Origin of the sequence: Pseudomonas sp. HN2-3, assembly GCF_020691745.1 — a bacterium.
Taxonomy (GTDB): Bacteria; Pseudomonadota; Gammaproteobacteria; order Pseudomonadales; family Pseudomonadaceae; genus Aquipseudomonas; species Aquipseudomonas capeferrum.
In genome coordinates, this window is the sequence record NZ_CP085704.1 from 973,511 (window position 1) to 1,086,974 (window position 113,464).

General features: G+C 62.7%; 106 protein-coding genes (1 of these 106 only partly in view). 43 read left to right on the forward strand and 63 right to left on the reverse strand.

What is annotated here, in order from left to right; all coding sequences use genetic code 11:
- Positions 1-375 precede the first annotated feature (375 nt).
- From LJX93_RS04405 to LJX93_RS04415, 3 genes are all read left to right on the forward strand, one after another.
- On the forward strand, positions 376-861 hold the full coding sequence (locus LJX93_RS04405; RefSeq protein ID WP_227696783.1) for a sigma-70 family RNA polymerase sigma factor: 486 nt from the start codon (positions 376-378) through the stop codon (positions 859-861).
- A gap of 20 nt (positions 862-881) precedes the next feature.
- Positions 882-1,844 (forward strand): FecR family protein, encoded by a 963-nt coding sequence (locus LJX93_RS04410; RefSeq protein ID WP_033701159.1) that lies wholly within the window; start codon positions 882-884, stop codon positions 1,842-1,844.
- A 107-nt stretch (positions 1,845-1,951) separates the two neighbouring features.
- Entirely contained in the window at positions 1,952-4,381 is a 2,430-nt protein-coding gene (locus LJX93_RS04415) for a TonB-dependent siderophore receptor (RefSeq protein WP_227696785.1), read from the forward strand.
- A 111-nt stretch (positions 4,382-4,492) separates the two neighbouring features.
- Here the strand turns inward: LJX93_RS04415 and LJX93_RS04420 are convergent, their stop codons facing one another.
- From LJX93_RS04420 to LJX93_RS04435, 4 genes are read right to left on the reverse strand one after another with little or no spacing between them, the layout of a single operon-like run.
- Entirely contained in the window at positions 4,493-5,650 is a 1,158-nt protein-coding gene (locus tag LJX93_RS04420; RefSeq protein WP_033701154.1) for a betaine/proline/choline family ABC transporter ATP-binding protein, read from the reverse strand.
- Positions 5,647-6,300 carry an ABC transporter permease gene (locus LJX93_RS04425; protein ID WP_033701152.1) on the reverse strand — a complete coding sequence of 218 codons (654 nt, stop codon included), beginning with the start codon at positions 6,298-6,300 and terminating at the stop codon, positions 5,647-5,649. Before LJX93_RS04425 ends, LJX93_RS04420 begins: the two co-directional genes overlap by 4 nt.
- The gene (locus tag LJX93_RS04430; RefSeq protein WP_033701150.1) at positions 6,297-7,208 is read right to left on the reverse strand and encodes a glycine betaine ABC transporter substrate-binding protein; all 912 of its coding nucleotides are present in this window, start codon (positions 7,206-7,208) and stop codon (positions 6,297-6,299) included. Before LJX93_RS04430 ends, LJX93_RS04425 begins: the two co-directional genes overlap by 4 nt.
- Before the next feature lie 13 nt (positions 7,209-7,221).
- Complete coding sequence (locus tag LJX93_RS04435; protein ID WP_033701148.1) at positions 7,222-7,935, reverse strand: ABC transporter permease; 714 nt, start codon at positions 7,933-7,935, stop codon at positions 7,222-7,224.
- 555 nt (positions 7,936-8,490) lie between these two features.
- Here LJX93_RS04435 and LJX93_RS04440 point away from each other — a divergent pair.
- Positions 8,491-10,074 carry a peptide chain release factor 3 gene (locus tag LJX93_RS04440; protein WP_033701146.1) on the forward strand — a complete coding sequence of 528 codons (1,584 nt, stop codon included), beginning with the start codon at positions 8,491-8,493 and terminating at the stop codon, positions 10,072-10,074.
- Positions 10,075-10,171: 97 nt separating this feature from the next.
- On the opposite strand, the gene LJX93_RS04445 is transcribed toward LJX93_RS04440, so the two are convergent.
- The 4 genes from LJX93_RS04445 to LJX93_RS04460 form a co-directional block, all read right to left on the reverse strand.
- Positions 10,172-11,251, reverse strand: coding sequence for a polyamine ABC transporter substrate-binding protein (locus tag LJX93_RS04445; RefSeq protein ID WP_033701145.1), 1,080 nt, complete (start codon positions 11,249-11,251; stop codon positions 10,172-10,174).
- A 52-nt stretch (positions 11,252-11,303) separates the two neighbouring features.
- Positions 11,304-11,645 carry a cupin domain-containing protein gene (locus tag LJX93_RS04450; RefSeq protein WP_095064045.1) on the reverse strand — a complete coding sequence of 114 codons (342 nt, stop codon included), beginning with the start codon at positions 11,643-11,645 and terminating at the stop codon, positions 11,304-11,306.
- Between the two features lie 32 nt (positions 11,646-11,677).
- Positions 11,678-13,084 carry an NAD(P)/FAD-dependent oxidoreductase gene (locus tag LJX93_RS04455; protein ID WP_033701143.1) on the reverse strand — a complete coding sequence of 469 codons (1,407 nt, stop codon included), beginning with the start codon at positions 13,082-13,084 and terminating at the stop codon, positions 11,678-11,680.
- 64 nt (positions 13,085-13,148) lie between these two features.
- Entirely contained in the window at positions 13,149-13,958 is an 810-nt protein-coding gene (locus LJX93_RS04460) for an AraC family transcriptional regulator (RefSeq protein WP_033701142.1), read from the reverse strand.
- Between the two features lie 200 nt (positions 13,959-14,158).
- On the opposite strand from LJX93_RS04460, the gene LJX93_RS04465 reads away from it, so the two are divergent.
- Positions 14,159-15,046: a hypothetical protein gene (locus LJX93_RS04465; protein ID WP_033701140.1), complete on the forward strand. Its 888-nt coding sequence runs from the start codon at positions 14,159-14,161 to the stop codon at positions 15,044-15,046.
- 213 nt (positions 15,047-15,259) lie between these two features.
- On the opposite strand, the gene LJX93_RS04470 is transcribed toward LJX93_RS04465, so the two are convergent.
- From LJX93_RS04470 to LJX93_RS04510, 9 genes are all read right to left on the reverse strand, one after another.
- On the reverse strand, positions 15,260-16,228 hold the full coding sequence (locus tag LJX93_RS04470; RefSeq protein ID WP_033701139.1) for a peptide ABC transporter ATP-binding protein: 969 nt from the start codon (positions 16,226-16,228) through the stop codon (positions 15,260-15,262).
- A complete protein-coding gene (locus LJX93_RS04475) occupies positions 16,228-17,196 on the reverse strand; it encodes an ABC transporter ATP-binding protein (protein WP_033701138.1) in 969 nt (322 codons plus the stop codon). The genes LJX93_RS04470 and LJX93_RS04475 overlap by 1 nt, the downstream gene beginning before the upstream one ends.
- Before the next feature lie 10 nt (positions 17,197-17,206).
- A complete protein-coding gene (locus LJX93_RS04480) occupies positions 17,207-18,133 on the reverse strand; it encodes an ABC transporter permease subunit (RefSeq protein WP_033701137.1) in 927 nt (308 codons plus the stop codon).
- Between the two features lie 10 nt (positions 18,134-18,143).
- Positions 18,144-19,154 (reverse strand): ABC transporter permease subunit, encoded by a 1,011-nt coding sequence (locus LJX93_RS04485; protein WP_016485006.1) that lies wholly within the window; start codon positions 19,152-19,154, stop codon positions 18,144-18,146.
- A 76-nt stretch (positions 19,155-19,230) separates the two neighbouring features.
- A complete protein-coding gene (locus LJX93_RS04490; protein ID WP_095064046.1) occupies positions 19,231-20,826 on the reverse strand; it encodes an ABC transporter substrate-binding protein in 1,596 nt (531 codons plus the stop codon).
- An 84-nt stretch (positions 20,827-20,910) separates the two neighbouring features.
- On the reverse strand, positions 20,911-22,290 hold the full coding sequence (locus LJX93_RS04495; protein ID WP_227696787.1) for an OprD family porin: 1,380 nt from the start codon (positions 22,288-22,290) through the stop codon (positions 20,911-20,913).
- 131 nt (positions 22,291-22,421) lie between these two features.
- On the reverse strand, positions 22,422-24,014 hold the full coding sequence (locus tag LJX93_RS04500; RefSeq protein ID WP_095064047.1) for an ABC transporter substrate-binding protein: 1,593 nt from the start codon (positions 24,012-24,014) through the stop codon (positions 22,422-22,424).
- Positions 24,015-24,163: 149 nt separating this feature from the next.
- Positions 24,164-25,789, reverse strand: a complete 1,626-nt coding sequence (locus tag LJX93_RS04505; protein WP_047581369.1) for an ABC transporter substrate-binding protein — start codon at positions 25,787-25,789, stop codon at positions 24,164-24,166.
- Between the two features lie 324 nt (positions 25,790-26,113).
- A complete protein-coding gene (locus LJX93_RS04510; protein WP_033701131.1) occupies positions 26,114-26,830 on the reverse strand; it encodes an SIMPL domain-containing protein in 717 nt (238 codons plus the stop codon).
- Between the two features lie 201 nt (positions 26,831-27,031).
- Between LJX93_RS04510 and LJX93_RS04515 the strand changes: the two genes are divergently transcribed.
- From LJX93_RS04515 to LJX93_RS04530, 4 genes are all read left to right on the forward strand, one after another.
- Complete coding sequence (locus tag LJX93_RS04515; RefSeq protein WP_033701130.1) at positions 27,032-28,288, forward strand: ATP-binding protein; 1,257 nt, start codon at positions 27,032-27,034, stop codon at positions 28,286-28,288.
- Positions 28,288-28,848: a response regulator transcription factor gene (locus LJX93_RS04520; RefSeq protein ID WP_033701129.1), complete on the forward strand. Its 561-nt coding sequence runs from the start codon at positions 28,288-28,290 to the stop codon at positions 28,846-28,848. The genes LJX93_RS04515 and LJX93_RS04520 overlap by 1 nt, the downstream gene beginning before the upstream one ends.
- 162 nt (positions 28,849-29,010) lie before the next feature.
- Positions 29,011-29,952: an AEC family transporter gene (locus tag LJX93_RS04525; RefSeq protein ID WP_033701128.1), complete on the forward strand. Its 942-nt coding sequence runs from the start codon at positions 29,011-29,013 to the stop codon at positions 29,950-29,952.
- 56 nt (positions 29,953-30,008) lie between these two features.
- On the forward strand, positions 30,009-31,370 hold the full coding sequence (locus tag LJX93_RS04530; RefSeq protein ID WP_033701127.1) for an amino acid permease: 1,362 nt from the start codon (positions 30,009-30,011) through the stop codon (positions 31,368-31,370).
- Between the two features lie 135 nt (positions 31,371-31,505).
- On the opposite strand, the gene LJX93_RS04535 is transcribed toward LJX93_RS04530, so the two are convergent.
- The 5 genes from LJX93_RS04535 to gatC all read right to left on the reverse strand — a co-directional run bounded on the left by LJX93_RS04535 (position 31,506) and on the right by gatC (position 36,286).
- Positions 31,506-32,549 (reverse strand): calcium/sodium antiporter, encoded by a 1,044-nt coding sequence (locus LJX93_RS04535; protein ID WP_033701126.1) that lies wholly within the window; start codon positions 32,547-32,549, stop codon positions 31,506-31,508.
- Between the two features lie 59 nt (positions 32,550-32,608).
- Positions 32,609-32,983 (reverse strand): septal ring lytic transglycosylase RlpA family protein, encoded by a 375-nt coding sequence (locus LJX93_RS04540; RefSeq protein ID WP_033701125.1) that lies wholly within the window; start codon positions 32,981-32,983, stop codon positions 32,609-32,611.
- A gap of 91 nt (positions 32,984-33,074) precedes the next feature.
- Entirely contained in the window at positions 33,075-34,520 is a 1,446-nt protein-coding gene (gene gatB, locus LJX93_RS04545; protein WP_033701124.1) for an Asp-tRNA(Asn)/Glu-tRNA(Gln) amidotransferase subunit GatB, read from the reverse strand.
- A gap of 11 nt (positions 34,521-34,531) precedes the next feature.
- On the reverse strand, positions 34,532-35,983 hold the full coding sequence (gene gatA, locus LJX93_RS04550) for an Asp-tRNA(Asn)/Glu-tRNA(Gln) amidotransferase subunit GatA (RefSeq protein ID WP_033701123.1): 1,452 nt from the start codon (positions 35,981-35,983) through the stop codon (positions 34,532-34,534).
- Between the two features lie 15 nt (positions 35,984-35,998).
- Positions 35,999-36,286, reverse strand: coding sequence for an Asp-tRNA(Asn)/Glu-tRNA(Gln) amidotransferase subunit GatC (gene gatC / locus LJX93_RS04555; protein WP_227696789.1), 288 nt, complete (start codon positions 36,284-36,286; stop codon positions 35,999-36,001).
- Positions 36,287-36,490: 204 nt separating this feature from the next.
- On the opposite strand from gatC, the gene mreB reads away from it, so the two are divergent.
- The 8 genes from mreB (at position 36,491) to tldD (ending at position 47,606) form a co-directional block, all read left to right on the forward strand.
- Positions 36,491-37,528, forward strand: coding sequence for a rod shape-determining protein MreB (gene mreB / locus LJX93_RS04560; protein WP_003255163.1), 1,038 nt, complete (start codon positions 36,491-36,493; stop codon positions 37,526-37,528).
- 195 nt (positions 37,529-37,723) lie between these two features.
- Positions 37,724-38,755 carry a rod shape-determining protein MreC gene (gene mreC, locus LJX93_RS04565; protein WP_236643889.1) on the forward strand — a complete coding sequence of 344 codons (1,032 nt, stop codon included), beginning with the start codon at positions 37,724-37,726 and terminating at the stop codon, positions 38,753-38,755.
- A complete protein-coding gene (mreD, locus tag LJX93_RS04570; protein ID WP_019473693.1) occupies positions 38,755-39,243 on the forward strand; it encodes a rod shape-determining protein MreD in 489 nt (162 codons plus the stop codon). Before mreC ends, mreD begins: the two co-directional genes overlap by 1 nt.
- A gap of 33 nt (positions 39,244-39,276) precedes the next feature.
- Entirely contained in the window at positions 39,277-39,888 is a 612-nt protein-coding gene (locus tag LJX93_RS04575) for a Maf family protein (RefSeq protein WP_033701122.1), read from the forward strand.
- A gap of 54 nt (positions 39,889-39,942) precedes the next feature.
- A complete protein-coding gene (rng, locus tag LJX93_RS04580; RefSeq protein WP_033701120.1) occupies positions 39,943-41,400 on the forward strand; it encodes a ribonuclease G in 1,458 nt (485 codons plus the stop codon).
- Between the two features lie 82 nt (positions 41,401-41,482).
- Entirely contained in the window at positions 41,483-45,304 is a 3,822-nt protein-coding gene (locus LJX93_RS04585) for a YhdP family protein (RefSeq protein ID WP_227696791.1), read from the forward strand.
- Between the two features lie 8 nt (positions 45,305-45,312).
- Entirely contained in the window at positions 45,313-46,164 is an 852-nt protein-coding gene (locus LJX93_RS04590) for a carbon-nitrogen hydrolase family protein (protein ID WP_227696792.1), read from the forward strand.
- A 2-nt stretch (positions 46,165-46,166) separates the two neighbouring features.
- Positions 46,167-47,606 carry a metalloprotease TldD gene (tldD, locus tag LJX93_RS04595; RefSeq protein ID WP_033701116.1) on the forward strand — a complete coding sequence of 480 codons (1,440 nt, stop codon included), beginning with the start codon at positions 46,167-46,169 and terminating at the stop codon, positions 47,604-47,606.
- Positions 47,607-47,640: 34 nt separating this feature from the next.
- Here the strand turns inward: tldD and yjgA are convergent, their stop codons facing one another.
- A complete protein-coding gene (gene yjgA / locus LJX93_RS04600; RefSeq protein WP_033701114.1) occupies positions 47,641-48,162 on the reverse strand; it encodes a ribosome biogenesis factor YjgA in 522 nt (173 codons plus the stop codon).
- 108 nt (positions 48,163-48,270) lie between these two features.
- Here yjgA and pmbA point away from each other — a divergent pair, with 108 nt between their 5' ends.
- The 6 genes from pmbA to LJX93_RS04630 all read left to right on the forward strand — a co-directional run bounded on the left by pmbA (position 48,271) and on the right by LJX93_RS04630 (position 53,526).
- Positions 48,271-49,617, forward strand: a complete 1,347-nt coding sequence (gene pmbA, locus LJX93_RS04605) for a metalloprotease PmbA (RefSeq protein ID WP_033701112.1) — start codon at positions 48,271-48,273, stop codon at positions 49,615-49,617.
- A 137-nt stretch (positions 49,618-49,754) separates the two neighbouring features.
- Complete coding sequence (locus LJX93_RS04610) at positions 49,755-50,156, forward strand: hypothetical protein (RefSeq protein ID WP_033701111.1); 402 nt, start codon at positions 49,755-49,757, stop codon at positions 50,154-50,156.
- Complete coding sequence (locus tag LJX93_RS04615; RefSeq protein WP_033701110.1) at positions 50,149-51,525, forward strand: class II fumarate hydratase; 1,377 nt, start codon at positions 50,149-50,151, stop codon at positions 51,523-51,525. The genes LJX93_RS04610 and LJX93_RS04615 overlap by 8 nt, the downstream gene beginning before the upstream one ends.
- A 21-nt stretch (positions 51,526-51,546) precedes the next feature.
- The gene (locus LJX93_RS04620) at positions 51,547-52,008 is read left to right on the forward strand and encodes a hypothetical protein (RefSeq protein WP_033701108.1); all 462 of its coding nucleotides are present in this window, start codon (positions 51,547-51,549) and stop codon (positions 52,006-52,008) included.
- Position 52,009: 1 nt separating this feature from the next.
- The gene (locus tag LJX93_RS04625; protein WP_033701107.1) at positions 52,010-52,621 is read left to right on the forward strand and encodes a superoxide dismutase; all 612 of its coding nucleotides are present in this window, start codon (positions 52,010-52,012) and stop codon (positions 52,619-52,621) included.
- Positions 52,622-52,632: 11 nt separating this feature from the next.
- On the forward strand, positions 52,633-53,526 hold the full coding sequence (locus LJX93_RS04630) for a ZIP family metal transporter (protein ID WP_047581410.1): 894 nt from the start codon (positions 52,633-52,635) through the stop codon (positions 53,524-53,526).
- Between the two features lie 5 nt (positions 53,527-53,531).
- Here LJX93_RS04630 and LJX93_RS04635 read toward each other — a convergent pair whose 3' ends face one another.
- The 10 genes from LJX93_RS04635 to LJX93_RS04680 form a co-directional block, all read right to left on the reverse strand.
- Positions 53,532-53,804 (reverse strand): HPr family phosphocarrier protein, encoded by a 273-nt coding sequence (locus LJX93_RS04635; protein ID WP_033701105.1) that lies wholly within the window; start codon positions 53,802-53,804, stop codon positions 53,532-53,534.
- A 20-nt stretch (positions 53,805-53,824) separates the two neighbouring features.
- Complete coding sequence (rapZ, locus tag LJX93_RS04640; RefSeq protein ID WP_033701103.1) at positions 53,825-54,679, reverse strand: RNase adapter RapZ; 855 nt, start codon at positions 54,677-54,679, stop codon at positions 53,825-53,827.
- 2 nt (positions 54,680-54,681) lie between these two features.
- Positions 54,682-55,146: a PTS IIA-like nitrogen regulatory protein PtsN gene (gene ptsN, locus LJX93_RS04645; RefSeq protein WP_033701102.1), complete on the reverse strand. Its 465-nt coding sequence runs from the start codon at positions 55,144-55,146 to the stop codon at positions 54,682-54,684.
- 12 nt (positions 55,147-55,158) lie between these two features.
- Complete coding sequence (gene hpf, locus LJX93_RS04650; protein ID WP_033701100.1) at positions 55,159-55,467, reverse strand: ribosome hibernation-promoting factor, HPF/YfiA family; 309 nt, start codon at positions 55,465-55,467, stop codon at positions 55,159-55,161.
- 82 nt (positions 55,468-55,549) lie between these two features.
- Positions 55,550-57,043, reverse strand: coding sequence for an RNA polymerase factor sigma-54 (locus tag LJX93_RS04655; RefSeq protein WP_033701099.1), 1,494 nt, complete (start codon positions 57,041-57,043; stop codon positions 55,550-55,552).
- 175 nt (positions 57,044-57,218) lie between these two features.
- Positions 57,219-57,944 (reverse strand): LPS export ABC transporter ATP-binding protein, encoded by a 726-nt coding sequence (lptB, locus tag LJX93_RS04660; protein WP_033701098.1) that lies wholly within the window; start codon positions 57,942-57,944, stop codon positions 57,219-57,221.
- Positions 57,945-58,469 (reverse strand): lipopolysaccharide transport periplasmic protein LptA, encoded by a 525-nt coding sequence (lptA, locus tag LJX93_RS04665; RefSeq protein WP_033701097.1) that lies wholly within the window; start codon positions 58,467-58,469, stop codon positions 57,945-57,947. It lies immediately after the preceding gene.
- The gene (gene lptC / locus LJX93_RS04670) at positions 58,456-59,028 is read right to left on the reverse strand and encodes an LPS export ABC transporter periplasmic protein LptC (RefSeq protein ID WP_227696793.1); all 573 of its coding nucleotides are present in this window, start codon (positions 59,026-59,028) and stop codon (positions 58,456-58,458) included. Before lptC ends, lptA begins: the two co-directional genes overlap by 14 nt.
- 8 nt (positions 59,029-59,036) lie before the next feature.
- Positions 59,037-59,561 (reverse strand): KdsC family phosphatase, encoded by a 525-nt coding sequence (locus LJX93_RS04675; protein WP_033701094.1) that lies wholly within the window; start codon positions 59,559-59,561, stop codon positions 59,037-59,039.
- Positions 59,562-60,536 (reverse strand): KpsF/GutQ family sugar-phosphate isomerase, encoded by a 975-nt coding sequence (locus LJX93_RS04680; protein WP_033701093.1) that lies wholly within the window; start codon positions 60,534-60,536, stop codon positions 59,562-59,564. It lies immediately after the preceding gene.
- Positions 60,537-60,784: 248 nt separating this feature from the next.
- On the opposite strand from LJX93_RS04680, the gene LJX93_RS04685 reads away from it, so the two are divergent.
- The 10 genes from LJX93_RS04685 (at position 60,785) to hisC (ending at position 68,797) form a co-directional block, all read left to right on the forward strand.
- Entirely contained in the window at positions 60,785-61,594 is an 810-nt protein-coding gene (locus LJX93_RS04685) for an ATP-binding cassette domain-containing protein (protein WP_033701092.1), read from the forward strand.
- Complete coding sequence (gene mlaE / locus LJX93_RS04690) at positions 61,594-62,391, forward strand: lipid asymmetry maintenance ABC transporter permease subunit MlaE (RefSeq protein ID WP_033701089.1); 798 nt, start codon at positions 61,594-61,596, stop codon at positions 62,389-62,391. Before LJX93_RS04685 ends, mlaE begins: the two co-directional genes overlap by 1 nt.
- Complete coding sequence (gene mlaD, locus LJX93_RS04695) at positions 62,391-62,876, forward strand: outer membrane lipid asymmetry maintenance protein MlaD (RefSeq protein ID WP_016501327.1); 486 nt, start codon at positions 62,391-62,393, stop codon at positions 62,874-62,876. The genes mlaE and mlaD overlap by 1 nt, the downstream gene beginning before the upstream one ends.
- A 9-nt stretch (positions 62,877-62,885) precedes the next feature.
- Positions 62,886-63,533, forward strand: a complete 648-nt coding sequence (locus LJX93_RS04700; RefSeq protein WP_033701088.1) for a phospholipid-binding protein MlaC — start codon at positions 62,886-62,888, stop codon at positions 63,531-63,533.
- Positions 63,530-63,832 carry a lipid asymmetry maintenance protein MlaB gene (locus tag LJX93_RS04705; protein ID WP_033701086.1) on the forward strand — a complete coding sequence of 101 codons (303 nt, stop codon included), beginning with the start codon at positions 63,530-63,532 and terminating at the stop codon, positions 63,830-63,832. The genes LJX93_RS04700 and LJX93_RS04705 overlap by 4 nt, the downstream gene beginning before the upstream one ends.
- 119 nt (positions 63,833-63,951) lie before the next feature.
- Positions 63,952-64,191, forward strand: coding sequence for a BolA family protein (locus tag LJX93_RS04710; protein WP_003255121.1), 240 nt, complete (start codon positions 63,952-63,954; stop codon positions 64,189-64,191).
- A 23-nt stretch (positions 64,192-64,214) separates the two neighbouring features.
- A complete protein-coding gene (gene murA / locus LJX93_RS04715; protein WP_033701085.1) occupies positions 64,215-65,480 on the forward strand; it encodes a UDP-N-acetylglucosamine 1-carboxyvinyltransferase in 1,266 nt (421 codons plus the stop codon).
- Positions 65,481-65,650: 170 nt separating this feature from the next.
- Positions 65,651-66,286: an ATP phosphoribosyltransferase gene (gene hisG, locus LJX93_RS04720; protein ID WP_033701084.1), complete on the forward strand. Its 636-nt coding sequence runs from the start codon at positions 65,651-65,653 to the stop codon at positions 66,284-66,286.
- Between the two features lie 136 nt (positions 66,287-66,422).
- Positions 66,423-67,748, forward strand: coding sequence for a histidinol dehydrogenase (gene hisD / locus LJX93_RS04725; protein ID WP_033701083.1), 1,326 nt, complete (start codon positions 66,423-66,425; stop codon positions 67,746-67,748).
- A 2-nt stretch (positions 67,749-67,750) separates the two neighbouring features.
- Positions 67,751-68,797, forward strand: a complete 1,047-nt coding sequence (hisC, locus tag LJX93_RS04730) for a histidinol-phosphate transaminase (protein ID WP_156310381.1) — start codon at positions 67,751-67,753, stop codon at positions 68,795-68,797.
- Positions 68,798-68,884: 87 nt separating this feature from the next.
- On the opposite strand, the gene LJX93_RS04735 is transcribed toward hisC, so the two are convergent.
- The gene (locus tag LJX93_RS04735; RefSeq protein ID WP_033701081.1) at positions 68,885-70,066 is read right to left on the reverse strand and encodes an alkaline phosphatase family protein; all 1,182 of its coding nucleotides are present in this window, start codon (positions 70,064-70,066) and stop codon (positions 68,885-68,887) included.
- A 138-nt stretch (positions 70,067-70,204) separates the two neighbouring features.
- On the opposite strand from LJX93_RS04735, the gene LJX93_RS04740 reads away from it, so the two are divergent.
- From LJX93_RS04740 to LJX93_RS04755, 4 genes are all read left to right on the forward strand, one after another.
- Positions 70,205-70,855, forward strand: a complete 651-nt coding sequence (locus LJX93_RS04740) for a FadR/GntR family transcriptional regulator (protein WP_033701080.1) — start codon at positions 70,205-70,207, stop codon at positions 70,853-70,855.
- 13 nt (positions 70,856-70,868) lie between these two features.
- Positions 70,869-72,149 (forward strand): CynX/NimT family MFS transporter, encoded by a 1,281-nt coding sequence (locus tag LJX93_RS04745; RefSeq protein WP_033701078.1) that lies wholly within the window; start codon positions 70,869-70,871, stop codon positions 72,147-72,149.
- A gap of 168 nt (positions 72,150-72,317) precedes the next feature.
- A complete protein-coding gene (locus LJX93_RS04750) occupies positions 72,318-72,806 on the forward strand; it encodes a nuclear transport factor 2 family protein (RefSeq protein ID WP_033701076.1) in 489 nt (162 codons plus the stop codon).
- A 17-nt stretch (positions 72,807-72,823) separates the two neighbouring features.
- The gene (locus LJX93_RS04755; protein ID WP_033701075.1) at positions 72,824-73,105 is read left to right on the forward strand and encodes a GIY-YIG nuclease family protein; all 282 of its coding nucleotides are present in this window, start codon (positions 72,824-72,826) and stop codon (positions 73,103-73,105) included.
- Between the two features lie 18 nt (positions 73,106-73,123).
- Here LJX93_RS04755 and yejK read toward each other — a convergent pair whose 3' ends face one another.
- Entirely contained in the window at positions 73,124-74,131 is a 1,008-nt protein-coding gene (gene yejK, locus LJX93_RS04760; RefSeq protein ID WP_033701074.1) for a nucleoid-associated protein YejK, read from the reverse strand.
- A gap of 394 nt (positions 74,132-74,525) precedes the next feature.
- On the opposite strand from yejK, the gene LJX93_RS04765 reads away from it, so the two are divergent.
- Positions 74,526-74,807, forward strand: a complete 282-nt coding sequence (locus tag LJX93_RS04765; protein ID WP_003255106.1) for an HU family DNA-binding protein — start codon at positions 74,526-74,528, stop codon at positions 74,805-74,807.
- Positions 74,808-74,859: 52 nt separating this feature from the next.
- Here the strand turns inward: LJX93_RS04765 and rlmF are convergent, their stop codons facing one another.
- The 5 genes from rlmF to LJX93_RS04790 form a co-directional block, all read right to left on the reverse strand.
- Complete coding sequence (gene rlmF, locus LJX93_RS04770; RefSeq protein WP_227696794.1) at positions 74,860-75,810, reverse strand: 23S rRNA (adenine(1618)-N(6))-methyltransferase RlmF; 951 nt, start codon at positions 75,808-75,810, stop codon at positions 74,860-74,862.
- A 163-nt stretch (positions 75,811-75,973) separates the two neighbouring features.
- Positions 75,974-78,820 (reverse strand): valine--tRNA ligase, encoded by a 2,847-nt coding sequence (locus tag LJX93_RS04775; protein WP_047581425.1) that lies wholly within the window; start codon positions 78,818-78,820, stop codon positions 75,974-75,976.
- A 146-nt stretch (positions 78,821-78,966) separates the two neighbouring features.
- The gene (locus tag LJX93_RS04780; protein WP_227696795.1) at positions 78,967-79,332 is read right to left on the reverse strand and encodes a DNA polymerase III subunit chi; all 366 of its coding nucleotides are present in this window, start codon (positions 79,330-79,332) and stop codon (positions 78,967-78,969) included.
- Positions 79,333-79,337: 5 nt separating this feature from the next.
- Positions 79,338-79,766 (reverse strand): DNA polymerase III subunit chi, encoded by a 429-nt coding sequence (locus LJX93_RS04785; protein ID WP_047581428.1) that lies wholly within the window; start codon positions 79,764-79,766, stop codon positions 79,338-79,340.
- Positions 79,767-79,816: 50 nt separating this feature from the next.
- Entirely contained in the window at positions 79,817-81,310 is a 1,494-nt protein-coding gene (locus tag LJX93_RS04790; protein ID WP_047581429.1) for a leucyl aminopeptidase, read from the reverse strand.
- A 301-nt stretch (positions 81,311-81,611) separates the two neighbouring features.
- Between LJX93_RS04790 and lptF the strand changes: the two genes are divergently transcribed.
- Together lptF and lptG are read left to right on the forward strand one after the other, a co-directional pair.
- Entirely contained in the window at positions 81,612-82,727 is a 1,116-nt protein-coding gene (lptF, locus tag LJX93_RS04795) for an LPS export ABC transporter permease LptF (protein WP_033701066.1), read from the forward strand.
- Complete coding sequence (gene lptG, locus LJX93_RS04800; protein WP_033701064.1) at positions 82,720-83,781, forward strand: LPS export ABC transporter permease LptG; 1,062 nt, start codon at positions 82,720-82,722, stop codon at positions 83,779-83,781. The genes lptF and lptG overlap by 8 nt, the downstream gene beginning before the upstream one ends.
- A gap of 43 nt (positions 83,782-83,824) precedes the next feature.
- On the opposite strand, the gene LJX93_RS04805 is transcribed toward lptG, so the two are convergent.
- From LJX93_RS04805 to LJX93_RS04860, 12 genes are all read right to left on the reverse strand, one after another.
- A complete protein-coding gene (locus tag LJX93_RS04805; RefSeq protein WP_033701063.1) occupies positions 83,825-84,313 on the reverse strand; it encodes an RDD family protein in 489 nt (162 codons plus the stop codon).
- Between the two features lie 96 nt (positions 84,314-84,409).
- On the reverse strand, positions 84,410-84,622 hold the full coding sequence (locus tag LJX93_RS04810; protein WP_033701061.1) for a cold-shock protein: 213 nt from the start codon (positions 84,620-84,622) through the stop codon (positions 84,410-84,412).
- 357 nt (positions 84,623-84,979) lie between these two features.
- Complete coding sequence (gene gcvT / locus LJX93_RS04815) at positions 84,980-86,101, reverse strand: glycine cleavage system aminomethyltransferase GcvT (protein WP_047581437.1); 1,122 nt, start codon at positions 86,099-86,101, stop codon at positions 84,980-84,982.
- A gap of 27 nt (positions 86,102-86,128) precedes the next feature.
- Complete coding sequence (locus LJX93_RS04820) at positions 86,129-87,505, reverse strand: L-serine ammonia-lyase (protein WP_033701059.1); 1,377 nt, start codon at positions 87,503-87,505, stop codon at positions 86,129-86,131.
- 62 nt (positions 87,506-87,567) lie between these two features.
- Positions 87,568-90,423, reverse strand: a complete 2,856-nt coding sequence (gcvP, locus tag LJX93_RS04825) for an aminomethyl-transferring glycine dehydrogenase (RefSeq protein ID WP_033701058.1) — start codon at positions 90,421-90,423, stop codon at positions 87,568-87,570.
- 11 nt (positions 90,424-90,434) lie between these two features.
- Entirely contained in the window at positions 90,435-90,818 is a 384-nt protein-coding gene (gene gcvH, locus LJX93_RS04830; protein WP_033701056.1) for a glycine cleavage system protein GcvH, read from the reverse strand.
- A gap of 294 nt (positions 90,819-91,112) precedes the next feature.
- Positions 91,113-92,306, reverse strand: coding sequence for a multidrug effflux MFS transporter (locus LJX93_RS04835; RefSeq protein WP_033701055.1), 1,194 nt, complete (start codon positions 92,304-92,306; stop codon positions 91,113-91,115).
- A 48-nt stretch (positions 92,307-92,354) separates the two neighbouring features.
- Entirely contained in the window at positions 92,355-92,954 is a 600-nt protein-coding gene (locus LJX93_RS04840; protein WP_050506133.1) for a thermostable hemolysin, read from the reverse strand.
- 10 nt (positions 92,955-92,964) lie between these two features.
- On the reverse strand, positions 92,965-94,446 hold the full coding sequence (locus LJX93_RS04845; protein WP_047581439.1) for an AMP-binding protein: 1,482 nt from the start codon (positions 94,444-94,446) through the stop codon (positions 92,965-92,967).
- Positions 94,443-95,375, reverse strand: a complete 933-nt coding sequence (locus tag LJX93_RS04850; RefSeq protein ID WP_050506132.1) for a TauD/TfdA family dioxygenase — start codon at positions 95,373-95,375, stop codon at positions 94,443-94,445. Before LJX93_RS04850 ends, LJX93_RS04845 begins: the two co-directional genes overlap by 4 nt.
- A 127-nt stretch (positions 95,376-95,502) precedes the next feature.
- Entirely contained in the window at positions 95,503-96,441 is a 939-nt protein-coding gene (locus LJX93_RS04855) for a LysR family transcriptional regulator (RefSeq protein ID WP_033701053.1), read from the reverse strand.
- Positions 96,442-96,466: 25 nt separating this feature from the next.
- Positions 96,467-96,973 (reverse strand): MarR family winged helix-turn-helix transcriptional regulator, encoded by a 507-nt coding sequence (locus LJX93_RS04860; RefSeq protein ID WP_033701052.1) that lies wholly within the window; start codon positions 96,971-96,973, stop codon positions 96,467-96,469.
- A gap of 122 nt (positions 96,974-97,095) precedes the next feature.
- On the opposite strand from LJX93_RS04860, the gene LJX93_RS04865 reads away from it, so the two are divergent.
- Positions 97,096-97,908: an alpha/beta fold hydrolase gene (locus LJX93_RS04865; protein WP_047581442.1), complete on the forward strand. Its 813-nt coding sequence runs from the start codon at positions 97,096-97,098 to the stop codon at positions 97,906-97,908.
- Positions 97,901-99,073 (forward strand): MFS transporter, encoded by a 1,173-nt coding sequence (locus LJX93_RS04870; protein ID WP_047581444.1) that lies wholly within the window; start codon positions 97,901-97,903, stop codon positions 99,071-99,073. The genes LJX93_RS04865 and LJX93_RS04870 overlap by 8 nt, the downstream gene beginning before the upstream one ends.
- 78 nt (positions 99,074-99,151) lie before the next feature.
- Here LJX93_RS04870 and gltS read toward each other — a convergent pair whose 3' ends face one another.
- The 7 genes from gltS to arcD (LJX93_RS04905) form a co-directional block, all read right to left on the reverse strand.
- Positions 99,152-100,357 carry a sodium/glutamate symporter gene (gltS, locus tag LJX93_RS04875; protein ID WP_033701049.1) on the reverse strand — a complete coding sequence of 402 codons (1,206 nt, stop codon included), beginning with the start codon at positions 100,355-100,357 and terminating at the stop codon, positions 99,152-99,154.
- 117 nt (positions 100,358-100,474) lie between these two features.
- Entirely contained in the window at positions 100,475-101,983 is a 1,509-nt protein-coding gene (locus LJX93_RS04880) for a sigma-54-dependent transcriptional regulator (RefSeq protein WP_047581584.1), read from the reverse strand.
- Positions 101,984-102,082: 99 nt separating this feature from the next.
- Positions 102,083-102,451, reverse strand: a complete 369-nt coding sequence (locus tag LJX93_RS04885) for a DUF5064 family protein (RefSeq protein ID WP_033701048.1) — start codon at positions 102,449-102,451, stop codon at positions 102,083-102,085.
- Between the two features lie 56 nt (positions 102,452-102,507).
- A complete protein-coding gene (arcC, locus tag LJX93_RS04890; RefSeq protein ID WP_033701047.1) occupies positions 102,508-103,437 on the reverse strand; it encodes a carbamate kinase in 930 nt (309 codons plus the stop codon).
- A 90-nt stretch (positions 103,438-103,527) separates the two neighbouring features.
- A complete protein-coding gene (locus tag LJX93_RS04895; RefSeq protein WP_016485079.1) occupies positions 103,528-104,538 on the reverse strand; it encodes an ornithine carbamoyltransferase in 1,011 nt (336 codons plus the stop codon).
- Between the two features lie 70 nt (positions 104,539-104,608).
- The gene (gene arcA / locus LJX93_RS04900) at positions 104,609-105,862 is read right to left on the reverse strand and encodes an arginine deiminase (protein ID WP_033701046.1); all 1,254 of its coding nucleotides are present in this window, start codon (positions 105,860-105,862) and stop codon (positions 104,609-104,611) included.
- 32 nt (positions 105,863-105,894) lie between these two features.
- A complete protein-coding gene (gene arcD, locus LJX93_RS04905; RefSeq protein WP_033701045.1) occupies positions 105,895-107,322 on the reverse strand; it encodes an arginine-ornithine antiporter in 1,428 nt (475 codons plus the stop codon).
- A 435-nt stretch (positions 107,323-107,757) separates the two neighbouring features.
- On the opposite strand from arcD (LJX93_RS04905), the gene arcD (LJX93_RS04910) reads away from it, so the two are divergent.
- Positions 107,758-109,185: an arginine-ornithine antiporter gene (gene arcD / locus LJX93_RS04910; protein ID WP_227696796.1), complete on the forward strand. Its 1,428-nt coding sequence runs from the start codon at positions 107,758-107,760 to the stop codon at positions 109,183-109,185.
- Here arcD (LJX93_RS04910) and LJX93_RS04915 read toward each other — a convergent pair.
- From LJX93_RS04915 to LJX93_RS04930, 4 genes are all read right to left on the reverse strand, one after another.
- The gene (locus tag LJX93_RS04915; RefSeq protein WP_033701041.1) at positions 109,165-109,578 is read right to left on the reverse strand and encodes a YbaN family protein; all 414 of its coding nucleotides are present in this window, start codon (positions 109,576-109,578) and stop codon (positions 109,165-109,167) included. The genes arcD (LJX93_RS04910) and LJX93_RS04915 overlap by 21 nt on opposite strands.
- A gap of 54 nt (positions 109,579-109,632) precedes the next feature.
- Positions 109,633-110,226 (reverse strand): biliverdin-producing heme oxygenase, encoded by a 594-nt coding sequence (locus LJX93_RS04920; protein ID WP_033701040.1) that lies wholly within the window; start codon positions 110,224-110,226, stop codon positions 109,633-109,635.
- A gap of 150 nt (positions 110,227-110,376) precedes the next feature.
- Positions 110,377-112,965 (reverse strand): TonB-dependent receptor, encoded by a 2,589-nt coding sequence (locus LJX93_RS04925; protein ID WP_095064057.1) that lies wholly within the window; start codon positions 112,963-112,965, stop codon positions 110,377-110,379.
- A gap of 150 nt (positions 112,966-113,115) precedes the next feature.
- Positions 113,116-113,464: the 3' portion of a FecR family protein gene (locus tag LJX93_RS04930; RefSeq protein ID WP_033701038.1), read on the reverse strand. It continues 614 nt past the right edge of the window; 349 of the gene's 963 nt are visible here — the last part of the coding sequence; the start codon falls outside the window, past its right edge; its stop codon occupies positions 113,116-113,118.

Below are 113,464 nucleotides of genomic sequence, written 5' to 3' on the forward strand. Positions count from 1 at the left end.
ACTTTAGGGCGTGAAGAATGCAAGATCAACAGGCAATCCGGGCATGTTCGTCGCGGATCGACGACCTGCCATTTGAATAACCGACTCATGTGACCGGCAGATGTTCCCTGGGATGATTGAAGCGTTAAATATTGTGGAATGGACCGTTTCGGCCCTTTTGCGGGTGAAGCCGCTCCCGTAGGGATTGCGCTAATCCTGTGGGCGCGGGCTCACCCGCGAATGGCCCTGAGGTGTTCATATTTATGGCCACATTTTCCTGGCACTGCAGTGCCTGAAATCCGTATAAATTTTTTGTTACCAACTGACGGATTTGCCGTGTTTGATGAGAAACATTACTATTCGCACCCTTATCTGCCTCCCTGACGAACCCCGACCGTGTCCGGACCCAAAGGCTTCCTCGACCATTACCATGAGCTGATCGGCACCTGGACGCGCAAGCTGCGCAGTCGTCAGCAGGCCGAGGACCTCGCTCACGATGCCTTCGTACGGGTACTGGAAAACCCCCGCGAACAGGTCGAGCAGCCCCGCGCCTACCTGCACCAGACCGCCCGCAACATTGCCGTGGACGGATTTCGCCGCGAAGACCGGCGCCAGGCAATGGGGCTGGAGGCCTTTGAGGAAAGCGCCAGCCACAGTGGTGACCCTGAAGCCTACGTACACGCGCTGGAGCTGGCCGACAGTGTCGAGCGGGCGCTGGCCGAGTTGCCGCTCAACTGCCGGCGGGTGTTCATCTGGCAGAAGCTCGAAGGCCTGACCCAGGCCGAGATTGCCGAGCGCATGGGCTTGAGCAAGAACATGGTCGAAAAGTATATGATCCGCACCCTCCGACACCTGCGTGAGCATCTGGATGTGTCGGCATGATGAGTCAGGAGACCTTTTCGATGAAACGGCACGGTACCGATAGCGTCCGCGAGCAGGCGGCCGAATGGTTCGCCCGCGTGCAGGATGCGCCGCGGGATGCCGAGCTGCTGGCCCGCTTGCAAGGGTGGCTGGAGGCGGACCCACGCCATCGCGAGGAATACCAGCAGCTCGCCAGCCTCTGGCGCGCCGCCGACTTCATACCGCGCCAGCGCCTCGATGCCCTGTGCGCGCCAGAGCCCGTGCGCCAGCTGCCTCGGCGGCGTTTGCTGCGCCAGGCTTTGGCGGCCGGTGTGGCAGTGGTTGCCCTGGGGCTCGGCTGGAGTGGCTGGCAGTACCAGCGCCTCAATCATCAGGACCTGTTACAGACTGCCTTCGGTGAGCGCCGCCAGGTCGAACTGCCGGACGGCTCGCAGCTGACGCTCAACGGCGGTACGCAGTTGCAGGTCGATTTCAGCGCGGGGCGGCGGCACATTCAACTGAACGCCGGTGAGGCGATGTTCATCGTCGCCCACGACAGCAGCCGACCGTTCGTGGTCGACACGGCCCAAGGCAGCGTGACCGTCACCGGCACCCGCTTTGATGTACGGCTGGACCCGGCCGCCACCCGCGTAGCGGTCGAGCAAGGCTCGGTACGGGTGCAGGGCAAGGATGCTTCGCTGGCGCAACTGACGGCCGGCCTGGGCGCGCATATAGATGCACAAGGCAAGGTGGCGGCGCCCTACGCGGTCAATGCCGCAGCCCTGACTGCCTGGCGCCAGGGCAAGCTGGTGTTCGACAACGCCACCCTGGCCGAGGTGGTGGCCGAAGTTTCCCGCTACCGCACCCAGCCGCTGCGGGTTGCCCCCGGCAAGGTGGCACAGATGCGCCTCTCAAGCACCTTCAGCACCGACGACACCGATGCACTGCTGCGCGCCTTGCCGAGCATCTTGCCGGTGGGCATCAAAGCCCATGAAGACGGCTCTCGCGAAATAATCGCGAAATAGATTCAGGTTTATTTCAGCTCGTTCGTCTTCCTCGCCAGCTGCAACTGCCAAGCATTTACATTTGCATGCGGTTGGCGTTTATCCCGCACTTCAGGATGTCTGACGACGTGAACAACAACAAATCCTTGCCACGCTTTCGCGCCCTGGCGCTGGCTCTCGCGGTCAGTGCCGTGGCCGTCAACAGCCACGCCGAACAGGCTGGCGGCGCAATCCAGATCCAGGCACAACCGCTGGCCTCGGCCCTGAGCCAATTGGGCCAGCAGACCAACCTGCAACTGTTCTACAGCCCTGAGCTTGTGGCCGGCAAACAGGCCCCGGCGGTGTCCGGCAACCTGGCGCCGGTGCAGGCGCTGCAACAGTTGCTGCAAGGCAGCGGGCTGACCTTCGAGCTGGCCCAGGACACAGTGGTGGTAAAGCCGCTGCCGACCACCCTCGACCTGGGCAGCGGTAGCCTGGAGCTGGCGCCCACCGACATCAAGGTGGTCGGTGACTGGCTGGGCGATGCCGACCAGGCCGTGGTGCAGAACCACCCCGGCGCGCGCACCGTGGTGCGTCGCGAGGCCATGGTCGAGCAGGGTGCAATGAACGTTCGCGACGTGCTGCGCGGCATCCCTGGCGTGCAGGTGCAGGACTCCAACGGCACCGGTGGCAGCGACCTGTCGCTGAACGTTGGCGTGCGCGGCCTGACCTCGCGGCTGTCGCCCCGCTCGACCGTGTTGATCGATGGCATCCCGGCGGCGTTCGCCCCTTATGGCCAGCCGCAGCTGTCGATGGCGCCGATCTCTTCGGGCAACCTGGACAGCATCGACGTGGTACGCGGCGCAGGTTCTGTGCGCTACGGCCCGCAGAACGTCGGTGGGGTGATCAACTTCGTTACCCGGGCGATCCCAGAGAAGGCCTCGGCTGAGCTTTCCACCACCTTGGAAACCTCGCAGCATGGCGGCTGGAAGCACACCGAGTCGGCCTTCGTCGGCGGCACCGCCGACAACGGCATGGGCGTAGCACTGCTGTACACCGGGGTGAACGGCAACGGTTACCGCGAGAGCAACAACGGCAACGACATCGACGATGTGATCCTCAAGACCCACTGGGCCCCGACCGACGTCGATGAGTTCTGGCTCAACTTCCATTACTACGATGGCCGTGCCGACATGCCCGGCGGCCTGACCCAGGCCCAGTACGACAGCAACCCGTACCAGTCACTGCGCGACTACGACTACTTCGCCGGCCGGCGCAAGGATGTATCGTTCAAGTGGCAGCGCCAGCTCGACGACGCTACCCAGTTCGAAGTGCTGACCTACTACACCGACAGCTTCCGTGGCAGCGCCATCGCCTCGCGTGACATGAAGACCCTCTCGTCGTACCCGCGCAACTACCACACCTTCGCCATCGAACCGCGCCTGTCGCGGATCTTCTTCGCCGGCCCCACTACCCAGGAAGTCAGTGTGGGTTACCGCTACCTGAAAGAGGCCATGCGCGAGCAGTCGACCCGCCTGGCGCTGATCGACAACGTGCCGACGCCAACCCCGACTTCTGATGGCCATGTGTTCCAGGACCGTAGCGGCGGCACCGAGGCCAGCGCCTACTACATCGACGACAAGATCGACGTCGGCAACTGGACCATCACCCCAGGCATCCGCTTCGAGCACATCAACACCGACTGGCGCGACCGCCCGGTGCTGGACGCCAACAACCGCCCGGTGGCAGAGAAGAAGCGCAGCATCACCAGCAACGAACCGCTGCCGGCACTGAGCGTGATGTACCACCTCTCCGATGCCTGGAAGGTGTTCGCCAACTACGAGACCTCGTTCGGCAGCCTGCAGTACTTCCAACTGGGCCAGGGCGGTACCGGCAACAGCACGGCCAACGGCCTGGAGCCGGAAAAGGCCAAGACCTATGAGGTGGGTACGCGCTATGACAACGGCGGCTTCGCCGGTGAACTGACAGCGTTCTACATCGACTTCGATGACGAGCTGCAGTACATCAGCAACGATGTCGGCTGGACCAACCTGGGCGCCACCAAGCATCAGGGTATCGAAGCGTCGGTGCGTTTTGACCTGGCCGAGCTGGACCCGCGGCTCGAAGGCATGTCGGTGAATGGCGGCTACACCTATACCCGTGCCACTTACGAAGGGGAGATCCCAGGCTTCAAGGGGCGTGACCTGCCGTTCTACTCACGCCAGGTGGCCACTGCCGGCGTGCGCTATGCGATCAACCGCTGGACCTGGAACCTGGACGCCTATGCCCAATCCAAGCAGCGTGCGCCGGGCACCGGGATCAATAGTGATGGCAGCTTCAATGGTGACTACATCACCGAGCCGAGTGCCGATGGGCAATATGGGGATATTCCGGGTTACGTGACCTGGCATGCCCGTGGGGGGTATGACTTCGGGCCGCAGATGGCCAACCTGAAGGTGGCGGCGGGGGTGAAGAACCTGTTCGACAAGCAGTACTTCACCCGCTCCAGCGACAACAATGCTGGCCTCTATGTGGGTGAGCCGCGGACCTTTTATGTGCAGGCCAGTGTAGGGTTCTGATACAGCGTCGTCCCATTCGCGGGGCAAGCCCGCTCCCCACAGATGTGTGTAGGAGCGGCCTTGCCGGGGCGCCGGACCGGTCGGAAAGGGGCGCAAAGCGCCCCCAAAAAATCAGGAAACCACCGCCTCAGCCGGCGACACAATGCTGGTCTTCGCCCCACGCGATCGCCCCGAGCTCAAGTAAGCCGCAATCGACTCCTGCGTCACCTCGCCCAAGAACACCTGCTCGGCATCCAGCACCGGCAACCACGCCCGGTTGAACTCGTACATCCGCGACAGCAGGATGCGCAGGTTCTCATCGTGCGATGCGGTGGCATTGAACTGGCGCAGGAAGTCGCCGCAGGCCCCTTGCTGGCGGTGCATGTCGCGCCGGCGCACATAGCCCAGCGCCTTGTTCTGCGCATCGGTCACCACTACATAGCGGCGGTCGTGCTCGTCCAGCAGCTCCAGCGCATCGCTCACTGGCGTGTCCGGGCTGACTGACGGGGCGTTGTCCGCCGCATCTTCGGCACGCACCAGCAACAGGCGTTTCAAGGTGCTGTCCTGGCCGACGAAGTTGCTGACGAAGTCATCCACCGGGTGCGCCAGCAGGGTGTCCGGGTGGTCCAGCTGCAACAGCTTGCCGGCACGGAAGATGGCGATCTTGTCGCCCAGCTTGAGCGCTTCGTCGATGTCGTGGCTGACCATGATCACGGTCTTGTTCAACGCCCGCTGCATCTCGAAGAACTCGTTCTGAATCATCTCGCGGTTGATCGGGTCGACTGCGCCGAACGGCTCATCCATCAACAGCACCGGCGCGTCGGCAGCCAGCGCGCGGATCACGCCGATACGCTGCTGCTGGCCACCGGAAAGCTCACGCGGGTAGCGCTGCAGGTACTGCTTTGGCTCGAGCTTGATCATGTGCATCAGCTCGCGGGCGCGGTCGTGGCACTTCTGCTTGTCCCAGCCGAGCAGGCGCGGGACCACGGTGATGTTCTCCTCGATGGTCATGTTGGGGAACAGGCCGATCTGCTGGATCACGTAGCCAATGTGGCGGCGCAGGGTGACTTCGTCCAGCCCGCTGGTGTCTTCGCCATTGATGAACACCTGGCCGGAGGTGGGCGTGATCAGGCGGTTGATCATCTTCAGCGTGGTGCTCTTGCCGCAGCCCGAGGGGCCGAGGAATACGCAGATTTCGCCTTCGTTGACGGTCAGGCTGACCGCGTCGACGGCTTTGACATCCTTGCCGTTGACGTTGAAGGTTTTGCTGAGGTTCTTGAGTTCGATCATGAGCGCAGTCCTTCTGGAGTCAGGGCACGTTGCAGGGTTTGCAGGAGCAGGTCGGCGATGATCGCCAGCAGGCTGACCAGCACGGCGCCGACCAGCAACATCGACATGTCGCTGCGGCTGATGGAGGTCAGGATGAGCACGCCCAGGCCACCGGCACCGATGGTCGCGGCGATGGTCATCACGCCGATGTTCATCACCACGGCGGTGCGCACGCCGGCGAGGATCACCGGCACCGCAATCGGCAGCTCGACCATGCGCAGGCGTTGGCCGAAGGTCATGCCGATACCGCGCGCGGCTTCACGGATACCGGGCTCGACGTTGGTCAGGGCGAGGTAGGTGTTGCGCAGGATCGGCAGCAGTGAGTAGAGGAATACCGCAGTGATCGCCGGCAGCGGGCCGAGGCCTTGGCCGAACTTGGAATAGAACGGCAGCAGCAGGCCGAACAGGGCGATCGAGGGAATGGTCAGCAGCACCGTGGCGCTGGCCTGCAGCGGGCCTGCGACGGCCGGGAAGCGGGTCATCAGGATGCCCAGTGGCACGCCGACGAGGATGGCCAGGCTGACGGCGACGCCGACCAGCATGATGTGTTGCCAGGTCAGTTGCAGGACCTGGGCCCAGTCGAGGTGGGCGAAGGTGTCGAGCAGGCTCATGGCTGTACCTCCTTCAAAGGATGCTCACGCAGGAAGGCTGCGGCCACGGCGGTGGGGTTCTGGTGTTCGACGTCGACCTGGGCGTTGAGCTGGCGCATGGTTTCGTCGTCGAGCTGCTCGGCCAGCGGCTTGAGCAGGGTGGCCAGGTTGGGGTTGGCGTCTAGCACGGCTTTGCGCACCACCGGGGCGGCGGTGTAGTCGGGGAAGTAGTGCTTGTCGTCGTCCAGCAGTTTGAGGTCGAAGGCGTTCAGGCGCCCGTCGGTGGTGTACACCAGGCCGGCGAACACCTGGTTGTTGCGCATCGCGGTGTACACCAGGCCGCCATCCATCTGGCGGATGTTGCGGCGGTCCAGCGGCAAGCCGTACAGCTCGCGCAGGCCTACCAGCCCATCAGGGCGGTTGGCGAACTCGGTGTCCAGGGCCACCAGGTGGGTGCGGTCGTGCTCATCACGCAGCACCTGGTTGAGGTCGCTGATCGAGTTCACCTGCGGGTAGGCTTCGGCCACTTGCTTGGGCAGGCCCAGGGCATAGGTGTTGCTGAAGTTCGAGGGGGTCAGCCAGATCAGGCCCTTTTTTGCGTCCAGTGCCTTGACCTTGGCGTAGGTGGCCTCGGCGTTGGGCATGCGTTCGTCGATGTGGTTGTACGACACCAGCGATACACCGGTGTATTCCCACATCAGGTCGAGCTGGCCGGTCTCTTGTGCCTGGCGGGCGATGTTGCTGCCAAGGCCGGTGGTCACGCGCACATCGAAACCGTTTGAGCGCAGGTATTGGGCGGTGATTTCGGCAAGCACGGTCTGTTCGGTGAACACCCGCGCACCGATACGGATCAGCGGTTTGTCCGCTGCCTGGGCAAAACCTGCGAACAGCAGGGCCGCGCCCAGCAGCAAGGCGATTCTCTTCTTCATACGTTCCCTCTTCTTATTGGGCCAGGCCACGTTCCAGCCAGCGCCTGCTGGAGAAGCTCACCAGGGCGTCGAGCAGCAATGCCAGCAGCGCCGTACAAGCGGCGCCCAGCAGCAGCTGCGGCTGGTTGTTCAGGGCGATGCCAGGGAAGATCAGGCTGCCCAGGCTGTTGGCGCCGATCAGGAACGCCAGGGGCGCGGTGCCCACGTTCAGGGCCAGGGCCACACGCACACCGCCGACGATGATCGGCACGGCATTGGGCAATTCCACCTGCCACAGTTGCTGGCGCGGGGTCATGCCGATGCCGGTGGCGGCTTCCTTGAGCGAGGCGGGGACGTTTTTCAGGCCCTCGTAGGTGTTGCGCACGATGGGCAGGAGGGAGGCGAGGAACAGCGCGAAGATCGCGGGCCCGGCGCCGATGCCCAGGATACTGAGCGCGATGGCCAGAACGGCCAGAGGGGGAATGGTGTTGCCAACGTTGAAGAACTGCATGAAGCGTTCGGCTTTGTCGACCCGGTGCGGTCGACTTAACGCAATGCCGGCGGGGATGCCCACGGCCAACGCCGCCGCCATCGAAGCCAGCACCAGTACCAGGTGCGCTTGCAGGTAGAACCCAAGATCGTCGCGGTAACGCGCGATCGTGTCGATGCCGATCCAGTGGATCAGCAGGGCCAGGATGACGAGCACGGTGGCGCATCCCAACAGCCCTTTTCCGTAGCGTGTAGCCACAGGCGGACTCCTTGTGTTGTCGGCGAGCACACTTCTTTTTTTTGCCGGCCATCACTGGCGGCGGTGGGTGTGTTCGCGAGTAGCAGCGTGATGCGTGCGCAAGGCAGCGATCAGGCCATGAGCCGAACCCCGTCGGGCCCGAAAAAGCTGATGAAACCAGTCCCCAAGCGAAGCGGGTTGCAGGGGAGTGGACGTCTCCGAGGGCGTAAAGGTTCCCATCTGAGGCGGCATTTGGCCAGTGTTAATCACTGGGCATGTGCAAATTTTGCACGAGAAATAATCGTAAATTTTACTTCCGGGCACTGAATTGTCTGATATGGCGGGGTTTTTATTCAGGATCCAAATTGGTAGGGATTTTTCTCAAAGGAGGCAGGGTTGGTGGTAACAAAGTGGACGACGGTAGATTTTCATCGTTGTTGAAATCGAGCGCCGCCCGCGCGGCGCTCGATCTCACCGCCGACGAAAACTGCCGACATGCACGCCCAGATTTTGGTCCCCGGCCAAACTCAGGTATGATATTGCCCCTTTTCGAATCCCCCAGTCAGGCGATTTCCCATGACCAACCAGGCCGCCGAAGTCGCGAAGCGCCGCACTTTCGCAATTATTTCCCACCCCGACGCCGGTAAGACCACCATCACCGAGAAGCTCCTGCTGATGGGCAAGGCCATTGCCGTCGCCGGTACCGTGAAGTCGCGCAAGTCCGACCGCCACGCCACCTCCGACTGGATGGAAATGGAGAAGCAGCGCGGCATCTCCATCACCACCTCGGTGATGCAGTTCCCGTACCGCGAGCACATGATCAACCTGCTCGACACCCCCGGCCACGAAGACTTCTCGGAAGACACCTACCGCACCCTGACCGCGGTGGACTCGGCGCTGATGGTGCTCGACGGCGGTAAAGGTGTAGAGCCGCGGACCATCGCCCTGATGGACGTCTGCCGCCTGCGTGACACGCCCATCGTCAGCTTCATCAACAAACTCGACCGTGATATCCGCGACCCGATCGAACTGCTCGACGAAATCGAGGCGGTGCTGAAGATCAAGGCCGCGCCAATCACCTGGCCGATCGGTTGCTACCGCGACTTCAAGGGCGTGTACCACCTGGCCGGCGACTACATCATCGTCTACACCCCGGGCCACGGCCATGAGCGTACCGAGGTAAAAATCATCGAGAAGCTTGATTCCGATGAGGCGCGTGCGCACCTGGGTGACGAATATGATCGCTTCCTCGAACAGCTTGAGCTGGTGCAGGGCGCCTGCCATGAATTCGATCAGGACGAGTTCATCAACGGCCAACTGACCCCAGTGTTCTTCGGTACCGCACTGGGCAACTTCGGTGTCGACCATGTGCTCGACGCCGTTGTCGACTGGGCGCCGCGCCCGCTGGCCCGTGTGGCGCACGAGCGTACCGTGGAGCCGGTAGAAGAGAAGTTCACAGGCTTCGTGTTCAAGATCCAGGCGAACATGGACCCGAAACACCGTGACCGTATCGCCTTCATGCGCATCTGCTCGGGCAAGTACGAGAAGGGCATGAAGATGCGCCACGTGCGTACCGGCAAGGACCTGCGCATCGGTGACGCACTGACCTTCTTCTCGTCCGAGCGCGAGCAGCTGGAAGAAGCCTTTGCCGGCGATATCATCGGCCTGCACAACCACGGCACCATCCAGATCGGCGACACTTTCACCGAAGGCGAAGCACTGGGCTTCACCGGTATCCCGCACTTTGCTCCGGAGCTGTTCCGCCGTGTGCGCCTGAAGGACCCGCTCAAGTCCAAGCAGCTGCGCCAGGGCCTGCAGCAGCTGGCCGAAGAGGGGGCGACCCAGGTGTTCTTCCCCGAGCGCAGCAACGACATCATCCTCGGTGCGGTCGGTGTGCTGCAGTTCGACGTAGTGGCCAGCCGCTTGAAGGAAGAGTACAAAGTCGAGTGCGCCTACGAGCCGATCACCGTGTGGTCGGCGCGCTGGATCAGCTGTGATGACAAGAAGAAGCTCGAGGAATTCCAGACCAAGGCCATGGAGAACCTGGCCATCGACGGTGGCGGCCACCTGACCTACCTGGCGCCGACCCGGGTCAACCTGGCGTTGATGGAAGAGCGCTGGCCGGATGTGAAATTCCGCGCTACTCGCGAGCACCACTAAAAGCAGCTTCGAGCCTCAAGCTGGAAGCTACAAGTGGAAGCGAGCCTGTATTGGCCCGCCTTTCTTGTAGCTTGCGGCTTGAAGCTTGAAGCTGTTGTCAGTTTCCGGCTTTGATACTGGTCCAGATCCGGGTGCGAATGCGGTCGATCTTCGCCGGCATCGCCTCCAGCGCATACAGCTTGCCCATCACTTCGTCACTGGGGTAGATCATCGTATTGCCCTTCATCGCCGGGTCCACCAGGCCGTCAGCCTTGAGGTTGCCGTTGGCGTACTGAACGTGGTTACTGATGTTGGCCATCACCTCCGGCTGCAGCAGGTAGTTCATGTAGGCATACCCCGCCTTCTCATCGGGGGCATCGGCCGGCATGGCAACCATGTCGAACCACATCGGCGCGCCTTCCTTGGGGATCGAATACCCCACCTTCACCCCATTCTTTGCTTCATCAGCGCGGTTTTTCGCCTGCAGCACGTCACCGGAGAAGCCCACCACCACGCAGATATCGCCATTGGCCAGGTCACCGGTGTACTTGGATGAATGGAAGTAGCTGATGTACGGCCGCACCTTCATCAGCAAGTCCTTGGCCTTCTCGTAGTCCTTCGGGTCCTGGCTGTGATGCGGTAAGCCCAGGTAATGCAGGGCAATCGGCAGCAGCTCGGGGCCGTTGTCCAGCACTGCGACGCCGCAGCTTTTCAGCTTGCTCATGTACTCGGGCTTGAAGATCAGGTCCCATGAGTCCAGCGGCGCGTTGTCGCCGAGGACTGCCTTGACCTTATCGATGTTGTAGCCAATGCCCGTGCTGCCCCAGAGGTACGGGAAGCCGTACTGGTTGCCCGGGTCGTTGACCTCAAGTGCCTTGAGCAGCACCGGGTTGAGATTTTGCCAGTTGGGCAACTGCGACTTGTCCAGCTTCTTCAGGGCCTTGCCCTGAATCTGCCGGGCCATGAAGTGGTTGGACGGAAACACCACGTCGTAGCCGGAATTGCCGGTCATCAGCTTGCCATCGAGGGTTTCGTTGCTGTCGTACACGTCGTAGGTGGGATTGATGCCCGTGGTTTGCTGAAAGTGCTTGAGGGTGTCCGGCGCGACGTAGCTGGACCAGTTGTAGATTTTCACCGTGTCGGCGGCGTTGGCCATGCTGGCGGCCAGCATCAGAGGTGCAAGAAGAAGGGTGCGCATGTCGGGTTTACCTTGCTTTGTCTGTTGTTATCGAAGGCAGGCGATCAGCGGATCAGAAAATAAGCACGTAAGTCTTGCGCACGGTCTCCAGGATGTCCCAGGTACCGGTGCTGTTGGCCGGTAGCGTCAGTGCGTCTCCGGCTTCTATGTAGAGGGGCTCGCCACCCTCGGGGGTGAAGGTGCAGCGACCCTTGATGATGTGGCAGAACTCTTGTTGCACGATCTGCCGTCGCCAGCGCCCGGGGCTGCACTCCCAGATGCCGGTTTCGACGCCATCGCTGCGTTCCACGCAGGTGACCGAGGTCACCGCCACGGGCTCGCCGAGCGGCACTGCGACCGGGTTGGTGCTGTCCAGGACGGCGCTTTCAGTGTGTTTGAAGTGAGTGATGTTCATGACCGGTGGATCCTGTGTAGGTGAACGGTAAGTCAGTGCATGAAGCCTTCCATGAAGTCTGCCAGTGAGCTGGCCAGGCGCCGCCGCCACGGTGCGCTGGCGCGATTGGCGAGGGTACGGTCCTCGTGGACGAAACTCTGGATGATCGCGTTGTAGCCCAACCAGCGGCAGGGCTCGGGTGGCCAGCTGGCCAGGCTCGACAATGGGCGGTTGTCGAGTACCCAGGGTTGCGCGGTCAGTGCGTTGTGCTGGTTGAGGATCAGTGCCGCCAACGTCCGCCCGCCGAGGTTGGTGGCGCCGACCCCCTCGCCGCCGTAGCCGCCGGCCAAGGCGATGCCGCGCTGGCGGTCGCACAGCATGTGCGGTCGGAAGCGTCGGGCCATGCCCAAGTTGCCGCCCCAGGAGTGGGTGATGCGCACATGCTTGAGCTGCGGGAACAGCTCGCTGAACAGGTAGCGGCGCAGTTCGACTTCGGCTTCGGTCAGGGTGAAGTCTTCGCGCAGGCGGCCACCGAAGCGATAGCCGCCACGGGCGCCGAACACCAGGCGGTTGTCGGCGGTGCGCTGGCCGTAGGTAACCTGACGGCTGCTTTCGCTGAAGGCTTGGCCCTCGGCCAGGCCGATCTGCTCCCAAGTCGAATCGGGCAGTGGCTCGGTCGCCACCAGCAAGCTCTGCACCGGTAGCTGATGCTTGCCCAGCGGTGGCAGGCTGGCGGCGTAACCTTCCACGGCGGGCACCGTCCACTGGCAGCGGATGCGCGCCAAGGGGGTGCGAACTTCACCGGGCTGCCAGTCGATGGCAGGGGTGTTCTCGTAGATCGGCACGCCCAGCGCCTCTACCGCTCGGGCCAGGCCGCGGGCCAGCTTGGCGGGCTGGATGGTCGCGGTGTGCGGGCTGTAGATCGCGCCGTAGGCGTTGCTCACCCGCAGTTGTGCGTCCAGTTGCTCGGGCCGCAGCCAGCGGTAGTCATCCTCGGTCATGCCCTGGCGGTACAGGTCATCGAGGTAGGCACGCAGGCTGCGTTCCTGTTCCGGGTAGCGGGCGGCGCAGTACAGCACGCCACCTTTGCGGTAGTCGCAGTCGATGGCTTCGCGTTGCAGCACGGCGTGGACTTCATCGGGGATGCCATGCAGCAGGTCGATGCTGGCGCGGCGTTGTTGCGGCGACAGAGCGGCAAGCAGGCGGTCTTCGCCGAGCAGGTTGCCCATCAGCCAGCCGCCATTGCGCCCAGAGGCGCCGAAGCCGGCGATGTTGGCTTCGATCACGGCAATGTTCAGCTGGGGCGCCTGGCGCTTTAGGTAGTACGCGGTCCACAGGCCGGTGTAGCCGGCGCCGATGATGCACACGTCAACGTCAAGGTCGTTTCGCAGTGCCGGGCGCGCGCACAGCGGCTCGTCGAGCTGGTCCATCCACAGGCTGAGCGTGCGCAGGGGTTGCATCAGTTTCGGCTCCACATCCGTCAAGGTCTGTGGGCGATCCTAGTGGCGTTGGGGGAGGGCTGTCTTACGTGCGTGCACGCAGGGAAATTTGCTTGAGGTAGGCCTTGGGTGTGAGCCCGGTCTGTTCACGGAAGCACTTGTAGAACGCCGACAGCGAATTGAAGCCCGCGCTGAACGCCAGCTCATCGATCGTTGCCTCGACGCTGTCGTCGTTCAGGCTGGCCATCAGGTGCTGTAGCCGCGCCTGGTTCACGTAGCGGTAGAAGCTTTGGCCAAGCACCTGGTTGAGCAGGTAGGAGATCTGGTTGCGGCTGTAGCCGCTGGCATCGGCGACCTGCTGCAAGTCAAGTTCAGGGTCGAGGTAGGGGCGTTGACGCTGGAAGTAGCACTCCAGGTCCTGGGCCATGGTTGACAGCTGGCGCGGTGAAAGGCCCAGGCGGCTGGTGGCCGGGCGCGGGCCGCTGCCAGCTTGCCCTCGGTTGTTCTGCCGGACCAGCGTGGCGTATTCGTTGACGCGCCAGATCAGCCCGTCCTTGACGGTGATGGCCTCGCTGGACTGGAACGCCACCAGGCCTTCACCGCCCTGCACCGTGACCTGGTACTGGATGAACGCAGTGCAGCCATCGACGCGGATTCGGTCGCTGTGGACGATGTCCTCGCCGGCTTCATGGGGCAGGCAGGCGCGCACGTAGTCGCGCAGCGCGTCGAAGCCGAGCACGCGGTTCTGGAAGAAGTCGTGGTACTGGACGTCGGGGTGGTAGAGCGCGATCACGCCGTCGAGGTCGCGGTGCTTCCAGCACAAGTGGTAGCGCATCACAGTTTCGGCGGTGATGGGCGTCTGTTGCGGGCCGTCGGCTGGGTACTGGGAGGTCATGGGCAGATAGTGCCAGATCAACCGGCATTGCAGAACACGGCGTTGGCGTGTGGTGAATCCGGCATTTTGCACGGTCCTTGGTTGGCCCAGTGATTTAAGTCATTGATTCAGTTGGGTGTCATTTTTTGACACAACTGGCACATCCCCTGCACCGGCTCTAGGGCGAACGGACTTGTTGATCACTACAAAGGCGAAAAACCATGATCCCCTCTGCCGATTACCCGTATGTCGATTCACAGCATCGCTCTGGCGTGTCCTGGGCGGCCATTTTCGCGGGGGCCGCAGCGGCTGCCGCGTTGTCATTGATCCTTGTGGTGCTGGGTGCGGGGCTAGGCTTCGCGGCTACCTCGCCCTGGGCTGATGAAGGTGCCAGCGCCCAGACCCTGGGTGTTTCGGCGATCATCTGGCTGCTACTGACACAGATCTTCGCCTCAGGCTTGGGCGGCTATATAGCCGGTCGGCTGCGGGTGAAGTGGGCCAATCTGCAGGGTGATGAAGTGTATTTTCGTGATACGGCCCATGGCTTCCTTGCCTGGGCAGTGGCCACGCTGGTGGCGGCCATGTTGATACTGAGCACCGCCGGTGGCCTTGCTACTGCCGGTGCGCAGGCCGGGGCAAGCGCGGTAGGGGCTGCCGCCAGCATGGCGCCAAAGCCTGATCCCAATGCCTATTTCGTTGACAGCCTGTTCCGCAATGACGGCCCGGCACCTGTCAGTGATGACGCCGCCAATGGTATTGCGGCGCGCATTATTGCCAAGTCCATCGCGCAAGGGACGCTGGCCGAAGGTGACCGCGCTTACCTGGCGCAACTGGTGGCCCAGCGTACCCGCCTGAGCCAGGCCGAGGCCGAGGCACGGGTCGATCAAGTGTTCGCTCAGGTTCAACAGGCCAAGGTAGAGGTGCAGCAGGCCGCTGATACGGCAGCCAAAGTGGCGGCCTGGACGGCCCTGTGGACCTTCGTTGCACTGTTGTGTGGGGCATTCTTCGCCAGCCTTGCCGCGCTGCTCGGTGGCCGTCAGCGTGATCGTGTCGTATGGCTGGAAGCGGAAGGGGTGGACTACACCGCGCGTCGTACCATTCAACGTTAAGTAAGGAGAAACATCATGCGCTCATTACTGCTGTGGATGATTGGGGTGCCGATTCCGGTGATTATCCTGATTGCGATATTCATGCATTGAGATTCTTGGGGGCGCTTTGCGCCCCTTCGCGGGGCAAGCCCGCTCCCACAGGTACCTCGCATGTCCCAACCAGGCGAGGTACAGGGGGGAGCGGGCTTGCCCCGCGAAAAAACTCACACCGATCTAGAGAAACTGCTCCGCATAGTGGCACGCCACCTGTCGCGTCCCCACCTGCCGAAACGCTGGCACCTCCTTCCCACACCGTTCCGTCGCATACGGGCAGCGCTTGTGAAAGGCACACCCATCCGGCGGGTTCAATGGGTTGGGCAGCTCACCGACAATCCTGATCTTCGGTTTCAACGGGTCGGGGTGAATCGCCGGCGTTGCCGACAGCAATGCCTGTGTATAAGGATGCAGCGGCTTCTCGTAGATGTCCGCCTTAGGCCCCATCTCCGCCGGCCGCCCCAGGTACATCACCAACACGTGGTCCGCCACATGCCGCACCACGGCGAGGTTGTGCGAGATGAATACATAGGCTGTATTGAATTCCTTCTGCAGGTCCATGAACAGGTTCAGCACCTGTGCCTGGATCGACACGTCCAGCGCCGAGGTCGGCTCGTCCGCCACCAGCACCTTGGGCTGTAGCATCATCGCCCGGGCCAGGGCGATACGCTGGCGCTGGCCGCCCGAGAACATGTGCGGGTAACGCTGGTAATGCTCGGGCCGCAGGCCGACCTGCTCCATCATCTTCTGCACTTTCTCGCGCCGCTCGGCCTTGCTCAACGAGGTGTTGATCAACAGCGGCTCGGCCAACTGGTCGCCGATCTTCTGCCGCGGGTTCAGCGAGGCATAAGGGCTCTGGAAGACCATCTGCACGTCACGGCGAAGTTGCTTGCGTTCGGCCTTGCTGGCGCCCTTGACCTCGGTGCCGGCGATCTGCAGCGAGCCGGACGAGGGCTCTTCGATCAAGGTCAGCGCGCGGGCCAGGGTCGACTTGCCGCAGCCGGACTCGCCGACCACGGCCAGGGTCTTGCCGGCCTCCAGTTCGAACGACACGCCATTGAGCGCGCGCACCAGGGCGTGGCCCTTGAACAGGCCACGGGACACTTCGTAATGGCGAGTCAGCTCGCGGGCAGTGAGTACGACGGCCATCACGCCACCTCCTGGTTCAGCGGGTAGAAACAACGCACCAGGCTATGCGCCTGGGGGGCGAGGGGGGGGCGCTGTTGCCGGCAGTTGTCCTGCACGTAGGGGCAGCGCGGCGACAGCAGGCAGCCTTGCGGCCGGTCATAGCGACCGGGGACGATGCCGGGCAGGGTCGCCAGGCGCTCGGCACCCAGGCTGTGCTCGGGGATCGCCGCCAGCAGCGCTTCGCTGTAGGGGTGCGCTGGCACGTCGAACAGCTCGGGCACCTGGCCCACTTCCACGGCCTGGCCTGCGTACATCACACAGACACGTCGCGCGGTTTCGGCCACCACGGCCAGGTCATGGGTGATCAGGATGAGCGCCATGTTGCGCTCCTTCTGCAGGTTCACCAACAGCTCCATGATCTGCGCCTGGATGGTGACATCCAGGGCCGTGGTCGGCTCATCGGCGATCAGCAGCTTGGGTTCCCCGGCAATCGCCATGGCAATCGCCACGCGCTGGCTCATACCGCCGGACAATTGGTGCGGGTAAGCGTCCAGGCGGCTTTCTGCGGCCGGGATCTCGACTTTTTTCAGCAGCTCCAGGGCACGCTGGCGCGCCGCTTTGCCCTTCAGGCCCAGATGCTGGCGCAGTACTTCCTCGATCTGAAAACCTACGGTGTAGCTTGGGTTGAGCGCGGTCATCGGGTCCTGGAAGACCATGGCGATGTCCTTGCCCACCACCTTGCGCCGCTGCCGGCCGCTGAGCTTGAGCATGTTGGTGCCGTTGAACGTCAGGGTGTCGGCGGTGATGCGCCCGGGGGCGTCGATCAGCCCCATCAAGGCCATCATGGTGACCGATTTGCCCGAGCCGGATTCGCCGACGATGGCCAGGATCTCGCCGGCATCCACTGCCAGGTCCAGGCCGTCGACCACGGGTACCGCGTTGGCGTCGCCGAAGCGCACGTTGAGGTTGTTGATCTGCAGCAGTGACATGGCGTTCTCCTCAGGCGGCGTTCTTGAGTTTCGGGTCCAGCGCATCACGCAGTCCGTCGCCCATCAGGTTGATTGCCAGCACGCTGAGCAGAATGGTCACCCCAGGCAGGCTGACCACCCACCAGGCGCGTTCGATGTAGTCGCGGGCCGAGGCCAGCATGGTGCCCCACTCGGGCGTTGGCGGTTGCACGCCCAGGCCCAGGAAACCCAGGGCCGCGGCGTCGAGGATCGCCGAAGAGAAACTCAAGGTGGCCTGCACGATCAACGGCGCCATGCAGTTGGGCAGCACAGTGACGAACATCAGGCGCGGCAGGCTGGCACCGGCCAGGCGGGCGGCGGTGACGTAGTCGCGGTTCAGTTCACCCATCACTGCGGCGCGGGTCAGGCGCACATAGGCGGGCAGCGAGACGATGGCGATGGCGATCACCGTGTTGAGCAGGCCGGGGCCTAGGATGGCGACGATGGCCACCGCCAGCAACAGCGACGGCAGGGCCAGCATCACGTCCATCAGGCGCATGATCGAGGGGCCGAGCAAGTGCGGGAAGAAGCCGGCCAGCAGGCCCAGCAGAATCCCCGGGATCAGCGAAATCACCACCGACGACAAGCCGATCAGCAATGACAGCCGGGCACCCTGGATCAACCGCGACAGCAGGTCGCGACCCAGCTCGTCGGTACCGAGGATGAATTGCCAGGTACCCCCTTCGAGCCACACCGGTGGGGTCAGCAGGAAGTCGCGGTACTGCTCGCTCGGGTCATGCGGGGCGACCCAGGGGGCGAACAGGGCGCAGAACACCACCAGGCACATGAAGGCCAGGCCCATCACCGCGCCCTTGTTGCGCGAGAAGGCGTGCCAGAATTCCTTGTACGGCGAGGGGTAGAGCAGGCTTTGGTCCACCGGGCTGGCCGGTGTGACGGGTTTTGCAAGTGGACTGGTCATGGCGGGGGCCTCAGCGCTGATGACGGATGCGTGGGTTGGCCAGGCCGTAGAGGATGTCCACGACGAAGTTGACCAGAATCACCAGGCAGGCGATCAAGAGGATGCCGTTCTGGACCACGGGGTAGTCACGGGCACCGATGGCTTCGATCAGCCACTTGCCGATGCCCGGCCAGGAAAAGATGGTTTCGGTAAGCACCGCACCGGCCAGCAACGTGCCGACCTGCAGGCCGAATACAGTGAGCACCGGGATCAGCGCATTGCGCAGGCCGTGCACGAACACCACGCGGGCCGGCGACAGGCCCTTGGCGCGGGCGGTGCGGATGTAGTCTTCGCGCAGCACTTCGAGCATCGACGAGCGGGTCATGCGGGCGATCACCGCCAGCGGAATGGTGCCCAGCACGATGGCCGGCAGGATCAGGTGCATCACGGCGTCCTTGAACGCGCCCTCTTCGTCGCTGAGCAGGGTATCGATCAACATGAAACCGGTTTTCGGCTCGATGTCGTAGAGCAGGTCGATGCGCCCGGACACCGGCGTCCAGCCCAGGCTGACCGAGAAGAACATGATCAGGATCAGCCCCCACCAGAAGATCGGCATGGAGTACCCGGCGAGCGAAATGCCCATGACCCCGTGATCGAACAGCGAGCCGCGCTTGAGCGCGGCGATCACCCCGGCCAGCAACCCGACGATGCCGGCGAACAGCAGCGCGGCAAAGGCCAGCTCCAAGGTGGCGGGGAACAGGGTGAGGAATTCGGTCCACACGCTTTCGCGGGTGCGCAGCGATTCACCCAGGTCACCCTGGGCGAGCTTGCCCACATAGTCCAGGTACTGGACCGGCAGCGGCTTGTTCAGGCCCAGGCGCTCCATGGCCTGGGCGTGCATTTCGGGGTCGACCCTGCGCTCGCCCATCATCACTTCCACCGGGTCGCCGGGGATCAGGCGTATGAGCGCGAAGGTCAGCAAGGTGATACCGAAAAAGGTCGGGATCAGCAGGCCCAGGCGCCGGGCAATAAAACTCAACATTGTCGGGGTTACCTCATCAGCCGTTGTACGGCAGTGCCGCTGGTCCCCGTGTGGGCTGCCAGCGGTCGTTGTTTTTCTACTTCACCTTGGTGGTGGCGAAGTTGTTGTTGGTCAGAGGGTTGATCACGTAACCCTCCACGTTCTCACGCATGGCGGTAAATATCTTGGGGTGGGCCATGCTGATCCAGGGTTGGTCGTCATCGTACACCTTCAATGCCTCGCTATAGAGCCTTGCCCGCTCGCCGTTGTCGGTCACCTGACGGGCCTGGTTGATCAGCGCCTGGAATTTCGAGTTGCACCAGCGTGCGTAGTTCTCGCCATTTTTCGCCGCCTCGCAACTGAGCAGCGGGGTGAGGAAATTGTCCGGGTCGCCGTTGTCGCTTGCCCAGCCTGTGGAAACCAGGTCGGCCTCGCCTTTTTTGGCCCGGCGTAGCATCTCTGCCCACTCCATGACGCGAATGTCGAGCTTGATGCCGACCTTGGCCAGGTCGGCCTGGAGCATTTCCGCCGACAGCCGTGGGTTGGGGTTGGTCGGGCCACCGCCGCTGCGGGTGAACAGGGTGATGACCGTACCGTCTGGCACACCGGCCTGTTTGAGCAGCGCACGTGCCTGGTCGAGGTCGCGCGGTGGGTTTTGGTTGTCGCGGTTGAAGCCGATCATGCTCGGCGGATAGGGGTTGATGCCGACCACGGCATTGCCTTTGCCGAACAGCTGGTCGACGTGGGCCCGGCGGTCGAAGGCCATGTTGATGGCTTTGCGCACACGCACATCGCTGAGGTATTTGTGTTCGGTGTTCATGGCGATGTAGCCGGTGACCAGTGCTTCGGTATTGGCCACCTTGAGCTTGGGGTCGGCCTTGATCGACGGCACGTCCTCAGGCTTGGGGTACAGCGCCACCTGGCATTCGTTGGCGCGCAGCTTTTGCAGGCGTACGTTGCTGTCGTTGGCGATGGCGAAAATCAGGGCATCGGCCGGTGGCTTGCCACGGAAATAGTCCGGGTTGGGCTTGTAGCGTACCTGGGCGTCCTTGTTGTAGCGCTGGAAGATGAACGGGCCGGTGCCGATCGGCTTGCTGTTGAGGTCGCCGGTCTTGCCAGCCTTGAGCAACTGGTCGCCGTACTCGGCGGAGTAGATCGAGGTGAAGCCCATGGCCATGTCGCGCAGAAACGGTGCTTCAGGGCGGGTCAGGGTGATGACCACGGTGCGATCGTCGGTCTTGTCCACCGACTTGAGCAATTTGCCAAAGGCCATGCTTTCGAAATATGGGTAGCCGACGCTGGTCTTGTCGTGCCAGGGGTGTTGCGGGTCGAGTTGGCGGCGCAGGCTCCACAGCACGTCATCGGCATTGAAGTCGCGGGTAGGGGTGAAGTAGTCGGTGGTGTGGAACTTCACCCCCTGGCGTAGGTGGAAGGTGTAGGTCAGGCCATCGGCTGAGATGTCCCAGCGCTCGGCCAGGGCTGGCTGGATGTCGGTAGTCCCAGGTGTGAAATCGACCAGGCGATTGAACAGCGTTTCGGACGAGGCATCGAACGTCACGGCGGTGGTGTACTGGACGACGTCGAAACCTTCGGGGCTGGCTTCGGTACACACCACCAGCGGCTTGGCCGCAAGCGGCGCGGCGCTGCCCAGGATGAGCGCTGCCAAGGCAGCGTGGAGCGGTAGCGATTTCATGAGTACTCCCTGCAAGCATTGATTCCAGCGTAGCCGCCACGGCCTGTTTTTTTCAGTGGGTGAGGCAGGCCGTGGCGTCATCGGTCAGAGGATGTTGAACGGAATGGTGGTCACCAGGCGGAACTCGTCCAGGCTGCCATCGGCCTGCGCCTTGCTGGCGCGGTGCGCGGTGTAGGTGGCGCGGATACTGGTGTCCTTCAGCGGGCCGCTCTGCACGGCGTAGCTGGTGCCGATGCCCCACTCGTAGTGGGTCTCGCCGTCCATGCCGTTGACGTCATAGGCAGTGCCCCGGTAATGGGTGCCATCGATGCCCCAGCCGCGTGCGTTGTACAGGTTGAACTTGAGGCCCGGCACGCCATACGGCGCCATGTTCAGCACATAGGAAAGCTGCAGCGATTTCTCGTTCGGGCCGTTGAAGTCCGAGAGCAGCGAGTTGGCCAGGTAGATGCCGTTGGTTTCGTGCAGGTAGTCGAAGTACTCGTTGCCGTTGACCTGTTGCCATGACGCGCTGAGGGTGTGGGCCTGGTGGGTGAGGGCGAGCGACAGGCTGTAAGTGTCGTTGTCGATCTCGCCCATCTTCTTGCTGCCTGCATCCACGGTCTTGTAGTAGTTCAGGCCGGTGCTCAGGCTGAGCACGGCGCTGTCGCCCAGCACGTGGTTGGCGCCGAAGTAGTACTGGTTCCAGAAGTCGTCGACCTTGGTGGCGTACAGGCTGGTGCTCAGGCTTTTGAACGGCTGGTAGTTGACCCCGGCAGTGCTGGCGCGGTCGGTCTCGACGCCGGCGGCGCCGTACTCGGAGCGGAACTTGCTGAGGCTTTGTTCGGTTCGGGGCGAGACGCGGTCGAAGGTGCCCAGGTCGAACGACAGGTTGTCGAATTCGGCGCTGTGCAGGAAGGCGCCCTGGAAGCTCGATGGCAGGGCGCGGTTGCCAATGTAGGCGATCATCGGCGTGTCCACCGACTGGCGGCCGAGAGTGAGCGTGGTGTTGGACACGCGGGCCTTGATGTTGCCCAGGCCCAGCTTGCTCCACTGGCCCACGGGGTCGCCGTCGCTGTGGGTCAGCGTGCGGTTGTTGGGCCCGGCGATTGCCTCGCGGCTCTGTTGCAGGGCAATGGCATTATAGCCGGCGGCTTCGACGGCAATACCGACGGTGCCTTGGGTAAAGCCCGAGCTGTAGTTGAGGATGGTGCCCTGCAGCCAGTTCTCGCGGCTGTGGGTGTCGTGGCGAGTACCGTCGCGCTTGTAGTACTTCCAGAGCGGGGCGCGGGTGGCGCGCTCGCGGGCATACCAGTTATGAGTGCTGCCAGAGACGCTTTGGCCGTCGATGAAGCCGGTCGCCTGGTCTTGTTCACTGCTGGTCTTGAGGCTGAGTGGGACGTAGGCCTGGCTTTGGGGTTCGGCTTCGGCCACGGAGCAGACGCTACCGAGGGTCAATGCCAGTGCGGTTGAGGTGAATAGTCTCAAGGTGAAAACTCCCTTTCCTTTTTCTAGTTATTACCGGCCTTGTGAGCCGGGCGTGTTGCTGCGGTGTTGCCAGAGTTGCCCGGGGTTGCCGGGCTAATCAGGGGAGGGGTGTTGTTTGTAGCGTCTAGTGCCTAATCAACACTCACACCGGAAAAATTGTTGCGGCCAAAGGGGCTGACCTTGAAATCGGCAACCTTGATGCTGATCGGCTGGTTCACCGTGGAGTGCGCCACCGGGGTGATTGGCACCTGTTGCTTGAGCCGCTGCTGGGCCTGCCGGTAGAGGGCGGTGCGTTGTTCGCGGTCGGTCACCTGCTTGGCTTGCTTGACCAGGCTGTCGTACTGCGGGTCGCACCACCGGGAGTAGTTGTTGCTGCCGATGGCGTCGCAGTTGTAGAGGGTGCCGAGCCAGTTGTCGGGGTCGCCGTTGTCACCGGTCCAGCCGATCAGGGCAATGTCGTGCTCGCCGCTTTTCATGCGCTTGAGGTATTCACCCCACTCGTAGCTGACGATACGTACCTTGAAGCCAAGCTTGCTCCAGTCGGCCTGGAGCATCTCGGCCATGAGCTTGGCATTTGGGTTGTAGGGGCGCTGCACGGGCATGGCCCACAGGGTGACTTCGGTGCCTTCCTTGACCCCGGCCTGCCTGAGCAGTTGCTTGGCTTTTTGCGGGTCGAAGGGCGCGTCCTCAAGGCTGTCGTCATAGGACCACTGGGTCGGTGGCATGGCGTTGACTGCGCGCTGCCCGGAGTCCTGATACACCGCCTGAAGGATCGCCTGCTTGTTCACCGCCATGTCCATGGCCTGGCGCACTTGCAGGCGGTCGAACGGCGGGTGCTGGGTGTTGTAGGCGATGTAGCCGAGGTTGAAGCCAGGTTGCTGCAGCACTTCGAGTTTGTTATCGGCCTTGAGCGCCGGCAGGTCGGCGGGGCGCGGGTGCAGGGTGACCTGGCATTCGTTGCGCCGCAGCTTCTGGATACGTACCGAGGGGTCGATGTTGATCGAAAACACCAGGTTGTCGATTTTCACCTGGCCCGGCGCCCAGTACGCCTTGTTGCCCTTGAAGCGGATCTGCGAATCCTTCTGGTAGCGCTGGAACACGAACGGTCCGGTGCCGATGGGCTGCTGGTTGATGTCGCTGGGGCGTCCGTTGGCCATCAAGTGCTCGGCGTACTCGGCGGACAGCACCGAGGCGAAGCTCATGGCCAGGTTCTGCACGAAGGCGGCGTCGACCTTGTTCAGGGTGAACATCACGGTCAGCGGCCCGGTCTTTTCGAGGCGGGCGATGTTCTTGTCCAGGCCCATGCTGACGAAGTAGGGGAATTCGGTGGGGTAGGCCTGACGGAACGGGTGGCCCTTGTCGAGCATGCGGTTGAAGGTGAACAGCACGTCGTCGGCATTGAAGTCGCGGCTGGGGCTGAACGCCTTGTTGGCGTGGAACTTCACCCCCTCACGCAGGTGGAAGGTGTAGCGCAGCCCATCGTCAGACACGTCCCATTGGGTGGCCAGGGCCGGCTGCACCGCCGTGCCACCGCGCTCGAACTCGACCAGGCGGTTGTACAGCGGTTCGGCGGCGTCGTTGTCGGTGGCGCTGGTGTACTGTGCCGTGTCGAAGCCGGCCGGGCTGCCTTCGGAGCAGAACACCAGGTTTTTTGCGAGCAGGGCCGGGGAGAGGCTTATCAGGCCCAGCGCGAGCAGGGTCGAAAGGGTGGTGGCAGGGCGCATGGCAAGTCCTTGTTGGTCTGTTTCGCCGGCTCGGGGTACGAATGGCGGCAACAGTTCGCCGATCCCGCTGCGGATGGCGGCGGGGCGGTATGCTGTGATCGGATCTGGTGGGGCTGGCACCCGCCGCCTGGCGGGTGCCGGGATCTACCCTATTTGTCCACGCTGACGCCGTAGAAGGCGTTCAACGCGAACGGGCTGATCTTGAAGTCCTTCACCTTGGCGCTCATGGGCTGGTACACGGTGGAGTGGGCGATCGGGGTGATCGGCACCTGCTCCTTGAGGATGTGCTGCGCCTGCTGGTACAGCTCGGTGCGCTTGGCCTGGTCCGAGGTGGCCTTGGCCTGCTTGATCAGGTCGTCGTAAGGCTTGTAGCACCACTTGGAGAAGTTGTTGCCGTCGACGGCATCGCAGCCGTACAGGGTGCCCAGCCAGTTGTCCGGGTCACCGTTGTCGCCGCTCCAGCCAATCAGCATGGCGCCTTGTTCGCCGCCTTTTGAGCGCTTGATGTACTCGCCCCATTCATAGCTGACGATTTTTGCCTTGATGCCGATCTTTGCCCAGTCGGCTTGCAGCATTTCAGCCATCAGCTTGGCATTTGGGTTGTACGGGCGTTGCACCGGCATGGCCCACAGGGTGATCTCGGTGCCTTCCTTGATGCCGGCTTGCTTGAGCAGCTGTTTGGCCTTTTCCGGGTCGTAGGTGGCGTCCTTGATACTGTCGTCATAGGACCACTGGGTGGGCGGCATGCCGTTTACCGCCAACTGACCGGCACCCTGGTAAACCGATTCGATGATCTTCTTCTTGTCCACCGCCATGTCCAGTGCCTGGCGCACTTCGAGCTTGGCCATGGGGTTGGGTGCGTCGCTGCCCTTGATCTTGTCCATCACGTTGTAGGCGATGTAACCGAGGTTGAAGCCGGCCTGATGCGGCATCTGCAGGTTCTTGTCGGCCTTGAGCGGCTCGATGTCCGCCGGCCGCGGAAACAAGGTGACCTGGCACTCGCCCTTTTTCAGCTTCTGCATGCGCACCGAGGCATCGGTGGTGATGGCGAAGATCAGGTTGTCGATCTTCACGTCCTCGGGTTTCCAGTAGTCCTTGTTGCCCTTGAAACGGATCTGCGCGTCTTTCTGGTACTTGCTGAACACGAACGGGCCGGTGCCGATCGGCTTCTGGTTGAGGTCGGCGGCCTTGCCCCCCTTGAGCAATTGGTCGGCGTACTCGGCCGACTGAATGGAGGCGAAACTCATCGCCAGGTTCTGGATGAACGCGGCGTCGACGTCGTTGAGGGTGAACTTGACCGTGTGTTCGTCGACTTTCTCCAGCTTGGCAATGTTCTTGTCCATGCCCATGTCGGTGAAGTAGGGGAACTCGGTGGGGTAGGCCTTACGGAACGGGTGGTCCTTGTCGAGCATGCGGTTGAAGGTGAACAGCACGTCGTCGGCATCGAACGGGCGGCTTGGCTTGAAGTAGTCAGTGGTGTGGAACTTGACCCCTTCGCGCAGGTGGAAAATGTAGGCCTTGCCGTCGTCGGACACTTCCCATTTTGTCGCCAGGCCCGGAATCACGGCGGTACCGCCACGTTCGAACTGGGTCAGGCGGTTGAACACGGTCTCGGCCGAGGCGTCGAAGTCGGTTCCCGTTGTGTACTGCCCTGGGTCGAAGCCGGCGGGGCTGCCTTCGGAGCAGAACACCAGGTTGGACGCCGCGTGGGCGTGGGGGGCGCCAGCGAGCAAACCTGCGCCAAGCAGGAACGGAATGACTGCGTGTTTGAGCATGGTGGCCTCATTGTTGTCATTTTTGATTGAGGTGGCCTCGTGAGCCGACCTGAGGATACTTATGCAGGGGCTATTCCCAATGCAACACTCGGAAGGATAGTTGGCGCCAGAAATGTGGAACGACCGTACATGGATGTCGCATCAGTATAACTTTTGGCGAAGTTAAACGTTTGCGAGGGCAAAATGATGGCTTTTTGCTGAATGTTACGAGGGGGAGGAATTGTAGGCATGCACCGTCAGGGTGCGTAGGAGATGTCTGAAAACGCTAAAAGTGGCCCTGCTGTGGGGCTGGCCAGAAGGGGGCGCAACGCGCCCCACTGTGCCTCAAGGCATCTGAACTTCGATCAAGCCATCGGCATTCATGCTGACTTCGCTGGTGCCCGCCTCGATATCCGGCGCCGGTGCCGCTTCGTCACCCGCCATAGCCTTCATGGCCATCGGTGCGCTGCGCATATAAGGGCGCGGGTAACCGCTGCTGTTGAGGTTCAGGTTGACCACTTTGTAGCCCTTGCCCCCCAGTGCCTCGGTGGCCAACTGAGCGCGTGCCTTGAAGGCATTGACGGCGTCCTTGAGCAGGTCGTCCTCGCTGGCCTTGCGCGTGGCCGGGGCGATGGAGAAGTCCATGCCGCCCATTTTCAGCGCCTGCAACAGGTCGGCGGTCAGTTGCGACAGGGCTGGGAAGTTGGCGCTCTCCAGGCGCAGCTCGGCACGTTCACGCCAGCCGGTGATCTTTTGCCCTTTGCTGTCGTACACCGGGTAGCTGTTGCGGCTGCCCTGGCTGATCTTCACGTCCTTGACCTGGCGAGACTGCTGCACAGCCTTGTTCATGGTCTCGGTGATCTCTTTGGCAAGCTTGCCCGGGTCGCTGTTCTGCGCTTCGCTGTAGAGGGTCACGACCATCAGGTCGCGCGGCACTTCCTTGCTGACTTCGGCACGCAGCGATACCTGGTTGTAGCGCGGCTCTTCGGCCGCCAGCGCAGGCAGGCTGGCGAGCAGCCCGCACGACAGGATCAGGGCAGTGCCGCGACGAGGGATTTGCATGTAAGACTCCTTGGCAATAAAAGGGCGTGGGATCTGGTCTCCATTCCACGCATGGCCCATCAGACCGGGAACAGTGTAGTGGGTTCAAAAGTGCCACTATGCACCTGTGACAAAGTGTGGCGCTTTGCCGCATCGCTGCAGTGAGGCGCCCGGCTTCGGTATACTCCAGCCGATTTTCTGGAGCACTCATCAGGAGAGCTCATGCTCGCTGACGTACAACCGTTGTCCGCTACCCGTCAGAACCTCTGGCGCCTGACTGTCATCCGCGTGCTGGTCCTGGCTGCCCAGGCAGGCTCGGTGGGCGTCGCCTACTGGACTGACCTGCTGCCCTTGCCATGGTTTTCGCTGGCAGCAACGCTGGCCCTGTCGTCCATCCTGTGTGCGTTCACCGCGTTGCGCCTGCGCCTGTCGCTGCCGGTCACTGAACTTGAGTATGCACTGCAGCTTGCCTGCGACCTGTTGATCCACAGTGCCTTGCTGTATTACTCCGGCGGCTCGACCAACCCGTTCGTTTCCTATTACCTGGTGCCGCTGGCCATTGCCGCGGTGACCTTGCCCTGGCTCTATTCGTTGATCCTTTCGGGCATCGCGCTGACGGCCTACAGCTTGCTGCTGGTGCAGTTCTACCCGCTTGAAGGGCTGCCGATGGCGCGGGACAAGATGCAGGTCTACGGCATGTGGCTGAGCATCGCCCTGGCGGCCGCAGTCATCACCTTCTTTGCCGCGCGCATGGCCGAGGAGCTGCGGCGCCAGGAACAACTGCGCTCCGAGCGCCGTGAAGAGAGCCTGCGCGATGAGCAATTGCTGGCCGTGGCCACCCAGGCCGCCGGCGCTGCCCATGAGCTGGGCACACCGCTGGCGACCATGAGCGTACTGCTTAACGAAATGCGCCAGGACCACCCGGACCCTTTGTTGCAGGAAGACCTGCAGATCCTTCAGGACCAGGTCAAACTGTGCAAAGAAACCTTGCAGCAACTGGTGCGTGCCGCCGAGGCCAATCGCCGCCTGGCCATGGTCGAGCAGGACGTCACCGTCTGGCTGGACGAGGCGCTCAACCGTTGGCACCTGATGCGGCCCGAAGCCAGTTACCGCTTCCAGCGCCTCAGGGACGGCCAGGTACCTCGCCTGACGCCGCCACCTGACCTGACCCAGGCCCTGCTGAACCTGCTGAACAATGCAGCCGACGCGTGCCCGGACGACCTTGAGGTGCGCCTGGACTGGGACGCCGAGGACATTGTCATCAGCATTCGTGACCATGGCCCTGGTGTGCCCCCGGCAATCGCCGAAGCGATTGGCAAACCCTTTATTACCACCAAGGGCAAAGGCTTCGGCCTGGGCCTGTTCTTGAGCAAGGCCAGCGTGACGCGTGCGGGCGGTTCGGTGAAACTCTATAGTCATGAGCAGGGTGGCACCCTGACCGAACTGCGCCTGCCCCATGGCAAGCGAGGAGATGAATGATGAGTGAAGATATCCAGGTTGAAGGCGAAGAGCTGCCGCACCTGCTGCTGGTGGATGACGATGCCACCTTTACCCGGGTCATGGCGCGCGCCATGAGCCGCCGCGGGTTCCGCGTGAGCACCGCAGGCTCGGCTGAGGAGGGGCTGATCCTGGCCCAGCAGGACCTGCCGGACTACGCCACGCTGGACCTGAAGATGGAAGGTGACTCGGGGTTGGTGCTGTTGCCCAAGCTGCTGGAGCTGGATCCGGAGATGCGGGTGGTGATCCTCACCGGTTACTCGAGCATCGCCACCGCAGTCGAGGCGGTCAAACGCGGTGCCTGCAACTACCTGTGCAAGCCGGCCGATGCTGACGATGTACTTGCGGCGCTGCTTTCCGAGCACGCTGACCTGGATGCCCTGGTGCCGGAAAACCCGATGTCGGTCGACCGCCTGCAGTGGGAGCACATCCAGCGCGTGCTGAACGAACACGAAGGCAATATCTCGGCCACGGCGCGGGCGTTGGGCATGCACCGGCGGACCTTGCAGCGCAAGCTGCAGAAGCGACCGGTTCGGCGCTGACCCGTTCGCGGGGCAAGTCCGCTCCCACAAATCATGGGAGCGGGCTTGCCCCGCGAAAGGTCCCTGGCTGTCAGATACTTCTCTGTATCGCATCCCGATCCCCGCAACTCGCAGCCGTTGACGTATCATTAGCCCCCTGACGGCAACTCCCTGCAGGATCGCATGCTCGCCCTTCTTATCCAGACGCTGAACATCACGGCGCCCGTTTTCGCCATGCTGTTCATGGGCATACTGCTCAAACGCATCCACCTGATCGACGACAACTTCAACCGTGTCGCGTCGCAGCTGGTGTTCAATGTCTGCATGCCGGCGCTGCTGTTCCTGGGCATCTACCACGCCGACCTGGCGGCCGCGGTCAAACCCGGCGTCATCCTGTATTTCGTCGCTGCCACCCTGGTAGGCTTCGCCGTGGCCTGGGGGCTGGCCCTCTGGCGTTGCCCGCCGGCAGACCGCGGCATCTACACCCAAGGCGCATTTCGCGGCAACAACGGCGTGATCGGCCTGGCGCTGGCCGCCAGCCTGTACGGCGACTACGGTATCTCGCTAGGGGCGGTGCTGGCAGGCCTGGTGATCCTCATGTACAACTCGCTGTCGGCGGTGGTGCTGGCGGTGTACAGCCCGGACCTCAAGTCCGACCCGTGGAGCATCTGCAAGAGCATCTTCAGCAACCCCTTGATCCTCAGCGTGCTGGTGGCAACGCCCATGGCCTACGGCCAGGTGCCGCTGCCCAACTGGTTGCTCACCTCGGGCGACTACCTGGCGCAGATGACCCTGCCGCTGGCGCTGATCTGCATTGGCGGTACCCTGTCGCTGGCGGCGCTGCGTGACAGTGGCAGGCTGGCGATCGATGCCAGCCTGGTGAAGATGGTGTGGTTGCCGCTGGTTGGCACGTTGGGTGCCTGGCTGTGCGGTTTCCGCGGTGCCGAGCTGGGCATCCTGTTCCTGTACATCGGCAGCCCTACCGCAGCGGCCAGCTACGTGATGGCACGGGCGGCCAATGGCAACCATGAATTGGCCGCCTCGATCATCGTGATCACGACGCTAATGGCGGCGATCACCACCAATATCGGTATTTTCATCTTGCAGTGGGGCGGATGGATCTAGATCCTTGACTGCAAATAACAGCAATAACACTGCCTCACTGAGCTAAAGGACACTTCATGCAAGACCAGAGCACGCCCGAGCGCTTGCAGCGCGGGTTGAAGAACCGCCATATCCAGCTGATCGCGCTGGGTGGGGCCATCGGCACGGGGCTGTTTCTGGGGATCGCCCAGACCATTCAGCTGGCTGGCCCTTCCGTTTTGCTGGGCTATGCCATTGCCGGCCTGATGGCCTTCTTCATCATGCGCCAGCTTGGCGAAATGGTGGTCGAAGAGCCGGTCGCCGGCAGCTTCAGCCACTTTGCCCACCAGTACTGGAGCGAATTTGCAGGCTTCGTCTCGGGCTGGAACTACTGGGTGGTGTACGTGCTGGTGGGCATGGCCGAGCTGACGGCGGTGGGCATCTATGTGCAGTACTGGTGGCCAGACTTCCCTACTTGGGCGACGGCGGCGATCTTCTTCGTGGTCATCAACCTCATCAACCTGACGCAGGTGAAAGTCTACGGTGAGATGGAGTTCTGGTTCGCCCTGGTCAAGGTGGTGGCCATCGTCAGCATGATCGGCTTTGGTGCCTGGCTGCTGAGCAGCGGCCATGGCGGCCCGGATGCCAGCGTGGCCAACTTGTGGCAGTACGGTGGTTTCTTCCCTAACGGCGTCACTGGCCTTGTCATGGCCCTGGCCGTGATCATGTTCTCCTTCGGTGGGCTGGAGCTGGTGGGGATCACCGCTGCCGAGGCGGACAACCCGCGTCAGAGCATCCCCAAGGCCACCAACCAGGTGGTCTACCGCATCCTGATTTTCTACATTGGCGCCTTGGCGGTGCTGCTGTCGCTGTACCCATGGCAGAAGGTGGTGCAGGGGGGCAGCCCGTTCGTGATGATCTTCCATGAGCTGGACAGCGACTTGGTGGCGACCATCCTCAACGTCGTGGTGTTGACGGCTGCGCTGTCGGTTTACAACAGTTGTGTCTACGCCAACAGCCGCATGCTGTTCGGCCTGGCCAGCCAGGGCGATGCGCCGCGCCAGTTGCTCAAGGTCAGCCGCAGTGGCGTCCCGCTGACGGCGCTGGGCGTTTCGGCGTTCGCCACCGGCCTGTGCGTACTGATCAACTACCTGATGCCGGGGGAAGCCTTCGGTTTGCTGATGGCCCTGGCGGTGTCGGCGCTGGTGATCAACTGGGCGAGCATCAGCATTACCCACCTGAAGTTCCGCAAGGCCAAGCTGGGCGCGGGCATCACCCCGTTTTATCAGAGCTGGGGGCACCCGATTACCAATTACCTGTGCCTGGCGTTCATCGTGCTGATTCTGGTGGTGATGTACCTGACGCCGCCGATTCGTATTTCGGTGATGTTGATTCCAGGGTGGATCGCGGTGCTGTGGGTGGCGTTCCGGTTGAAGAAGGCGCGGCAGGCCAAGGGGTGAGGGGCTGACAAGCGCCTGGCTTGAGCCTTGTGGGGCCTGTGAGATCGAGCGCCGCCCGCGCGGCGCTCGATCTTACAGGCGCAGCAAACCGCAAGGCATGCACCTGGCAGCCATCACGCTACCCCTTACGGCACCTCAATGCTGTCGGCGCCAGGCGCGCACGGTGGTATATAGCAACACCACCGCTAGCACCGGCAGCACATAAAACAGCATGAGCCGTTCCAGGCGCCCGGCCAGTGGCATGCCGGTGGTGAAGGCCACCACATGCAGCCCATAGGCCAGGTACAGGCAAAGGAACACCAAGCCTTCAGCGCGGGTAATCCGGTACCCCGAATAAAACACCGGCAGGCTTAGCGCCGCCACACCCAGCATCACCGGCAAGTCAAAGGCCAGTGCGTTGGGTGAGATCGACAGCGGCTCTGGCGTGATCAGCGCAGTCAGCCCCAATACCCCCAGCAGGTTGAACAGGTTGCTGCCGATCACCGTGCCCACGGCGATCTCCCGTTCGCCGCGAAGGGCGGCGATCATCGCCGCCGCCAACTCTGGCAGCGACGTGCAGACCGCCACCACGGTCAGGCCGATGATGCGTTCGGACAGCCCCAGGTCGGTCGCCACCTCGACGACGGCTTCCAGCAGCAGGTGCCCGGCCAGGCTCAGCAGGCCAAGGCCGAGGGCAATCTGCAACAGGGCGCCAGACCAGAAGCGTGCGCCGCTGACGGTGATGACGCTGGGCGCGGGGTAGGTGCGGGCGTAATGCCGCGATTGGTGCCAGAGCATGCCCAGGTAGCCCACCAGTGCCAACAGCAGCAGCAGGCCCTCCCAGCGGCCCAGGTAGCCATTGGCGGCGAGCGCATACACCAGCGCGCTGGCGACGATCATCAGCGGGATATCCAGGCGCACCAGCTGGCGTGATACGCGCAGCGGGATGATCAGCGCGGCCAGGCCGAGAATTACCAGCACGTTGAAGATATTGCTGCCGATCACGCTGCCGACTGCGACATCGGGTGCGCCTTGGTAGGCAGCCTGCAGGCTTACGGTGAGCTGCGGCGCGGTGCTGCCGAAGGCCACCAGGCTCAGGCCGATGATCAATGGCCGCACGTGCAGGCGCAGGGCCAGGCGCAGGGCCACACGTACCAGTAGCTCTGCACCGCAGGCCAGCAGCACGAGGGCGACGCCCAGTTGCAGGAGGCTGAAGGTGGGAAGGGTGGCGAGGTCGAAAATGGTCGGGCTCCAGTCGGTCAGTCGCTCAGACCTTGTACCCGGACGCGCGCCGTTCCGCTACGGAGCATGCCGATTTTTTCTGCTGCGGCGCGTGACAGGTCGATCAGCCGGCCACGTGTGTGCGGGCCGCGGTCGTTGATGCGCACCACCACGCTGCGTTGGTTGGCAAGGTTGGTGACCAGCACCTTGCTGCCGAAGGGCAGGCTGCGGTGAGCGGCGGTGAGGCCATGCTGGTTGAAAGGCTCGCCACTGGCCGTGCGTTTGCCGTGGTGGCGGGCGCCGTAATAGGAGGCGGTACCGGTCTGGTTGTAGCCGCGAGGGTCGATGTCGTGGCTGGCGCAGCCGGCCAGCAGGGAGAAGAGTGCGAGGGTGCCGAGGGATCGTTTTAGCAAGTCGAAAGCTCCGGTGCTGCCGTTGGGGCTGCTGTGCGGCGATCCGACTGGCCCCGCGAACGAGGGCAAAGCCCTCGCCGCTTTTTTCAGCTCAGCCTTCGAGCTTGGCTTTGAGCAATTGGTTCACTTGCCCAGGGTTGGCCTTGCCCTTCGACGCTTTCATCGCCTGGCCGACGAAGAAGCCGAACATCTTGCCACGCTTGGCCTCGTCGGCAGCGCGGTATTGTTCGACCTGTTCGGCGTTGGCAGCCAGCATCTCGTCGAGCATCGTCTCGATTGCACCGGTGTCGGTAACCTGCTTCAGGCCACGGCTTTCGATGATGCTGTCGGCATCGCCTTCACCGGCGGCCATGGCTTCGAACACGGTCTTGGCAATCTTGCCGCTGATGGTGTTGTCGCGAATCCGCAGCAACATGCCACCGAGCTGCTCGGCACTGACCGGCGCCTGGTCGATCTCGATACCCAGCTTGTTCAGCAGGCTGCCCAGCTCGACCATGACCCAGTTGGCGGCCAGCTTGGCGTCACCGCCAATCTTCACCACTTCTTCGAAGTAGTCCGCCTGTTCACGGCTGGAGGCCAGCACGTTGGCGTCGTAGGCCGACAGGCCGTACTGGCTCTGGAAGCGCTCGACCTTTTGCGGTGGCAGCTCGGGCAAGCCGGCACGGATGGTGTCGAGGAAGCTGTCCTCGATGACCACCGGCAGCAGGTCCGGGTCGGGGAAGTAACGGTAGTCGTTGGCTTCCTCCTTGCTGCGCATGGAGCGGGTCTCGTCCTTGTTCGGGTCGTACAGGCGGGTTTCCTGGATGACCCTGCCACCGTCTTCGATCAGGTCGATCTGGCGCTGGATCTCGCTGTTGATCGCACGCTCGATGAAGCGGAACGAGTTGACGTTCTTGATCTCGCAGCGGGTGCCGAACTCGGCTTGGCCCTTGGGGCGGATCGACACGTTGCAGTCGCAGCGCAGCGAGCCTTCGGCCATGTTGCCGTCGCAGATGCCCAGGTAGCGCACCAGGGCGTGGATGGCCTTGACGTAGGCCACGGCCTCCTTGGCGCTGCGCATGTCCGGCTCGGAGACGATTTCCAGCAGCGGCGTGCCGGCACGGTTCAGGTCGATGCCGGTAGAGCCGCTGAAGTCTTCGTGCAGGCTCTTGCCGGCGTCTTCTTCCAGGTGCGCACGGGTAACCCCGATGCGCTTGATGGTGCCGTCTTCCAGGGCGATATCCAGGTGGCCCTTGCCGACGATCGGCAGCTCCATCTGGCTGATCTGGTAGCCCTTGGGCAGGTCGGGGTAGAAGTAGTTCTTGCGCGCGAACACGTTGCGCTTGCCGATCTCGGCGTCGATCGCCAGGCCGAACATGCAGGCCATGCGCACGGCTTCCTGGTTTAGCACCGGCAGTACGCCGGGCATTCCCAGGTCAACCAGGCTGGCCTGGGTGTTCGGCTCGGAGCCGAAGGTGGTGGCGCTGCCGGAGAAGATCTTCGACTGGGTAGCGAGCTGGGTATGAATTTCCAGCCCGATCACAACTTCCCATTGCATGTGTGAACTCCTCAGAAGCCGTTGGGGGCACGGGTGTGCCAGTCGGTCACTTGCTGGTAGCGGTGCGCGACGTTGAGCAGGCGGCCTTCCTGGAAGTACGGCGCCAGCAACTGCACACCAACGGGCAGGCCATCGACGAAGCCGGCCGGCATCGACAGGCCGGGCAGGCCTGCCAGGTTGGCGGTGATGGTGTAGACGTCTTCAAGGTAGGCGGCGACTGGGTCGCTGCTCTTGGCGCCGAGCTTCCAGGCCGGGTTCGGCGTGGTCGGGCCAAGGATCAGGTCGACGTCGTTGAACGCGGCCATGAAGTCGTTCTTGATCAGGCGGCGGATCTGCTGCGCCTTGACGTAGTAGGCGTCGTAATAGCCGGCCGACAGGGCGTAGGTGCCGACCATGATGCGGCGCTGCACTTCGGCGCCGAAGCCTTCGCCACGCGAACGCTTGTACAGGTCGGTCAGGTCTTTGGGGGCTTCGCAGCGGTAGCCGAAACGCACGCCATCGAAACGCGACAGGTTGGAGGACGCTTCAGCGGGCGCGATCACGTAGTACGCCGGGATGGCATGCTGCATGTTCGGCAGGCTGATTTCCTTGACCACGGCGCCGAGCTTTTCCAGCTCCTTGACGCTGGCTTGCACCCGTTCGGCGATGCGCGGGTCGAGGCCGGCGCTGAAGTATTCCTTCGGCAGGCCAATGCGCAGGCCTTGCAGCGAGGCGTTGAGGTTGGCGCTGTAGTCCGGCACCGGTTCTTCGATGCTGGTGGAGTCCTTGGCGTCGAAACCGGCCATGCCTTGCAGCAGCAGCGCGCAGTCTTCGGCGGTACGGGCCAGCGGGCCGCCCTGGTCGAGGCTGGAGGCGTAAGCGATCATGCCCCAGCGCGAAACACGACCGTACGTCGGTTTCAGGCCGGTCAGGTTGGTCAGCGCTGCCGGCTGTCGGATCGAGCCGCCGGTGTCGGTGCCAGTGGAGGCTGGCAGCAGGCGCGCGGCGACGGCAGCAGCCGAGCCACCGGACGAGCCGCCAGGCACGTGCTCGAGGTTCCACGGGTTTTTCACCGGGCCATAGTGGCTGGATTCGTTGGCCGAACCCATGGCGAATTCGTCCATGTTGGTCTTGCCCAGGGTGACCATGCCGGCTTCGGCCAGCTTGGCGACCACGGTGGCATCGTACGGCGCCTTGAAGTTGTCGAGCATCTTCGAGCCGCAGCTGGTGCGTACACCGTTGGTGCAGAACAGGTCCTTGTGGGCGATCGGCGCGCCCAGCAGTGCACCGGCCTCGCCAGCGGCGCGGCGGGCGTCGGCGGCACGGGCCTGGCCGAGGGCCAGCTCTTCGGTGACGCTGATGAAGCTGTTGATTTGCGGGTCGAGTTGCTTGATGCGCGCCAGCAGGGCGCCCGTCAGCTCTTCGGAGGAAAACGACTTGTCGGCGAGTCCGCGGGCGATCTCGGCCAGGGTCAATTGATGCATGGCAGGCTCTATCCCTTACTCGATGACTTTGGGAACCAGGTACAGACCGCTTTCGGTCGAGGGTGCGATGGCCTGGTAGGCCTCGCGCTGGTTGCTTTCGGTGACCTGGTCGGGACGCAGTCGCTGGCTGGCCTCCAGGGGGTGGGCCAGGGGCTCGATGCCCGTGGTGTCGACCGCTTGCATCTGGTCGACCAGCCCGAGAATGCTGTTCAGTGCATCGGTAGTGCGTGGCAGTTCGCCATCATTCAGCCCCAGACGGGCCAGATGGGCGATCTTTTCCACGTCGCAGCGTTCAAGCGCCATGGGGATCTCCAGGGGGAACAAAGAACGGAATAAGGTCCGTGATGAGGAACATGTCGGCATTCTGGCGGTCATACGGCCGCGATCATCTGCTGGCGTGCTCGGAAAAACGACCAATTTAACATATTGGCTCCTTGCCCAAAATCCCTGCCATTGTTAGAGTTTGCCGCACTTTTTTACCCACGCTTTCCCCAGGGTCACTTTCCCATGTTCAAGAAACTGCGTGGCATGTTTTCCAGCGATCTTTCCATCGACCTGGGTACTGCCAACACCCTTATTTACGTGCGTGAGCGCGGTATCGTCCTGAATGAGCCCTCGGTTGTTGCCATCCGTACCCATGGCAATCAGAAAAGCGTCGTCGCCGTCGGTACCGAAGCCAAACGCATGCTGGGCCGTACGCCCGGCAACATTGCTGCCATTCGTCCGATGAAGGACGGCGTCATCGCCGACTTCAGCGTTTGTGAAAAAATGTTGCAGTATTTCATCAACAAGGTTCACGAGAACAGCTTCCTGCAGCCCAGCCCTCGCGTGCTGATCTGCGTGCCGTGCAAGTCGACCCAGGTAGAGCGCCGCGCGATTCGCGAGTCGGCCCTGGGTGCCGGTGCCCGCGAAGTCTTCCTGATCGAAGAGCCAATGGCCGCCGCCATCGGTGCCGGCCTGCCGGTTGAAGAGGCCCGTGGCTCGATGGTCGTCGATATCGGCGGTGGTACCACCGAAATCGCGCTGATCTCCCTCAACGGTGTGGTCTATGCCGAATCCGTGCGGGTTGGCGGCGATCGCTTCGACGAAGCCATCGTCACCTACGTGCGCCGCAACTACGGCAGCCTGATTGGCGAGTCCACCGCCGAGCGTATCAAACAGGAAATCGGCACCGCCTACCCGGGCGGCGAAGTGCGCGAAGTCGATGTCCGTGGCCGTAACCTGGCCGAGGGCGTACCGCGTGCCTTCACCCTGAACTCCAACGAAGTGCTCGAAGCGCTGCAGGAATCGCTGGCGACCATCGTTCAGGCGGTCAAGAGCGCCCTGGAGCAGTCGCCGCCGGAGCTGGCCTCCGACATCGCCGAGCGCGGCCTGGTGTTGACCGGTGGTGGCGCACTGCTGCGCGACCTCGACAAGCTGCTGGCCCAGGAAACCGGCCTGCCGGTGATCGTCGCCGAGGACCCGCTGACCTGTGTCGCCCGTGGCGGCGGTCGCGCCCTGGAGATGATGGACAAGCACGCGATGGACCTGCTCTCCAGCGAGTGATCCTGCTCGCGGCTCATGAGCGCCCGGTTTACAGGTAGCACGCACAGTGCTACCTGTATGCGCTGGGCTGGCGTCCGTTTGGGCGTCGTTTCCGTCAACCCGCAACCAGGCTGGTGCGTTGTCCCATGTCCAATGACCTCCTGAGTCGTCCACGAGGAACGGCCCATTAAACCGCTTTTCTCCAAGGGCCCTTCGCTGGGCGTTCGTCTACTCGTATTGGTGGTGCTGTCGATCGCGTTGATGGTGGTCGATGCGCGCTTTGCCGTGCTCAAGCCTGTGCGCAGCCAGATGGGCATGGTGTTGATGGAATCGTACTGGATCACCGATTTGCCGCAGCGCTTGTGGCAAGGCGTGGCGGGCCAGTTCGGCAGCCGTACCGAACTGATCGCGGAAAACGAAAAGCTCAAGACCGAGGCCCTGCTGTTGCAGGGGCGCCTGCAGAAGCTGGCGGCCCTGACCGAGCAGAACGTGCGCTTGCGTGAGTTGCTCAACTCTTCGGCCCTGGTCAACGAAAAGGTCGAAGTGGCCGAACTGATCGGCGTCGACCCCAACCCGTTCACCCACCGCATCCTGATCAACAAGGGTGAGCGCGATGGTGTGTTCCTCGGCCAGCCGGTGCTCGATGCCCGCGGCCTGATGGGCCAGGTGGTCGAATTGATGCCTTACACCTCGCGGGTGCTGTTGCTGACCGATACCACCCATAGCATTCCGGTGCAGGTCAACCGCAATGGCCTGCGCGCCATCGCCAGCGGTACCGGCAACCCGGAGCGGCTGGAGCTGCGCCATGTGGCCGATACCGCCGACATCAAGGAAGGCGACCTGTTGGTCAGCTCCGGTATGGGCCAGCGCTTCCCGGCCGGCTACCCGGTGGCCACGGTCAACGAAGTGATTCACGACTCCGGCCAGCCGTTTGCCATTGTCCGCGCCATCCCTACCGCCGCACTCAACCGCAGCCGCTACATGCTGCTGGTGTTCAGTGACCGGCGTACCCCGGAACAGCGCGCCACCGACGCGGCGATTGCGCAGGAAGAGGCCGACCGCAAGGGCACCGCGGTGGGTGTTCAGCCTGGCGCCAATGGCGAGCAGGCCGCACCTGCCGGTACCGCAACCGCGCCCGTCGCGCCCGCAACACCGGCAGCCCCTGCCACGCAGCCCGCTGCTGCGCCTGTAGCGCCTGCGGCACCCGCCGTGCCAGCGGCAGCGCCCGCTCAACCCCGGAGGCAATGATGGCTGCATCACGCCGCAACAACGGCTGGGTCATCTGGCTGACATTCGCCATTGGCTTGCTGCTCAGCGTCTCGCCCATGCCTCAGTTCATGGAAGTGTTCCGGCCCATGTGGCTGGCGCTGCTGGTATCGTTCTGGACCCTTGCCGTGCCGAGCAAGGTCGGGATGACCACGGCCTTCGTGCTGGGCCTGGCCGAGGATGTGCTGTATGGCACGTTGCTTGGGCAGAACGCGCTGATCCTGACCCTGATCACCTTCCTGGTGCTGTCGCTGCAGCAGCGCTTGCGCATGTTCCCCATGTGGCAGCAGAGCCTGGTGATCCTGGTGATCTTCGGCATCGCCCAGCTGATACAGCTATGGCTCAGCGCGCTGACCGGCAACCGCCTGCCGACCCTGGCGCTGGTGTGGTCGGCGGTCATCAGCGCCTTGCTCTGGCCATGGATCAGCTTTGCCCTGCGCGACCTGCGCCGACGCTTGCACATAAATTGACGGCGTTGCCGCGACTGACAGGGAGATGTCTACATGAACCCGTTTTACCTGGCCTCTGGCTCGCCCCGTCGTCGTGAACTGCTGACTCAGATCGGCGTACCGTTCACTACAGTAAGCGCCCCCATCGATGAAACCCCGCTGGCCAATGAAGGTGCCCAGGCCTATGTCGAGCGCCTCGCCCGGGCCAAGGCCGAAGCTGGCCTTGCCAGCCTGAAGGGCCCGGCGGTGGTGCTGGGCGCAGACACCGCAGTGGTCCTCGATGGCCGTATTCTCGGCAAACCTGAAAACCGTGAACATGCCCTGGCCATGCTGGCCGACTTGTCTGGCCGCGAACATCAGGTATTGACCGCTGTCGCCCTGAGCGATGGGGCGCGCACCCTGAGCCTGTGCGTCACCAGCAGTGTGCGCTTTCGTGCCATCAGCGCCGATGAAGCAGCGCGCTACTGGGCCAGCGGTGAGCCTGCCGACAAAGCCGGCGGTTATGCCATCCAGGGGCTGGGCGCAGTGTTCGTCACCGGCCTTGCAGGCAGTTACTCTGCGGTGGTGGGTTTGCCGCTGAGCGAGACCGCCGATCTGCTCGCCGGGTTCGGCATCGCCTGCTGGCAACTGCCTGCGCTTTCTCCAGAGGTAACAAAGCCGCAGTAGCCAGCGCTGCCTGCGCGATCCATCATTATCCAAGACCTTTGACGAGAGCCTGCCATGAGTGAAGAGATCCTGATCAACATCACCCCGATGGAGTCACGTGTGGCGGTGGTGGAAAACGGGGTGCTGCAGGAAGTGCACGTCGAGCGCACCCAGCGCCGCGGCATCGTCGGCAATATCTACAAGGGCAAAGTGGTACGCGTGCTGCCCGGCATGCAGGCGGCGTTCGTCGACATCGGCCTGGAGCGGGCTGCCTTCATCCATGCCTCGGAAATTTCCCAGCGCGAAGGCTCGGCGGTAGAAAACATCACCGCGCTGGTGCATGAAGGCCAGGCGCTGGTGGTACAGGTGACCAAGGACCCGATCGGCACCAAGGGCGCCCGCCTGACCACGCAGTTGTCGATCCCTTCGCGCTACCTGGTGTACATGCCGCGCAGCAGCCATGTCGGTATTTCCCTCAAGATCGAAGACGAAGCCGAGCGTGATCGCCTCAAGCAGGTGGTCAGCAGTTGCATGGACAGCGAGAACATCAAGGACGCCGGCGGCTTCATCCTGCGCACTGCCGCCGAAGGCGCCCGCGCCGAAGAGATCCTGCAGGACATTCGCTACCTGCGCCGCCTGTGGGAACAGATCGGCAGCCAGATCCAGACCTGCGGCGCGCCCACGGTAATCTACGAAGACCTCGGCCTGGCCCTGCGTACCCTGCGCGACCTGGTCAACCCGAAGATCGAGAAAATCCGCATCGACTCGCGGGAAACGTTCCAGAAAACCACGCAGTTCGTCGGCGAATTGATGCCGGAGATTGCCGATCGGCTCGAGCATTACCCTGGCGAGCGGCCGATCTTTGACCTGTACGGTGTCGAAGACGAGATTCAGCGTGCCCTGGAGCGCAAGGTGCCGCTCAAGTCCGGTGGCTATCTGGTGGTCGACCCCGCTGAGGCAATGACCACCATCGACGTCAACACCGGTGCCTTCGTCGGCCATCGCAACCTTGAAGAAACTATCTTCAAGACCAACCTTGAAGCCGCTACCGCCATTGCCCGGCAACTGCGCCTGCGCAACATCGGCGGCATCATCATCATCGACTTCATCGACATGGAAGATGAAGAGCATCAGCGCCAGGTGCTGCGCACCCTGGAAAAGCAGCTCGAGCGTGATCACGCCAAGACCAACATCATCGGCATCACCGAGCTGGGCCTGGTGCAGATGACCCGCAAGCGCACGCGTGAGAGCCTTGAGCAGGTGCTCTGCGAACCCTGCCTGGCGTGTCAGGGCCGTGGCAAGCTGAAAACCCCCGAGACCATTTGTTACGAGATCTTCCGTGAGATCCTTCGCGAAGCCCGTGCCTACCAGGCCGAGGGCTACCGCGTACTGGCCAACCAGAAGGTGGTCGACCGCCTGCTGGACGAAGAGTCGGGCAACGTGGCGGAGCTTGAAACCTTCATCGGCAGAACTATCCGCTTCCAGGTCGAGTCGATGTACTCGCAGGAACAATACGATGTGGTGCTGCTCTGAGGCTTACCAAAACGCAGCACAGGATGGCCGGGCTGGCAAAACCGGTACTTGGGGCCATCATGGATAAACGACCTGGAGGGCCATGGCCATGGGACGTCTGAACCGCGTTCTTGTCGCCTTGACTCGCTGGGGGCTGGGCTTGTGTGCGCTGCTGGCGGTGCTGGTGGCGTTGTATGTCAGCCTCGGCCGGCAATTGGTGCCGTTGGTGGCCGAGTACCGAGCCGATGTCGAGAGCAAGGCCGAACAGGCGTTGGGCCTGCCAGTGCATGTCGGTGCCCTTGAGGGGCGCTGGAGCGGGCTGGCGCCTGTGCTGCGCGTTCGCGACCTGCAATTGGGCGAAGGCGCCACCGCGTTGCGCCTGGACGACGTCAAGCTGGTGCCGGACTTGTGGGCCAGCCTGACCTCCCGCGAGGTACGCCTGGCGCGTATTCAGTTAGGCGGCTTGCAACTGATCCTGCGCGAAGATGAGCAAGGCGCCTGGAACCTTGAAGGGCTGCCGAAAAAAGACGATGCCCCCCTCGACCCCGCCGAGTTGCTGCAGCGCTTGCGCCAACTGGGGCGTATCGATGTATTCGACAGCCAGGTTACCTTGCAGCCCTGGCAGCGCGACCCCCTGACCTTGACGTATGTGAGTGCCGGCCTGCAGGCCGGTGCCTCGCGCCAGGCCCTCGACGTGCGCGCAACCCTGCCGGACGGCCAGCCCCTGGCGCTGAACCTGCGCAGCCGCGCGTCGGCCAAAGCCTGGCAAGACGCTGAGGTTGCGGCATACCTGAGCCTGCCGCAGAGCGATTGGGCGCGCTGGTTGCCGCCGCGTCTGCTGGGCCAGTGGCAGGCTGACGCATTGCGCGCCGGGGGCGAGTTCTGGGTCGACTGGCGCCAAGGCCAGTTGCAACACGCGGTGGTCCGTGTCAATGCGCCAACGCTGCAAGGTGCGTATGCCGGGCGCAAGGCCGCAACCTTGGACAACCTGGCGCTGGCCGCTTGGTTCCAACGCAGCCCGCAAGGCTTCGATGTGAGTGTCGATTCCCTGGCCATGAGCATCGGCAAGACCCGTTGGGAAACCCATCTGCAGTTACGCCAGCGCCCTGGGCAGGCACCCGCCGACGAGCGCTGGGAAGTGCAGGCCGACCGCCTTGACCTCACTCCGCTGACCCCATTGATCGATGCCTTGGCACCGCTGCCGGATAACCTCATGGCCGTGGTCGATGGCCTGAAGGTCACCGGCGCGCTGCGCAACTTGCGCCTGGAGGCGCGGCCCAAGGCTGAGGGCGACCAGCGGCTGCAATTTGCCGCCAACCTGGAGCAGGTCGGTTTCAACGCCTACCACGGTGCCCCGGCGGCCGGCAACGTCAGTGGCAGCATCAGCGGCGACCTGGGCCATGGCGAGCTGCGGCTCGACACTGAGGCCTTCATGCTGCACTTGTACCCGATCTTCGCCAAACCTTGGCATTACCAGCAGGCCAATGCCCGCCTGACCTGGGCCCTCGACAAGCAAGGCTTCACCCTCGTCGCGCCGTACCTCAAGGTGCTGGGCGAGGAGGGCAAGATCGCCGGTGACTTCCTGATCCGCCTGCTGTTCGAAGAGGGCCGCGAGGACTACATGGACCTGCGCGTCGGGTTGACCGAAGGCGATGGCCGATACACCGCCAAATACTTGCCGGAAGTGCTCAGCCCGGCCCTCGACGAATGGCTGCGCAGTGCGATCGTCAAGGGCACCGTGGATGAGGGCTACTTCCAGTACCAGGGATCGCTGAACCACGGCGCCGCCCCGGAGGCTCGCAGTATCAGCCTGTTCTTCAAGGTGCGTGACGCGGCGCTGGACTTCCAGCCCGGCTGGCCTCAAGTGCAGCAGGTCGATGGTGACGTGCTGATCGAAGACAGTGGTGTGCGCATCAAGGCCCACCATGGCCTGCTGCTCGATACCAAAGTCAGTGACGTCAGTGTCGACATCCCCCACGTCGAAGGCGACCAGCACAGCCATCTGTACCTGGATGGCGATTTTGACGGCAGCCTGGGTGACGGCCTGAAAATTCTCAAGGAAGCCCCGATCGGCACGGGTGAGATCTTCGCCGGGTGGGAAGGCGAGGGCCCGCTCAAGGGCAAGGTCAAACTCGATATCCCCCTGGCACATGGGCAGCGGCCCAAGGTCAAGGTGGACTTCGCCACCGCTGATGCCCGCCTCAAGGTGGCCCCGCCAAGCCTGGAGCTGAACCGCCTGAAGGGCGACTTCAGTTTCGACTTCGACAAGGGCCTGAGCGGCAAGGACATCAGCCTGCAGGCATTCGGCAAACCGGTGACTGCGCAGATCGTCGCCGAGGGCGAGCCAGGGCAGATGCAGACCCGCATCAACGCCAGCGGCCAGGTTTCGCTGAAAGCGCTGACCGAGTGGCTGCAGTTCAACCAGGCGCTGCCTGCCTCGGGCGACCTGCCCTATCAGTTGCAGGTCAACCTGGGTAGCCGGGACAACAGCCTGAACGTCAACTCGTCGCTCAAGGGGTTGGCGATCGATTTGCCGGCCCCCTTCGGCAAGGCTGCGGCGGATACCCGCGACAGCCGCTTCAGCATGAACCTGCAGGGCCAGGAGCGGCGCTTCGACGCCAGCTATGCCGACCTTGCACGCTTTGCCTATGCCGCGCCCGGCGACAAACTGGCCCAGGGCCGCGGTGAGCTGCTGCTGGGCACAGGCCAGGCGCAAGTGCCAAGCGGCCAGGGGCTGCGGGTACGCGGGCACCTGGAAACACTGGACCTGGCGCCCTGGCAAGCGCAGATGGCCAGCCTGGGCGGTGACGACCCCGGCGGCAGTGCCCGGCAGAGCCTGCAAAGCGTCGACCTGAGCATCGGCCAGCTCAAAGCCTTCGGCATGGACCTGAATCAGGCGGTGGTGCGTCTGGCCCGTGGTGGCCCGGCGTGGGACCTGCGCCTGGACAGCAAGGAAGTCATCGGCAACGCGCGCGTACCCGACGCCAAGGCCGCGCCCATGTCGGTGCGCCTGCAGACCTTGCGCCTGCCAGCGGCGGACCCGGCCCAGGCGCAGGCCGAGGAGGGGCCCGACCCGTTGGCATCATTCGACCCGCGCAAGGTGCCTGCCCTGGACCTGAGCATCGACAAGCTCTACCGTGGCGACGACCTCTACGGCAGCGCATCGATCAAGTTGCGCCCGACCGCGCGTGGCGTATCGGCAGACGATATCGACCTTGACTTCAAGGGCCTGCGCATCGATGGCGGCGGTGGCTGGGAAGGCCCGCCGGGCAGCAGCAGTAGCTGGTACAAAGGGCGCCTGGACGGCAAGAACCTGGCCGATGTGCTCAAGGCGTGGGGGTTTGCCCCTACCGTGACCAGCCGCGATTTCCGCCTGGATGTCGACGGCCGCTGGCCGGGCTCACCTGCCTGGGTGGGCTTGAACCGCTTCTCCGGGAGCATGGATGCCGCCCTGCGCACCGGCCAGTTCGTCGAAGTTGAAGGCAGTGCCCAGGCCCTGCGCGTGTTCGGCCTGCTCAATTTCAACTCCATCGGCCGCCGCCTGCGCCTGGACTTCTCCGACCTGTTCGACAAAGGCCTGGCCTATGATCGGGTCAAGGGCCTGCTGGTGGCCAGCAATGGCGTCTACGTGACCCGCGAGCCGATTACCGTTACTGGCCCGTCGAGCAACTTCGAGCTCGACGGTACCCTCGACCTGGTCCGTGACCGGGTGGATGCCAACCTGCAGGTGAGCCTGCCGGTGACCAACAACCTGCCGCTGGCCGCCCTGATCATCGGCGCACCTGCGGTGGGGGGCGCGCTGTTCCTGGTCGATCGCTTGATCGGCGACCGGGTATCACGCTTTGCTAGCGTGCATTACCGCGTCGAGGGGCCGTGGAAAGAGCCTAGAATCACATTTGTGAAACCTTTCGAGAAATCGCGCTAGGAGTCTTCATGAAGGCAGCGGTGATCCAGATGGTCAGCCAGGACGACGTGCTGGCCAACCTGCAGCGTGCCGGCGCCCTGCTTGAACAGGCCGCGCTCGGTGGCGCACGCCTGGCCGTGCTGCCAGAAAACTTCGCCGCCATGGGGCGCAAGGATGCTGCAGCGATCGGCCGCGCCGAAGCCTTGGGCGAAGGGCCGATCCTGCCATGGTTGAAACGCACCGCGCGCGACCTCAAGTTATGGATTGTTGCCGGCACCTTGCCGTTGCCACCGGTCGGCCAGCCTGATGCCAAGGCCCATGCCTGCTCACTGCTGATCGATGAACACGGTGAAGTGGCGGCACGCTACGACAAGTTGCACCTGTTCGACGTGGACGTCGCCGACAACCGCGGCCGTTACCGCGAGTCCGACGACTATGCCCATGGCGCGCAGGTGATGGTGGCCGATACCCCGGTGGGGCGCTTGGGCCTGAGCGTATGCTATGACCTGCGCTTCCCCGAGTTGTACAGTGCCTTGCGCGCTGCCGGGGCCGAGCTGATCTCCGCGCCAGCCGCCTTCACTGCGGTGACGGGCGCGGCGCACTGGGACGTGCTGATTCGCGCGCGTGCCATCGAGACCCAATGCTACCTGTTGGCCGCAGCGCAGGGCGGCACCCATCCAGGCCCACGGGAAACCCATGGGCATGCAGCGATCGTCGACCCTTGGGGGCGGATCGTTGCGCAGCAGGCGCAGGGCGAAGCGGTATTGCTCGCCGAGCGCGACACTGATGAACAAGCGTCCATTCGGGCGCGCATGCCGGTGGTTTCGCACCGGCGCTTTTTCTCGCAGGACGCCTTGCGGCCTGCGCACACCTCGGAGTGACTATGAGCCAGATGTTATCCACCGTCAGCGAGCAGCTCCTGGCCCCAGGCGGGTTGACCCTGGACAGCCTGCAGGCTGTGCTGGGTGAGTTGGCCGGCCCGGGCATCGATGCCGCCGACTTGTATTTCCAGGGCCAGATCTCGGAAACCTGGGCGCTGGAGGACGGCATCGTCAAAGAGGGCAGCTTCAACCTCGACCAAGGCGTGGGCGTGCGTGCCCAGTCCGGTGAAAAGACCGGCTTCGCCTACAGCAACGCCATCAACCTGGAGGCACTGACCTCGGCGGCCCGTGCCGCGCGTTCGATCTCCCGTGCCGGGCAGAATGGTACGGTCCAGGCTTTCCGCAGCCAGGATGTGACGGCCCTGTATGCGCCGGACAACCCCCTGGATGTGCTCAGTCGGGCCGAAAAGGTCGACCTGCTCAAGCGTGTCGATGCCGCCACCCGCGCGCTGGACCCGCGTATCCAGCAGGTCAGCGTGAGCATGGCCGGGGTCTGGGAGCGCATTCTCATCGCGGCGGCCGATGGCAGCCTGGCCGCCGACGTGCGCCCGCTGGTGCGCTTCAACGTCAGCGTCATCGTCGAACACAATGGCCGCCGCGAGCGCGGTGGCCAGGGTGGCGGCGGGCGTACCGACTACCGCTTCTTCACCGAAGAGAAGGTCATGGGTTATGCCCGTGAGGCGTTGCGTCAGGCCCTGGTGAACCTGGAGGCGATTCCTGCCCCGGCGGGCACCTTGCCCGTGGTGCTGGGGCCGGGCTGGTCGGGCGTACTGTTGCATGAAGCGGTGGGCCATGGCCTGGAAGGCGACTTCAACCGCAAGGGCAGCTCGGCGTTCAGCGGCCGGATCGGTGAGCAGGTGGCGTCGAAACTGTGCACCATCGTCGACGACGGCACCCTTGAAGGCCGCCGCGGTTCGTTGAGCGTGGATGACGAGGGCACCCCGACCGAGTGCACCACGCTGATCGAGAACGGTGTGCTCAAAGGCTACATGCAGGACAAACTGAACGCCCGCCTGATGGGCATGGCCGTGACCGGCAATGGCCGCCGCGAATCCTACGCCCATCTGCCGATGCCGCGCATGACCAACACCTACATGCGCGCGGGCGAAAGCGACCCGCAGGAAATCATCGCTTCGGTGAAGAGGGGCATCTATTGCGCCAACCTGGGCGGTGGCCAGGTGGATATCACCAGCGGCAAGTTCGTCTTCTCCACCAGTGAGGCTTACCTGATCGAAGACGGCAAGATCACCGCGCCGGTCAAGGGTGCAACGCTGATTGGCAACGGGCCGGAGGCGATGAGCCGGGTGTCGATGGTCGGCAATGACCTGGCGCTGGACAGTGGCGTCGGCACGTGCGGCAAGGATGGGCAGTCGGTGCCGGTAGGGGTTGGGCAGCCGACGTTGAAACTCGATGCGATTACCGTCGGCGGGACCGGGGCGTGACAGGTGTGGGGGCTGCGCAGCAGCCCCTGGGCAATCAGCGCAATCCGCGCTGCAGCTCGTCGAGGTCGCGGATGTACTTGAACACCTTGCGCGCGGCGGCAGGCGGTTTGTTACGCGCCTTCTCGTGCTGGGCATGGCGGATCAGCGAGCGCATTTGCTGGCGATCGGTATCGGGGTACTCGTTGACGAAGCGTTCGAGGTCTTCGTCATTGCCGTCGATCAACCGGTCGCGCCAGCGCTCCAGGCCGTGGAAACGCTCGTTGTACTGGCGGGTCGAGCTGTCCATCTGTTCGAGCAAGGCATGGATGGCATCCAGGTCCTGCACACGCATCAGCTTGCCGACAAACGACATGTGGCGTTTGCGGGCACCGTGAGCGGTGTGCTTGCTGGCCTCGGCCAGCGCCTTGCGCAGCTCGTCGGTCAACGGCAGGCGTGCCAGGGTGTCGGCCTTGAGCGTAGTGAGGCGCTCGCCGAGTTCGACCAGTGCATGCAGTTCGCGCTTGATCTGGGTTTTGCTTTTTTCGCCGTCGAAGGCGTCGTCGTTTGAATCAACCATGGTGGCAGTCCGCTAGAAATCGCCGCCATGATAACCAGTCGGGGGCCGCTTGTCCGGCCCGGTCGTAGAATGACCCTCGCCGAACGCAGAATTTGAGTGGAGAGAACCATGAGTGCAGTCCAGAGCGTAGGTCCGAAAGACCTGCCAGCCTTGCAGGAGCAGGTCGAAGCGATCATCGCCGAAGCGCGTCGCCAGGGCGCCAGTGCCTGCGAAGTGGCGGTCTCGCTGGAGCAAGGCCTGTCCACCACGGTGCGTCAGCGCGAGGTCGAAACGGTCGAGTTCAACCGTGACCAGGGCTTTGGCATCACCCTCTATGTCGGCCAGCGCAAAGGCTCGGCCAGTACCTCGGCAAGTGGCCCCGAGGCGATCCGCGAAACCGTAGCCGCCGCGCTGGCGATCGCCAAGCATACGTCCGAAGACGAATGCTCCGGCTTGGCCGACGCCGCCCTGATGGCCCGCGATATCCCGGACCTGGACCTTTACCACGACTGGGACATCGAACCCGAGAAGGCGATCGAGATGGCCCTGGCTTGCGAGGCCGCGGCGTTCGACGCCGATTCACGCATTCTCAATGCCGATGGCACCACGCTCAACACTCACCAAGGGTGCCGAGTGTATGGCAACAGCCACGGCTTCATCGGCAGCTACGCCTCGACCCGACACAGCCTGAGCTGCGTGATGATCGCCGAGGGTGATGGCCAGATGCAGCGTGACTACTGGTATGACGTAAACCGCCAGGGCAATTTGTTGGCCGACCCGCGCAGCATCGGCCAGCGTGCGGCCCAGCGTGCGGCCAGCCGCCTCGGCGCGCGCCCGGTGCCGACGTGCGAAGTGCCGGTGCTGTTCTCGGCAGAGCTCGCCGGCGGCCTGTTTGGCAGCTTCCTGTCGGCCATTTCCGGCGGCAACCTGTACCGCAAGTCGTCGTTCCTTGAAGGCACTATCGGGCAGCGGCTCTTCCCAAGCTGGCTGACCCTCGATGAGCGCCCGCATATTCCCCGGGCCTTGGGCAGTGCTGCGTTCGACGGTGACGGCCTGGCGACCTACGCCAAACCGTTCGTCGACAAGGGTGAGCTGGTGTCGTACCTGCTGGGGACCTATTCCGGGCGCAAGCTCGGCCTGCCCAGCACGGCCAACTCCGGTGGTGTGCACAACCTGTATGTGACCCACGGCGTCGAGGACCAGGCGGCCCTGATCCGCCGGATGGGGCGTGGCTTGCTGGTGACCGAGTTGATGGGGCATGGCCTGAACATGGTCACGGGCGACTATTCGCGTGGGGCTGCAGGCTTCTGGGTCGAGAACGGCGAGATCCAGCATGCGGTCCAGGAAGTGACCATCGCCGGGAACATGAAGGACATGTTCCAGCAAATCGTGGCGATCGGTAGCGATCTTGAGACCCGCAGCAATATTCACACGGGCTCGGTGCTGATCGAACGGATGACCGTTGCCGGCAGCTGAGTGGCCGCCTGATCTACAAAACCCGGCCTGCGCGCCGGGTTTTTTTATACCTGCTTACTCCCTGCTTTGGTCGATGCCCTCTTGAAGTGATTCTATTTATCACTTAATAATGAATATCATTACCCGGTTGCTTGGCGATGGTGTTCATGAAATCCGTCCTCCACGAGTTGCCCTACCTGGAAAACTGGCGCTGGCTCAGCCGGCGCATTCGCTGCGCGCTCGAGCCCGATGAGCCGCGCCTGATCGAGCACTACCTGGCCGAAGGCCGCTACCTGGTGTGCTGCACCGAAACCTTGCCATGGACGGTGGCCCTGACCTCCTTTCGCCTGCTCCTGGATACCGCTTGCGACCGCATGCTGCCCTGGCATTGGCGCTGCCTGTGCCTGGACCAGGCCTGGCGACCCTTGCTCGACCTGCGCAACCTCGACCGCCGCGAACAGAACCAGCGCTGGCAGCCCTACGCCCTGCAATTGGCCAATTGCGTGCTGCTGCCTTCGATTTCTCCCGATGAACTGATGCAAGGATTAGACGATGAGTAATACCCGTATCGAGCGTGACAGCATGGGTGAGCTGCAGGTGCCTGCCGAGGCCCTGTATGGCGCCCAGACCCAGCGCGCGGTCGACAACTTCCCGGTCAGCGGCCAGCGCATGCCGGCCCAGTTCATTCGCGCATTGCTGCTGGCCAAGGCCGCAGCGGCCAAGGCCAACATCGAGCTGGAGCAGGTGAGCGCGGAGCAAGGTCAGGCCATCGTCAAGGCAGTCGAACAACTGCTGGCGGAAGATTTCATCCAGCATTTCCCGGTGGATGTGTTCCAGACCGGTTCCGGCACCAGTTCGAATATGAACGCCAACGAGGTGATCGCCACCCTGGCGACCCGCGTGCTGGGTAATGCGGTCAATGCCAACGACCATGTGAACTGCGGCCAGAGCAGCAACGACATCATCCCGACCACCATCCATGTCAGTGCCGCCCTGGCGCTGCACGAGCAACTGCTGCCAGCGTTGCGTCACCTGGTACAGGTGATCGAGGCCAAATCGCAGCAGGTACACCCATTCGTCAAAACCGGCCGTACCCACCTGATGGACGCCATGCCCGTGCGCATGAGCCAGGTGCTCGACGGCTGGGCAGCACAAATCAAAGGTGCGCAGGCGCACATCGAGGCGACCCTGCCGAGCCTGCAGGCGCTGGCCCAGGGTGGCACGGCGGTGGGGACGGGCATCAACGCCCACCCACAGTTCGCTGCCGGCTTCGCGCGCCAGCTCAGTGCCCTGACCCAGGTCGAGTTCACCCCTGGGCAGAACCTGTTTGCCCTGATCGGCTCGCAGGACACCGCCGTAGCCCTTTCCGGCCAGCTCAAGACTGCTGCGGTGGCGCTGATGAAAATCGCCAACGACCTGCGCTGGATGAACTCCGGCCCGTTGGCCGGCCTTGGCGAGATTGAACTGCAAGGCCTGCAGCCTGGCTCTTCGATCATGCCGGGCAAGGTCAACCCAGTGATCCCGGAAGCCACTGCCATGGTGGCTGCGCAGGTCATCGGCAATGACGCGACCATCGCCATCGCTGGACAGTCGGGCAACTTCGAGCTGAACGTGATGCTGCCGGTGATCGCCCGCAACCTGCTGGAAAGCATCGAACTGATGGCCAACGTCAGCCGCTTGCTGGCCGACAAGGCCATCGCCACGTTCAAGGTCAATGAAGGCAAGCTCAAGGAGGCGCTGGCGCGCAACCCGATCCTGGTCACGGCGCTGAACCCGATCATCGGCTATCTCAAGGCCGCCGAAATCGCCAAGACCGCCTACAAGCAGGGCCGCCCGATCATCGATGTGGCGCTGGAGCATACCGACTTGTCGCGCGACCAACTGGAAGCGCTGCTCGACCCGGAAAAACTCACCGCCGGCGGGATCTGACCCCGGCGCAGGAGACACGCCATGCAGCACTGGAAACGCACCACCGAAATGGCCAACCACCTGTTCGAGCAAGGTGAGTGGGTCGATGCACGGGAACACTACCTGCAAGCCCTGGCGCTGGCCCAGGTGCTGTTCGAGCGCTGGCATGACGTCGACGAAGCGGTGGCGGTGTTCGTCATCGCTCACCACAACCTGGCCGACCTGCACCTGCGCCTGAACCAGCCGCACGAGAGCGCCGACTACCTGTGCTCTGCGCATCAGCGCCTGCTGCAGGCCAGCCAGGAGGCCCGCTTGCCCCAGGCGCTGCGCGATGCCGCGCTGCGCCACAGTGGGCGCACCTACACCGAGTTGCTGAATTTCATCGCCGAGTACGGCCAGTACCCGCGCACCGAGCGCCTGCTCAACCGTCACGCACCCGAGGCCAGCGCGCTGGCCGCGAAGGCAGACGTGACACCCAGACCCCACGCTTACGGAATCCACTGACATGCCACACACCTTGCCTGCGTTGCCCTATGCCTACGATGCGCTGGAACCGCACATCGATGCCCAGACCATGGAGATTCACCACAGCAAGCATCACCAGACCTATATCAACAACCTCAACACCGCTATCGAAGGCACCGAATGGGCCGAGTGGCCGGTGGAGCAGTTGGTCGGCGCGGTCAAGCAGTTGCCAGAGAAGCTGCAGGCTGCGGTGATCAACCAAGGGGGTGGCCACGCCAACCACACGCTGTTCTGGACCGTGATGGCGCCACAGGGTGGCGGCCAGCCGCACGGTCAGGTGGCCAAGGCAATCGAAGCCGAGCTAGGTGGTTTCGACGCCTTCAAGGACGCGTTCACCAAAGCGGCACTGAGCCGCTTCGGCAGTGGTTGGGCCTGGCTCAGCGTCACCCCGGAAAACAAGCTGGTGGTTGAAAGCAGCGGCAACCAGGACAGCCCGCTGATGCACGGTAATACGCCGATCCTGGGGTTGGACGTGTGGGAACACGCTTACTACCTCAAGTACCAGAACCGTCGCCCTGAATACATCGGTGCCTTCTACAACGTCGTCGACTGGGCGGAAGTAGAACGTCGTTATCTCGAAGCCTTGAAGTGAGTCGATCCGGTATGCGTTCACAGGTGTTGTCCGTCAGCAGCGTGCGTCTGTTTCGCCTGGCGATAGGAACCTTGCTGTTGCTGGTCGGCACTGCGCTGTTGATGGCGCAGGGCATTGCCTGGCTGGGCCTGGAACCGCGCATGTTGCGCGCCCTCGAGGGGGGCGCACTGTGCGCGTTGGGGACGGCGCTGGGCGCGGTACCGGTGTTGGTGATACGTAATATGCCGGTGGCCCTGGCCGACACACTGCTGGGCTTCGGCGCCGGCGTGATGCTGGCGGCCACCGCGTTTTCCCTGATCATTCCGGGGTTGGAAGCGGCTCAAGGTATCGGCTTCAGCCCCTGGGGCGCGGGCGGCCTGATCAGCTTTGGCTTGATGTTCGGCGCCTTGTGCCTGTTTCTGGTCGACCTCAAGGTTTCCGGCGCCTCGCCGGAAGCCTTGGTCGGCACGGATAACCAGCCAGTGATCGCCGCGCGAATCTGGCTGTTCGTGATTGCCATCATTGCCCACAACATTCCTGAAGGCATGGCCATCGGCGTGTCGGCGGGTGGCGGTATGGCGGATGCCGACAGCCTGGCCATGGGCATCGCCTTGCAGGATGTGCCTGAGGGCCTGGTGATAGCGCTGGTGCTGGCGGGGGCGGGCATGCCGCGGTTCAAGGCGTTTCTGATCGGAGCCGCTTCAGGCCTGGTCGAACCCGTGGCTGCGGTGATCTGTGCCTGGCTGGTCAACGTAGCCGAACTGCTGCTGCCGTTGGGGTTGGCGTGTGCGGCGGGAGCGATGCTGTTGGTGGTGACCCAGGAAATCATCCCTGAGTCGCGCAGCAATGGGCATCACCGCTTGGCCAGCCTGGGGCTGTGTATCGGTTTCTGCCTGATGATGGTGATGGATACCGCGATGTCCTGAGCGGTTTACTCGCCTTCGTCGAAGTAGTTGTTGATCAGCTCGATCAAAGCTTCCAGCGCTTCGTTGTCCTGTTCGCCTTCGGTCAGCAGGTGCACCTGGGTGCCTTTGCCTGCCGCGAGCATCATCACTGCCATGATGCTTTTGCCGTCCACCAGCTTGTCGGGCGCGCGGCCCACGCGCACCTGGCAGGGGAAGCGCCCGGCCACGCCGACGAACTTGGCTGCCGCCCGGGCATGCAGGCCCAGCTTGTTGATGATGGTGATTTCGCAGGCGGGCATCGTGGGGTGGATCCTGTGGGCTAGAGGTCGCGGTGGCGGACCTGGACGTTTTTCAGTGATTGCTGCAGCAACTCGCCGAGGCGTTCGGTCAGGTACACCGAGCGGTGATGGCCGCCGGTGCAGCCGATGGCGATAGTGACGTAGGCGCGGTTGCTGGCGGCGAAGCGGGGCAGCCATTTGAGCAGGTAGCTGGAAATGTCGTTGAACATCTCTTCGACATCCGGCTGGGCGGCGAGGTAGTCGATCACCGGCTGATCGAGGCCGGAGTGCTCACGCAGCTCGGGCTTCCAATAGGGGTTGGGCAGGCAGCGCACATCGAACACCAGGTCGGCATCGACCGGCATGCCGCGCTTGAAGCCGAACGATTCGACCAGAAACGCAGTGCCAGGCTCTGGCTGGTTGAGCAGGCGCAGCTTGATCGAGTCGCGCAGTTGGTAAAGGTTTAGGCTGGTAGTGTCGATTTTCAGGTCAGCCAGATCGGAGATCGGCCCCAGCATGTCGCTCTCGACCCGTATTGCCTCTGCCAGGGAACGGTTGGCATTGGTCAGCGGGTGGCGCCGGCGCGTCTCGGAGAAGCGTTTGAGCAGCGTATCTTCGTCGGCGTCCAGGTACAGCACGTCGCATTGGATGTGCCGCGCTCGGGCCTCTTCGAGCAGTTCGGGGAAACGCGACAAGTGGCTGGGCAGGTTGCGCGCGTCAATCGACACAGCGACCTTGGGTTGCAGCAACTCGGTATTGATCAACGCGTTTTCCGCCAGCTGCGGTAGCAGGCCGGCGGGCAGGTTGTCGATGCAATAGAAACCGTTGTCTTCCAGCACATCGAGGGCGGTGCTCTTGCCGGAGCCGGACCGGCCGCTAACGATGATCAGACGCATGTTCAGGGCTCGCTCTGGACGTCCAGGACAACCTGGTACAGGGCCTCGTTACTGCTGGCTGCACGCAGACGATCACGAACCTCTTTGCGATCGAGCATGCTGGCAATCTGGCGCAGCAGTTCCAGGTGCGCATCGGTGGCAGCTTCGGGCACCAGCAGGACGAACAGCAGGTCCACGGGTGCGCCATCGATGGCGTCGTAGTCGATCGGTGCCTCCAGGTGCAGCAAGGCGCTGACGGGGGCGGTGCATCCTTCGAGCCGGCAGTGGGGGATGGCGATGCCGTTGCCGAACCCGGTCGAGCCGAGTTTTTCACGGGCGACCAGTTTTTCGAAGACGTCTTGCATCTCCAGTTCTGGCACTTGGTCGGCGATGACAGTGGCGACCTTTTCGAGGGCGCGCTTCTTACTGCCGCCCGGCACGTTCACGAGGGAACGGCCGGGGGTCAGGATGGTTTCAAGTCGGATCATGGATGAGGGGGATCAGCGGGCAGCCGTGCCTTGCAGCAGGCTTTGCTGTTTTTCCTTGTGTTTTTTCAGTTGGCGGTCGAGCTTGTCGGCCAAGGCGTCGATCGCTGCATACATGTCTTCGTGTTCCGCGTTGGCGACCACTTCACCGCCAGGAATCTGCAGGGTCGCTTCGACCTTCTGCTGCAGCTTCTCGACCTTCATGATGACCTGCACGTTGGTAATCTTGTCGAAGTGACCCTCCAGGCGCTTGAGTTTCTGCTCGATATAGTCGCGCAGCGGCGGGGTGACTTCTACATGGTGTCCACTGATGTTGACTTGCATACAGCTTCTCCTTTGTTGCCCGTGCATCATAAAGAGGCAGGTCTTGCACCTGCCCCGCAAATGCTGTGGCACATACCAGGGGCTACATCAGTCGCTTGCGCTCGCTCGACGGTGCGATGCCGAGAGACTCGCGGTACTTGGCGACGGTGCGACGGGCTACCTGGATGCCTTGTGCCTCCAGTAAACCAGCGATCTTGCTGTCACTCAATGGCTTTTTCTGATTTTCCGCCGCAACCAGTTTCTTGATGATCGCGCGGATCGCCGTGGACGAGCATTCTCCGCCTTCGGCGGTGCTCACATGGCTTGAGAAAAAGTATTTCAGTTCGTAGATACCGCGGGGCGTGTGCATGTATTTCTGCGTGGTGACCCGCGAAATGGTCGACTCGTGCATGCCCACCGCTTCGGCAATGTCATGCAGCACCAAGGGCTTCATCGCTTCGTCGCCATGGTCGAGAAAACCGCGCTGATGCTCGACGATCTGCGTGGCGACCTTCATCAGCGTTTCGTTGCGGCTCTGCAGGCTCTTGATGAACCAGCGCGCTTCCTGCAGCTGGTTGCGCATGAAGGTGTTGTCGGCGCTGGTGTCGGCGCGTCTGACAAAGCCTGCGTACTGCGGGTTGACGCGCAGCCGCGGGATCGCCTCCTGGTTCAGCTCGACCAGCCAGCGCTCACTGTCCTTGCGCACGATGACGTCGGGCACGACGTACTCGGGCTCGCTCGATTCGATCTGTGAACCGGGGCGCGGGTTGAGGCTTTGCACCAGTTCGATGACCTGGCGCAGTTCGTCTTCCTTGATCTTCATGCGCCGCATCAGCTGGCTGTAGTCGCGGCCACCCAGCAGGTCGATGAAGTCGGTGACCAGGCGCTTGGCCTCGGCCATCCAGGGGGTGCTGGCCGGTAGCTGACGCAGTTGCAACAGCAGGCATTCGCCGAGGTTGCGTGCACCGACGCCGGCAGGCTCGAACTGCTGGATGCGGTGCAAGACCGCTTCGACCTCGTCCAGCTCGATATCCAGTTCAGGGTCGAAACCGGCGCAGATCTCCTCCAGGGTGTCTTCCAGGTAGCCCTGGCCATTGATGCTGTCGATCAGAGTGACGGCGATCAGGCGATCGGTATCGGACATCGGCGCCAGGTTCAGCTGCCACAGCAGGTGGCTTTGCAGGCTCTCGCCGGCCGATGTGCGGGTGGTGAAGTCCCACTCGTCGTCATCGTTGCTTGGCAGGCTGCTGGCGCTGGTCTGGTAGATGTCTTCCCAGGCGGTGTCGACCGGCAGCTCGTTGGGGATGCGCTCGCTCCACTCACCGTCTTCCAGGTTTTCGGCACTGGCGGTGCTTTCCTGGAAGCTGTTGTCCTGGGCTTCGGCGGCCGGTTTGCTCTCGGCGTTATCGGCCATCGGGTCGCTATTGTCGAAGTCCTCGCCGTCTTCCTGACGTTCGAGCATCGGGTTCGACTCCAGCGCTTCCTGGATTTCCTGTTGGAGGTCCAGGGTGGACAGCTGGAGGAGGCGGATGGCCTGTTGCAACTGAGGAGTCATCGTCAGTTGCTGGCCCATTTTTAGGACGAGCGATGGTTTCATGGCAGGGGCTTAATACCTTGTTCGCCGGCGCGCATGCGCCATCCACTACACGAGGGCGCCGGAGCGCCAAATTCAAGCAAGTTTTATGCCTTAAATTGTAGCGTTTGCCTAGAGCACCGTAACAACTTAAACCCCGTCAAGGGTTATTTGCCGGTGCTCCAGGTGCGTCCCGGGGTCAGAGTCGGAACTCGTGACCCAGGTAAACCTCTTTGACCAGGTCGTTGGCCAGGATGGTCTCGGCATCGCCTTCGGCGATCAGTCGGCCATCATTGACGATATAAGCGGTTTCGCAGATATCCAAGGTCTCGCGCACGTTGTGGTCGGTGATCAGTACACCGATGCCCTTGGCCTTGAGATGGTGGATGATCTGCTTGATGTCGCCGACCGAAATCGGGTCGACACCCGCGAAGGGTTCGTCCAGCAGGATGAACTTCGGTGCGGTTGCCAAGGCCCGGGCGATCTCGACGCGGCGGCGTTCGCCACCCGAGAGGCTCATGCCGAGGTTGTCGCGGATGTGGCTGATATGGAACTCCTGCAGCAGGCTTTCCAGCTCCTTGCGGCGGCCGTCGCGGTCGAGTTCCTTGCGGGTCTCGAGGATCGCCATGATGTTGTCGGCCACCGACAGCTTGCGGAAGATCGAAGCTTCCTGCGGCAGGTAGCCGATACCGGCGCGGGCGCGACCGTGCATGGGCTGGTGGCTGACATCGAGGTTGTCGATCAGCACGCGCCCTTGCTCAGCCTGGACCAGGCCGACGATCATGTAGAAGCAGGTGGTCTTGCCGGCGCCGTTGGGGCCGAGCAGGCCGACGATCTGGCCACTGTCGATCGACAGGCTGACATCGCGCACGACCTGCCGACCCTTGTAGCTCTTGGCCAGGTGCTGGGCTTTAAGGGTTGCCATTTACTCGGCCTTCTTCTTGGGCTGGATCACCATGTCGATACGCTGACGCGGTGTAGTCACGTTGCCACCGCGACCGGCGGTCGCCACCTGGGTCTGGGTGTTGTAGACGATTTTCTCGCCTTCGGTGGTGTTGCCTTCGTTTTCGACCTTGGCGCGGTCGGTGAGGATCACCAGGTCCTTCTGCGACTGGTACTGGATAGTCACACCCCAGCCCTTCATCTTGTCCGGCTTGGCGGCGCTCTGTTGCTGCTCGAAGTAGGCCAGGTTGCCTACCGAGGTCACCACGTCGATATCGCCGGTGGCGGAGCGGGTGATGGTCACGGTGTTGCCAGTGATTTTCATCGAGCCCTGGGTGATGATCACATCGCCGGTGTAGGTGGCCACACCCTGCTTGTCGTCCAGATGGGCATTGTCGGCCTGGATACGGATCGGCTGATCACGGTCGTTCGGCAGTGCGAAGGCGCTCGCGCTTCCCAGTGCTGCGCTCAGGCTGAGCAAAAGGGGGAGGGTTTTAACGAGCCTCATACTGTCCTCTTACGTTAGAGAGCAGGTCCATCCTGCCTTCTTTCAAATACGCTTTCATTCCTTTGCCCGTAGTTGTGCCACCGGCGCCGTCGATTCTAACGGCTTGCTCGGTCTGCGCATATTGCTTCTGCGGGAACACGGTCATGCGTGAGCTGGTAATGATGGTCTCACGCTGCTTTTCGTCGATGCGGGCAACGCGTACCTGGTCGATCAGCTCGACCTCGGTACCGTCCGGATTGACCTCGGCGCGGGCGCTCTGCACGTGCCATGGGTACTCGGTGCCGCGGTACATATGCAGGTCGGGCGTGGTCAGCAGGGTGATTTCGCTGGCCTTGAGGTGCTCGACCTTGTCGGCGGTCATTTCATACTGCAGTTTGCCGTCGGGCAAGAATTGCAGGCTGTGGGCGTTGGTCGCGTAGTAGTCGATAGCGCTATCGTCGACCTGGCTCACCGGCTTGTCGAGGAAGCTTTCCGGGCTGACGTTCCAGTAGCCGATCGCCACCAGCAGGGCGGCGATGACCCCGAGCAGCGCAAAGTTGCGGACTTTCTTGCTGAACATGGGCAGCCTTACAGGTAGTTGGCGTTGGCAGCGTCCAGGGTGCCCTGGGCCTGCATGATCAGTTCGCAGAATTCACGGGCGGCCCCTTCGCCGCCGCGCGCCTGGGTCACGCCCTGGGCGTGCTGGCGAACGAACGGCGCGGCGTTGGCTACCGCCATGCCCAGGCCCACGCGGCGAATCACCGGCAAGTCTGGCAGGTCGTCGCCCAGATAGGCGACCTGATCATAGCTTAGGCCCAGTTCGGCGAGCAGGCCGTCAAGAACCACCAATTTGTCCTCGCGGCCCTGGAAAAGGTGAGGAATACCGAGGTTCTTCGCGCGGCGCTCGACCACCGGGGTCTTGCGCCCGCTGATGATTGCGGTGGTTACGCCCGAGGCCATGAGCATCTTGATGCCCTGGCCATCGAGGGTGTTGAAGGTCTTGAATTCGCTGCCATCTTCGAGGAAATAAAGGCGACCGTCGGTGAGCACGCCGTCGACGTCGAACACCGCCAGCTTGATGGCCTTGCCCCGTTGCATGAGGTTCTGGTTCATTTACATCACTCCGGCGCGCAGCAGATCGTGCATGTTAAGGGCACCGGTCGGCCGGTCGTCGCGGTCCACGACCACCAGGGCGCCGATCTTGTGGTCTTCCATGATCTTCAGGGCTTCGGCAGCGAGCATCTCGGCGCGGGCAGTCTTGCCGTGCACGGTCATCACGTCGTCGATCAGCGTGGTGTGCACGTCGATATTGCGATCGAGGCTGCGGCGCAGGTCGCCGTCGGTGAACACCCCGGCCAGGGTGCCATTGGCTTCGACGATCACGGTCATGCCCAGGCCTTTGCGGGACATTTCAAGGAGTGCGTCCTTGAGCAGGGTGCCGCGTGCCACCTGGGGCAGTTCGTCGCCGGTGTGCATGACATTCTCGACCTTGAGCAGCAGGCGACGGCCCAGCGCGCCACCGGGGTGCGAGAAGGCGAAGTCCTCGGCAGTGAAGCCGCGGGCTTCGAGCAGGGCGATCGCCAGGGCATCGCCCAGTACCAGCGATGCCGTGGTGGAGGAGGTCGGCGCCAGGTTCAGCGGGCAGGCCTCCTGGGCAACACGGGCGTCGAGGTTGACCTCGGCGGCCTGGGCCAGGGGCGAATCAGGGTTGCCGGTGAGGCTGATCAGCTTGATGCCCAGGCGCTTGATCAAGGGCAGCAGTGTGACGATTTCGGCGGTGCTGCCGGAGTTCGACAGGGCCAGGATGACATCGTCGCGGGTGATCATGCCCATGTCGCCATGGCTGGCCTCGGCCGGATGCACGAAAAACGCAGGCGTGCCAGTGCTGGCCAGGGTGGCGGCGATCTTGTTGCCGATGTGCCCGGACTTGCCCATGCCGACCACGACGACCCGGCCCGTGCTTGCCAGGATCAGTTCGCAGGCCTTGACGAAATTGTCGTCGATGCGCGCCAACAGGGCCTCTACGGCCTCGAGTTCCAGGCGCAAGGTGCGTTGGGCGGATTGGATCAGCTCGCTGGATTGGCTCATGTCGAAAAAGCAATGCCTGATGAAAAGGCGGCGATTATAGCCGCAATGAAAGAAACCCTCACCCTTTCGATTGCTGTGACGAATGTCATCAAAGCCTGTCTTAGGGCTGAACGACTCGCTCCCCGGCCTTGGGGCGGCGCTGTCAGCGGTGCTATAGTTCGCCGCTATTCGGCCTGCCACGGGCGCGTGTGCCTTCAAGAAGAGGGCCGGCGTCCATTAGGACGAGGCTGCACTAGCAAGGAGTCTAGATGAGTGTGGATAGCGCCTACGCGGTCGAGTTGAAGGGGGTATCCTTCAAGCGCGGTTCGCGCAGCATTTTCAGCAATGTCGACATCCGCATCCCGCGCGGCAAGGTCACCGGCATCATGGGGCCATCGGGTTGCGGCAAGACCACGTTGCTACGCCTGATGGGCGCGCAGTTGCGCCCGTCCGGTGGTGAGGTGTGGGTAGCGGGGCAGAATCTGCCGACGCTGTCGCGCAGCGACCTGTTCGACGCGCGCAAGCAGATGGGCGTGCTGTTTCAGAGTGGCGCGCTGTTCACTGACCTCGATGTGTTCGAGAACGTCGCCTTCCCGCTGCGCGTGCATACCCAGCTGTCGGAAGAAATGATCCGTGACATCGTGCTGATGAAGCTGCAGGCCGTGGGCCTGCGCGGAGCCATCGACCTGATGCCCGACGAGCTGTCCGGTGGCATGAAGCGCCGGGTGGCGTTGGCCCGTGCGATTGCCCTGGACCCGCAGATCCTGATGTATGACGAGCCGTTCGTCGGCCAGGACCCGATCGCCATGGGCGTATTGGTGCGCCTGATCCGCCTGCTCAACGATGCACTGGGCATCACCAGCATTGTCGTTTCCCACGACCTGGCCGAAACCGCCAGCATTGCCGACTATATCTACGTGGTCGGTGATGGTCAGGTGCTGGGGCAGGGCACGCCCGACGAACTGATGGGCTCGGACAACCCGCGTATTCGCCAGTTCATGAAGGGCGATCCGGACGGTCCGGTACCCTTCCACTTTCCCGCGCCTGATTACCGCGCCGACCTGCTGGGGGCGCGTTGATGCGCAGAAAATCCTTACTCGAACGTGTTCGCCTGTTCGGTCGCTCGGCGATCGACGTGGTGGCGGTGCTCGGGCGTTCCTGCCTGTTCCTGTTTCACGCGCTGGTCGGGCGTGGCGGCATTGGCGGTGGTTTCCAGCTGCTGACCAAGCAGCTGTATTCGGTGGGCGTGCTGTCGCTGGCGATCGTTGCCGTGTCCGGTGTGTTCATCGGCATGGTGCTGGCGCTGCAGGGTTACAGCATCCTGACCAAGTACGGTTCGGAGCAGGCGGTCGGGCAGATGGTTGCCTTGACCCTGCTGCGTGAGCTCGGGCCGGTGGTGACCGCCTTGCTGTTCGCTGGCCGTGCGGGCTCCGCGCTGACCGCCGAGATCGGCAACATGAAGTCCACCGAGCAGTTGTCTAGCCTCGAGATGATTGGCGTCGACCCGCTCAAGTACATCATCGCGCCGCGATTGTGGGCCGGTTTCATCTCGCTGCCGCTGTTGGCGCTGATCTTCAGCGTGGTCGGCATCTGGGGTGGTTCGTGGGTCGCAGTCGACTGGCTGGGCGTGTACGAGGGCTCGTTCTGGGCCAACATGCAGAACAGTGTTTCCTTTACCGACGACGTGTTGAACGGCTTGATCAAGAGCCTGGTGTTCGCCTTCGTCACCACCTGGATTGCCGTGTTCCAGGGGTACGACTGTGAGCCCACCTCAGAAGGGATCAGCCGCGCCACCACCAAGACCGTGGTCTATGCCTCGTTGGCAGTCCTGGGTCTGGACTTTATTCTGACCGCCTTGATGTTTGGAGATTTCTGATGCAAAACCGCACCCTGGAAATCGGTGTCGGCCTGTTCCTCCTGGCCGGGATCCTGGCGCTGCTGCTGCTGGCCCTGCGTGTCAGCGGGCTGTCGGCCAGCCCGAGCAGTGATACCTACAAAGTTTATGCGTACTTCGACAATATCGCCGGTTTGACGGTCAGAGCTAAAGTGACCATGGCCGGTGTGACGATCGGCAAGGTCACCGCCATCGATCTGGACCGTGATTCCTACACCGGTCGGGTGACGCTGCAGCTGGACAAGACCGTCGACAACCTGCCGACCGACTCCACTGCCTCGATCCTGACCGCCGGGTTGCTGGGCGAGAAGTACATCGGCATCAGCGTGGGCGGCGAAGATCAGGTGCTCAAGGATGGCGCGACCATCCACGACACCCAGTCGGCCCTGGTGCTGGAAGATCTGATTGGCAAGTTCCTGCTCAACTCCGTTGGCAAGGAACCGAAAGAAGCGCAACCGGCTAATTAAGGAGTTTCCATGATTTCGATCCTGCGACGTGGCCTGCTGGTCCTGCTGGCGGCCTTCCCCCTGCTGACCCTGGCGGCACAGACGCCCCACGAGGTGGTTCAAGGCACGACCAACGAACTGCTGGGTGACCTCAAGGCCAACAAGGAGCAGTACAAGTCCAACCCCAGCGCCTTCTACGATGCGCTCAACCGCATCCTCGGCCCGGTGGTCGACGCTGACGGTATTTCGCGCAGCATCATGACCGTCAAGTACTCGCGCAAGGCCACGCCTGAGCAGATGCAGCGCTTCCAGGAAAACTTCAAGCGCAGCCTGATGCAGTTCTATGGCAACGCCCTGCTGGAATACAACAACCAGGGCATCGTCGTCGATCCTGCCAAGGTCGATGACGGCAAGCGTGCCAGCGTCGGCATGAAGGTGACGGGCAACAACGGTGCCGTGTATCCGGTGCAGTACACCCTGGAGAACATCGCCGGCGAGTGGAAGGTGCGTAACGTCATCGTCAACGGCATCAACATCGGCAAGCTGTTCCGTGACCAGTTCTCCGACGCCATGCAGCGCAACGGCAACGACCTGGATAAAACCATCGACGGCTGGGCAGGCGAAGTGGCCAAGGCCAAGCAGGAAGCCGATCAATCGTCCGATAAGGTCGTGAAATGAGTGAAACCGGCGTAAGCATGGCCGAGCCGGGCGTACTGCGCCTGGCAGGCGTGCTGGACTATCGCAGTGGCCCGGCCTTGCGCAAGCAAGGCAAGGCGCTGGTCGAGGCTTCCAAAGAGCCGCGCCTGATCCTCGATTGCTCGGCGGTGGACAAGTCGTCGAGCGTCGGCCTGTCGCTGCTGCTGGCGTTCATCCGCGATGGCCAGGCCACTGGCAAGGTCTGCGAAGTGCGTGGAATGCCCGAAGACATGCGGGAGATTGCCGAGGTCTACGACCTCGATGAAGTGCTGGCCAGCTGATGGCCTGACACGGATGGATGGCCCCTCGGTCAGCGCAAACCTTCAGTGGGCTTCGCAGGCGAGGGGCTTTTTTGTATGATGGCCGACCCGTGCGCATCGGGCGCCGATTGAGGTTGAGCATGCAGGCCGTAGAAGTTAAAAGCTTCCTTGAAGAAAAATTGCCGGGATCCCGGGTCGAAGTTGAAGGCGAAGGCTGCAACTTCCAGTTGAACGTGATCAGCGACGAGTTGGCTGGCCTGAGCCCGGTCAAGCGTCAACAGGCGATCTATGCTCACCTTAATCCCTGGATCGCCAATGGCAGCATCCATGCGGTAACCATGAAATTTTTCAGCAGCGCAGCCTGGGCTGAGCGCACCTGAGCCAACTTGGCGGCGAGACTCCAATGGACAAACTGATTATTACTGGCGGTGCTCGCCTTGACGGCGAGATCCGCATTTCGGGCGCGAAGAACGCGGCCCTGCCGATTCTGGCGGCGACCCTGCTGGCTGACGGCCCGGTCACCGTGGGCAACCTGCCGCACCTGCACGACATCACCACTATGATCGAGCTGTTCGGGCGCATGGGCATCGAGCCTGTGATCGACGAGAAGCTGTCGGTGGAAATCGACCCGCGTACCATCAAGACGCTGGTCGCGCCGTACGAGCTGGTCAAGACCATGCGCGCCTCGATCCTGGTGCTGGGCCCTATGGTCGCGCGCTTCGGCGAGGCCGAAGTGGCTCTGCCTGGCGGTTGCGCCATCGGCTCGCGCCCTGTCGACCTGCACATCCGTGGCCTGGAAGCCATGGGTGCGAAGATCGAAGTCGAAGCCGGCTACATCAAGGCCAAGGCCCCTGAAGGTGGCTTGCGCGGTGCGCACTTCTTCTTCGATACCGTCAGTGTGACCGGTACCGAGAACATCATGATGGCCGCAGCCCTGGCCAAGGGTCGCAGCGTACTGCAAAACGCCGCGCGCGAGCCTGAAGTGGTCGACCTGGCCAACTTCATCAACGCCATGGGCGGCAAGATTCAGGGCGCCGGCACCGACACCATCACCATCGATGGCGTCGAGCGCCTTCACTCGGCCACCTACCGGGTCATGCCAGACCGTATCGAGACCGGTACCTACCTGGTCGCCGCTGCCGTCACCGGTGGCCGCGTCAAGGTCAAGGACACCGACCCGACCATCCTTGAAGCAGTACTGGAAAAACTCAAGGAAGCGGGCGCCGACATCAACACCGGCGAAGACTGGATCGAGCTGGACATGCACGGCAAGCGGCCCAAGGCTGTGAACCTGCGTACCGCGCCTTACCCGGCGTTCCCGACCGACATGCAGGCGCAGTTCATCTCGCTCAACGCCATCGCCGAAGGCACTGGCGCGGTGATCGAGACGATCTTCGAAAACCGCTTCATGCACGTCTACGAAATGCACCGCATGGGCGCGCAGATCCAGGTCGAAGGCAACACGGCCATCGTCACGGGCGTCAAGGCGCTCAAAGGTGCACCGGTAATGGCCACCGACCTGCGTGCTTCGGCCAGCTTGGTGCTGTCGGCACTGGTTGCCGATGGCGATACCCTGATCGATCGCATCTACCACATCGACCGTGGTTACGAGTGCATCGAAGAAAAACTGCAGATGCTGGGCGCGAAGATCCGTCGCGTACCGGGTTAAGAGTCTGCAGGGGCAGGGTGTGGGAGCGGGCTTGCCCCGCGAAGCAGCCACCGCGGTTATGGCACCGGCTTTGCCGGTGTTCGCGGGGCGAGCCCGCTCCCACACACGAATTGTATGCGACCGGGCTTAACGCCCGGTCGGCAGTAGCCGCTTAAGGACCGACGTTTCCCATGTTGACCATCGCGCTATCCAAAGGCCGAATTCTCGACGATACCCTGCCATTGCTGGCCGAGGCCGGTATCGTGCCGACCGAGAACCCGGACAAGAGCCGTAAACTGATCATCCCCACTACGCAGGACGACGTGCGCCTGCTGATCGTGCGTGCCACCGACGTGCCGACCTATGTCGAGCATGGTGCCGCCGACCTGGGTGTGGCTGGCAAGGACGTGCTGATGGAGTACGGCGGCCAGGGCCTGTACGAGCCGCTGGACCTGCAGATCGCCTGCTGCAAGTTGATGACCGCTGGCGTGGTTGGTGCACCCGAGCCCAAGGGCCGCCTGCGCGTAGCCACCAAGTTCGTCAACGTTGCCAAGCGTTACTACGCCGAGCAAGGCCGTCAGGTCGATATCATCAAGCTGTATGGCTCGATGGAGCTGGCCCCGCTGATCAACCTCGCCGACAAGATCATCGACGTGGTCGACACCGGCAACACCCTGCGCGCCAATGGCCTGGAGCCACAGGAAATGATCGCCACGATCAGTTCGCGCCTGGTGGTCAACAAAGCCTCCATGAAGATGCAGCATGCCCGGATCCAGAGCCTGATCGACACCCTGCGCAAAGCTGTCGAATCGCGACACCGCGGCTAAGACTCTCTACCTCCTGCGCGCGACCTCCGCTGTCGCGCCCGTCTATCCGCGTCATAGCCACTTTTCTCAGGTGCCCGCGCGGATGGACTGGTAGCCTAGGGCGCCTGAGCATTCGCTAATAATCGAGGCCCTCGCCATGACCGTGTCCACTGCAATTGCCCGTCTCAACGCCGCTGATCCGGATTTCGCCCGACATCTGGATCATCTGCTGAGCTGGGAAAGTGTGTCTGATGACGCGGTCAACCAGCGCGTGCTCGACATCATCAAGGCCGTGCGCGAGCGTGGCGATGCGGCGCTGGTGGAGTTCACCCAGCGTTTCGATGGTGTTCAGGCCACCCGCATCGAAGACCTGATCCTGGGCCGTGAGCGCCTTGAGCTGGCGCTGACCCGCATCACCCCGGCGCAGCGTGAGGCCCTGGAAAAGGCCGCCAACCGTGTGCGTATCTACCACGAGCGGCAGAAGCAGGACTCGTGGCAGTACACCGAAGCCGACGGCACCGTGCTGGGCCAGAAGGTCACGCCGCTGGACCGCGCCGGCCTGTATGTGCCCGGCGGCAAGGCGTCGTACCCGTCCTCGGTGCTGATGAACGCTATCCCGGCCAAGGTCGCAGGTGTGACCGAGGTGGTGATGGTGGTACCGACCCCGCGTGGCGAGGTCAATGAACTGGTCCTGGCAGCAGCCTGCATTGCCGGTGTCGACCGCGTGTTCACCGTCGGCGGTGCCCAGGCCGTCGCCGCCCTGGCGTATGGCACCGAGAGCGTGCCGCAGGTGGACAAGATCGTCGGCCCCGGCAACATTTATGTGGCGACTGCCAAGCGCCACGTGTTCGGCCAGGTCGGTATCGACATGATCGCCGGCCCTTCGGAAATTCTCGTGGTGTGTGACGGCCAGACCGACCCGGACTGGATCGCCATGGACCTGTTCTCCCAGGCCGAGCACGATGAAGACGCCCAGGCCATCCTGGTCAGCCCGGATGCCGAGTTCCTCGACCGCGTCGCCGCCAGCATCGACAAGCTGCTGCCGACCATGGAGCGCGCCGAGATCATCGAGAAGTCGGTCAATGGCCGCGGCGCGCTGATCCAGGTGCGTGACATGCAGCAGGCCATCGAAGTGGCCAACCGGATCGCCCCCGAGCACCTGGAGCTGTCGGTCGCAGACCCGCAAGCCTGGCTGCCGCAGATCCGCCACGCCGGCGCGATCTTCATGGGCCGCCACACCAGCGAAGCGCTGGGTGACTACTGCGCAGGCCCCAACCATGTGCTGCCGACGTCCGGCACTGCGCGCTTTTCTTCGCCACTGGGGGTGTATGACTTCCAGAAACGTTCGTCGATCATCTTCTGCTCCGAGCAGGGCGCGTCCGAGCTGGGCCACACCGCCTCGGTCCTGGCCCGTGGCGAGTCGCTGACGGCCCACGCCCGCAGCGCCGAATACCGTATCCTGACCCAAGCCAAGGGGAACTGAGCATGAGTCGATTCTGGAGCCCCTTCGTCAAGGACCTGGTGCCTTACGTGCCGGGCGAGCAACCCAAGCTGGCCCGCCTGGTCAAGCTCAACACCAATGAAAACCCTTATGGCCCGTCGCCCAAGGCGCTGGAAGCCATGCGTGGCGAGCTGAACGACAACCTGCGCCTGTACCCGGACCCGAACGGTGACCGGCTCAAGCAGGCGGTGGCCGAGTACTACGGGGTAACCCCTGGCCAGGTGTTCGTCGGCAACGGTTCGGACGAAGTGCTGGCGCACATCTTCCACGGTCTGTTCCAGCACGACGCGCCGCTGTTGTTCCCGGACATCAGCTACAGCTTCTACCCGGTCTACTGCGGCCTGTATGGCATCGCCTTCGAGCAGGTGGCGCTGGACGAGCAGTTCCAGATCCGTGTCGAGGACTACAACAAGCCTAACGCTGGCATTATCTTCCCCAACCCGAACGCGCCCACCGGCTGCCTGATGCCATTGCAGGCGGTCGAGCAACTGCTGCAAGCCAACCGTGATTCGGTAGTGGTGGTGGATGAAGCCTACATCGACTTTGGTGGCGAGACGGCCATCAGCCTGGTGGACCGCTATGACAACCTGCTGGTCACCCAGACCCTGTCCAAGTCGCGCTCGCTGGCGGGTTTGCGCGTTGGCCTGGCGGTCGGCCACCCGGACCTGATCGAGGCGCTGGAGCGGATCAAGAACAGCTTCAACTCCTACCCGCTGGACCGTGCCGCGATCGTCGGTGCGGCCGTGGCGTTCGAAGACCGTGCCTACTTCGAAGAAACCTGCCGCAAGGTGATCGACAGCCGGGAAGTGCTGGTCGAGCAACTGACTGCCAAGGGCTTCGAGGTGCTGCCGTCGGCGGCCAACTTCATCTTCGCCCGTCACCCGCAACAGGATGCGGCCGAATTGGCGGCGCGCCTGCGTGAGCAGGGGGTGATCGTGCGGCACTTCAAGCAGGCGCGGATTGCCCAGTTCCTGCGCATTACCATCGGTACCCCGGAAATGAACCAGGCATTGCTCGATGCGCTGAACTGATCAGGCAGGCTCAAGCAGCCGTCCGCTTTGATCGAACCCCGCCTGGCACTGGCTGCCAGGCGGGGTTTTTCATTCAGGGCGCAACGTTCAGTAGGCCACTTCCTCGATGTTGTAGGGTTGGCCGGCAGGCCTGTTGCGCACCGCCACCGGGGTGGCATCAAGTACCAGCACGTAGTCGTTGACGGTATCCATGCCGTCCGGGTCGGTCCATTGCCCGGCCGCGGCCGGTACTTGTGCAACCACATGCCCGTTCTTGAGGATGGTCAGGTAGCCCTTGGCGCTGCTGTGCCAGCGTAGACGCGCATTGGCTTCATCGGCCCTGGCCTTGCGCGCACCTGCCTTACCCAGCAGGGGGGGGCCGTCCAGTAGCCACTGGGCTTGCAGCGCCTGGCCCATGTGGCGCAGGACGGTGGGCGCCACCGAGGTCTGCGCGGCAAGGCAATAAAGGTTGTTTGGCCCGGGGTTTTCTTCTGGGAGGATGGGCTCGGTCAGCTCTTCGTTCATCGGTTTGTTGCTGGCGATGAAGGTGGTCTTTTCCTGCTCGGTGACGCCACCATGGCCCTTGCCCCGATAGTCGCGGCCATGGTCGGTACTGACAATCACCAGCCAGTCTTCTTGCGGGTGATTGAGGCGCCGTTCGTCGACCTTGTCCAGCAGTCTCCCCAGCCGGTTATCGGCATTGCGCAGTGCCTGTTGGTAGCGCTCGCCGAAGCCTGCAGCGTGGCCGGCTTCATCAGGTTCGCCCAGCTCAATGAAGGTGAAGTCGGCAGGCGTGCTGCCGAGAATCTGCAGTGCTCGCAGGGTGACCTGTTCATCGGACAAGCCGCTTTCGCGCACATCGTTGCCATGGGCATCTTCGAGCAAAAATGCGGTGTTGATGGGCGACCTGTGCACCACACTGGCGAGGTAGGCCGTCGGCAGTGCCTCACGCAGCCGCTTGAACAAGCTGGGAAATGCCGGGTCGACCCGCAGCGACTCGGCATTGGAGTCAACGCCATGCTTGTTGCTCCAGACCCCAGTGAGCAAGGTGACCCAGCCTGGGCCGCTGAGGGTGGGCTGCTCGCTGGCCTTGCCGGTGATGCCGCCGGTATAGGTGTACGCGTAATACAGACGTTGCTTCAGGTGGGTGGCATCGCCCAATGCCTCGTACTGTTCGAATTGCACACCTTGGATGCCGACGATCAGGGTTTTCGGTTCAGGCCCTTTTTGCGCGGGGCCGCAACCTGCCAGCAAGGCCAACGTCAGCAGAAGCAAGGCTGATGGTCGCATGGAGAGGCATCCTTGGAAGGTACAGCGAGCGTTGCAATAAAGTGCGCTGCTCACAACTGGCAGAAATACCAGGTGGTTTGCCGTCCAGAGCGCCATCCATTAAGCTTCGGTAATTCATCGGATGATTGGTTGAATGTGATGAGCGTAGCGTTGACCAAGCGTTCCCTGGTCGAACTCGCCGTGGAGCGCATGCGTGAGCGCATCCTTCAGGGCGACTGGCAGGTAGGGCAGCGACTGCCGACCGAGCCTGAGCTGGCCCAGGCGCTGGGCATCAGCCGCAACACCGTGCGTGAGGCCATGCGTGTGCTGGCGTTCAGTGGCCTGGTTGAGATCAGGCAGGGCGATGGCAGTTATCTGCGTGCTGTGCAGGACCCGCTGTTGGCTGTGCAGGCGATGTCGCGTTGCACGCCTGAACAGGCGCGGGAAACCCGCCATATCCTCGAGACCGAGGCCATCGGCCTGGCGGCGTTGCGCCGCACCGACGCAGACCTGAAGGCGCTGCGTGAAGCCCTTGAAGGCAGTGCCGGGCACTTTCACGGCGACATCGATGCCTACGTGACCTGCGACCTGGTGTTCCACCAGCGCCTGGTCGATGCCGCCCACAACCCTGCATTGAGTGAGTTGTACCGGTATTTCTCCGGTGTGGTAGCGGCAGCGCTGCAACACAACATGACCACCGTCCCACGCTGCCAGTCCACGTTCGATCTGCACGGGGAAATCCTCGATGCCATCGAACAACGTGATGCGGAGCGGGCCAAGCGCCTGAGCCGCACCCTCATCGAATCCTGACCCAGAGAAGGCCATGGCTGAATCCATCACCCGTAGCACCCCCACCGGCGAGCGGGAACTCGACGAACTGTTGATCGACGCCGAAGCCGATGACGAGCAGGTTCAGCAGCAGCCTGTGCTGCTGCGCAGGCCCTGGCTGTTGCTGCTGGGCCTGGTGCTGGTGGCGCTGAACCTGCGCCCGGCGTTGTCGAGCATGGCCCCGGTACTCGGCCTGGTTTCCGAGGGCTTGGGCCTGAGCGCGTCGCAGGCGGGCCTGCTGACCACCTTGCCGGTGCTGTGTCTGGGCTTGTTTGCGCCGCTGGCGCCGGTCCTGGCGCGGCGTTTTGGCAGTGAGCGGGTGATTTTCGGCATTCTCCTCACCTTGGCCTTGGGCATTGTGGTGCGCAGCGCGTTTGGGACGGCCGGGGTATTCTTGGGCAGCCTCATGGCCGGCGCCAGTATTGGCATCATCGGCGTGCTGTTGCCGGGCATCGTCAAGCGCGATTTCCCGCAGCACGCCGGGACGTTGACCGGCGTGTACACCATGGCCCTGTGCCTGGGCGCAGCCATGGCAGCCGGCGCCACGGTGCCCCTGGCTCAACGCTACGAGGGCAGTTGGGCGCTGGGGCTAGGCTTCTGGGCGGTGCCGGCACTGCTGGCCATGCTCGTCTGGATACCGCAGGCGCGCCAGGGGCACGGCCTGCACAAGGTTGCTTATCGGGTGCGTGGCCTTTGGCGCGACCCCTTGGCCTGGCAGGTGACCTTGTACATGGGCCTTCAGTCATCGCTGGCCTATATCGTCTTCGGCTGGTTGCCGTCGATTCTGATTGGCCGCGGCCTGACCCCGACCGAGGCGGGGCTGGTGTTGTCGGGGTCGGTGATCGTGCAATTGGTCAGCTCGCTCAGTGCGCCTTGGCTGGCAACACGCGGCAAGGATCAGCGCCTGGCTATCGTGATCGTCATGCTGGTTACCTTGGCCGGCCTGTTCGGTTGCCTGTATGCGCCGATTTCAGGGCTGTGGGGCTGGGCTGTACTGCTGGGCCTGGGGCAGGGCGGCACCTTTGCCCTGGCGCTGACGTTGATCGTGCTGCGTTCGAAGGATGCGCATGTGGCGGCGAACCTGTCGAGCATGGCACAGGGGGTAGGGTACACCCTGGCGTCGATGGGGCCGTTTGCAGTGGGCCTGGTGCACGATATGACCGGTGGCTGGGCGGCAGTGGGGTGGATTTTTGCCGTGCTGGGCATAGGTGCTATTGGTTTCGGGCTTGGCGCAGGGCGCGCGTTGCATGTGCAGGTGACCAGCGAAAAAGTCTGATGCTGATTCTGTCCATGCTGGCCCTTTCGCGGGGCAAGCCCGCTCCCACAATTGAAGTTTGTGAAGTACTTGTGGGAGCGGGCTTGCCCCGCGAAAGGGCCAGCACTGGCGCAAGCGCAGCGGGCAGATTATCTTGCATCCTTCTATTCCCAGGACGGACCTGCCCTCATGAGCGATGCCAACCGCGACCTGATCACCCGCTTCTACCAGGCCTTCCAGCGCCTGGACGCCGAGGCTATGGTGGCCTGCTACAGCGACGACATCGTGTTCAGCGACCCGGTCTTCGGCACCCTGCGCGGTCAGGATGCCTGCGATATGTGGCGGATGCTGACCACGCGCGCCAAGGGCTTCACCCTGAAGTTCGACAACGTTCGCGCGGATGCGCACAGTGGTAGCGCGCACTGGGTCGCGAGCTACCTGTTCAGCCAGACCGGCCGCACCGTGGTCAACGATATCCAGGCGCGGTTTGTCATCCGTGACGGGTTGATCTGTCAGCATGACGACAGTTTCGACCTCTGGCGCTGGTCGCGTCAGGCACTGGGCTCGCCAGGTGTGCTGCTCGGCTGGACGCCGCTGTTGCAGAACAAGGTACGCCAGCAGGCGTTCAAGGGGCTGCGGGCTTACCAGCACCAGCAGGGCAACGTACCCACTCCGTGACGCAAAGAGCAGCTGTCGTGAGCGAAGAAGTACCGAATCAGGCCGTCAAACCCTGGTATGTCTACCTGGTGCGTGCGGCCAATGGGTCGCTGTACTGCGGGATCAGTGACGACCCGCAGCGGCGCTTTCTGGCGCATCAGAAGGGGCAGGGCGCGCGTTACTTCAAGACCAGCCCGGCGCAGGCGCTGGTGTATGTCGAGCAGTGGCCGGACAAAGGCGAAGCGTTGCGCCAGGAGCGCCTGGTGAAGCGGCTGCGCAAGTCGGCCAAGGAGGCGCTGGTGGCGTCCTATCAGATTTAGAGTGCGCCCCCGCCGATATCAATCTTTACGCCGCTTCAACTGGTCCACCAACTGCGTCGGCAGCCCCTTGATGATCAAGGTGCCCGCCACTTCGTCATACTCCACCTTGTCCCCCAGCAAATGCGCCTCGAAGCTGATCGACAGCCCTTCGGCACGCCCGGTGAAGCGGCGGAACTGGTTAAGGGTGCGTTTATCCGCAGGGATTTCCGGCGACAGGCCGTAGTCCTTGTTGCGAATGTGATCGTAGAACGCCTTGGGGCGGTCCTCATCGATCAGGCTGGACAGCTCGTCCAGGGCAACCGGCTCGCCCAGCTTGGTCTGGCTGGTGGCGTAGTCGACCAGGGTCTGGGTCTTCTCGCGGGCCGACGCTTCGGGCAGGTCCTCGCTCTCGACAAAGTCGCTGAAGGCCTTGAGCAGGGTGCGGGTTTCGCCGGGGCCGTCGACGCCTTCCTGGCAGCCGATGAAGTCACGGAAGTAGTCGGAGACTTTCTTGCCGTTCTTGCCCTTGATGAACGAGATGTACTGCTTGGAGTTCTGGTTGTTCTTCCACTCGGACAGGTTGATGCGCGCTGCCAGGTGCAACTGGCCGAGGTCCAGGTGGCGCGATGGCGTCACGTCGAGTTCGGCGTTCACTGCCACGCCTTCGCTGTGATGCAGCAGGGCGATGGCCAGGTAGTCGGTCATGCCTTGCTGGTAATGGGCAAACAGAATGTGCCCGCCGGTGGAGAGGTTGGACTCTTCCATCAGCTTTTGCAGGTGTTCGACGGCTACACGGCTGAACGCGGCGAAGTCTTTTTCCGCATCCAGGTACTGCTTCAGCCAGCCACTGAGTGGGTAGGCGCCCGACTCACTGTGGAAGAAGCCCCACGCTTTGCCTTGCTTGGCGTTGTAACTGTCGTTGAGGTCGGCCAGCAGGTTTTCGATGGCATCGGAGGCGCCAAGCTCGGTGTCGCGTGCATGCAGCACGGCGGGGCTGCCATCGGGCTTCTTGTCGATCAGGTGAACGATGCAATGACGAATTGGCATGAAGTCCTCGGCGAGTCTGGGGCGGTGCACGGCCGCGCTGCAAAAGTCGTCCAGTTTACCCCAGAGACAAGGCGATGCAGTGGCCGGATGTTGGCAGAAATGCCGGTTGTTCGTTTTTTGTTCAGTTTTTTGCGTTTTAAGCCAAAACCCCTGAAAAACCTGCATTAAATCGATGTGCGCAGCGGATATTTATCTATTCCTGTGGTAGCTTTGCGCGGTCTTGCGCCCCTCGTGTGGCGCATTGCTGGCAGCACGCTAGCGTCGTGTCGAACCAAACGCCGATTTACGTATCTACATACCCGAATTGGCGCGGCCCTCCAGAATTCAGGGGCTGGCCCGATCACGTCGTAGCTCGCTGCATAACTACTGAATTTGATAGGGAAGGAACATCACCATGGCATTGACCAAAGACCAACTGATTGCCGACATCGCCGAGTCGATCGCCGCGCCAAAAGCCACCGCCAAGAACGCACTGGAGCAACTGGGCCAGATCGTTGCTGACCAACTGGAAAACGGCGCTGAAATCACCCTGCCAGGCATCGGCAAGCTGAAAGTCTCCGAGCGTCCTGCCCGTACCGGCCGCAACCCTTCGACTGGCGCTGCCATCGAAATCGCTGCCAAGAAAGTCGTCAAGTTCGTCCCAGCCAAAGTGCTGACCGATGCCATCAACAAGTAATTGTTGAAGCGTTGACCAAACCGCGTCCGGCTTGCCCGAACGCGGTTTTTTTTCATCCTTGCGTTTTGCGTCGCGCGTGCCAGGCCTGGCGAGCGTTGTCGTCCTGGAAGCTCCAGGCGACCATGCGGCTCTGCTTTTGCCCTTGGCCCATTTCGACAATGCGCACAGCCTTGGCGCCGGCCTTTTTCAGCGCCGCTTCGATGCCTGGCAGGTTGCTGGCCTTGGACACCAGGCTGGTGAACCACAGCACGCTTGCGCCGTACTGCGCGCTTTCCCCGACCATTTGGGTCACGAAGCGGATCTCGCCGCCCTCGCACCACAGTTCGTTGTTCTGGCCGCCGAAATTGAGCACGGGCAGTTTGCGCTTGGGGTCCTGCTTGCCCAGGTTCTTCCACTTGCGCTGGCTGCCGCGGGTGGCCTCCTCGCGTGAAGCATGGAAGGGCGGGTTGCACAGGGTCAGGTCGAAGCGCTCGTCGTCCTGCAGCAGGCCGCTGAGGATGTGCGTGCGGTTGGCCTGTTGGCGCAAGCTGATGGCTTTGTTCAGGCCGTTGGCCTGGACGATGGCCTTGGCCGAAGCCAATGCCACGGGGTCAATGTCCGAGCCCAGGAAGCGCCAGCGGTAGTCGCTGTGGCCGATCAGCGGGTAGATGCAGTTGGCCCCCACGCCGATATCCAGTACGCGTATCTGGGCGCCTTTGGGGATCTCGCCGGCGTTGTCATCGCCCAGCAGGTCGGCGAGCACGTGGATGTAGTCGGCGCGCCCGGGGATGGGTGGGCACAGGTAGTCGGCGGGGATGTCCCAGTGCTGGATGCCGTATTGGGCCTTGAGCAGAGCGCGGTTGAACACCCGTACCGCTTCGGGGTTGGCAAAGTCGATGCTGGGCTTGCCGTGCGGGTTGGTGATGGTGAAGCGGGCCAGGTCGGGGTGGGCCTTGATCAGGCTGGGGAAGTCGTAGCGACCCTGGTGGCGGTTGCGCGGGTGCAGGGTGGGTTTTTCGGTCATGGTCGGATCCGGTGTTGCAGGCCGTGGGGCTGCTTTACAGCCCTTTCGCGACACAAGGCCGCTCCTACAGGATAGCGGCGCCCTTCAAACCGGCGCCGTCCCTGTAGGAGCGGCCTTGTGTCGCGAAAGGGCCGCAAAGCGGCCCCAGCGGTCTATCAGATTGTTACAGCGCAGCAATACGCGCATGCTGCTCGGTGAAGTTGGCCAGGGCCTGTTCGGACTCGGCCAGCTTGGCGCGTTCCTTTTCGATCACCGCAGGCGGTGCCTTGTCGACGAACGCCGCGTTGGACAGCTTGCCGCCGACGCGCTGGACTTCACCCTGCAGACGCTGGATCTCCTTGTTCAGGCGAGCCAGTTCGGCGTCCTTGTCGATCAAGCCGGCCATGGGCACCAGCACCTGCAGATCGCCCACCAGCGCGGTGGCCGACAGTGGCGCTTCGTCGGCATCGCCGAGCACGGTGAACGACTCGACCTTGGCCAGTTTCTTCAGCAGGGCTTCGTTTTCCTGCAGGCGACGCTGGTCATCGGCATTGGCGTTCTTCAGGAACAGTGGCAGCGGCTTGCCCGGGCCGATGTTCATTTCGGCGCGGATGTTGCGCAGGCCGACCATCAGTTCCTTGAGCCACTCGATGTCGCCTTCGGCGGCAGCATCGATGCGGCTTTCGTTGGCCACCGGCCACGGCTGCAGCATGATGGTCTTGCCCTTGACGCCGGCCAGCGGCGCGATGCGCTGCCAGATTTCTTCGGTGATGAACGGCATGAACGGGTGTGCCAGGCGCAGTGCCACTTCCAGCACACGCACCAGGGTGCGACGGGTGCCGCGGGCGCGCTCGACGGGGGCGTTCTCGTCCCACAGCACCGGCTTGGACAGCTCCAGGTACCAGTCGCAGTACTGGTTCCAGATGAATTCGTACAGGGCCTGGCTGGCCAGGTCGAAGCGGAACTGCTCGAGCTGGCGGGTCACTTCGGCTTCGGTACGCTGCAACTGCGAGATGATCCAGCGGTCGGCCAGCGAAAGCTCGCAGGCTTCGCCGTTCTGGCCGCAGTCCTCGCCCTTGTCCAGCACGTAGCGGGCGGCGTTCCAGATCTTGTTGCAGAAGTTGCGGTAGCCTTCGACGCGGCCCATGTCGAACTTGATGTCACGGCCGGTGGAGGCCAGCGAGCAGAAGGTGAAGCGCAGGGCGTCGGTACCGTAGCTGGCGATGCCTTCAGGGAACTCGGCCTTGGTCTGCTTGGCGATCTTCTCGGCAAGCTTGGGCTGCATCATGCCGCTGGTGCGTTTTTCCAGCAGGGCGTCGAGGGTGATGCCGTCGACGATGTCCAGCGGGTCAAGGACGTTGCCCTTGGACTTGGACATCTTCTGGCCCTGGCCGTCCCGCACCAGGCCGTGTACGTACACGGTCTTGAACGGAACCTGCGGGGTGCCGTCCTCGTTCTTGATCAGGTGCATGGTCAGCATGATCATGCGCGCAACCCAGAAGAAGATGATGTCGAAGCCGGTCACCAGCACATCGGTGGAGTGGAACTTCTTGAGGAACTCAGTCTGTTCCGGCCAGCCCAGCGTGGAGAAGGTCCACAGGCCCGAGCTGAACCAGGTGTCCAGCACGTCATCGTCCTGACGCAGGGCAACGTCGGCGCCCAGGTTGTGCTTGGCACGTACTTCAGCCTCGTCGCGGCCGACATAGACCTGGCCGGCCTCGTCGTACCAGGCCGGGATGCGGTGGCCCCACCACAGCTGGCGGCTGATGCACCAGTCCTGGATGTCGCGCATCCAGGAGAAGTACATGTTTTCGTACTGTTTGGGCACGAACTGGATGCGGCCATCTTCCACGGCAGCGATGGCAGGCTCTGCCAGCGGCTTGGTGGAGACGTACCACTGGTCGGTCAGCCACGGTTCGATGACGGTGCCCGAACGGTCGCCTTTCGGCACTTTCAGGGCGTGGTCGTCGATGCTGACCAGCAGGCCCTGGGCGTCCAGGTCGGCGACGATCTGCTTGCGTGCGACAAAGCGGTCGAGGGTGGCGTACTGGGCGGGCAGGGTGGTGTCGACCTGCTCGTTGACGCTGCCGTCGAGGTTGAAGGCCTGGGCACTGGCCAGGACCATCGCATTCTTGTCGAAGATGTTCAGCAGCGGCAGGTTGTGGCGCTTGCCGACTTCGTAGTCGTTGAAGTCGTGAGCCGGGGTGATTTTCACACAGCCGGTGCCGAATTCAGGGTCGCAATAATCGTCGGCGATGATCGGGATGCGGCGGCCGACCAGCGGCAGCTCGACGAACTTGCCGATCAGGGCCTGGTAGCGTTCGTCGGTCGGGTTGACCGCGACAGCCGCATCACCCAGCAGGGTTTCCGGACGCGTGGTGGCAACCACCAGGTAGTCCTTGCCCTCGGCGGTCTTGGCGCCGTCGGCCAGCGGGTAGCGCAGGTTCCACAGGTGGCCCTTCTCGTCGTGGTTTTCCACTTCGAGGTCGGAGATTGCCGTGTGCAGCTTGGTGTCCCAGTTGACCAGGCGCTTGCCGCGGTAGATCAGGCCGTCTTCGTGCAGGCGCACGAAGGCTTCCTTGACCGCTTCGGACAGGCCATCGTCCATGGTGAAGCGTTCACGGCTCCAATCGACCGACGAGCCCAGGCGGCGGATCTGACGGCTGATGTTGCCGCCGGACTGATCCTTCCACTCCCAGACTTTTTCCAGGAACTGTTCGCGGCCCAGGTCATGACGGCTCTGGCCTTTGGCTTCGAGCTGACGCTCGACCAGCATCTGCGTGGCGATACCGGCGTGGTCGGTACCCGGCTGCCACAGGGTGTCGCGACCCTGCATGCGGCGGAAGCGGATCAGGGCGTCCATGATCGCGTTGTTGAACCCATGGCCCATGTGCAGGCTGCCGGTGACGTTCGGCGGTGGGATCATGATGGTGTAGGACTCGCCTGCACCTTGTGGAGCGAAATAGTTCTCGGACTCCCAGGTGTTGTACCAGGAAGTTTCGATGGCGTGCGGCTGGTAGGTCTTATCCATGCGCGGCGGGACCCTGTGCATTTATTCGGGAAAGCCGGGAAGTATAACCAAGGTGGGGGCCGCAGGCGACACGCGGCTGTCATCTGCAGGCGGGCGGTGGTTACTTCGCGGGTAAAACCGCGAAGAGGGGCGTGCGCGGGGCCGGTTTACTCGGAGCGCTTGATCAATCGTTCGATGCGCGCATCCAGTCGACGCTTGATCTCGTTCTCGATGTGCGGGGTGAAGTCATTGATCACGTCTTGCATGATCGCCTGCGCTGCCGCGCGCAACTCGCTTTCCAGGTGCAACAGGGTGTCCTGGCGGCGGGTTTGCGAATCTTCCTCAGGTTCAGCGACGGCAGGCGCGATGGCAGGTGCGGCATTGCCGCCAGGCTCGTCTAGCAACAACGGGATCTGTTCCACCGTCTCGGTCAGCAGCGGCGGTTGCAGGTCAGCGTCGCCCAGCAGTTGGCGGATCGACTCGAGGTCATCGAGCAGGTGGGCGGAGTCGGGCAAAGGGGAGGGCTTGTCCATCGTCGTCAAAGTCGCTGTAAGCGGTGGTCTTGCAGAGCATAGCCCTGTTCACGGTAGAAACGGAACCGCTCACGGGCCGATTGGCGGATGCTCGGTTCCTCGACGACGATTTCGGCAACCCGTTCGAACTGCCCTACGAACGCGGGTACGCCAGCACCCAGGTTGATCAGCAGGTCGCGGTGTTGCCCGGCATCCTCGCCAAGCCCTAAGGCCACGGTGGCATCAGCGTGCAGCTCCGCCAGGTCGTGGGGCACGAAAGCCTCGCCTTTGAAGTGCCATAGACGTTGGTCCAGTTCGCTGCGCTGCTCGGCGTCCTGGCAATGCAAGTAGACCCGGTGGCCGAGGCGCCAGGCTTTGTCGCACAACTTGCAGGCGAAATCGAGCCGCGCCGACAAGGAATCGGTGGGCAGGATGTAGAAATCGACTTTGCTCATGGTGGGGTCTGCCGGCCGGTGGCGCGCATGGCGCCACCGGTCTCACGGCATCAGGCGCCAGCGCGATCGAGCAGATACTGGGTCAGCAGCGGGACCGGGCGGCCAGTGGCGCCCTTGTCCTTGCCACCGCTGATCCAGGCGGTGCCCGCGATGTCCATGTGCGCCCAGTTGTAGGCCTTGGCGAAGCGCGACAGGAAGCAGCCCGCCGTGATGGTGCCGGCCTTCGGCCCACCGATGTTGCCCATGTCGGCGAACGGGCTGTCCAGTTGCTCCTGGTACTCGTCGAACAGCGGCAACTGCCAGGCGCGGTCGTCGGCGCGCTTGCCGGCATCGAGCAACTGGCCGACCAGGTCGTCGTTGTTGCCCATCAGGCCCGAGGTGTGGCTGCCCAGGGCAACGATGCAAGCACCGGTCAGGGTGGCGATGTCGATCACCGCCTGGGGCTTGAAGCGTTCGGCGTAGGTCAGGGTATCGCACAGCACCAGACGGCCTTCGGCATCGGTGTTGAGGATTTCGACGGTCTGGCCGCTCATGGTGGTGACGATGTCACCTGGCCGGGTAGCACCGCCGCTCGGCATGTTTTCGGCGCAGGCCAGCAGGCACACCAGGTTGATCGGCAGTTGCAGTTCGAGTACCGCACGCAGGGTGCCGAACACACTGGCGGCGCCGCACATGTCGTACTTCATTTCGTCCATGCCGGCGCCTGGCTTGAGGCTGATGCCGCCGGTGTCGAAGGTGATGCCCTTGCCCACCAGCACGAACGGCTTGTCAGCCTTCTTGGCGCCCTGGTAGTTGAGCACGATCAGGCGTGGCGGCTGGTCGCTGCCCTGGCCCACGGCGTAGAACGCGCCCATGCCCAGGTCCTTGATCTTCTTCTCGTCGAGCACTTCGACCTTGAGGCCTTTGTGTGCCTTGCCCAGTTCCTTGGCCTGCTCGGCGAGGAAGCTTGGGTGGCACAGGTTGGGCGGCAGGTTGCCCAGGTCGCGGGTGAAGGCCATGCCGGTGGCGATGGCAGTGGCGTGCTTGACGGCGCGCTCGACCTCGGCCAGGCCCGCCTTGTCGGCTAGCAGGGTGACCTTTTTCAGGGCACGTGGCTCGGCCTTCTGGCTTTTGAAACGGTCGAACACGTACTCGCCGTCGAGCAGGGTCTCGGCCAGCAGGCGGTATTTGCCGTAGTGGGCGTCGCGGTTGCTGACGGCGACATCGTCCAGGGCAAGTACGGCGTCACCACCGTTCAGGCCTTTGAGCACGCCGGCGACACTGCCGACCAGCTTGCGCCAGGCGCGATCGCCCAGGGCTTCGTCCTTGCCGCTGCCAACCAGCAGCACACGCTCGGCCTTCAGGCCCGGCAGGCTCTGCAGCAGCAGGGTCTGGCCCGGCTTGCCGGCCAGGTCGCCACGCTTGAGCACGGCGCTGATGGCACCTTCGCAGGCTTGGTCGACGGCCTTGGCAACAGCGCCGAGCTTGCGGCCTTCACCAACTGGTACGACCAGAGTGGCGGTTTTTACCGATGCAGCAGCTACGCTTTTTACAACCAGTTCCATGTCAGGGTCCCCGAATGATCGATACAGTTGGCGCTTTGTGTTCCAGCGCTCTGGGCGGGCCAGGCCGCGTGGTCGCGTACCCGTGGAAAAGCTGCCAGTTTGAGCCTGCGGCAAGGCTGCTGACAACCCTGTTTTGCGGCTTCATGCGCGGCCAAGTGACAGGGGCGGTCAATCACAGGATAATGCGCGCACTTTACATGGAGGTTCGCCTATGGCGAACCGGCATTGGTCTTGGCTGTACTAAGTCATTGTTTGGCGCCATTGTTTGGCAGTCCGCCCTGACAACCCAGGAGTGTCTGGTTTGATCGTCTTTCGTTATCTCTCCCGCGAGGTCCTGGTGACCTTGAGCGCCGTCAGCGCAGTGCTGCTGGTGATCATCATGAGCGGGCGCTTCATCAAGTACCTGGCCCAGGCCGCCCAGGGCGTGCTCGACCCGAGCGTGCTGTTCCTGATCATGGGCTTCCGCCTGCCGGGCTTCTTGCAGCTGATCCTGCCGTTGGGGCTGTTTCTCGGCATCCTCCTGGCGTATGGCCGCTTGTACCTGGAAAGCGAGATGACCGTGCTTTCGGCCACGGGCATGAGCCAGCAGCGCCTGCTTGGCATGACCATGGCGCCGGCTGCGCTGGTCGCCTTGCTGGTCGCCTGGCTGAGCCTGAGCCTGGCGCCGCTGGGCGTTGCCCAGGTGCAGCAGATCATCAGCCAGCAGGATGCCCTGACCGAGTTCGATACCCTGGTGCCGGGGCGCTTCCAGACCCTGCGCGACGGCTCGCGGGTGACCTACACCGAAGAGCTGTCGGACGATCGCGTCAACCTGGCCGGGGTGTTCATCTCCGAAAAGCGCTTCAACCAGGACAAGACCAAGGACCGGGCGCCGTCCGTGCTGGTTGCCGAAAAAGGCCACCAGGAAATCCAGGCCGACGGCAACCGCTACCTGATTCTCGAAAACGGCTACCGCTACGACGGCAACCCGGGCCAGGCCGATTACCGTGCGATCAAGTACGACACCTACGGTGTACTGCTGCCCAAGCCTGAAGTCAGCGAAGAAGTGACCGAGCGTGAGGCCATTCCCACCTCGCAGCTGATCGGCCAGAAGGGCTTGCGCGAACGTGCCGAGCTGCAATGGCGGCTGTCGTTGCCGATTCTGGTCTTCGTCGTGACCCTGCTGGCGGTGCCGCTATCGCGGGTCAACCCGCGCCAGGGCCGCTTCCTCAAATTGCTGCCGGCGATTCTTCTGTACATGGCCTACCTGACAATGCTGATTTCCGTACGCGGCGCCCTCGAGAAGGGCAAACTGCCGATCGCCCTGGGCATGTGGTGGGTGCACGGGCTGTTCCTGCTGATCGGCCTTGGGCTGATGTACTGGGAGCCGCTGCGCCTGAAGCGCGCCGCACGTCGTGCGGAGGTGGCCCATGGGTAAGCTGGATCGTTACATCGGCCAAAGCGTGCTGATGGCCATTCTGGCCGTGCTGGGGATCATCCTCGGCCTGGCCTCGCTGTTCGCCTTCATCGATGAGATGAGCGACCTGAGCGACACCTACACGGTCATGGAAGCGGGCAATTTCGTGCTGCTGACCGCACCCCGGCGCTTGTATGAAATGCTGCCGATGGCGGCGCTGATCGGTTGCCTGATCGGCCTGGGCAGCCTGGCCAGCAGCAGCGAACTGACCATCATGCGTGCGGCGGGGGTTTCCATCGGCCGCATCGTCTGGGCGGTGATGAAGCCGATGCTGGTGCTGATGCTGGTGGGTGTGCTGATTGGCGAGTACGTGGCGCCGGTTACCGAAAACAAGGCCCAGGCAGACCGTTCGCTGGCTCAGGGCGGTGGTGAAGCGCAGAGCTCCAAGCGGGGTATGTGGCACCGCCAGGGCGAGGAGTTCGTGCACATTAACGCCGTGCAGCCCAATGGCCTGTTGCTGGGCGTGACCCGCTACCGCTTCGACGACGAGCGCAAGATCGTCACTTCCAGCTTTGCCCGTCGGGCGCAGTACAACGACGACCACTGGCTGCTAAGCGATGTGCGCACCACGTATTTCCGTGGCGACCACACCGAAGTGGTGACGACGCCGCAAGAGCGCTGGGACGTTTCGGTCACGCCGCAACTGCTCAATACCGTGATCCTGGCCCCGGAGTCGCTGTCGATCACCGGGCTTTGGGATTACATCCACTACCTGTCGGACCAGGGCTTGAACAACGCCCGCTACTGGCTGGCGTTCTGGACCAAGGTGCTGCAGCCTGCGGTAACCGCAGCGCTGGTGTTGATGGCTATTTCCTTCATCTTCGGCCCGCTGCGTTCTGTAACCTTGGGCCAGCGGGTGTTCACCGGCGTGCTGGTGGGCTTCGTGTTCCGCATCGCCCAGGACTTGCTTGGCCCTTCAAGCCAGGTGTTCGGCTTCCCGCCGCTGCTGGCAGTGGTGATACCGGCCGCGGTGTGTGCACTGGCAGGGGTGTGGTTACTACGCCGAGCAGGTTGATGACCTGAACGATGCACACAAGCCGACCTCAGGGTCGGCTTTTTCATTTCTTCTGCTTGGGTACCCGCACCAGCTGGGTCTCGGAATAGATGTCATGCCAGCCGCGTTTGCGCTTGTCGATCAACGCCCAGAAAAACCCCAGGCCCAGGCACAGCCACGAAGCGATCGAGACCACGAAGCGCAACAGCGCCTGCCACAGGCTGATGGCACTGCCATCGGCGTTCTGCACGCGCACGCCCCATACCTGCATGCCCAGTGTCTGCCCGCCATGGGTCCAGAACTTGGCAAAGAAACCGAATAGCGCGAACAGCAGGATCGTCGACAACAGCGGGTCGCCATCCAGCGCACCAGCGTCGGTCAGCGCACGCATGCGGGCCTCACCGATGATTGCCATCTGGATCATCTTGTACGCGCCCGCCGTCACGATCAGCAGGGCAGTGCACAGCAGGAAGTCATAGAACATCGCCGCCAGGCGGCGGCCTAGCCCGGCAGGTGGAAAGTTACCCTGAGGCATGAGGGGGGGCTTGGACATTGCGCAGCAGCTCCAGATGGCAAAGGCTCATTCTAGGGAACTGCAGGCAAAAAAAAGCCCCTGCGCGTCAACGCAAGGGCTCTTTTTTATGGATTATCAGGCTTCTGGCTGGACTTCGTCAGCCTGCATGCCTTTTTGGCCCTGAACGGCTACGAAGGTAACCTTCTGGCCTTCTTTCAGGCTTTTGAAGCCGTTGCCCTGAATGGCACGGAAGTGCACGAACAGATCCGGACCGCTCTCTGGGGTGATGAAACCGTAACCTTTCTCGTCATTGAACCACTTGACGGTACCGTTCTGACGCTGTGCCATTTTCTTATTTCCTATGAATCTATTAATTTGATAACAGTGACTTTCATGTCGTATTGGCATGAAAGCTTACTGGGCTGGGTTGCTGGAAAGTAAGAGACGTCGAACGGGTTGTAGCAGATCGCGGCTACTGGCCCAGGTCACGAACTGTTGCGACCCATGCAAACACAGTGCAGTGACTCTACGCCAACTCCCGAGAAAAAAACAAGCCCTTGCTCGTCTGCAAAAACGGGCTTTCGCCGATAGCCGAACGATTTGTCGGAAACGGCATGGCGCCTGGGCTGGCGCCATGTTCATTCGTTATTGAACAGGTTCGAAATCGAATATGACAAACCTGTTCAAACACTTCACGTCTTGCTTTCAGCCGCGGTAGTAACGTTGTGCCACGAAAGGCATTTTGCTGACTTTCAAGGCCACCTTCTTGCCGCGTACAAGTGCAAACAGTGGTGTGTCTAGTGCGGTATGTTCGCTGTCGATATAGCCCATTGCGACAGGGGCGCCGAGTGTTGGGCCAAAGCCACCGCTGCATACTTCGCCCACTGGCTGGTCGGCTGCATCGACGATCGGTGCACCCTCACGTACCGGCGTGCGTTCCTGCGGCAGCAGGCCGACGCGCTTGCGTGCCACGCCCTGTTGCTGTTGCGCGAAGATCGCCTCGGCACCCGGGAAACCACCGGCGCGGGCACCGTCGGCGCGGCGCACTTTCGAGATGGCCCACAGCAGGCTGGCCTCGATCGGCGTGGTTGCGGTGTTCATGTCGTGGCCGTACAGGCACAGGCCGGCTTCCAGGCGCAGCGAGTCACGCGCCCCCAGGCCGATCGGTTGCACCTCTGGCTCGGCCAGCAGGCGTCTGGCCAGCGCATCGGCGGCATTGGCCGGCACCGAGATCTCGTACCCGTCCTCACCGGTATAGCCCGAGCGGCTGACGTAGCAGGCTTCACCCAGCAAGGTCACCGGGCGGAACTGCATGAAAGTCATGCCGGCCACTTCCGGGGCCAGGCGCTCCAGCACCTTGACCGCAGCCGGCCCTTGCAGGGCCAGCAGGGCGCGGGCCTCGAACAGCGGCTCAATCTCGCAGCGACTGCCGATGTGTTTTTGCAGGTGGGCCAGGTCCTGGTCCTTGCAGGCGGCGTTGACCACCAGGAACAGCACGTCGTCACCGAGGTTGGCGACCATCAGGTCGTCGAGGATGCCGCCTTGCTCGTTGGTGAACATGGCATAGCGCTGCGTGCCCACTGGCAGGTCGACGATATCCACCGGCACCAGGCTTTCCAGTGCCTGGGCCGCATCGCTGCCACGCAGGATGATCTGGCCCATGTGCGAGACGTCGAACAGGCCGGCCTGCTCACGGGTGTGCAGGTGCTCTTTGAGCACGCCCAGCGGGTACTGCACCGGCATGTCATAGCCGGCAAACGGCACCATGCGCGCACCCAGCTCCAGGTGCAGGGCGTGCAGCGGGGTCTTGAGCAGTGTTTCGGACATCGGTGACTCCTTGGTGTTGTTATCGGGTCAACATTCGATGATGTTGACGGCCAGACCGCCGCGGGCGGTCTCCTTGTATTTGCTTTTCATGTCGGCGCCGGTCTGGCGCATGGTGCGGATAACCTTGTCGAGCGACACGAAGTGCTGCCCGTCGCCGCGCAAGGCCATGCGCACGGCGTTGATCGCCTTCACCGAGCCCATCGCGTTGCGCTCGATGCAGGGCACCTGGACCAGCCCGCCGATTGGGTCGCAGGTCAGGCCCAGGTTGTGTTCCATGCCGATCTCGGCGGCGTTCTCCACCTGTTGCACGGTACCGCCCATGACTTCGCACAGGGCCCCGGCAGCCATCGAGCAGGCCACGCCGACCTCGCCCTGGCAGCCGACTTCGGCACCCGAGATGGAGGCGTTTTCCTTGTAGAGGATGCCGATTGCCGCCGCCGTGAGCAGAAAGCGCACCACGCCGTCTTCGCTGGCGCCTGGGACGAAGCGCATGTAGTAGTGCAGTACCGCCGGGACGATGCCCGCTGCACCGTTGGTCGGCGCAGTGACCACGCGCCCGCCGTAGGCATTTTCCTCGTTGACCGCCAGGGCATAGAGGTTCACCCAGTCCAGCACCGACAGGGCATCGCGCAGGCTGGCTTCCGGGTGTTGGCTGAGCTGGCGGTACAACGCCGGGGCCCGGCGCTTGACCTTGAGCCCGCCTGGCAGAATGCCCTCATGCCGGTAACCGGCCTCGACGCAGTCCTGCATCACCTGCCAGATCCGCAGCAGGCCGGCGCGGGTTTCGGCCTCGGGGCGCCAGGCCGCCTCATTGGCCAGCATCACCTGGCTCACCGACAGATGGTGTGCAGTGCAGTGCCCGAGCAATTGCTTGGCGGTTGTGAACGGGTAGGTGAGTACCGTGCTGTCCTCGACGATGCGGTCGTGCCCCGCAGCCTCTTCGTCGACCACGAAACCGCCGCCCACCGAGTAGTACTCGCGGCTGCGAATTTGCAAGCCGGCACTGTCCAAGGCGCGGAAGATCATGCCGTTGGGGTGATAGGCCAGTGGCTTGCGGATCATCGCCAGGTGCTGTTTTTCGATGAAGTCGATTTCGTGCTCGCCGAGCAGGCGCAGGCGGCCGCTGTCACGGATCGCCTGCAGGCGGGCGGGGATGGATTCGGTGTCGACGGTATCGGGGTGCTCGCCTTCCAGGCCAAGCAATACCGCCTTGTCGCTGCCGTGGCCCTTGCCGGTGGCGCCGAGTGAGCCATACAGCTCGGCCTTGACGCTGACCGTGTCGGCCAGCAGGCCGTCGCGGCGCAGGCCTTCGGCGAAGCGTGCAGCGGCGCGCATGGGGCCGACCGTGTGGGAGCTGGAGGGGCCGATGCCGATCTTGAACAGGTCGAAGACGCTCAGTGACATGGTGGTGCCTCCTTTTGAACTTTTTGGGGCCGCGCGGCGGCCCCAAAGTTCTACAGACCGCCTCAGGCGTCCTGATAGCTCTCGATCGACGGGCAGGCGCAGACCAGGTTACGGTCGCCGAACACGTTGTCGACCCGGCCGACCGGTGGCCAGTACTTGCTTTGCACCAGGCTCGGCAGCGGGTACACAGCCTGCTCGCGGCTGTAGCCATGGGCCCAATCGCCAACCAGTTCCGCTGCGGTGTGCGGGGCGTTTTTCAGCGGGTTGTCGTCCTTGTCCAGGCTGCCGTTTTCCACGGCGCGAATTTCTTCGCGGATCTGGATCATCGCGTCGCAGAAGCGGTCCAGCTCTTCCTTGGCCTCGCTTTCGGTCGGCTCGATCATCAGCGTGCCGGCCACCGGGAAGGACATGGTCGGGGCGTGGAAGCCAAAGTCGATCAGGCGCTTGGCCACGTCGTCGACGCTGATGCCGCTGGTGTCCTTGAGCGGGCGCAGGTCGAGGATGCACTCGTGGGCGACCAGGCCATTACCACCGGTGTACAGAACAGGATAGTGCTCTTCCAGGCGGCGGGCGATGTAATTGGCGTTGAGGATCGCCATTTGCGAGGCGCGCTTGAGGCCGGCACCGCCCATCATGCGGATGTACATCCAGGTGATCGGCAGGATGCTGGCGCTGCCGAACGGCGCGGCGCACACCGCGCCCTGCGGGTTCTCCAGCTGCGCATGGCCCGGCAGGAAGGGCGCCAGGTGCGACTTGACGCCGATCGGGCCGACGCCCGGGCCGCCACCGCCGTGGGGGATGCAGAAGGTCTTGTGCAGGTTCAGGTGCGAAACGTCGCCACCGAACTTGCCCGGGGCGCACAGGCCGACCATGGCGTTCATGTTGGCGCCGTCGATGTAAACCTGGCCGCCGTTGTCGTGGATGATCGCGCAGATTTCGCCAATCGCTTCCTCGAACACGCCGTGGGTCGACGGGTAGGTGATCATGATAGCGGCCAGGCGCTCGCGGTGTTCGATGGCCTTGGCCCGCAGGTCCTCGACATCGACGTTGCCACGGGCATCACAGGCGGTGACCACCACACGCATGCCCGCCATGTTGGCGGTCGCCGGGTTGGTGCCGTGGGCCGAGGACGGGATCAGGCAGATGTCGCGATGGGCTTCGCCGCGGCTGCGGTGGTAGGCGCGGATGGCCAGCAGGCCAGCGTACTCGCCCTGGGAGCCGGCGTTGGGTTGCAGCGACACCGCGTCGTAGCCGGTGGCGGCGCACAGCATGGCTTCCAGCTCGGTGGTCATCTGCAGGTAACCCTGGCTCTGTTCGGCCGGGGCGAACGGGTGCAGGTTGCCGAACTCGGCCCAGGTGACCGGGATCATTTCACTGGCAGCGTTGAGCTTCATGGTGCACGAGCCCAGCGGGATCATGCTGCGGTCCAGCGCCAGGTCCTTGTCGGCCAGGCGGCGCAGGTAACGCATCAGCTCGGTTTCGCTGTGGTAGCGGTTGAACACAGGGTGTTCGAGGATCGCCGACTGGCGCAGCAGGCCGGCAGGCAGCAGCGAGCCGGTGCTGGCGGCGAGGGTGGCGAAATCGGGTTGCGGCTGGTCGCCGGCCAGCAGTTGCCACAGCGCTTCAACGTCCGCCTGGGCGGTGGTTTCGTCGAGCGACAGGCCGACATGGCCCGCATCGACCTGGCGCAGGTTGATGCGCTGGGCACGGGCCTTCGCGTGCAGGCTGGCGGTGGCTTCGCCGGTTGCCAGGGTCAGGGTATCGAACGCGCTCTGGCCGACGACCTGGATGCCCATGGCCTTCAGGCCGGCGGCGAGGATGGCGGTCAGTGCGTGGGTGCGTTGGGCGATGCGCTTGAGGCCGTCGGGGCCGTGGTACACGGCGAACATGCTGGCGATGTTGGCCAGCAGCACCTGGGCGGTGCAGATGTTGCTGGTGGCCTTTTCGCGGCGGATGTGCTGCTCGCGGGTTTGCATGGCCAGGCGCAGGGCGGTCTTGCCGAAGCGGTCGATCGACACGCCTACCAGGCGGCCCGGCATGTCGCGCTTGAAGGCATCACGGGTGGCGAAGTAGGCCGCGTGCGGGCCACCGAAGCCCAGGGGCACGCCGAAGCGCTGGGCGCTGCCGATGGCCACGTCGGCCTCGAACTCGCCCGGCGGGGTCAGCAGGGTCAGGGCCAGCAGGTCGGCCGCCACGGCCACCAGGGCGTTGGCCGCGTGCAGGCGCTGGACCAGTTCGCGGTAGTCGAACACTTCACCGTTGCTGGCCGGGTACTGCAGCAGTGCGCCGAAGAAGGCGCTGACATCGGTCAGCTCGCGTTCGTCGCCGACCACCACGTCGATGCCCAGCGGCTCGGCACGGGTGCGCAGCACGTCAAGGGTTTGCGGGTGGCAGTGCACCGACGCAAAGAAGGCATGGCTGCCCTTGTTCTTCGACAGGCGTTTGCAGAAGGTCATGGCCTCGGCAGCGGCGGTGGCTTCGTCGAGCAGCGAGGCGTTGGCGATCGGCAGGCCGGTCAGGTCGCTGATCAGGGTCTGGAAGTTCAGCAGCGCTTCCAGGCGGCCTTGGGAAATCTCGGGCTGGTAAGGGGTGTAGGCGGTGTACCAGGCGGGGTTTTCCAGCAGGTTGCGCAGGATCGGTGCCGGGGTGTGGGTGTTGTAGTAACCCTGGCCGATGTAGCTCTTGAACAGCTGGTTGGTGCCGGCGATGGCTTTCAGCGCCGCGAGGGCGTCGGCTTCGCTCTGGCCATCTTCTGCGCCGAGCACGCTGGTGCCCTTGATGCTGTCGGGGATGACCGCAGCGGTCATGGCGTCCAGCGAGTCGAAGCCCAGGCTGGCGAGCATGGCCTGTTCGTCAGCGGCGCGTGGGCCGATGTGGCGGGCGATGAATTCGTTGGCGGTGCCGAGGTTGATGGTCATGGTGTGGTTCCTCAGGCGTCGTCGTTGGCTTTGATCAGGCGGTCGTAGGCGTCCTGGTCGAGCAGGGCGGTCACTTCGCTCATGTCGGCCGGGATGAAGCGGAAGAACCAGCCTTCGCCCATCGGGTCTTCGTTGACCAGCTCAGGGCTGTCCTCGAGCCCTTGGTTGACGGCGACTACTTCACCGGTCAGTGGCATGTACACGCCGCTGGCGGCCTTGACCGATTCGACGGTGGAGGCTTCGGTAGCTTTTTCGTAATGCTGCAGCTCCGGCAGTTGCACGAAAACCACATCGCCGAGGGCGTTCTGGGCGAAGGCGGTGATGCCCACGGTGACGCTGCCGTCGGCTTCAACGCGCAGCCATTCGTGATCTTCGGTGAAACGCAACTCGCTCATGGGAAATCCTCGAAAGCAGGGCGGTAGGCGTGGTTAGCCACGCACTTGTTGGATTTCCTATAGCAAAAATGTGGCCAATAAAATAAAACGCTTATAAATCAATGGCTTGATAAATATTCTAAAGCCTGTTGAAAATAGGGATGGAATGAAATCGATACAGAACATCCACGGCCCAAATCGCTAGTCGTGGCAAACCCTTGCAGATACACAACGGAGTAGGGGTGTATTGATTTCAATACGATGTATTGAAATCAATACGGTTACATCATCCAAGCCTGTCGGGCTACACCTGGCTCAGGCTGGCGACGCTTGACGCTGTTGCAGGCGCACCGTCAGCATCCCCGACAGCGAGATCAGCCAGAGCACCGCGAACACGCCCGCGATCGCCAGGTTCGACGCCAAGGGCAGCGCACTGACGATACCCGAAGCCAGCGACCCGAATACCAGCATCAGGCAGCCCTGCAGGCTGGCCGCCACCCCTGCGCGGTCGGGGAAGAGGGACATGGAGCGGGCCATGGCGTTGGAGAAGATAAAGCCCTGGCCGAACGCGACAAGCATGATGCCACCCAGGATGCTGACCAGGTTCAACCCAGCAGGCATGGCGGCGATGCTCAACACGCCGAGCAGGAACAGCAGCATGCCCGTCCACATCAACGTGGCCGCCTGGACCCTGCGGATCAACGCGCGATTGACCAGCGTCCCAACCAGATAGCAACTGCCCACCGCCAGTGCCGTAGTGCCGAAGTATTGTGCGTCGTGGCCCAGCCGCTCCTGGACGATATGCGGGCCGATCACGTTCCACAGCAAAAACGCCGAGAAACTCGCGCCCAGTACAATTACCGACGAGCGAAAGCGCCCGTCAGCCAGGATGCACCGGTAGCCAACCAGGGTTTGCATGGCACTGCGACGGGCAGTGGCGGGCAGCGATTCCTTGAGCCCGGCCAAAACGAACGCCATCACGATCACGGCATAGACCGCATACAGGACGAAATTGTAGCGCCAACCCAGGTAGACCTCGATCATGCCGCCCACATACGGTGCGATGACGGGCCCGAGGCCGAACGCCAGGCTCAGATAGATAATGGCCACATAGAAGCGCGGGCCCTTGACGATATCGACCAGCAAGGCACGGGCAACCACTTGGCATGCACCAATCGCAAAACCTTGCAGTGCGCGCGCCACCAAGAGCATTTCGATGGAGGTCGAGAAGGTGGCCAGCAGGCTGCCGCTGAGGAACAGCGCCAGGCCCAGGATTACCGCCGGCCGGCGCCCGCGCGCATCGGTCATGATGCCGAAAAACAGCTGGCCAATGGCGTAGAACAGCAAGGTGATGGTGATGGTGTTCTGCATGAGCGACGGGCTGGCGCCCAGCTCATGGCCGATTGACGGCATGCTGGGCGCATACAGGTCGATGGCGATCCCCCCGACGCTATTGATCAGGGGAGCAAGGAACACGATGAAATTCTCGTAACGCTTGCTTGTGTTCATGGTTACCTCCAGTGCTCCGGGCACGGCCATGCCCGGAGCCAGATGTGGTCAGGCGGATGCCTGGCAGGTGAAATGCGGCTGGCTCAGCGCCAGGGCGGGGGCATTGCCCCAGGTACTCGGCGCAGACAGGCGCGAAGCCACCACCCGTGGTCCGTGGTCGTAGTAGTTGCCCCAATTGACGCCAGGGTCCCTGAGCCTGTTGCGGTCGGCACCGCCCAGGTCCTCGAGGGTGTCTACGAGGGGGATCAGCAACTGCCGCACCTGCTCGGTGGCGGTCAGCACCACCAAGCCGAAATTTCGCAGGGCCAGTGTCTTGATCACGTTGTTGAGCAGGTACTTCCCGGCCCCGCTACCGCTATGAAACGAGGCGAACGCGCCAACTTCGGCAATGCGTGCCCGATCGATGTGGTAGCGCTCATCCAGGCTCTGGTCCAGGTAGTACTCGCTGAACAGCTTGCCGGAATCGCCGTAGCTGATCCCCGCACAGGCATAACCTGGGGCCCCACCGTTGGCGCCGGTCAGGCAGACGAACAGATCGGGCTGTGGCTCTGGTGTCGCGCCATAGTGCTTGAGGTAGTGGGCACGTACCGCTTCCTGCAGGCATCGGTAGCCAGGTCGGCCTTTGTAGAAATTACGCACGATGTACATGATGGCTTCCTCAGGCGTACATCTGATCGATGAACCGGGCTTCGATCTCGGCCCTGCGTGGCCGCCCCGTGACCGTGTAGAACTGATCACGGAAGGTGGCGATGTCAGCGATGACGCGAATCTGCCTGACCCTGGCAAAGTCGGCGAGCCGGTGCTCCAGGCGCGCCATTTCCTGGCGGACCGAGTCTGCGCAGGCGCTGCTCAAGACGATGGCGCAGGGCTCGTCCTTGCCTTCACCCATGACGATCATGTCGTCTACCAGGGCGCTCTCCTTGTAGACGTTCTCGACCCACTCGGGCGAGATGTTGCGTGCGGTAGACAGGATGATCACGTGCTTCTTGCGGCCGGTGATGTACAGATAGCCGTCGCGAAATTCGGCGATATCGCCGGTATGCAGATAACCGTCGGACAGGTCGCAGGCTGTATCGTCGGCGTTGTAGTAACCGGCACAGAGGGTCGGCGTGCGGACCAGCAGTTCACCGTCGACCAGCTTGGGTTCGATACCATCGAGCAAGGTGCCTGCCGACCCGATACGCCGTTGCGCCGGTGAGTTGAGCGAAATGATCGAAGAGTTCTCGCTCAGGCCATAGGCTTCGAACACCTGTACGCCGTGCGCCTCCAGGGCTTCCAGGACCGTCACCGGAATTTTCGCGCCGCCAGTGATGATGTGCGGGCGTTGTGGCCCGAACAGTTCCTCGACCGAGCAGTGCTCGAGCAGCAGGTTGGCCTCTTCCAGTAGCTTGGGCGGCAGGTACAGGAAGTTCGGCTGGTTGGGCGCAATCAGCTGCAGGTACTGCCGTGCGTTGCCGCTGGCTGCGCCGTATTCGGTCATGCCTTCGGGCATGAGGGTCAATGTGCCGCCCGAAAGAATCGGGATGAACACCCCCAGCACCTGCTCGATCAGCAAACTCATGGGGACGATCGAGAAGTAGTGCAGCGGCTGTTGTGGCAGACGCTTCATCACGTTATCGACCAGCAGCCCGACTGCCTCGTCGCGGATCATCACCCCTTTGGGTTTGGAGGTGGTGCCCGACGTGTGGATGATCGAAACAATCCCGTCCGGGATGAGCTCGTCCTCCTGGCGCCACTCGTCACCGATGGTGTCGTGCATGAGTTGCGCGGGGATGAAGCACGCCTTGTCCGGCAGAATAGCGTGCAGGCGGCCGGCGGTTTGCTCATCGCTGACGAACACTGCCGCCGCTTTGCCCAGTAGGCTGCCGATCTGGTCGTCGGAAAATTCGATGGGCACCGGCAGCAACACACCGCCTACTTTTTGGATCGCCAACAAGGTGTACACCCACTCGTAGCAAGAGCGCATGGCGATGCCAAACACTTTGCGTTCGCAGCGGCCAACCCGCCCCTCCAGTGCACTGGCCAGTCGCATCACGTCACGGCGTAACTCGTGCAAGGTGTAGGCGCGACCGTTCATTTCCTTGATCACTACGCGGTCTGGGGTGGCGGCCAGGTAGTCCTGCATTTTTTGGCTGATCATTGGCCGATACCTCCAATGCGATAGCTTTGCGCGCCGAATATGCGCCGAGAGGGGTCATCCAGGCGCCGGCGCCCGTGCATCACGCGCGTGTTGTCGATTACCACCAGGTCGCCCTTCTGCCAGAAGTGGCTATACGTATTGCGGGCGGTCACTTCTTTGATCTCGTCCCATATATCCAGGGCGATATCCTCGCCATCGGCCCAGGTGATAAGCGGCGGTTCATAGTTGACGCTGGGGCCGAGCATTGAATTGCAAAACGCTTGCTTGCCGCTGAAGCAACTGGTTTCAACCGCCGAGATAATCAGTTCGGACGCAATCAGGTTCTGATCGATGCGGCGATAGGTTTGGCCACTGACCTGTTGATTGACTTGGTGCAAGTGCTCGTCGGTGATGTCATCGATGGGCAGTTGCAGTTCAATGCTCAGAAAACGTTTTACATTGTTCCAGGGGATGCGCCGGCTGTAACGAATCTCGCGGTTCTCAAAACACTTTCGGGTTTTCGCAGACAAGTCGAACAGTACGCGTTGGCCGTCGCACAAGGTCGTTTCAGAGCCCACTGCTGCAGGCTCCAGGCAGTAGAACCACTGCAGGTCGGGGTTGAATGGCAAGTTACCGTTCTCACGGTGCAGCCCCATTTCATTCACACCGGCCTCGATTTCTGCCGTGTTGGACGTAGCGGCTTTGCGGGCAGGGTCGAATGTCACGCGAGCGGAATGCGCGCTGACGAACTCGTTGAAGTCCGGCAGTGTATCGGCAAAGTCGCGGTAGATAATGGCGCCACTGTGGGCGAGGTCTTCATAGAGTGTCGCACTGTTGATCGAATCGCCTACCCGCAGGGCGCGGTCGACGGCATAGATACATTCGAAACCGTAGCACGGTGTCGGTTGTCGATAGAACGGAAACACCGTGGATTGTACGTGCGCCAGCATGACTTATTCCTCCTTGAACTGTGGGTCAGGTAGAACATCGCTACCCGATAACCTCACAGTAAGTGAAAAGAACAAGCTGCTGGTTTTAAGAAATTTAAACGCCCTGGGAAAATTTAATAAAGCGGGGTCATCGTTCCGTCAACAGCGTTTGCGCCACCGCTTCGACCAGTGCGCGCAGGCTGGAAATATCCTTGCTGTCGCTGCGATCGCGCGACCAGATCATGTCGAGGGTGAAACTGGGGAAGCCCAGCGGCGGTGTGCAGACCTTCAGCCCAGGTGCGATGCGCAGGTGCGGCAACAGGCGTGCGGGCAGTGCCACCGTGGCTGGCACGGCGGCCACAATATTCACGCAGGCCTGATAACCATTGGCGCGCACCAGCACGTTGCGTGATCGGCCAACCTTGTCCAGCCAGCTGTCGACCATGTTCTTTTCCGATATCCACGGTGTCGGGAACACATGGGGCGAAGCACAGAACTCGTCCAGGCTCATGGCCTCTTCACTGGCCAGCATGCCTTGGCTGGTCACGCACACGAAATCATCACTGAGCACCGGTTGCCATTGCAGCTCGGGGTGCATCTGGTGATAGCCCGGGCCGAAGCCGATGGCAATGTCGATGTCGCCTGAAATCAGCCGGTCCACCGGCAGGTCACGGCTTAAGCGATCGAGGTGCAGCGAGGTATTGCCGTGTGTACGTGACAGTACCGCCAGCGCCTGCGGCAAGAAGGAAAGTTCGAAATACTCGGGCGCGCAGATGCGCCAGATCTTGCGCTGTGCTTGTGGCGAGGCGCTGCTGTCGTCCTCGGCGCAGCGGTTTACGGACTCGACCACCACGCGAAGGTACGGCGCAATCTTTTCCGCTTTGGTGGTGGGTTTCAGCACCCCTTGCGAAGACGAGAACAGGGTGTCGTCGAAGCACCCGCGCAGGCGCTTCAGGCAATAACTGACGGTGGGCTGGCTGATATTCATCAATTCGGCAGTCCGCTTGGCGCTGCGCAGTTCGAGCAGGTTGATGAACACCACGATGTCCTGCAGATCCAATTGCTTCAGGTAATTGCTGTGAAGCATGAAAATTCCTCCTGAATTTTCCAGTTCATTGCCTGGGCGCACCCTCACCTGGCAGATGAGCGAGCATTTGCTTCAACAACTGCGCGAATAGTTCACGCTGCTCGGCGCTCAGGGGGGCCAGTACCAGCTCCTGGATCTCAGTATGGGTAAGGACTGCCTTATCAATCAATGCCTTGCCCTGTGCTGTGAGGGCCACTTGGGAGCTGCGCTTGTCTTGATTGTCGGCAATGCGCTCGACCATCCCGGCGCTTTCCAGTCTCGTCAAGCGGTTGGTCATCGCGCCGGACGTTATCAGCAACGAGCGATACAGCTCGGTTGGCGTCAGGCGGTAGGGTGCCCCTGCACGGCGCAAGGTTGCCAGGACGTCGAATTCGCCCTCTTTGAAGCCATACTGCGCCAGGGCTTCTGCACGCATGCGCTCCAGGTGCTTGCTGATACGCGCCATTCGGCCAAAGATTTCCATGGAGGAAACATCCACGGAAGGCATCGCCTGCGCCCACTGCGCGACGACGAAATCGACATGATCGTTCATTGCTGCACTCATCGTTGAACCTGGAAATGTTTAACCAACGCACCTTCTGAACCCCCGCGCCTTTTAACAATCTTAACGTTAAGTTATCTTGGCGCGATGAAGCTCAAGGATCAGGAGGCAGCATGGCTTTTTTCATACATGGACAGCACCGTCACTATTATCATGACACCGGCTCCGGCAGCCCTGTGCTCCTGCTGCATGGCTTTGCCAACAGCGGCAGGGCGTGGATGCCGCAGCTCAGCGCGCTGCTTGGCCTCGGGCACCGTGTCATCGTACCCGACCTGCTAGGGCACGGTGCATCCAGTGATGCCCCCGAAGGCATCACCGCCCATGCCCAAGCTTTGGAAATACTGGCGCTGCTGGACCACCTCGGGCTCGACAGCGTCCAGCTGATCGGCTTGTCCCTGGGGGGCATGGTGGCCCTTGAGATGGCCTGTCATGCCCCGCACGCAGTAGAGAAACTGATCGTTGCCGGCACGTTCGCCAGCATGAACACTGCACATCGCAAGGGACTGCTCAGCGAGTGGGCGGCCGCCTTGGGCAAGCAGGATGGTTGCCTTAAACACTTCAAGTCGAGCTGGCCCGCATTGGTCGGTGCGGACTTCGCCGCCTCGCCCCGTGGTCAGCGGCTTTACCAGGCGTGGCACGCCCAGGCCGCGCAGTTACGGGCGCACAACCAGATCCGCTGGTGCGAGGGCATGAAGCAGTACGACCTGACTGGCGATTTGCAACGCATTCAGGCCGCCACACTGGTACTCGCCGCAGAATTTGACCCGATCAGCCCGAGCGCCGAAGCCGAAGCCATCTGCAACAATATCGGTCACGCTCGCCTGGCCACCCTCGCGGGCGAGGGGCATGTATTCAACATACCGCTCGCACAGGCATTCAACCAGGCAACCGGTGCGTTCCTGCAGGAGCCCCTCCATCATGACTGATACCCCCAACAAAGCCTGCGTCGGGTTGCTGGCGATACTGATCGGCTTGAACCTGCGCCCGGTCATGGCTGCCATCGGCCCGCTGCTGCAATTGCTACAGCACGACCTGGGGCTGAGCAACACCCAAGCCGGCCTGCTGACGACCTTGCCGGTGATGATGATGGGCGTGTTCGCGTTGTCCGGCCCCTGGCTGCTGCGTCTGGTCGGTGAGACCAAGGGCGTGGCTGCAGGCATTGTGCTGATTGCGCTGAGCTGCGCTGCACGCGCCTACGTCAGCACTGCCGAAGCGCTCATCGCCACAGCGGCACTGGGTGGTATCGGCATTGCGATCATTCAGGCGCTGATGCCGGCGTTCCTCAAGGGCAGCCATCCGCAAAGTGCTGGCATGCTGATGGGCTTGTTCACCACCGGTATCATGGCGGGCGCCGCGTTGGCCGCCGCCACGGCAGCACCTGGCGCCGGCCTGTTCGGCTGGCAACTGTCGTTGGGCTACGCTGCCGTCCCGGCATTGGTCGCCCTGATCGTCTGGCTGCTGCTAGCGCGTGGGACCCCTGGCAGACAGGTGTCGGCCACATTGCCCTACCGTAGCGCGCGGGCCTGGTTGCTGTTGCTGTTCTTCGGCATTGGCACAGGTGCCTACACCTTGGTGCTGGCCTGGTTGCCGCCGTTCTACATCGAGTTGGGGTGGACAGCAGCCGAGGCGGGTTACCTGCTGGGGGCATTGACCGTCACCGAAGTGCTCGCCGGCTTGCTCGTGTCATCCTTGATCCAGCGCTTTGCGGATCGCAGATACCTCTTGGTGTGGGTCATTTTGCTATTGATAGCAGGGTTGGCCTGCCTGATGGTCGCGCCGGTAGCGTTGGCGGCCTTGGCCACAGTGTGTCTGGGCCTGGGCATTGGGGCGCTTTTCCCACTCTCGTTGATCGTTGCCATGGACCACGCGGATTCACCGGCCAAGGCTGGCGCGCTGTTGGCGTTCGTGCAAGGTGGTGGGTACCTGATCGCCGCCAGCATGCCACTGCTCGCCGGTATCGTGCGTGACCAGCTCAGCTCATTGCACTGGGCTTGGGCGGTGATGATGATCGGCGCCTTCGTGCTGCTGGGGTTGAGCACACTGTTGCGTCCGCCGTTGCGGCACAAAGAAGCCATGGTTCGTCAGGCTTGAATCGGCAAGGCTGACGCGCCTATTCCGGTTACCGAGCGTGCGTGCCAGTTCGGCCGCACGCATGCCGCTGACGGGTTTTTAAAGCGCGGTGAAGAAGGGCAATGCCAAATACACCTTGATCACGATCACGTTGATGATATCGATGAAGAACGCACCCACCATCGGTACCACGAGAAAGGCTATATGCGAGGGCCCGTACCGCTGCGTGACCGCTTGCATGTTGGCAATGGCCGTCGGTGTGGCGCCCAGGCCGAAACCACAGTGCCCCGCCGCCAATACTGCCGCGTCATAATTACTGCCCATGACCCTGAACGTAATGAAGATTGCAAACAAGGCCATGACCAGTGCTTGCATGGCCAGCAGCATAAAGAACGGAAACGCCAGCGCGGCCAGGTCCCATAATTTAAGCGACATCAGCGCAATGGCCAGGAACAGTGAAAGGCTGACATTGCCCAATACTGAAACTTCACGTTCGAACACGCGATACGCCCCCAAAACTGAAAGCCCGTTGCGCAACACGACACCGACAAACAAGACGCAGACAAACGTGGGCAGTTCAAATGCAGTTCCCTTTAACAGGCCATTGAGCAACGAGCCTGCGAGTAAGCTGACGGCAATCAGCGCGAGGGTTTCGATAAAACTGAAAGAGGTGATCAGGCGCTCTTCGTTGGGTTGTTCAAAGCCCCTGGGTTGTTGTGGCTGCGCCTGCTCGATGCCGCTGGCATGAACACGCTTGACCAGCAGGCGGGCGACCGGGCCACCGATCAGGCCGCCCAGCACCAGGCCAAAGGTTGCAGCAGCCAGCGCCAGCTCGGAGGCCGAGGCCAGGCCATACTGCTCACTGAACGTCGCGCCCCAGGCGGCGCCTGTGCCATGGCCACCGGACAGGGTGACCGAGCCGGCCAGCAGGCCCATCAGCGGGTCGAGGCCCAATGCCGTGGCAAGCCCGATGCCCATGGCATTTTGTACCAGCAGAAGGCCGGTCACCACGAGCAGGAAGATGGCGACGACACGCCCACCCTTTTTCAGGCTGGCAAAGTCTGCGCTTAAACCAATGGTGGCGAAAAACGCCAGCATCAAGGGGGTTTGCAGGGAGGTATCGAACTGCACGTGAATATCAAAGTGCCGTAGCCCTAACAGGCAAAAGGCAACGACCAGGCCGCCGGCGACGGGCTCGGGTATATTGTAGGCGCGTAAGAAACCCACGCGTGCGACCAGGCCACGGCCTAATAACAATACTAAAGAAGCCGCTACCAAGGTGCCGTAAAAGTCGAGTTCAAACATCAGGGTGCTCTTTTATATCCACGGGCGAACACCCCTATTCTACGCAGCCACCCTGAGGTAAGTATTGGCACTGTGCGTAGGATAATTCCGAGGCGCGTGCTAATTTTTCAACAAATCTTATGATTTTCCCGATATGCCGTACTTGCGCAGCCGCTGTGCAATGGCGGTGTGTGAAGTTTGCAGCCTGCCGGCCAACTGCCGTGTCGACGGATAGCTGGCATACAAACGCTGCAACAGCTCCCGTTCGAAGTCCGCCACGGCCTGCTCCAGGCTCGCCACTTCGCCATCCTGGCCACGGGCCACCGAGGTGCCGGCGATGTCCAGGTCGCCAATGTCCACCAGGTTGCTCTCGCAAATGGCCGCCGCGCGGAAAATCACGTTCTGCAATTGCCGCACGTTGCCTGGCCAAGGGTTGGCCAGCAGCGCCGAATGGGTGGCCGGGGTCAGGCGGCAAGCTGGGCGCTGAATCTGTGTGCAGGCCTGCTGCATGAAGAAATGCGCCAGCATCAGGATGTCCTGGCCACGGTCACGCAAGGGCGGCACTTGCAGGTTGAGCACGTTGAGGCGGTAGAACAAATCTTCACGGAAGGTGCCTTCGGCCACCATGTGCTCCAGGTCGCGGTGGGTAGCGCTGATGATGCGCACATCCACCTTCACCTCACGGTCACCACCCACGCGGCGGAAGCTGCCGTCGCTGAGAAAACGCAGCAATTTGGCCTGCAGGTACGGCGACATTTCGCCGATTTCGTCGAGAAACACCGTGCCCTGGTTGGCCAGCTCCATCAACCCGGGTTTACCACCCCGTTGCGCGCCGGTAAAGGCGCCTGGGGCATAGCCGAACAGCTCGCTTTCGGCCAGGCTCTCGGGCAGCGCGGCGCAGTTCAGGGCCAGGAACGGCGCAGTGTGGCGGCTGCTGATGGCATGGCAGGCACGGGCCACCAGCTCTTTGCCGGTGCCGGTCTCGCCGTGTACCAGCAAGGGCGCATCCAGGGCGGCCACACGCAATGCGCGGGCCTTGAGGGTACGGATGGCCGGTGATTCGCCGAGCAGCGCGTCGAACCCTTCAGCATGGTCATGGTGCAACGCCGAAAGGCGTTCCCCCATGCGCGTCGGTGGGTACAGGGTCAGCAGGCCGCCGGCGTTGGTGATGGGCGTGGCGTCGAGCAACAGGCTCTGGCCGTTGAGCTGCATTTCGCGCATCGGCAGGTGGAAATTGTTGTCCTGCAGGGCCTGCAGCAGGCCGTTGTCGCCGAACAGTTCGCCCACCGAGCGCCCGGCCGATTCGCGCCCGCACAGGGCAATCAGCGCCGGGTTGGCCAGCAACACCAGGCCTGCGCTGTCCACGGCCAGTACCGGGTCGCTCATCGCCGCGAGCAGAGCATCGAGCTGCAGGTGGCGGCGTTGGCCCGGGAGGATGTCGACCACATCCACCGACTGCACGCCTTGCACGTCGAACAAAGCGTCGTGCAGCTCTTCGAGCACGGCGGGGCTGAGGGTTGGGGCGTCGATGTAGACGTTCGGCGGGACCATCTCCACGGCGTCCAGGTTGAGGTGGCGGGCACCGAGCAGGGCGAGGACTTCCTGGGTGATGCCGACGCGGTCGATGAAGCTGACGTGGATGCGCATGGGGAGGCGGTTGGTCATGGCCGGGGAGGGCCGTAGTATGCCTTGATAGGTGGGCTTGGCCCAACACTGCCGGGGCTGCACAGCAGCCCCAGTTCATTGTTACTCCAGATGTTCAGGCTTGATCGGGTCGCCCGACTTCACTTCGAGTTTTTCGCGAATATCGCTGAACATGAAGTCATAGATCTTGTGCGGTGACCCCAGGTTCTCGAATTTCTTCGGCGGGGCCAGGTAGGACTGGGCCTTGCGGGTCAACAGCATGAGGAAACTGGGCAGCACTTGGTCCTTGGCCAGGAAGAACTTTTCGTCCACCGTCTTGCCTTCGATGCTGCCATGCATGTGGAACTGAATGCCTCTGCCTTCCTTGGGATCCGACGCTGCCTCGTATTCGATGTTCAGGTCATAGCTGTGGTCATTGGTGTTCAGCGCGCTGCGCTCGATGTGTACATGACCAGGGTGGTACTGGGCCATGGCAAGCTCCTTTGGAAGGTCGAAAATGGCGGACGCCAGGCGCCCGCCCACTGCATTCAACGGTAGCTGATCCCAGGCGTGGCGGTGGAAACCCGGGTGCCCGCGGTGCCTTTGACGATGTCCTCGATGTTTTCCAGCGAGCTGATCACCGCCACTTTGCCGGTGTTACGGGCAAAGTCACTGGCCGCTTGCACCTTTGGCCCCATGGAGCCGGCGGCGAAGCCCAGGCGTTCGAGTTCGTCGGGGTGGGCCTGGGCAATGGCTTTTTGCGTGGGCTTGCCCCAGTCAATGTAGGCCGCATCGACGTCGGTGGCGATGATCAGAAGGTCGGCTTCCAATTGCTCGGCCAGCAGGGCAGAGCACAGGTCCTTGTCGATGACCGCTTCGATGCCTTTGAGCTTGCGGTTTTCATCGTACATGGTGGGGATGCCACCGCCGCCGGCGCAAATCACGATGCTGCTCTTTTCCAGCAGCCACTTGATCGGGCGGATCTCGAAGATGCGCTTGGGTTTGGGGCTGGCCACCACGCGGCGGTACTTGTCGCCGTCGGGCTTGACCACCCAGCCTTTTTCCTTGGCCAGGCGCTCGGCTTCTTCCTTGCTGTAGACCGGGCCGATGAACTTGGTCGGGTCTTTGAAAGCGGGGTCGTTGGCGTCCACTTCAACCTGGGTGAGCAGCGTGGCGAACGGTACTTCGAACGCCAGCAGGTTGCCCAGCTCCTGTTCGATCATGTAGCCGATCATGCCTTCTGTCTCGGCACCGAGCACGTCCAGCGGGTAGGCTTCGTCGGGCTTGTAAGACAGCGCCTGCAGCGACAGCAGGCCTACCTGCGGGCCGTTGCCGTGGGCGATGACCAGCTCGTTGCCGGGGTGGATCTTGGCGATCTGCTCGGTAGCGGTGCGGATATTGGCGCGCTGGTTGTCAGCGGTCATGGGCTCGCCGCGACGCAGCAGGGCGTTGCCGCCCAATGCAACAACGATACGCATGGGGAATGTCCTTTATCGGGAATTTTGACGGTCGACGCAGCCCCGATGGGGCACGGGCAAGCCCGCGCGCCATCGGGGCCGGTGTGGCCTTTAGAGGTCAGCCAGGGTCGACACCAGGATCGCCTTGATCGTGTGCATACGGTTTTCCGCTTGCTCGAAGGCGATGCAGGCCGGTGACTCGAACACGTCATCGGTCACTTCGATACCGTTGGCCAGGTCCGGGTACTGTTCGGCAATCTGCTTGCCGACCTTGGTGTCGGAGTTGTGGAAGGCCGGCAGGCAGTGCATGAACTTGGTGCGCGGGTTGCCGGTAGACTTCATCAGCTCGGCATTCACCTGGTAAGGCTTGAGCTGCTTGATGCGTTCGCCCCAGGCTTCGATGGGCTCGCCCATCGATACCCACACGTCGGTGTGCACGAAGTCTACGCCCTTGACCGCAGCTTTCGGGTCTTCGGTCAGGGTGATGCGGGCGCCGCTTTCTTCAGCGTACTTTTTGCAGCGTTCGACCAGATCGTCATGCGGCCACAGCGCCTTTGGCGCGGCAATGCGCACGTCCATGCCAAGCTTGGCACCGATCAGCAGCAGCGAGTTGCCCATGTTGTTGCGGGCATCGCCCAGGTAGGCGTAGCTGATGTCGTGAAGTGGCTTGTCGCTGTGCTCGCGCATGGTCAGCACGTCGGCGATCATCTGGGTCGGGTGGTATTCGTCGGTCAACCCGTTGAACACCGGCACGCCGGCGAACTTCGCCAGTTCTTCGACGATTTCCTGCTTGAAGCCACGGTACTCGATGGCATCGTACATGCGCCCGAGCACGCGGGCGGTGTCCTTCATGCTTTCCTTGTGGCCGATCTGCGAGGAGTTGGGGTCGATGTAGGTGACGTTGGCGCCCTGGTCATAGGCCGCGACTTCGAAGGCGCAGCGGGTGCGGGTCGAGGTCTTCTCGAAGATCAGGGCAATGTTGTTGCCCTTCAGGTGCTGCTGTTCGGTACCGGTGTACTTGGCGCGCTTGAGGTCGCGGGACAGGTCCAGCAGGTAGCGCAGCTCGCGCGTGGTGTGATGTTCGAGGCTGAGCAGGTTGCGGTTGTGAATATTGAACGCCATGACGGTTTCTCCTTGAATTCGGTGAGGTGCCCGGCCGCAGTCTTGTGGAGGCGGCCGGGAGTGATGGTCGTTAGTAGTCGAGCGGGTCGCGCACGATCGGGCAGGTCATGCAATGGCCGCCGCCACGGCCCCGGCCAAGTTCGCCGGCGCTGATGGTGATGACCTCGATACCGGCCTTGCGCAGCAGGGTGTTGGTATAGGTGTTGCGGTCGTAGCCGATGACCACGCCGGGCTCTACCGCCACCACGTTGTTGCCGTCATCCCACTGCTCGCGTTCGGCGGCGAAGCTGTTGCCACCGGTTTCGACCACGCGCAGCTTGACGCCCAGTTGTTCGCCGACCACGTCGAGGAACGACTTGTTCTCGCGGCGCACGTCCATGCCATAAGGCTTGCTTTCGTCGGGGCGGATGATGAACGGCACGATCTCTTTCACCACTTCCGGGAAGACCGTGACCAGGTCGCGGTCGCAGAAGCTGAACACGGTGTCCAGGTGCATCGCGGCGCGCGATTTCGGCAGGCCGGCGACGATGACTTTTTCCACCGCGCCTTTGGCGAACAGGTTCTGCGCCAATTGGCCGATGGCCTGGCGCGAGGTGCGCTCGCCCATACCGATCAGCACGATGCCCTTGCCGATCGGCATCACGTCACCGCCTTCGAGGGTGGCGTTGCCGTGCTGTTTGTCCGGGTCGCCGTACCAGACCTGGAAGTCGGCACCGGTGAACTCCTTGTGGAACTTGTAGATGGCGGTGGTCAGCAGCGTTTCCTGGCGTCGCGCCGGCCAGTACATCGGGTTGAGCGTAACGCCGCCGTAGATCCAGCAGGTGGTGTCACGGGTGAACTGGGTGTTGGGCAGCGGTGGCAGGATGAAGCTGGAGTGGCCCAGGTAGTCGTTGTACATCTTGACCACATCGGCGCCTTCGCTCTGCGGCAGGTCCTGGCCTGCCACGCCGCCGATCAGGAACTCGGCCAGATGGCGTGGCTCAAGGCCTTCGAGCCAGCTGCGCACTTCGTTGGTCAGGCCTACGCCGACAGTGTCAGGGGTGATTTTGCGGTCGAGGATCCACTTCAGGGCCTCTTTGTCTTGCACGATGTCGGTCAGCAGGTTGTGCATTTCCAGTACATCGACGCCGCGCTCGCGCATCTTGGTGACGAAGTCGAAATGGTCGCGCTTGGCCTGGTCGACCCAGATTACATCGTCGAAGAGCAGTTCATCGCAGTTGCTCGGGGTCAGGCGCTTGTGTGCCAGGCCTGGGGAGCAGACCATCACTTTGCGCAGTTTGCCGGCTTCGGAGTGGACACCGTACTTCTGTTTTTCAGCGGACATTGTTCATTCCTCCATGTGTGCGAAGACGTGGGTCAAAGGGTCAGGAAGCCGTCGTACAGGCCATAGGCAGCCACCAGGGCGCCGACGACCACGGCCGCGAAGATCAGTTTTTCCACGTTGGTGAAGACAGGTTGGCCAACCTCGCGCTTGGCCTTGGCGAACAGGATGGCCCCCGGGGCATACAGCAGGGCCGAGAGCAGCAGGTATTTCACGCCGCCGGCGTACAGCAGCCAGATGGCGTACAGCAGAGCGATGGCGCCGATGAACAGGTCCTTCTTGCGTTCGGCCAAGGCTTGCTCGTAGGTTTCATTGCGCAGTGCCAACAGGAATGCATACGCCGCCGACCATAGGTAAGGCACCAGGATCATCGAGGTGGCGAGGTAGATCAGCGACAGGTAGGTACTGCTGGAGAACAGCGTGATGACCAGGAAGATCTGCACCATGGCGTTGGTCAGCCACAGGGCGTTGGCTGGCACCTGATTGGCGTTTTCGCGGCGCAGGAACTCCGGCATGGTGTGGTCTTTGGCGGCGGCGAACATGATTTCGGCGCACAGCAGCACCCACGACAGCAGGGCCCCGAGCAGCGAGATGATCAAGCCGACGCTGATCAGCACCGCACCCCAGTGGCCGACCACATGTTCAAGCACGGCGGCCATCGACGGGTTCTGCAGTTTGGCCAGTTCCGGTTGGGTCATGATGCCCAGCGACAGCACGTTGACCAGCACCAGGAACAGCAGCACGGTGACGAAGCCGATGACGGTGGCCTTGCCCACGTCAGCGCGTTTTTCCGCCCGTGACGAGAAGATGCTCGCGCCCTCGATGCCGATGAACACCCAGACGGTGACCAGCATCATGTTGCGCACCTGGTTCATCACGCTGCCCAGCTCCGGTGTGCCCAGGCCCCAGATGTCGGCGGTGAACACGTCGAGTTTGAAGGCGAACAGGCAGATCAGGGTGAACAGCACCAGCGGCACGATCTTGGCCACGGTGGTGACCAGGTTGATGAACGCCGCTTCCTTGATGCCGCGCAGGACCAGGAAGTGCACGGCCCAGAGCAGGATCGAAGCGCCGATGATCGCGGCGGGCGTGTTGCCCTCACCGAAGATCGGGAAGAAGTAACCGAGGGTGCTGAACAGCAGCACGAAGTAACCGACGTTGCCCAACCAGGCACTGATCCAGTAACCCCAGGCTGAAGAGAAGCCCATGTAGTCACCAAAACCGGCCTTGGCGTAGGCGTAAACCCCGCCGTCCAGGTCAGGTTTGCGGTTGGCCAGGGTCTGGAACACGAACGCCAGGGTCAGCATGCCGACCGCGGTGATGGCCCAACCGATAAGCACCGCGCCAACCCCCGCGCTGGCCGCCATGTTTTGGGGCAGCGAGAAGATCCCGCCACCGATCATTGAACCCACTACAAGTGCAACTAGCGCACCGAGTTTTAATTTTCCGGATGAATCAGACATTTAACAACTCCTGCCAGGAGAAAGTTGACGACAGAATAAATCCGACGCCGGGGCCATTCGCTGACGTGGGTCAGTTCATGGTCATGTGAAGTAGGAAAAATCCTTCACATGGCTCCTGGAGAGTGCCGACAGCTTTGCCGCAGGCCTTGTGGGCTGGCACCTCCATGTACTACTAGAGCAAACGCTCTGTTCGGCCTGCGCTGCTTGAAGCTAGCCGTTTTTGAGGCTTTCGCAAATTTTTCACAAGAATTTCGAGTTTTAACAGCGCCTTCCCTAGTTGCTGGGCAGCTGCTAATTTTTACAGAGGGTTGGCATAGACAAAGCAGTTATGAGTGCTATAGCTTTTATGGCGTTAACCCATATAAGCCACCGCGCTTAATATGGCCGGCATGGCTGTTTCAAACGAATGACAGCGGGTGAAAAAAAGGGAGGCACATGAGCGAACCGGGACAGAAGCTGCGCCTGGGCGCGCTGATCGCACTGGTGGTGGGTTCGATGATCGGTGGCGGGATCTTCTCGCTGCCGCAGAACATGGCGGCGCGTGCCGATGTCGGCGCGGTACTGATCGGTTGGGGCATCACGGCGGTTGGCATGCTGGCCCTGGCGTTCGTGTTCCAGACCCTGGCCAACCGCAAGCCTGAACTGGACTCGGGCGTGTATGCCTACGCCAAGGCGGGCTTTGGCGACTACATGGGCTTCTCTTCGGCCTGGGGCTACTGGATCAGCGCCTGGCTCGGCAACGTCGGCTATTTCGTGCTGCTGTTCAGTACGCTGGGGTTCTATTTTCCGGTGTTTGGCGAGGGCAACACGCCTATCGCCATCGGCTGCGCCTCGCTGCTGCTGTGGGCTGTGCACTTTCTGGTGTTGCGCGGCATCAAGGAAGCGGCGTTCATCAACCAGGTGACCACCGTGGCCAAGGTGGTGCCGTTGCTGATTTTCATCGTCATCGCGGCGTTTGCCTTTCGCGCCGACATCTTCACCCGTGATATCTGGGGCTTGAGCAACCCGCAGTTCGGCAATGTGCTGGACCAGGTGCGCAACATGATGCTGGTCACCGTGTTCGTGTTCATCGGCATCGAAGGCGCCAGCGTGTATTCCGGGCGTGCACAGCGCCGGTCGGATGTGGGCAAGGCCACGGTGATCGGCTTTCTGGGCGTGCTGGCGCTGCTGGTGCTGGTTAACGTGCTGTCGCTGGGGGTGATGACCCAACCGGAGCTGGCCGGGCTGCAGAACCCGTCATTGGCATCGGTGCTCGAACACATCGTTGGCCCGTGGGGCGCATTGTTGATCAGTATCGGCCTGGCCGTTTCACTGCTCGGCGCCTTGCTTTCATGGGCATTGCTGTGCGCCGAGATCCTGTACGCCACCGCGCGTGACAAGACCATGCCGCGCTTTCTGGCCAAGGAAAACGCCAACCATGTGCCGGCCAATGCCCTGTGGCTGACCAACTGCATGATCCAGGGCTTCTTGCTGATCACCCTGGTTTCGGCCGGGACCTACACCAGCCTCATCTACCTGGCTTCGTCGATGATTCTGGTGCCTTACCTGTGGTCGGCGGCGTATGCGGTGTTGCTGGCGCTGCGTGGAGACTGCTACGCCGGGCAAGCGGGCCTGCGGCGCAAGGACCTGCTGGTGGCGATGGTTGCCCTGCTGTATGCGGTGTGGTTGCTGTACGCCGGTGGGCTCAAGTACCTGCTGCTGTCGGCGCTGCTGTATGCCCCCGGTGTGATTCTGTTCGCCAGGGCCAAGCACGAGCAGGGGCAGACCCTGTTCACCACGTGGGAGAAGCTGATTTTCGCTGCGGTGCTGGCGGGCGCTGCGCTGGCGGCGTATGCCCTGTATTCAGGGTTGCTGAGCTTGTGACCCGGCTACGCAAGCTTGTTCTGGGCGCGACCAGATCCACAGGTTGCCCAGGGTCATGCCGCCGATCGCCAGAAACACCGGCCAGTGGTGATCGAGGAAGGTCAGCATCAGGCCTGCGCACAGCAGCATGCTGATGGTGGCGCTGACCTTGGCCCGGCGCTGGATCACCTTGCCATTGCGCCAGTTGAACAGAATCGGCCCGAACAACCGGTGATTCTCCAGCCAGGCAGAAAGGCGCGGTGAACTGCGGGTGGCTGCCCAGGCGGCCAGCAGGATGAACTCGGTGGTCGGCAGGCCGGGAATGACGATCGCGACCAGGCCAACCCCCAGGCTTACGTAAGCCAGGATTCCATACAGCAGGCGAGCGAGTTTCGAGCGGGCAGGTTGGGTCATGGTCTCACTGCGAAAAACGGTTCGGCCACCGGTGGGGTGGCCGGGTACAGCGTGTCAAACCAGCGCGGCATCCGCCGCATAGGCGTGCTTGAGCAGCTCGGTGAAGCGCTCGAAGGCTGCGACAGCGCCCCGTTCGGCGGCGGCCTCTTCTTCGGCCGACAGCGCCAGGCCATCGAGGATGCGGGTGAACTGTTTCCAGCCTTCGGCACGGCCGCCGGCCGGTTCGCCCAAGTGGCGGGCACCGAAGCTGTCGGACAGCTCAAGGGCCACGGCACGCTTGATCAGAAACGCAGCGCCCAGTTTGGAGCCTTCGGAGACGAAGATCCAGCCCATGGCCTCGCCCAGGCTCGGATTTTGTACCGCGCCAGGGACTGCGCCGGGCACTTCGGTGTCGAGGTCGGCGAGGTCCAGGCGGGCCTGTTCGGCGCGGCAACGCTCGGCCAGGTCGGGGACGATGGCGATCAGTTGCGGGTCGTTGTACAAGGCCTTGAGTTCGGACTGGAACAGGTACTGGGCGACCACGAAGCGGGCGAAGTTTTCACGGCTGTCGAAGGGGGCGTGCGCCTTGACCAGGGCATCCAGCTCGGTGTGCGGGGCGTGGGTGATCTGGTTGAGGCGCTGGGAGCGCAGGGCTGGGCGTTCGGTCATGGGGGCAGTCCTTGGAAAAAGGGGCGTCTAGATACAAGACGAAATAGCGGGGGCGGGACAGTAAAAAAACTGGGTTTTTTTGGTGGTGGCCTTGAGGGTTGCGGCGCTCGATCTTGTAGACGCTGCAACGCTCAAGGCCTACCCAAGGGATCAGATATCCCACACCACATTGATGCCAAAGTTGCGCCCCGGCATGGTCAGGCGGTCCATGTTGGCTGGCTGGGTTACCGCAGCCTCACCCTGGCCGTCGTAGCTGCGTACCGAATCCCACTGCCAGTACTTCTTGTCGGTGAGGTTGTACAGGCCGGCGTTGATGGTGACGTCGTCGGTCACCTTGTAGAAACCGGTCAGGTCCAGCACGCCATAGCCTGGGGTACGGAACTTGGCGCTGGCGCCATCGGGTGCGTAGAAGTGGGTGTCGTCTACGCGGGTCTTGCGCTTGACCAGCGTCCAGCTCAGCAGGCCGCCGTAGTTTTGCTGCTCGTAACCCAGGCCGAACACACCCTTGAGCGGGTTGACGGTGTTCAACGGCTGGCCGGTGTCATCGTTGCGACCGTAGGCGTAGGCAATCGAGCCCTGGGTGTACAGGCCTTGCGGCGCGCCGAAGTGATCCAGGTTCAGGCGGCCCTTGACCTCGGCGCCTTTGATGGTGGCGTGCTTGATGTTGTTGGCCTGGAAGGTTTGCTCCAGGTTGGCGCTTTGCACGGCATCTTCATCGATGAAGTCGCGGTACTTGTTGTAGAACACCGCCACATCGAAGTTACCCGCGTCGAAGTTGCCACGCAGGCCGGTTTCGTAGCTTTTGCTCTTTTCAGGTTCGAGACCCGGGTTGCCCTCTACGCGGTAGCCTTGCTCCAGGTTCTGGAAGCGGCCGTACATGGACTTGGCCGTGGGCGTGCGGAAGCCTTCGGCATACTGGCCGTACCAGGTGTAATTGTCGTTGAACGCGTAGGTCAGGCCAAACTTGGGCGAGACGCGGTGCCACTTCTTGTCCGAGTCGTCCTGCGAGGTGGGTGCCGTGCCGGTGGATTCCAGGCCACGCAAGAAGGCATCGGTAAACTTGGGCTCCATGTGCGTGTAGTCATAGCGTGCGCCTGGCATGAAGGTCCAGTTGTTCCAGCGGATCTCGTCCTGGACGAACAGGCTGTAGGTGTTGATGGTCGGGTCCGGGAAGTCGCTGACCAGCACCTGGCCGTCGCGAGCGCTGTCCTGCCCGATGGCGGTGCAAGTGCCGCCAACGTTCAGGCAAGTGCCCGAACCGCTACGGGAGCCGGTGACCTTTTCATGCTTGAGCGTGGTGCCGTAGGTCAGCAAATGATCGGTTGCACCGATGCTGAAGGCTTTGTCCAGCTGGGCATCAAAGACCCATTGGCGATCCTTGTAGGTGGTCTGACGTTCACGAAGTACCTGCCGACCCGAGGCGACATACAGCTCATCGGTGGTTTGATCGGTTTTGGCAATCTGGTAGTTGAGGCTCCATTTGATATGGTCGGCGACCAAGCTATCGAGACCGAACTCATGGTTGATGCCGAAGCGTTCGCGGGTCACCGTATCGTTGCCCTGGCGCATACGATAGGAATTCATGGCACCAAAGCCTGGAATGAACGGCCCACCCACCGCACTGAGGATATTCTGGTCGCGGTCGTCCTTGTAGCGCTCGTAGGTGAACCCCAGGCGCGCATCGTCAGCGTAGTTCCAGCCCAGTTTGGCCAGCACGTTGGTGGTGCGCACGTCCTGCGGGTTGGCCTCGGTGCGGGCCAGGCCGTCACCGCTGTGGCCACCGTAGGACTCGGTCTCGTGGCCATTACGCTGGCTCAGGTGCAGCAAGCCGTCGAAGTTGCCCTGGCGGCCGGCGACGGTGGCGGAGGTCAGCCAGCTTTCGTCGGCCGAGCTGTAACCGGTCTTGAGGCGCGCACCCACGTCCTCGCCGGGCTTGATGATGTCGTCCGGGTCGAGGGTGAAATAGCTGACCGCGCCGCCGATGGCATTGCTGCCATATAGCACCGACGCGGGGCCGCGCAGTATCTCCACGCGCTTGACGATCTCGGGGTCGACGTAGTTGCGCTGGGTCTGGGCGTAAGGGCCGTAGAAGAAGCTGTCGGGGATCGACACACCGTCGATCTGGGTGAGGATCCGCTCGCCGTCGATGCCGCGGATGTTGTAGCCGTTCAGGCCGCTGCGCTGGCCGGTACCGGCCACCGAAACACCTGGCTCGTAGCGCACCAGGTCCTGGATGTTGTTGACGTTCTGCCGGTCCAGTTGCTCGCGGGTCTGCACGCTGACGGTGCTCGGCACCTGGCTGACGTCCTGGGCGCTGCGGGTGGCGCTGACGGTCACCTGCTGCAGGGCGATGACATTGCCCGTGGTCTGGCGCTCGAGCACCACGTTGCCGTTACCGATCTTGCGATAGCCAAGGCCGGTGCCCTTGAGCAGGCGCTTGAGCGCGGCCTCCGGTGGCAGCGAGCCCTGCACCCCTTGCGAGGCGACGCCATCGGCCAGTTCGGCACTGAAGCCGACCTGCCAGCCGGTGACCTGGCTGAAGGCGTTGATGGCCGAAACCAGTGGCTGCTGGCCGATGCTGAAGCGATAGTCACCCATGCGCGGGCTGCTGGCCTGGGCAGGTTCGGCGGCCAGGGCCGGCAGGCTGCAGGCGCCGCAGGCGAGCAGGGCCAGGCTCAGCAGGGACAATTGCCCTGTGCGGCGGGAAAGTGTGGACGGGCGAGTTGGACCTGTGGACATCGAAAGCGCTCCCAGACGCGCGAACTGTTATAGGTGATGACCGTTCTTGTTATCAAACAAGAATCAGTTGCATTGGCTATAACGAGACGGGCGGGGTAGCGCGATCGCGTAAAAATAATTTATCGCAGTCGCAGCACCTGCAGTGGCAACTCAGTTGAGAATCACCACAGCGGGGTATTCGTGCAACTGGGCAGAGGTGATGTGGGCCAGGGCGCGCAGGGTTTCCAGCGGTTGGTCGAGGCGATAGTTGCCCGTGACCGCGACGTCTTCCAGGCCGGCATTGCGGTTGATGATCCAGCCCGGGTAGTAGCGCCTGACCTCGGCCAGCACCTGACTCAACGGGCAGTTCTCGAACACCAGGCGGCCGTCGATCCAGGCCAGGTCCTTTTGCATGTCCGCGCGCTGGCGCTGGCCAAAGCCCTGGGGGCCGACGCTGATACTGTCGCCAGCGCTGAGGCGGATGCGCTGGTCGCTGGCGGCCTGCAGGTCGACATCACCG

Excerpts from the sequence above, each read along its gene's own strand:
- gcvT (WP_047581437.1), bottom strand. The coding sequence starts at position 86,101 with ATGTCCGAAACACTGCTCAAGACCCCGCTGCACGCCCTGCACCTGGAG.
- LJX93_RS04460 (WP_033701142.1), bottom strand. The coding sequence starts at position 13,958 with ATGACCTCCCAGTACCCAGCCGACGGCCCGCAACAGACGCCCATCACC.
- LJX93_RS04590 (WP_227696792.1), top strand. The coding sequence starts at position 45,313 with ATGAAGGCAGCGGTGATCCAGATGGTCAGCCAGGACGACGTGCTGGCC.
- LJX93_RS04630 (WP_047581410.1), top strand. The coding sequence starts at position 52,633 with ATGCGTTCACAGGTGTTGTCCGTCAGCAGCGTGCGTCTGTTTCGCCTG.
- LJX93_RS04480 (WP_033701137.1), bottom strand. The coding sequence starts at position 18,133 with ATGACCAGTCCACTTGCAAAACCCGTCACACCGGCCAGCCCGGTGGAC.
- LJX93_RS04485 (WP_016485006.1), bottom strand. The coding sequence starts at position 19,154 with ATGTTGAGTTTTATTGCCCGGCGCCTGGGCCTGCTGATCCCGACCTTT.
- LJX93_RS04425 (WP_033701152.1), bottom strand. The coding sequence starts at position 6,300 with ATGAGCCTGCTCGACACCTTCGCCCACCTCGACTGGGCCCAGGTCCTG.
- arcD (WP_227696796.1), top strand. The coding sequence starts at position 107,758 with ATGAGCGAACCGGGACAGAAGCTGCGCCTGGGCGCGCTGATCGCACTG.
- LJX93_RS04765 (WP_003255106.1), top strand. The coding sequence starts at position 74,526 with ATGGCATTGACCAAAGACCAACTGATTGCCGACATCGCCGAGTCGATC.
- LJX93_RS04515 (WP_033701130.1), top strand. The coding sequence starts at position 27,032 with ATGCTCGCTGACGTACAACCGTTGTCCGCTACCCGTCAGAACCTCTGG.
- mreB (WP_003255163.1), top strand. The coding sequence starts at position 36,491 with ATGTTCAAGAAACTGCGTGGCATGTTTTCCAGCGATCTTTCCATCGAC.
- LJX93_RS04855 (WP_033701053.1), bottom strand. The coding sequence starts at position 96,441 with ATGCTTCACAGCAATTACCTGAAGCAATTGGATCTGCAGGACATCGTG.
- yjgA (WP_033701114.1), bottom strand. The coding sequence starts at position 48,162 with ATGGTTGATTCAAACGACGACGCCTTCGACGGCGAAAAAAGCAAAACC.
- hisC (WP_156310381.1), top strand. The coding sequence starts at position 67,751 with ATGAGTCGATTCTGGAGCCCCTTCGTCAAGGACCTGGTGCCTTACGTG.
- LJX93_RS04530 (WP_033701127.1), top strand. The coding sequence starts at position 30,009 with ATGCAAGACCAGAGCACGCCCGAGCGCTTGCAGCGCGGGTTGAAGAAC.
- rlmF (WP_227696794.1), bottom strand. The coding sequence starts at position 75,810 with ATGACCGAAAAACCCACCCTGCACCCGCGCAACCGCCACCAGGGTCGC.
- LJX93_RS04790 (WP_047581429.1), bottom strand. The coding sequence starts at position 81,310 with ATGGAACTGGTTGTAAAAAGCGTAGCTGCTGCATCGGTAAAAACCGCC.
- rapZ (WP_033701103.1), bottom strand. The coding sequence starts at position 54,679 with ATGCGTCTGATCATCGTTAGCGGCCGGTCCGGCTCCGGCAAGAGCACC.
- LJX93_RS04865 (WP_047581442.1), top strand. The coding sequence starts at position 97,096 with ATGGCTTTTTTCATACATGGACAGCACCGTCACTATTATCATGACACC.
- LJX93_RS04775 (WP_047581425.1), bottom strand. The coding sequence starts at position 78,820 with ATGGATAAGACCTACCAGCCGCACGCCATCGAAACTTCCTGGTACAAC.
- LJX93_RS04445 (WP_033701145.1), bottom strand. The coding sequence starts at position 11,251 with ATGCGCACCCTTCTTCTTGCACCTCTGATGCTGGCCGCCAGCATGGCC.
- LJX93_RS04455 (WP_033701143.1), bottom strand. The coding sequence starts at position 13,084 with ATGCAACCCCTGCGCACGCTCAGCCTGTGGATGGACCAGCTCGACGAG.
- LJX93_RS04675 (WP_033701094.1), bottom strand. The coding sequence starts at position 59,561 with ATGAACCAGAACCTCATGCAACGGGGCAAGGCCATCAAGCTGGCGGTG.
- LJX93_RS04430 (WP_033701150.1), bottom strand. The coding sequence starts at position 7,208 with ATGAAGAAGAGAATCGCCTTGCTGCTGGGCGCGGCCCTGCTGTTCGCA.
- pmbA (WP_033701112.1), top strand. The coding sequence starts at position 48,271 with ATGAGTGCAGTCCAGAGCGTAGGTCCGAAAGACCTGCCAGCCTTGCAG.
- LJX93_RS04915 (WP_033701041.1), bottom strand. The coding sequence starts at position 109,578 with ATGACCCAACCTGCCCGCTCGAAACTCGCTCGCCTGCTGTATGGAATC.
- LJX93_RS04615 (WP_033701110.1), top strand. The coding sequence starts at position 50,149 with ATGAGTAATACCCGTATCGAGCGTGACAGCATGGGTGAGCTGCAGGTG.
- LJX93_RS04780 (WP_227696795.1), bottom strand. The coding sequence starts at position 79,332 with ATGGACAAGCCCTCCCCTTTGCCCGACTCCGCCCACCTGCTCGATGAC.
- LJX93_RS04705 (WP_033701086.1), top strand. The coding sequence starts at position 63,530 with ATGAGTGAAACCGGCGTAAGCATGGCCGAGCCGGGCGTACTGCGCCTG.
- LJX93_RS04505 (WP_047581369.1), bottom strand. The coding sequence starts at position 25,789 with ATGCTCAAACACGCAGTCATTCCGTTCCTGCTTGGCGCAGGTTTGCTC.
- LJX93_RS04750 (WP_033701076.1), top strand. The coding sequence starts at position 72,318 with ATGAGCGATGCCAACCGCGACCTGATCACCCGCTTCTACCAGGCCTTC.
- gatC (WP_227696789.1), bottom strand. The coding sequence starts at position 36,286 with ATGGCGCTTGAACGCTGCGACGTGGAAAAGATCGCCCATCTGGCCCGT.
- mlaE (WP_033701089.1), top strand. The coding sequence starts at position 61,594 with ATGCGCAGAAAATCCTTACTCGAACGTGTTCGCCTGTTCGGTCGCTCG.
- LJX93_RS04620 (WP_033701108.1), top strand. The coding sequence starts at position 51,547 with ATGCAGCACTGGAAACGCACCACCGAAATGGCCAACCACCTGTTCGAG.
- LJX93_RS04880 (WP_047581584.1), bottom strand. The coding sequence starts at position 101,983 with ATGCGCATCCACGTCAGCTTCATCGACCGCGTCGGCATCACCCAGGAA.
- LJX93_RS04735 (WP_033701081.1), bottom strand. The coding sequence starts at position 70,066 with ATGCGACCATCAGCCTTGCTTCTGCTGACGTTGGCCTTGCTGGCAGGT.
- LJX93_RS04685 (WP_033701092.1), top strand. The coding sequence starts at position 60,785 with ATGAGTGTGGATAGCGCCTACGCGGTCGAGTTGAAGGGGGTATCCTTC.
- mlaD (WP_016501327.1), top strand. The coding sequence starts at position 62,391 with ATGCAAAACCGCACCCTGGAAATCGGTGTCGGCCTGTTCCTCCTGGCC.
- LJX93_RS04575 (WP_033701122.1), top strand. The coding sequence starts at position 39,277 with ATGAACCCGTTTTACCTGGCCTCTGGCTCGCCCCGTCGTCGTGAACTG.
- LJX93_RS04450 (WP_095064045.1), bottom strand. The coding sequence starts at position 11,645 with ATGAACATCACTCACTTCAAACACACTGAAAGCGCCGTCCTGGACAGC.
- mreD (WP_019473693.1), top strand. The coding sequence starts at position 38,755 with ATGGCTGCATCACGCCGCAACAACGGCTGGGTCATCTGGCTGACATTC.
- gcvP (WP_033701058.1), bottom strand. The coding sequence starts at position 90,423 with ATGACCATCAACCTCGGCACCGCCAACGAATTCATCGCCCGCCACATC.
- ptsN (WP_033701102.1), bottom strand. The coding sequence starts at position 55,146 with ATGATCCGACTTGAAACCATCCTGACCCCCGGCCGTTCCCTCGTGAAC.
- LJX93_RS04470 (WP_033701139.1), bottom strand. The coding sequence starts at position 16,228 with ATGGCCGTCGTACTCACTGCCCGCGAGCTGACTCGCCATTACGAAGTG.
- LJX93_RS04625 (WP_033701107.1), top strand. The coding sequence starts at position 52,010 with ATGCCACACACCTTGCCTGCGTTGCCCTATGCCTACGATGCGCTGGAA.
- LJX93_RS04710 (WP_003255121.1), top strand. The coding sequence starts at position 63,952 with ATGCAGGCCGTAGAAGTTAAAAGCTTCCTTGAAGAAAAATTGCCGGGA.
- LJX93_RS04840 (WP_050506133.1), bottom strand. The coding sequence starts at position 92,954 with ATGTACATCGTGCGTAATTTCTACAAAGGCCGACCTGGCTACCGATGC.
- gcvH (WP_033701056.1), bottom strand. The coding sequence starts at position 90,818 with ATGAGCGAGTTGCGTTTCACCGAAGATCACGAATGGCTGCGCGTTGAA.
- LJX93_RS04655 (WP_033701099.1), bottom strand. The coding sequence starts at position 57,043 with ATGAAACCATCGCTCGTCCTAAAAATGGGCCAGCAACTGACGATGACT.
- LJX93_RS04490 (WP_095064046.1), bottom strand. The coding sequence starts at position 20,826 with ATGAAATCGCTACCGCTCCACGCTGCCTTGGCAGCGCTCATCCTGGGC.
- LJX93_RS04860 (WP_033701052.1), bottom strand. The coding sequence starts at position 96,973 with ATGAACGATCATGTCGATTTCGTCGTCGCGCAGTGGGCGCAGGCGATG.
- LJX93_RS04925 (WP_095064057.1), bottom strand. The coding sequence starts at position 112,965 with ATGTCCACAGGTCCAACTCGCCCGTCCACACTTTCCCGCCGCACAGGG.
- LJX93_RS04585 (WP_227696791.1), top strand. The coding sequence starts at position 41,483 with ATGGCCATGGGACGTCTGAACCGCGTTCTTGTCGCCTTGACTCGCTGG.
- LJX93_RS04745 (WP_033701078.1), top strand. The coding sequence starts at position 70,869 with ATGGCTGAATCCATCACCCGTAGCACCCCCACCGGCGAGCGGGAACTC.
- arcA (WP_033701046.1), bottom strand. The coding sequence starts at position 105,862 with ATGTCCGCTGAAAAACAGAAGTACGGTGTCCACTCCGAAGCCGGCAAA.
- hisG (WP_033701084.1), top strand. The coding sequence starts at position 65,651 with ATGTTGACCATCGCGCTATCCAAAGGCCGAATTCTCGACGATACCCTG.
- LJX93_RS04740 (WP_033701080.1), top strand. The coding sequence starts at position 70,205 with ATGAGCGTAGCGTTGACCAAGCGTTCCCTGGTCGAACTCGCCGTGGAG.
- gltS (WP_033701049.1), bottom strand. The coding sequence starts at position 100,357 with ATGTTTGAACTCGACTTTTACGGCACCTTGGTAGCGGCTTCTTTAGTA.
- yejK (WP_033701074.1), bottom strand. The coding sequence starts at position 74,131 with ATGCCAATTCGTCATTGCATCGTTCACCTGATCGACAAGAAGCCCGAT.
- arcC (WP_033701047.1), bottom strand. The coding sequence starts at position 103,437 with ATGCGTATCGTTGTTGCATTGGGCGGCAACGCCCTGCTGCGTCGCGGC.
- LJX93_RS04920 (WP_033701040.1), bottom strand. The coding sequence starts at position 110,226 with ATGACCGAACGCCCAGCCCTGCGCTCCCAGCGCCTCAACCAGATCACC.
- LJX93_RS04885 (WP_033701048.1), bottom strand. The coding sequence starts at position 102,451 with ATGGCCCAGTACCACCCTGGTCATGTACACATCGAGCGCAGCGCGCTG.
- tldD (WP_033701116.1), top strand. The coding sequence starts at position 46,167 with ATGAGCCAGATGTTATCCACCGTCAGCGAGCAGCTCCTGGCCCCAGGC.
- LJX93_RS04635 (WP_033701105.1), bottom strand. The coding sequence starts at position 53,804 with ATGCCCGCCTGCGAAATCACCATCATCAACAAGCTGGGCCTGCATGCC.
- hisD (WP_033701083.1), top strand. The coding sequence starts at position 66,423 with ATGACCGTGTCCACTGCAATTGCCCGTCTCAACGCCGCTGATCCGGAT.
- LJX93_RS04510 (WP_033701131.1), bottom strand. The coding sequence starts at position 26,830 with ATGCAAATCCCTCGTCGCGGCACTGCCCTGATCCTGTCGTGCGGGCTG.
- LJX93_RS04525 (WP_033701128.1), top strand. The coding sequence starts at position 29,011 with ATGCTCGCCCTTCTTATCCAGACGCTGAACATCACGGCGCCCGTTTTC.
- rng (WP_033701120.1), top strand. The coding sequence starts at position 39,943 with ATGAGTGAAGAGATCCTGATCAACATCACCCCGATGGAGTCACGTGTG.
- hpf (WP_033701100.1), bottom strand. The coding sequence starts at position 55,467 with ATGCAAGTCAACATCAGTGGACACCATGTAGAAGTCACCCCGCCGCTG.
- LJX93_RS04500 (WP_095064047.1), bottom strand. The coding sequence starts at position 24,014 with ATGCGCCCTGCCACCACCCTTTCGACCCTGCTCGCGCTGGGCCTGATA.
- LJX93_RS04810 (WP_033701061.1), bottom strand. The coding sequence starts at position 84,622 with ATGGCACAGCGTCAGAACGGTACCGTCAAGTGGTTCAATGACGAGAAA.
- LJX93_RS04420 (WP_033701154.1), bottom strand. The coding sequence starts at position 5,650 with ATGATCGAACTCAAGAACCTCAGCAAAACCTTCAACGTCAACGGCAAG.
- lptG (WP_033701064.1), top strand. The coding sequence starts at position 82,720 with ATGGGTAAGCTGGATCGTTACATCGGCCAAAGCGTGCTGATGGCCATT.
- LJX93_RS04520 (WP_033701129.1), top strand. The coding sequence starts at position 28,288 with ATGAGTGAAGATATCCAGGTTGAAGGCGAAGAGCTGCCGCACCTGCTG.
- LJX93_RS04850 (WP_050506132.1), bottom strand. The coding sequence starts at position 95,375 with ATGCTGGCGCACGTACAATCCACGGTGTTTCCGTTCTATCGACAACCG.
- arcD (WP_033701045.1), bottom strand. The coding sequence starts at position 107,322 with ATGTCTGATTCATCCGGAAAATTAAAACTCGGTGCGCTAGTTGCACTT.
- LJX93_RS04410 (WP_033701159.1), top strand. The coding sequence starts at position 882 with ATGAAACGGCACGGTACCGATAGCGTCCGCGAGCAGGCGGCCGAATGG.
- LJX93_RS04700 (WP_033701088.1), top strand. The coding sequence starts at position 62,886 with ATGATTTCGATCCTGCGACGTGGCCTGCTGGTCCTGCTGGCGGCCTTC.
- LJX93_RS04440 (WP_033701146.1), top strand. The coding sequence starts at position 8,491 with ATGACCAACCAGGCCGCCGAAGTCGCGAAGCGCCGCACTTTCGCAATT.
- LJX93_RS04835 (WP_033701055.1), bottom strand. The coding sequence starts at position 92,306 with ATGAACACAAGCAAGCGTTACGAGAATTTCATCGTGTTCCTTGCTCCC.
- LJX93_RS04465 (WP_033701140.1), top strand. The coding sequence starts at position 14,159 with ATGATCCCCTCTGCCGATTACCCGTATGTCGATTCACAGCATCGCTCT.
- lptC (WP_227696793.1), bottom strand. The coding sequence starts at position 59,028 with ATGTTCAGCAAGAAAGTCCGCAACTTTGCGCTGCTCGGGGTCATCGCC.
- LJX93_RS04475 (WP_033701138.1), bottom strand. The coding sequence starts at position 17,196 with ATGTCACTGCTGCAGATCAACAACCTCAACGTGCGCTTCGGCGACGCC.
- LJX93_RS04820 (WP_033701059.1), bottom strand. The coding sequence starts at position 87,505 with ATGTCACTGAGCGTCTTCGACCTGTTCAAGATCGGCATCGGCCCCTCC.
- LJX93_RS04680 (WP_033701093.1), bottom strand. The coding sequence starts at position 60,536 with ATGAGCCAATCCAGCGAGCTGATCCAATCCGCCCAACGCACCTTGCGC.
- murA (WP_033701085.1), top strand. The coding sequence starts at position 64,215 with ATGGACAAACTGATTATTACTGGCGGTGCTCGCCTTGACGGCGAGATC.
- LJX93_RS04845 (WP_047581439.1), bottom strand. The coding sequence starts at position 94,446 with ATGATCAGCCAAAAAATGCAGGACTACCTGGCCGCCACCCCAGACCGC.
- LJX93_RS04610 (WP_033701111.1), top strand. The coding sequence starts at position 49,755 with ATGGTGTTCATGAAATCCGTCCTCCACGAGTTGCCCTACCTGGAAAAC.
- lptA (WP_033701097.1), bottom strand. The coding sequence starts at position 58,469 with ATGAGGCTCGTTAAAACCCTCCCCCTTTTGCTCAGCCTGAGCGCAGCA.
- gatB (WP_033701124.1), bottom strand. The coding sequence starts at position 34,520 with ATGCAATGGGAAGTTGTGATCGGGCTGGAAATTCATACCCAGCTCGCT.
- LJX93_RS04785 (WP_047581428.1), bottom strand. The coding sequence starts at position 79,766 with ATGAGCAAAGTCGATTTCTACATCCTGCCCACCGATTCCTTGTCGGCG.
- lptB (WP_033701098.1), bottom strand. The coding sequence starts at position 57,944 with ATGGCAACCCTTAAAGCCCAGCACCTGGCCAAGAGCTACAAGGGTCGG.
- LJX93_RS04805 (WP_033701063.1), bottom strand. The coding sequence starts at position 84,313 with ATGTCCAAGCCCCCCCTCATGCCTCAGGGTAACTTTCCACCTGCCGGG.
- gatA (WP_033701123.1), bottom strand. The coding sequence starts at position 35,983 with ATGCATCAATTGACCCTGGCCGAGATCGCCCGCGGACTCGCCGACAAG.
- LJX93_RS04895 (WP_016485079.1), bottom strand. The coding sequence starts at position 104,538 with ATGGCGTTCAATATTCACAACCGCAACCTGCTCAGCCTCGAACATCAC.
- LJX93_RS04870 (WP_047581444.1), top strand. The coding sequence starts at position 97,901 with ATGACTGATACCCCCAACAAAGCCTGCGTCGGGTTGCTGGCGATACTG.